This window comes from Celeribacter arenosi, from assembly GCF_039539485.1.
Taxonomy (GTDB): Bacteria; Pseudomonadota; Alphaproteobacteria; order Rhodobacterales; family Rhodobacteraceae; genus Celeribacter; species Celeribacter arenosi.
This window is the reverse complement of sequence record NZ_BAABDF010000005.1, coordinates 22,572-107,945: the sequence shown is the minus strand read 5'-3', so window position 1 is coordinate 107,945 and position 85,374 is coordinate 22,572. Positions and strand designations below refer to the sequence as shown.

Here is an 85,374-nt window from a genome sequence, read left to right as displayed (position 1 = left end):
ATTTCATGCCAAGACAGGCGTGGATTGTGTCGCGCTCGACAATTCGGTGACGCCGGAATGGGGTGCGGCGAATGTACAAAAAGACGGCTGTGTGCAGGGCAATCTCGCCTCGTCACATATGGTCACGGGTGGGCAGCCGTTGATCGACGAAGTGCGCCACATCCGCGAGGCATTTTCCAAGGGGCCGCATATCTTCAACCTCGGCCACGGGATTACACCGGACGCGGATCCCGACAACGTCTCGTTGATGATCGAGACGCTGCGCGAGACCGTTTAGGGGTCAGGTCTTCATCGCGACCCAGACCGCCGGCAGATGTTTCGCGGTGTCATGGCCGGGGGTAACATCCTGCGTCACACCCATTTGGCCAGCGGCGGGAGGCTCATGAGCACTGCGTTGGCGTCATGGCCGGTTTCGAGGCCGAATTTGGTTCCGCGATCATAGACGAGGTTATATTCGGCATAGAGGCCGCGGTGGATGAGCTGGGCGTCTTTATCCGCCTCTGTCCACGCGGTGTCGCGCCGTTTGACCGTCACAGACAGGAACGCGGGCAGAAACGCGCGGCCGACAGCCTGCGTGAAGGCAAAGTCGCGGTCCCAGTCGCCTGTGTTCAGGTCGTCGTAGAAAATCCCGCCGACACCGCGCGCGCGATTGCGGTGCGGGATGTAGAAATACTCGTCCGCCCATTTTTTGAAGCGCGGGTAGTAGGCCGGATCGTGTTGGTCACAGTGTTCTTTGAGAACCGTGTGAAAGCTATTGGTGTCCTCAGGGTATTCGATGCAGGGATTGAGGTCCGATCCGCCGCCGAACCACCATGCGTGCGGGGTCCAGAACATGCGGGTGTTCATGTGAACCGCCGGCGTGTGCGGGTTTTGCATATGCGCGACCAGAGAGATGCCCGAGGCCCAGAAACGTGGATCATCCGCCATGCCTTCGATGCCTTTGCGCGCGGCCATCGCGGCCTGCGCGCGCGGTGCGAGGGTGCCGTAGACGGTGGATACGTTGACGCCGACCTTTTCGAACACGCGCCCACCGCGCATCACCGACATCAACCCGCCGCCCGCATCCGACCCGTCGGCAGAATCGCGTTTGGTTTCGCTCACCTCGAAACGCCCTGCTTCACGATCACTGAAGGGGCCGGTGGTCTGGCTGTCTTCCAGCGCTTCGAAGGCTTGGACGATGTTGTCGCGCAGCGTACGGAACCAAGTCGATGCCGCCTGTTTTTGCGCGTCCATTTGATCGCTCATGGATGAGATCCCTCTCTCAAAAGGTTCGCAGGGGTTTAGCAGGATGGCGCCGAAACTTCCAAGTGCCCCTTTCACAACCGCGGCAATTTGCTATCGTCAGGCGTTCACTCTGTAGGAGATCGCCATGCGTTGGCTCATACCATTTGCCCTGTTGCCCCTCATCGCTGCCTGTTCGCAGCAGGACGCCTGTATCTCGCGGGCGTCAAAGGACTATCGGATTGTGTCGGGGCTGATCGAAGAGACACGCGCCAATATCGCGCGCGGCTATGGTCTGACGACCTATTCCGAGCTTGTCGAAAGCTACGAAAAATGTGGCGAGGATGCCGAGGGGCGCGATCTGTATTGCCAGACGGTCGATACGGTGAAGCGTCAGAAACCTGTGTCGATCGACCTCGAAGCGGAGCGGGCAAAGTTAAGCTCGCAGCTCGCCAAGCAGGCCGAGTTGGCGGTGTCGACGAAGGCCGCGCAGGCCGCCTGTATCGCGCAATATCCCGAAGGCTAAGAACCTCAGGGAGTGGGGTCAGTGCGTGGGAACGCGCACTGGGTCCACAAGCGTGCGACCCCCGTCAACGGTCAGGATTTGACCGGTCATAAAGCCCGAGCACTCAGAGGCGAGGTATTGCACGGTTTCCGCAATCTCTGCGGCGGGTGCGATGCGTCCGAGCGGGGTGTTTTCAATGATGCTGTCGCGGAACTCCGGCGTATCTGAAATCACGTCCTGAAGTTTCGCGCTCATCACCGATCCGAAGGCGACGGCGTTGACGCGAATGCGGTAGGGCGCGAGAGCCACGGCCATCGCGCGCGTCATCTGATCGACCGCTGCGGAGGAAATCGAGAACCCCAAAAGCTCGGGCTGGGCGCGCCGTGCGGCGATGGACGACAGGTTGACGATGGACCCGAGAGGGCCCGTGGTGCGGTCCTCTTTTTCGGCACGCGCGATCATCCAGCGCGAAATCTGCTGGGTGATGCGCAGCGAGGTCATCAGGTTCTGTTCGAGAAGCGTTGCGACATTGTCTGCATCTGCGTTCAGCGGGTCCGATGTCAGCACCTGACGCGAGGCGTTCACCACAATATCCACGCTGTCGTAGGCGTCGATGGTGGCCGAGAGTAGATTGGCGACGGTCAGCTTTTCACGCAGATCGCCTGCGTAATAGGAAATCCGCGAGCCTTCGGTCTCGGCGGCATCTCCGATTTCATTGGCCAGACTTTCTTCGTCCATATCCGCGCACATGACGTTGGCGCCCTGCGCCTCGAAGTGGCGCGCAATGGCGAGTCCCACGCCGTTGGCCGCGCCTGTGATGATCGCGGTCTTGCCTGCAATTGAAAAACTCATGGTCTCATCCCCGATTCCATTTCAGCCAAGTTAGGCGTTTCGCCCGCCCCTGCGAAGGGGTTTTGCCGCCCGAAGGACTTTGAACCCTGCGACTCCGGTCACTTCCGTTACGTCAGCAAAGTGCGCCCCGAGCGTGGCCTCATAGGGCAAATGCCGGTTGGCGACGAGCCAAAGCGTGCCGCGCGGACTAAGCAGGCGCGCAGCCGAGCCGATGAATGCTTGTCCCAGCCCCGGGTCGCCTTCGCGTGTCGTGTGAAAAGGCGGGTTCATCACGACCGCATCGACAATTTCAGGCAGCTTTACGGTCGTGGCATCGGCCCAATGGAAGGTCGCACGCGGATCGGCCACGTTTTCGCGCGCACAGAGCAGCGCGTTATGTTCCGCCTCAACCACGTGCAATCGGGCAACCCCGTCACGCGAGAGGATATGGCGCGAAAGATAGCCCCACCCTGCCCCGAGGTCGGCGACAACGGCGGGCAGTTTGTCGGGCAGGTTTTCCACCAGCAACCGCGAGGCCGCATCGACACGTTCGGCAGAAAAAACGCCAGCGCGCGTGGTGAAGCCATCGACGACATGCATCGGACCCGGATTGGTCCAGTCGGCGAAGTCGCCGCCTGTGAACGAAATGGCTTTGCCGTGGGATTTGGAGACCGACACAGCTTCGGCGCCATGTTTTTTGATGTCGCGCAGGAGGCTGTCGATCCCGTCGGTTTTCTGCCCGTCGACGATCACGCGCCGCGCACGGGCGGCGGCATCCGCGATCAGACCGCGCGCTTCGATTTTGGATCGTGGCACACAGACCACCGCGAGGTCGTATTCGCCCTCTGCGGCGAGGCGGGTCGTTAGCCCCATGGCCGCGAAGGCGTCGTGATCTGGTTTAAAGCTCTGGATCACCTCGACGGTGGCATCGCCGAAAATCGACAGATCGGCGCCGGCGCGGGGTCGGTAAACGACGACGCGGCCTGTGGGCAGATCACTGCCCAAGAGCGAGGAGATACGGGGGGCATCCATGCGGGTAGGCTAGCGCCTATTCCTTTTCCATGGTGCATTGCAGCGGGTGCTGGTGGCGGCGGGCGAAATCCATCACCTGCATCACTTTGGTTTCGGCAATCTCGAAGGGAAAGACACCAACGACCGCCAACCCTTTTTTGTGCACGGTCAGCATGATCTCGGTCGCATGCGAATGGCCGATGGCGAAAAACCGTTCCAGAACCGTGACGACAAACTCCATCGGTGTGTAGTCATCGTTGAGCAACATCACCTTGTACAGGGGAGGTCGCTTTGTTTGCGGTTTCGATTTCAGCGCAACGCCAACGCCGCCGTCTTCATCGAAGCGGTCGTCTTTGTCGGATAGCGTATGAGGCGAGAGGTTCACTCGGTCGACTCCGGATTTCTCAATTGCCAAGACGGGATGTGCTTGGACGGACTATATAGGCCCTTTCGGGCCTGAATAAAGGGGGTTATGTCCCTAGATAGAGGAGAGAACGCACCCTATGCCTGTCAAATTTTCGACGATTGCCTTCGATGCCGACGACACGCTGTGGGAGAACGAAGCATTCTTCCGCCTGACGCAGGAACGATTCGCCGATCTTCTCGCCGATTATACCGAACGTGATCACCTCGCCGAGCGCCTGTTGGACGCCGAACGTCGCAACCTCGGCCAATATGGTTTCGGGATCAAAGGTTTCGTCCTGTCGATGATCGAAACGGCCATCGACGTGACCGACGAGAAAGTGCCCGCGAGTGTTATTCGCACGCTGATCGAGGCCGGTCAGGATATGTTGCAGCATCCGATCCATCTTCTGGAAGGTGTCGAGGAGACGGTGCGCGCGCTCGCGTCGTCCTACGATCTGCTTTTGGTGACCAAAGGCGACCTGCTCGATCAGGAACGAAAACTCGCCCAGTCGGGTTTGGGGGACCTGTTTGACGGGGTCGAGATCGTGTCTGACAAGACCGCGAACGTCTATTCGGGCATTTTTGATCGTCGCGGGATTGCGCCCGCAGAGGCCATGATGATCGGCAATTCCATGAAATCGGATGTCATTCCGCCCATCGATGCGGGGGCTTGGGGCGTTTATGTTCCCCATGGCCACACGTGGGAATTGGAACACGCGGCCCCGCCTGCGCATCATCCACAGTATCGATCTGTCGAAAATTTGGGCGAAATTCCTGGTCTGTTATCGGAAATTCAAACCTCCGCCTGATGCGAAATCGCTGGGCTGTCACAATGTAGACATTTCGCGGCCCATCCCCACCACATGTAGCGTTGCATCGATGCACGCCCGAAAACCCTTTGAAAATTGGCTGTTTTCTCGTTTCTGACCCTGTGTTACGCTCCCATTCATAAGCTGGGCGACATGATCCGGCAGAACGAGGCAGAGTTATGATGACGAGCGATGTGCGAGCGCAGGGATTCCTGCGGTCCCTCTCCCAACGTGTATTCCCTTTGTTCCTGATCGCCCTTGCGATCATGGTCGGTTTGACGGCACGCGTGAGTGCCGCCGAATACGCCGCATTGGTCATGGATGCGCGAAACGGCAAAGTACTTCATGCAACCAACGCGGATACGCGACTTCACCCAGCGTCCCTGACCAAGATGATGACGCTCTATGTCGCTTTTGAAGCGGTCGAGAACGGCGAAATCTCTCTGGACACCCTGGTGACGATTTCGCGCAACTCCGCCGCCGAACCGCCATCGAAGCTCGGCCTGCGCGCGGGCCAGAAAATCAAACTAAGATACCTTATTCGCGCCGCTGCGGTGAAATCGGCAAATGACGCCGCAACTGCAATTGCCGAAGCCGTTGAAGGGTCCGAGGCGGCATTCGCCCGCCGCATGAACCGGACCGCCAAGGCGCTCGGCATGTCGCGCACCACCTTTAAAAACGCCCACGGTCTGACTGCGAGCGGACATTTGTCCACCGCACGCGACATGACCGTTATGGGGCGCCATCTGTTTTACGACTATCCCGAATACTACAACCTGTTCTCGCGGGAACGCGCGGATGCAGGGATTAGCACGGTGAGCCACACCAACGCCCGCTTCCTGAACTCCTATCGCGGCGCGGACGGGATCAAGACGGGCTATACCTCGGCTGCCGGTTTCAACCTGACCGCCTCTGCAGAGCGCGGCGGGGAACGCATTATCACCACCGTTTTCGGCGGTCGCTCCACGGCGTCGCGCAATGCAAAGGTCGCCGAGCTGATGGATCTGGGGTTCAAACGGGCGCCAAACCGCGTTGCGGTGAACAAACCGTCGCGTCCGCCCTATATGGGCAAAGAGTCCGGCAATGGGCCCGTGGTTGTTGCCTCAAACCAGAAAACGCCTGCTGTGGCGTCCAAGATCATTCGCGTGAATATCTCGGTTGCCAAGAGCCCGATCCCGAAACTGCGCCCGCGGCCTGCGATTGCACCGGAGCAGGAAACCATCCTGCTCGCCATGTCGTCTGAAATTCTCGATGCTGTGGGCGAAGCGGAAAAACAGGCCGCCAAGGACGCAGAGCTCGCCGCAGCCGCGGCCAAAGCCGCAGAGGAGGCCAACGCTATCCTCGCCGCCGTCGAGGCGGAGAAGGAAAAGCTGGAAGCGCAACAGGCAGAAGCCGCACGTGCTGCGACATTCACCATTCCCAAGATGGCCCCTATCCCGCGTCCGGAGACGCTTCAACTCGCCTCGGTTAATCCGGGTGCGGCTGTGGTTCTCACCAACCCCGAACCTAGCGCGCCGGAAGTTGTGGCACGGTTCTCCACCTCGGGTGATCGCCACTACGGGGTCAATATCGGCACTTACGGGTCGGAATACGAAGCGCGCAAAGTTTTGTTGAAGACCGCGCTGTCCGAGTTGGAGATGCTCAACGGCACATTGCGTAAAGTGGTGAAATCCAACCGCGGCTATCAGGCGAACTTCCTCGGCATGAGCGAAGAACAAGCCGCGCTGACCTGTCGTCGTCTGGATGCACGCGGCCTGAGCTGCGACACAATCGGCGGCACGTAACAAAAGGCGCGTTGGCGTCTAGACGCCCGCGCCCTCCTCCGCCTCCAAATCGAAAGCCGCTGCGACCAGTGCCCGCGTGTAGGGGTGTTGGGGGTTGTCGAAAATCGTGTCGGCATCGGCCGCTTCGACGACATCGCCCCGCTTCATCACCAGAACCCGATGCGACAGGGCACGCACGACCCGCAGATCGTGGGAGATGAACAGGTAGGCGAGTTTGTGTTCGACCTGCAGGCGGCGCAGAAGATCGACGATCTGGACCTGAACGGTCATGTCGAGCGCCGATGTCGGTTCGTCCAGAACCAACAGGCGCGGTCGCAGGATCATGGCGCGCGCGATGGCGATACGTTGCCGTTGACCGCCCGAAAACTCATGCGGGTAGCGGAACCGCGTTTCGGGGTCGAGGCCGACCTCGCGCATGATTTCAATCACCGCTTCTTCTTGGGAGGCATGTTCGCCGAGGCCATGCACCCCGAGCCCCTCGGAAATGATCTGGGCCACGGTCATGCGTGGAGACAGAGAGCCGTAGGGATCCTGAAACACGATCTGCATATCGGCGCGCAGAGGGCGGATTTGTTGGTTGGTCCATCCCTGGATGTCTTGCCCGAGAACCACGACGGGACCCTCGGAAGAGATCAGCCGCATCATGGCGAGCGCGAGGGTGGTCTTGCCGGACCCGCTCTCGCCCACGATGCCCACGGTTTCGCCCGCGCGCACGCTGAGCGTGGCGGCATTCACGGCCTTTACGTGGCCAACAGTGCGGCGCAGGAGGCCGCGCTGGATCGGGAACCAGATGCGCAGATCTTTGGTCTGTGCCACCACTTCGGCGGAGTCGGGCACGGGGGCTGCGTGTCCTGCGGCCTCGGCCTCTAGCAGGATGCGGGTGTAGGGGTGTTCGGGCGCATCGAATATCCGCGCCGTTTCGCCGCGTTCGACGATTTCGCCCTCTTTCATCACGCAGACATGGTCGGCCAGTTTGCGCACGATGCCGAGGTCATGGGTGATGAACAGCATCGACATGCCGAGGTCGGCCTGCAACTGGCGCAGGAGCGTGAGGATCTGGGCCTGAATGGTCACGTCGAGCGCGGTCGTGGGTTCATCCGCGATCAACAGGTCGGGATCGTTGGCGAGCGCCATGGCGATCATAACCCGTTGGCGTTGCCCGCCGGAGAGCTGGTGGGGATAATCCTTGAGCCGGCTTTCGGGTTCGTGGATGCCGACCTTTTCGAGAAGGTCGATGATGCGCGCCCGCGCCTCGGCTCCGGTGAGGCCGCGATGGACGAGCAGGATCTCACCGAGCTGTTTTTCGATGGTGTGCAGCGGGTTGAGCGAGGTCATCGGCTCCTGAAAGATGAAGCTGATGTCATTGCCGCGCACCTTGCGCAGTTCTTTCTCCGGCTGCCCGACGAGTTCGCGGCCTTTGTATTTGATCGACCCTTCGAGGACGGCATTATCGGCGAGAAGATTCACGGTCGACAGCGCGGTCACGGATTTGCCCGATCCGCTCTCACCGACGAGCGCGAGCGTTTCGCCCTTTTGCAGCGAGAAGGACACGCCTTTGACCGCGGCCACGAGGCCACCGTCCTGTTTGAAGGAGACCGTCAGGTCCTTGATTTCCATAAGGCTCATCGGAAGGTCTTTCGCGGGTCAAAGGCATCGCGCACACCTTCAAAGATGAAGACGAGAAGCGAGAGCATGATGGCGTAGGTGAAGAAGGCAGTGAAGGCGAGCCATGGGGCCTGCAGGTTGCGTTTCGCCTGCAACGTAAGCTCACCCAGAGAGGGGTAGGATGAGGGCAGACCAAAACCGAGGAAGTCGAGCGCCGCGAGCGTGCCGATGGTGCCGGTGACGATAAACGGCAGCAGCGTGAGCGTGGCGACCATAGCGTTGGGCAACATGTGGCGGAACATGATGGTGCCGTTACTGACCCCGAGCGCGCGGGCGGCGCGGATGTATTCGAAATTGCGCGCACGCAGGAATTCGGCGCGCACCACACCCACGAGGGCGGGCCAGCCAAACAGGATTGTCACCCCGACGAGGAGCCAGAATCCCCGCCCCAGAATGGCGAAGAGGATGATGATGACATAGAGCGACGGCATCGCGCTCCAGATTTCCAGAATGCGCTGGAAGATGATGTCGGTGCGGCCGCCAAAGAACCCCTGCACCGCACCGGCGATAATCCCGATGACGGAGGCAACGCTGGTCACGATGATGGTGAAGAAGATCGACAGCCGGAACCCGTAGATCACCCGCGCGAGGACGTCGCGTTTGGTGTCATCCGTTCCCAGCAGGTTTTGCGATGTGGGCGGCGACGGTGCGGCACCCGGTCCTTCGACCTGCGTGTTGAAGGAATAGCGGATCGGGGGCCAGAGCATCCACCCCTTTTCGATCGCCTCGCCGTTGATGACGCCATCCTCGGCGTCTGCGATGTAGCCTTCGGGGTCGTCAAAGCACAGCTCCAGGCCGCCGGTTTTGATCAGGCATTCGACCTCCGCGTAGCGGTAGACGGCCTCGGTTCGGAAATCGCCGCCGAATTCGGTTTCGGGATAGAATTTGGCAATCGGCGTGTAATAGCTGCCGCGATATTGCACGAGGATCGGTTTGTCGTTTGCCAGAAATTCGGCAAAGAGCGACAGCACGAAGAGCACCGTGAAGATGATGAGCGACCATGTCGCGCGCCGGTTCGCTTTGAAATTGCGCAGGCGGCGCTGGTTGAGCGGTGACAATCTCATGTGTCCCTCCGCTCGAAGTCGATACGGGGATCAACGAAGACATACATGAGGTCGCTCAGGATGCCGACGACGAGGCCGATGAGACCAAAGAAGAACAGCGTGCCGAAGATCACCGGATAATCACGCTGGAGAGCGGCCTGAAAACCCATGCGCCCCAGACCGTCGAGCGAGAATAGCGTCTCGATAATGACCGAACCGGAAAAGAACACGCCGAGGAACAGCGACGGGAAGCCCGCGATCACGATGAGCATCGCGTTGCGGAACACGTGCCCGTAGAGGACGCGGCTTTCGGTCAGCCCCTTGGAGCGCGCGGTGACGACGTATTGTTTGCGGATCTCGTCGAGGAAGGAGTTCTTTGTCAGCAAGGTGAGCGTGGCAAAGGAGGAGATCAGCGAGGCGAGCACCGGCAGCGCCATGTGCCATGCGTAGTCGGCGATTTTCCCAAACAGGCTGAGCTCGTCCCAATTGGGCGACGTGAGGCCACGAAGCGGGAAGATTTGCCAATATGAGCCGCCCGCAAAAAGGACGAGCAGCATGATGGCGAACAGGAACCCCGGAATTGCATAGGCCACGATGATGATTGCGGAGGTCCAAGTGTCAAAGGACGATCCGTCACGCACCGCTTTGCGAATGCCGAGCGGGATCGAGATCATGTAGGAGATCACGGTCGCCCAGAGGCCGAGCGAGATGGAGACCGGCAGGCGTTCCCAGACCATTTCCAACACACCCTCGGAGCGGAAATAGCTCTCGCCGAAGTCGAAGCGCATGTAATTCCACATCATCCCGAGGAAGCGTTCGAGGGGCGGTTTATCCAGCCCGAATTGTCGTTCCAGATCGGCGATAAACTCGGGCGGCAAGCCGCGCGCACCGGCGTATTCGCTCTGGTTGTTTCCGGTCACGGTCGATTCGAATTCGACCTCTGTGTCCTGCTGACCGCCAGAGATGACTTCGAAAACGTCCCCCTCGCCGCGCATATTGGCGAGCACCTGTTCGATGGGTCCACCGGGTACGAATTGGGTCAGGGCAAAGTTGATGATCATGATCCCGAGCAACGTCGGGATGATCAGCAATAGTCGCCGAAGGATATAGCTTGCCATTTGGGGCGCGTTCTCCGCGTCTTTATTTCAGGGCACCGGCTTCGCGCAGGGCAGCGGCTTTGTCTGCGTTGTACCACCAGGTTGACAGGTACCCTAGCGAATAAGGCTCCAACTGCGCGTCGGGGACATGTTCGTACATGTCGTAATAGGCCACCCAGTGAGAGTCGTTCATATGGGCGGGCACGATGAAGTATTCATGGCGCATGATCCGGTCGGCGGCACGCACGACGGCGGCCATTTCATCGTAGGTGTCCACTTCGAGAATGCGCTCACTGAGATAATCGATGGCGGGCATTGCAAGGCCGGCGGGATTGAATACATCGTTCACGTTCTCGGAACTGTATTTCTGGCTGAAATCGCTGCCCACCTCAAAGCCGTTGAGGTAGCCGTCGTAGATCATGTCGTAGTCAAAGCTCTGGGTGCGGGCCTGATATTGGTTCGGGTCGATCCGGTTATAAACCGCATCAACGCCCAGCGCCTGCAGGTTTTCGACATAGGGGTTGATGATCCGGTCCCACGAGGGGCTGTAGTGCAGGATTTCGAGCGTCAGCGGTTCACCGGCGGCGTTGCGCAATTTGCCATCGTCACCGGGCACGTAGCCTGCTTCTTCGAGCAAGGCCAAAGCGCGGCGCACGTTACGCCGGTCCAGAGACAAGTCGCCAGAGGTATGCGGCAGGAATGCTTCCTCGGTGAAAATTTCGGGCGCGACCATATCGCGGACCTCTTCGAGAATGGCCAGTTCGGCACCCTCGGGCAGGCCTTTGGCCTTTAGGGTATCGTTTTCCCAAAAGCTCTCGCGCTGTTTGAACAGGCCATACTGGAGGTTATCGTTGGTCCATGTGAAGTTATACATCAGCCCGAGCGCGAGGCGCACATTGCGGTCCTGAAGCTTTTCACGGCGCAGGTTATAGAGGAACCCATAGGCACCGGGCAGGGAGCCGTTAAAGAGCGTTTCCTTTTTCACCCAACCCTTTTCGAGAGCGGGAAAATCGTAGGACGTCGCCCATTGCAGCGACGAGCTTTCACGACGGAAGGTGATGTCACCTGATTTGAAGGCCTCAAACGCCGCGACGGTGTCGCCGAAATAGACGATGCGGATTGTGTCGTAGTTCTGCGTGCCTTTGTTCAGCCAATGCTCATTGCCCCAATAGTCGGGGTTGCGCGTGTATTCGACCCATTGGCCCGCGTCGTAGCCACCAACCTTATAGGCCCCTGTGCCCGGCGAGATATCAAAGCTCTTTTCGTCCAGTTTTGCACCGGTTTCGTCAAACCACTTCTTTTGCATCACGAGGGTCGACCCCGCCTGACCGATCAGGCCATTGCGCGGGATGTCGGGCTGGAATTCGTAGCGCACAGTGAACTCGTCCAGCACCTCGGCGCTTTTGATCATCGCGGCAACGCCGGCGCGCCAGGACGGCGTGCCTTCTGCGAGCATTTTATTGAAGCTGAACACCACATCTTCGGCGGTCATCGGGGAGCCGTCCGAGAAGGTCACATCATCGCGCAGGTGAAAAATCACCCACTCCTGACTTTCAGGATACTCGAGGCTCTCGCAAAGCAGGCAATAGCTGGTCGCTTTTTGTTCGTCGGCGACTCCGCCCATGAGGCGTTCGAACCCGATGGTGGAAAGGGCTGCGGGCGTGCCCGAAAGGGTCGCGAAGGCGTTGAGGCTATCGAAATCGCCAACCACGCCGAGGGAAATCTCCCCGCCCTTTGGCGCATCGGGGTTCACGTAGTCGAGGTGATCGACCGGCGTGTCATATTTCGCTTCGCCCCAATCGGAGAACCACGTCGCTGTAATCACGTTCTCCTGGGCGTGAACCACCGAACCGAAAGTGACGGTAGCTGCGGCCAAAAGGGTCGCTGTGAAGAAGTGACGTGCCATGCGATAGTGCCTCCGTATCGGATTAGCCGGACCTATTGATGTCCTTTCTATCAATCTGGCGCGGATTTTCATCCCTTCCAACCGCGAAGTTGCGCGATTGTGTAGTTTTCGTGAAGTTTGCAAAGAAATGCCCCGCCGGCGCGAGCCAACGGGGCAAATTCAGATCAAATCCCGGGGGCTGTGATGGGTTAGCCGCCAAAGCCCTGCAAATAGGCGATCAGGTTCGCGCGGTCTTCGACGCTGCTGAGACCGGCAAAGGACATCTTTGTGCCCGGTGCGTAGCCTTTGGGGTTTTCGAGAAAGCCTTCGAGAGCTTCTGGGGTCCATTGGCCGTCGAGACCGATAATGGCGTCCGAAAAGGCAAATCCATCAACCGATGCGATTTCGCGATCCACAACACCATCGAGGTGTGGGCCGGTTCCGTTGGTGCCGTCGAGTTTGTGGCAGGCTTTGCATTTGTTGAACACGCGTTCGCCTTTGCCCGCGTCGGCGGCGGCAAAAACGTCAGCGAATGCGACCTGAACGACCTCTTCGGCTTCATCGCTGTCGGATTCGCCGGTGTCGATCACATAGGCCTGAGCGTGTTCGCCCTCCCCATGATGAGCGCCGCCGCCATGATAAATGGCTTCGCCAGCCCAGTTGGCCAAAAGGAAAATCAGGAAGGTGCCGCAAACTGCGCCTACTGCCTTGGTAAGGGTCATCGTGTCGAACATGTCGCGATCCGTTTGTGTGCTCTGGTCGCGCGGTATGTATCCGCTTCCCACATGGCATTTCAAGGTATAAGACCCGCGACCAATCGACATGACGACATAAAACTGCGTCGGGGAGGGAAAAATATGGCCAAACGCATAGCTTTTCAGGGAGAACCGGGCGCCTACGGGCATCAGGCATGTACCGAGGCGCGACCAGATCACGAACCTCTTCCCTGCGCGACTTTCGAAGACGCGATGGATGCCGTGCGCAATGGCGAGGCCGATTTGGGCATGATCGCCGTCGAAAATTCGACCTACGGGCGGGTGCAGGACGTGTATCACCTGCTGCCAGAATCGGGTCTGCACATCGTCGATGAGACCTTTGTGCGGGTGCATGTGAACCTGCTCGGCGTCAAAGGCGCGAAAATCGAGGACGTAAAACAGGTCCGTGCGATGTCGGTGCTTCTTGGACAGGCGCGCGGGTTCATCAAGGAACGCGATCTCCAGATTCTCAATTGGTCCGATAATGCCGCCGCGGCGCGTGCGGTTGCCGAAATGGGCGACAAACGCGAAGGGGCCTTTGCCTCTGAAATCGCGGCGGAGATTTTCGGGCTCGATGTATTGGCGCGTCACGTCGAGGATCACGACCTCAACACCACGCGCTTTCTTATCATGTCGCGCGAGCCCGATCTGACGCGGCGCGCAGATAAGATGGTCACCGCCTTTGTGTTCCGTGTGCGCAACATTCCCGCCGCGCTCTATAAGGCGCTCGGCGGCTTTGCCACCACCGGCATCAACATGACAAAGCTGGAAAGCTACATGGTCGACGGGAATTTCCAGGCAACGCAGTTTTACGCCGATATCGAAGGCCACCCCGACGACGAAAACGTCAAACTCGCGTTGGAAGAGTTGAGCTTTTTCACCGAGATGGTGGAGATTCTCGGCGTCTACCCTGCGGATCCGCGCCGGAGCTGATCGCTCAGGCGACCGTTTTGGCGTAGTCGGTCGACAACCGTTCGGACATGGTGCTCACGCGTTTTTCGAACCGCTTCTGCAGCGTGTTTTTCGCGAATTTGACGGATTGCACGAGGATGCGCGCCGAAAGCGTTTGTGGCCGCACCTCATATCCCAATGTCAGGCGCGTGCGGCGCGGCGAGAGGGCGACCAGAGTTATGGTGATTTCCATGTTCAACCCGCCAGACAATGCCACGGCTTTGAGGCTATGAGGCGGATCGGTTTCGATCACGTCCGCGCGCATGTCGCGCAGTTTACCGCGGAACGGAACCTTTAGGTCCCAACTCGGCTGCGTGGCGTCCGCGCGACGTTGCACGGTGACCCCGCGACGCATCGCCTGGCGTTCGAGCGCATCGTATTCGGTCACGCGCGCGAAAACGTAATCAATCGGCGCATCGATATCCGTGCGGGTCGAAAATTTCATGGGGTCACTCCTTCCATGGTCCCGCGTTTATTCGCTTAATCGAGGCGATCTTCAAGCCATCGGGTCAGGAGAAAATGAGCAATTGCACCTTTTCGCGCGGGCTTTAGCGACGGATCGAGCCCCGCCATGGCCGATGCAACGCGTTCACGGGGCACCCAAAGCGCGGCTTCCAGCTCTGCGGGATCAATCGTGATTTCATGGCTTAGCGCCTCTGCGCGGCAACCGATCATCAAGGATGTTGGGAAGGGCCAAGGTTGGCTCGCGATGTAGTCCACGCGGCCGATACGTATCGCGGATTCCTCCAATACTTCGCGGCGCACGGCGGCCTCGATCGGCTCCCCGGGTTCGACGAAACCGGCGAGAAGGGAATACATGTTCTCCGGCCACTCCTTATTCCGGCCCAGAAGAACAGAGTTCCCATATGTCACCAACATGATCACGACCGGGTCGGTGCGCGGATAATGAACGGCAGAACAGGCACCGCATCGCCGCTCCCATCCGCCCATGGCGATCACGCTCGGCTCACCACAGGCTGCGCAAAATCCATGTGTGCGGTGCCACGCGAGCAACCCGCGCGCGGTGGCCGCCAATTCGGCCTCCCACCCGTCAAGTCCCCCCATGGCGCCACGTAGGTCCACGAACTGACCCTCTTTTACGCCGCGCACCGCCGTTGAAACCGGATCAAAGGGTCCTGCATCGACGGCATCCTCCACGGGATCCAGATGCGACAGATCGGCGGCAAAAACCGGTGCGCCGTTGTTTTCGGCCAGCCCTAGAAAGAGCGGCTCCGAGGGGAGGTTTGACAGAATTGGTGCCTTTGACGGGATCAGGGCAAGCCGCCCGTCTTCGCGCACGAGCGGTTTCAGTCGCCACATCGGCAGCACGAGCGCGTGCTCCAGATCCCAAGATGACGACGCCTCGGCCCGTGCCACAGCAGATCGGTCTAGGCGTCCCGCCGCGAAAGTTACTGATTCTCTATTGTACGTTTTCCCCATCGTCGTGGAGCCTCCAGAATCATTTAAATCGATGCAAGGTCGCTGACCTATTGCTCTGCCAGCACAAATGTACATAATGCAACCTAAGGTTGATTAATTTTTGTCATATCGACTTTTAAGAGTATTTTTAATACCGGCCCCGCGTTAATCTGAAAAAAATGTCACCGGTTTGTCTTTCCCCGTGCCTAGACTGTCTAAGGCAAACAATACGGAGAGGCGACATGACCCTGACGACCCAACTCACACGCCGCAATTTCCTTGGCGGCACGATTGCTGGAACCGCCTTGATCGCACTGCACCCATACTCAGCCCGCGCAGCCGCCAATCAGGCTCATCTTCGCATTATGGAAACGACGGACCTTCACGTTCACGTCTTTCCCTATGACTATTATTCGGACCGACCGGTCGACACCGTTGGCCTGTCCCGCACCGCAGCCTACATTGAACAAATCCGCGCCGAGGCGACGAATTCGATGTTGCTCGACAACGGTGATTTTTTGCAGGGCAATCCCATGGGCGATTACATCGCCTATGAGCGCGGCATGAAAGAGGGCGATCTGCACCCGATCATTGCGGCGATGAATGCGGTTGGTTTTGACGCCTCTACGCTGGGTAATCACGAATTCAACTACGGTCTCGATTTCCTGATGAAATCGCTAGCCGGCGCGGATTTCCCAGTGATCTCGGCCAATGTTGTCAAAGAAATGGGTGCGAACCCGCGCGCGGACACCACTTTGCTGCCGCCTTATGTGATCCTCGATCGCGAGATCACCGATGGCGCGGGCGAAAAGCATTCCATCAAGGTCGGGCTCATCGGCTTTGTGCCGCCCCAGATCATGACATGGGATCGCCGCCACCTCGAAGGCAACGTGAACGCCCGCGATATATTGGAAACCGCGCGCGCCTATGTTCCCGAGATGAAGGAAAAAGGCGCCGATATCATCATTGCGCTGTCCCACTCCGGCATTGGAACGGCAGAAGACAAAGAGGGGCTCGAAAACGCCTCTGTGCCGTTGGCCGCGATTGACGGGATCGACGCGCTCATGACCGGACACTCGCACCTTGTCTTCCCCTCCCCCACCTATGCCGACTACGCAGCGGTGGATGCCGAAAAGGGCCTGATCCACGGCAAACCGGCCGTTATGGGCGGGTTCTGGGGCTCCGATTTGGGTGTGATCGACCTGATGTTGGAGCGTGAAGGTGGCGAATGGCGTGTGGTGACCACTGCCTGCGAAACCCGCAAGATCGCCCAACGCAACGAGGACCGCTCCGTCACGGCACTTGTCGAAGATGTGCCTGCCGTTATCGCCGCTGCGCAAAAGGATCACGATGAAACGCTGGCCTATGTGCGCCGCGCTGTCGGAAAAACGGAAGCTCCGCTACATTCCTACTTTGCCCTCGTCGCCGACGACCCATCGGTCCAGATCGTGTCGAATGCGCAGATGTGGTACATGGCGGAAATGATGAAGGGCACCGAGTACGAAGGCTTGCCGCTTCTCTCTGCAGCAGCACCCTTTAAAGCCGGTGGTCGCGGTGGTCCTGAATATTACACCGACGTCGCACCGGGTGCGATTGCGATCAAAAACGTGGCCGACCTCTATCTCTACCCAAACACGATCCGTGCAGTGCGTATTAATGGCGCCCAGTTGAAAGGGTGGCTCGAACGCTCTGCGGGGATGTTCAATCAGGTCGAGGCGGGCACGAAAGACGCCATTTTGCTCAACCCCGACTTTCCCTCCTACAACTTCGATGTGATCGACGGGGTGACCTACCAGATCGACCTGAGCCAGCCGTCGCGTTTTGACGCCAAGGGCGGACCACTCAACCCCGAAGCATCGCGGATTGTGAACCTCGCGATCGATGGCGCGCCGGTAACGGACGACATGGAGTTCATCGTCGCCACCAACAACTATCGCGCGGGCGGCGGCGGGGATTTCCCCGGCGCGGACGGGTCGACCGTGATCTTTGAAGGGCCAGACACCAACCGCGACATCATCGTGCGCTATATCGTTGATAACGGGACAGTGAATCCGAAGGCAGATTTTAACTGGTCTTTCGCGCCACTTGATGGGGCAACCGTCCTCTTTGATACCGGCCCTGCCGCACAGTCCCACCTTTCGGAGTTGGAAGGGCTGACCATCGACGAGGCCGGCGCGGGCGATGACGGGTTCTCACGGTTCCGCATCACGCTGTGATCGCACCAAACGATTGAAAAGCGGCGTCTTAGGGCGCCGCTTTTTTCTTGGGCGCCTCCCCCTGAAACTGCCGCAAATTGCGATTCTGACAGTGGTCTGGACTGCTCGACAGAGGATTCAAACGGCTGCTCGGCACAATTGCTGCTTAAAATTGTAGCAATTGCTCCTTTTTTGATGGAATTTAAACCGGCAACCTCGATTGGAGTGCGCTGAGCACGCCGGTCTCTCGTCACGCCACCGGCGCAAGGCCATCTTGGGCGCTGAAATTCACAAGGGGAGTTACATGTTTACGAAACCATTCGCCGCCATCGCGGCCCTCGCGCTGTCCACAACCGCGCTCGCCGCAGAGACAGAGATGCCATTCGCGCTGGACTGGAAATTCGAAGGTCCTTCTGCGCCCTATTTCGTCGCCATCGACAATGGTCACTTTGCCGCCGCCGATCTTTCCGTTGAGATCAGCGCAGGCACCGGATCGCTCGACGCGATTCCGAAAGTTGCCACAGGCGCCTTCCCCGTCGGGTTTGCCGATATCAACTCGCTGATCAAATTCCTCGACCAAAATCCCGGCGCGCCGGTAACGGCCGTGATGATGATCTATGACGCGCCACCCTTTGCCATTGTGGGCCGCAAATCGCTCGGGATTGAAGCGCCCAAGGACCTCGAGGGGCACGTGCTCGGCGCGCCGCCACCCGATGGCGCATGGGCACAGTTCCCGATCTTTGCCGCCGAGAACGGTCTCGATATGGAAAAGATCACGGTTGAGCCGGTTGGTTTTCCGACACGCGAACCGATGCTGGCCGAGGGTCAGGTGGATGCCGTCACCGGCTTCTCCTTCTCCTCCTACCTCAACCTTGTGCGTCTCGGCGTGCCTGAGGATGACATCTCGACCATCCTGATGACCGATTATGGTCTCGACCTTTATGGCAACGCGATCATCGTCAACACCGACTTTGCGGCGACAAACCCGGAGGCCGTCACCGGCTTCCTCACCGCCGTTGCCGCCGGTTGGAAAGATGCCATCGCTGATCCGGCCAAAGCCGTCGAGAGCCTGATCGTGCGTAACCCCGCAGCGGATGCGGCATTGGAAACACGCCGCCTCGAACTCTCCATTGACGCCAATGTCGCGACTGATTTCGCGATGGCGAACGGTCTCGGTGGAATTGACGCGGATCGCTTTGCAAGCTCGCTCGAGCAGCTGAAGATGGTCTACGAATTCCAGGCCGAGCCAGATGCAGCGGCCTATTTCACCGATGCGTATCTGCCTGCCGCAGACGCGCGGATGCTGAAGTAATCACGCGATTGCACATATTGAACGGGCGGGCCCAAGATGCGGCCCGCCCGACGAATAACCGGGGGCGACGATGGAAAATCTCATTGAAATCAAAGGCGTGACACACGCCTACTCGACCGAGGACGGCCCATTACCGGTTCTAAAAAATCTCAACGTCGCCGTTCCGGAGGGCCATTTCTGCGCCGTGGTCGGACCCTCGGGTTGTGGCAAATCCACACTCACGCGCCTGATCGCGGGGCTGATGAAGCCCGATGAAGGCGAGGTTTGGCTGCATGGTGAGCGGGTAACATCGCCGCGCTCCACGGTCGGCATGGCGTTTCAGAACCCGGTGCTTCTCGAATGGCGCTCGATCCTGCAGAACGTTTTGTTGCCACTGGAAATTGTGCCCAACAAAATGACCCGGAAACAAAAGGAAGAGCGCGGTCGCGAACTTCTCGCCCTTGTCGGGCTGGAGGGGTTCGAGGACAAAAGACCTTCCGAGCTATCAGGCGGGATGCGCCAACGTGCCTCGCTATGCCGTTCTATCGTCCACAAACCCGATGTGCTGATCATGGACGAACCGTTCGGCGCGCTGGACGCCTTCACCCGCGAGGACCTGTGGCAAACCATGCACCGTCTGCGCGAGGAGGAGCCGTTTACCGGCGTGTTGATTACGCACGACCTGCGCGAGAGCGTGTATCTCGCCGATGAGGTCGTCGTCCTGTCGGGCCGTCCGGCGACAACGCAGCATGTCGAAGACGTCAAACTGTCGGGACGCACCGACCTTGAAGTCATCTACACACCCGAAGCGACCGACATACTCCATCGCCTTCGCCACCAGATCGAAATCGCGCAAGGCCGCGCCAAAGACGGGGAAGCCGCGTGATGAACAAGACGCTGGGGAAAATCGCAACGCCGCTCATCGCCATCACCGTTTTCCTCGCGCTATGGGAATTCCTCGTCTGGGTGAAAGGGTGGCCAAACTACAAAATGGCCTCGCCGTCCGACCTCGTCCCCGCTTTCATAAAATACTGGCCGCTGTTCCTCGAATACGGTTGGGATACGCTTTGGCGCACGGTTGTGGGATTGCTGCTGGCGGTCATTGTCGGCACGTTAATCGGCATGGTGATGGGGTTTTCGCGCATGATGCGTGACGCGCTTTACCCGCTCCTCGTCGGCTTCAATGCCATTCCCAAGGCCACGCTGGTTCCCGTCATTGCGCTGATCTTTATCGGGCAGCACGACTTCAACACCATTCTCATCGCCTTCATGATTTCCTTCTTTCCGATCTCCGTGGCGGTTTCCATTGGCCTGTCGACCTTGGAGCCGGAATACCGCGACATCCTGCGCTCGCTCGGCGCATCGAAATGGACGATCTTCTGGAAAATCGCCCTGCCCAAAACGCTGCCGGAATTTTTCGGGGCGCTGAAAGTAGCGGTCACGCTGGCCTTTATCGGCACCAACCTGATGGAGATCGTTGAGCCGCATGGTCGCGGCCTCGGCCACCTCTTTGACAGCGGGAAAATCAATGCCGACTATCCGTTGATGTTCGCGGTTCTGATCGCCTTGGCGTTTCTGGGGATCGTTCTCTACTACATCGTGGTGGGGCTGGAGAAAATCTTTGCCGGATGGGCGGAACGTCCGCAGGGTTAAGCACACTCTTGCGAATCCGGCCCATGTCACCTATCTGTCACCTTGAGAGGTTGGCGCGGGCGAGCGCCTCGCCAACCCGGTCAGGTCCGGAAGGAAGCAGCCGTAACGAGCCCCGCTTGGGTCGTTGTCCAGCCTCTCACCCGAACCCTTTTGTGCAATCCAACCGAGGAGATCATCAATGACTGTTGTTGAAAACACCCCTCGGGCGGCCTGCGCCTAAGGCACATCCCATTTCAGGTCAGCCCGAGATCACATCACCCCACCGCACAGGCGGATGTGGGTTCATGATCCCGTTCCCTAAGGCAGACACATGACACCTGACCTCAAAATTCTCGGCTGGACGCAGTTCTTCACCAGCCAGCTTTCCACCGACGAAATCGAAACCCTGACGCCCGTACGCATCGCCGAAGTGCGACGACGCAGCCTCATCGCGCTCAAAGCAGATCTGTCGCGCGAAGAGCGTCCGTTGACAGGCGAGTTGGTTGCGACCGATTTCGCGGTGGGCGACTTTGCGTTGATCGATCCCGACCGGATTATCCGCCGCCTTGATCGACGCACGCTGATTTCGCGCAAAGCCGCCGGACCGATGTCGCAGGCGCAATTGATTGCGGCCAATATCGACACGTTGTTTATCACCACCTCGTGCAACCACGACTTTAACGAAGCACGGCTGGAACGCTATCTCGCCATCGCGATCGAAGCCGAGGCGACGCCCGTTATTGCCATCACAAAGGCAGACAAGCCCGAAGACATCACCGCCGAAGAATATGCCGAGCGCGCACGCGCGATCTATGACGGGGCGGCGGTCATCGTTCTCAACGCCAAAGACCCCGACGCCTTCGACGAACTGGCGAAATACTGCAGCACGGGTCAAACGATTGCCCTCGTCGGGTCGTCGGGTGTGGGGAAATCCACCATCGCGCGCGGGTTGACGGGTCTCGATATCGACATCGGGGACATTCGCGAAGACGACGCCAAAGGGCGCCACACCACTACGGCTCGTTCGATGTATCGGATGCTGGCAGGTGGATGGCTCATCGACACACCGGGCATGCGCGAATTGGCGTTGCACGATGCGTCGGAGGGGATTTCGACCCTCTTTGAGGACATCACCGATCTCACCACCGCCTGCAAATTCTCCGATTGCGCCCATGACACCGAACCGGGCTGTGCGGTGCGCGCGGCACTTGACGACGGCAGTCTTGATGCTGATCGACTTGCCCGTTGGCGCAAGCTGGTCGAAGAAGACACGCGCAACTCCGAAACCATTGCCGAAACCCGCCAACGTGGGCGCAAATTCGGAAAAATGGTCAAGTCCGCAATGAAGGTCAAAAGCGCCAAGCGGGGCGAGTGAAACCCGCTTGCGGGGGGGCGCGGGCCCCCTTACCCTGACGCGCGACCATGGGAGTGCACGCATGACTGAGCAATCGACAGGATACAGGGTTCTGGCGCGGAAATACCGCCCCGAAACCTTTGCAGATCTCGTCGGTCAGACCGCGATGGTGCGCACGCTAAAAAACGCGTTTGAAGCCAACCGGATCGCGCAGGCCTTTATCATGACCGGCATCCGCGGTACGGGGAAAACCACCACCGCGCGGATCATTGCAAAGGGTCTCAATTGCGTCGGACCTGACGGAACCAGCGGCCCGACAACGGAGCCTTGTGGGCAATGTGATCCCTGCCGCCAGATCATGGAAGGCCGTTTCATCGACGTTCTCGAAATCGATGCGGCCTCCTCGACCGGTGTCGATAATATCCGTGAACTCAACGCGATGGCGCACACGCGCCCGTCCGTGGGACGGTTCAAAATTTTCATCATCGACGAAGTTCACATGCTGTCCACCAGTGCGTTCAACGCCCTGCTGAAGACGCTTGAGGAACCACCGCCCCATACAAAATTCATCATGGCGACGACCGAAATCCGCAAGGTGCCGGTGACGGTCCTGTCGCGGTGCCAACGGTTCGACCTGCGCCGGATTGAGCCAGAGGACATGATCGGCCTCATGCGCCGGATCGCGGGGTCCGAGGGTGGCGAGATTTCTGATGACGCTCTTGCGCTCATCACACGCGCGGCCGAAGGGTCGGCGCGCGATGCGACTTCGCTTCTCGATCAGGCGCTGAGCCATGGTGCGGGTGAAACGACGGTCGAACAGGTGCGTGCCATGCTCGGCCTTGCTGATCGCGGGCGGGTTCTCGACCTGTTCAACCTGATCATGTCAGGCGATGCGGCAGGGGCGTTGGAGGAACTCGGCGGTCAATATGCCGATGGTGCGGACCCATTGGCCGTGCTGCGCGATCTCGCGGAAGTAACCCACTGGGTTTCAGTCATCAAAATCACGCCGGGTGCCGCAGAGGACCCGACCGTGTCCCCCGACGAGCGCACGCGTGGTCTGGAAATGGCCGAGAAATTGCCGATGCGGGTGTTGTCGCGGATGTGGCAAATGCTGCTGAAAGCACTCGAAGAGGTGTCCGCCGCGCCCAACGCGATGATGGCCGCCGAAATGGCCGTGATCCGTTTGACGCATGTCTCCGATCTACCCACGCCAGAGGCGCTCCTGCGCAAACTTGACGACCAGAACCCACCGCCGCGCCCGCCGTCGGGCTCCGGTGGTGGCGCCTCTGCGGGCGGTGGTCAGACGACAGGTGCGATGGGGCGACCTGCGGGCGGATCGGGAATATCGCATGGACCAACGATGTTGGCACAGGCTGCTCCCGCCGAGGCACCCGATACCGCGCTCGCGCGCTATGCACGGTTCGAGGATGTGGTTGAATTGATCCGGCACAATCGCGACATGAAGCTGATGATCGAGTTGGAAAAACACGTACGTCTCGTGCGCTATCAGCCGGGTTTTGTCGAATTCGAGCCGACGGACAATGCGCCTTCTGATCTGGCCGCACGCCTGTCGTCTCGCCTGCAAAGCTACACCGGCCGCCGTTGGGGTGTGTCGATTGCACAGGCCCCAGAGGGCACACGCACGATATTCGAAGTGCGCGACGCCGCGCGGATCGCTCTGGAAGAACAGGCAAAGGCACATCCGCTCGTCGCCAAGGTTTTCGAATTGTTCCCCGATGCAAAAATTGCGGGAATTCGCACGCCAGAGAAAATCGCAGCCGAGGCCGCGTCAGCCGCGCTCGAAGAAGTTGAAGATGAATGGGACCCGTTTGAAACGGAATGATCCCGGTGACAATCGAAAGGAAAATATGATGTTCAAAGGTCTCGGTGGCCTCGGCGATATGGCCGGTATGATGAAAAAAGCCAAAGACATGCAGGATCAAATGGCCGAGCTTCAGGAGCGGTTTGACCAGATCACAGTCACCGGCGAAAGCGGCGCTGGTTTGGTGAAGGCGACGGCGACAGCAAAGGGGCAATTGACCGGTCTCGACATCGACCCGTCGATTTTCCAGCCCGATGAAAAGGAAGTGGTTGAGGACCTGATTCTCGCCGCGATCAAGGATGCGCAGACCAAAGCCCAAGAACGCGCGCAGTCGGAAATGCAGAAACTGACAGAGGGCCTCGGCCTGCCTGCCGATTTCAAGATGCCATTCTGAGCCAAACGTGAGCCAGGCGCCCAGCGATATTGACGACCTGATCGACCTGATGGCGCGCCTTCCGGGTTTGGGCCCGCGTTCGGCGCGCCGGGCAGTGTTACGCCTGATCCAGAAGCGCGGGAAGTTGATGCAGCCGCTGGCACAGGCCATGCAGGGCGTAGCGGACACGGCCCGCGAGTGCCTGCAATGCGGCAATATCGGATCGGACGATCTATGCAAAATCTGCGCGTCCGAAAAGCGCGCAAATGGCGAAATCTGTGTGGTGGAGGATGTGGCCGACCTCTGGGCGATGGAACGCGCGGGCGTGTTTGGCGGGCGCTACCATGTATTGGGTGGCACGCTCTCCGCGCTCGACGCCATTGGTCCCGAGGACCTGCGCATCCCCGCGCTTGTGCGTCGTGTCACAGAGGAAGGCATCAACGAAGTGATCCTTGCGCTGAATGCGACCGTGGATGGCCAGACAACCGCGCATTACATCGCCGATGAACTAGCAGAGCGCTGCGCGGTGACATCGCTGGCCCAAGGCGTGCCCATCGGTGGCGAGTTGGACTACCTCGACGACGGGACAATCACCGCCGCGCTCAAGGCGCGAAAAGGGTTCTAGCACCCTCCCCCATCACCCCGACCATCGGACACGAAAAACCCCGGCCATTTCGGACCGGGGTTTGAGACGTTTCAGAAATCGCTACGCGATCACTTGTCTTCGTCTTCGTCGTCATCGTCGTTATCGGGCAGGTTAAAGAACGTGTCCGCATCAGGTACGGAGCGGTCTTCTTCCTCTTCGCGCGCAAAGCTGAACCCTTCGAGGCCCGCAATCGCGGTCGGGATCTTGCTTTCGCTGTCGGCACCGAGCGACTGTTCGGTCGACAAGAGTTTGCGGCGCTCGTCGTCAGACATTGCCGACCCTTCGGCTGCGCGTTTCGCGCTGGCCTTTTGAACGGCGGCATCGAGTTCGGACTGTTTACACAGGCCCAGCGCAACCGGATCGATCGGCTGCATGTTGGCGATGTTCCAATGCGTGCGCTCGCGGATCGACTGGATGGTAGGCTTCGTGGTGCCGACCAGTTTGGCGATCTGCGCGTCGGCCAGCTCGGGGTGGAATTTCACCAACCAGAGGATCGAGTTTGGACGGTCCTGACGTTTGGACAGCGGCGTGTAGCGCGGGCCACGGCGTTTCTCTTCGCCAACAGCGGCTGCGTTGAACTTCAACGACAAGGGCTGGGCGGGATTGGCCTCTGCCTTTTTGATTTCATCTGCGGTCAGCTGGTTGTTGGCAACGGGATCGAACCCACGCACGCCAGCTGCGACATCGCCATCAGCGATGCCTTGGACTTCCAACTCGTGCAGACCGCAAAAGGCGGCGATCTGTTTGAAGCTCAGCGTCGTATTGTCGACGAGCCAGACGGCGGTGGCTTTCGCCATGATCGGTTTTGCCATGGTGATTCTCCTTCGAAATTCGCGACCCCGGATGCAACTTCTCCGTCGCCTGAAAAGGCTTTCCCGGCTGGCGGGACGGTTCTCGTTGTCGGGGAACTCGGGCGGTGTATAGTCCGTCTTGGGATCAGAGGGAAGAAAAAATGCGTCAACGATTGGTGAACCTGCTCGCAGCACTCCTGCTCGCGGCGCCTGTATATGCCGAAGGTGAGCGCGCAGGAGACTTTGACTACTACGTTTTGTCTCTGTCCTGGTCGCCAACCTGGTGTGCGCTGGAAGGTGACGCCAGAAATTCACCGCAATGCGATCGGCCATTGGGATGGGTTCTGCACGGGATGTGGCCGCAGTATGAAAAGGGGTGGCCGTCCTATTGCAATACAACCGCCCGCGACCCTTCCAGGAGCCAGACCCGCGCCATGGCCGACATCATGGGGACCAACGGCGCCGCATGGTATCAGTGGAAAAAGCACGGGCGCTGTTCGGGTCTGTCGGCGGAGGAATTCTTTGCCGCCTCGCGCGACGCCTATGAGGCGGTGACACGTCCGGAGGCGTTTCGCAAACTGCCCGACGACATTCGCCTGCCCGCCTCCGTTGTTGAGCAGGCGTTTCTCGCCGACAACCCCGACCTAGAGGCGGACGGGATCACGGTGACATGCAAATCCGCGCGCATTCAGGAGGTCCGCATCTGCCTGACCCGTGACCTCGATCCGCGCCTGTGTGGCGAAGATGTCGTGCGCGACTGCACGCTCGACGACGCGCTGCTCGCCGATATCGATTGATCCCTAAACGCCGCCGCGAATGCTCGGGCGCACCGACTTTTGGTAGTAGTCTTTGAGTTGCGCGTGCAAACCCGTGGGCAGTGGCGCCATCTCTGACGCGCGCGCATTGCTCTGGACCTGACGCGCACTCGAACAGCCGGCGATGATCGTGGAAACCGCATCGTGATCGAGGATCCAGCGCAGGGCCGACTGCGCCATTGGCACATCGGGCGGCAGCATCCCGCGCATGCCCTCAACCAGATCGATGCCCTTCTCAAAGGGGATGCCGCCAAAGGTTTCCCCGACCGAGAACGCCGCCCCGTCACGGTTGTAATTGCGATGATCGCTCTCGGCGAAGTCGGTGTCTTTGCTATATTTTCCCGCGAGCAGACCGGAGGCCAAAGGCAGGCGCACAATGATGCCCACATCGGCCTTTTTGGCATCGTCGAACAGCTCCCAAACCGCATCTTGGCGAAACAGGTTGAAAATAATCTGCAACGTCGCGAGGCCTTCGTGGCGCAGGCAAATCTGCGCTTCCTCGATGGTTTCGACCGACGCGCCCCAATTTTTGCACAGACCATCAGACTGCAACCGATCCATCACCGCAAAAACGTCGCCCTCGCGCAAACGCTCCGTGGGTATGCAATGGAGCTGGATGAGGTCGACGCACTCCACGCCAAGGTTTTCGCAGTTCTGTTCGAGATGCGCACGCACCATGTCATAGCCGAAATCGCTGGCGTAGATTTCACCGTTTCGCCCGAGTTTCGTAGCGACGGTCAGGCCATCCACCTCTTTGAGGTAGCCCCCGATTACCCGCTCTGAACGCCCGCCTCCATAGACATCCGCGGTGTCGAAAAACGTAACACCCGCCTCTGTCGCGGCGCGCATGGTTTCGCGTGATGTGTCATCCGTCGTCGGGCCGAAGTCGCCCCCGAATTGCCAACACCCGAGCCCGATTTCGCTGATCTCGTATCCGGTTTTGCCTAAGCGTCTGGTCTTCATGTCATTCATCCCACGTCGGACACCACGGCCCGTTCACGAGGCGCATCCCGCGCTCTAGCCCGCGTAGTTTTGTCATATCCTCGCCGTCCAGTTCGACATCCTTGGCGGCCAGATTTTCTGCGATGCGTTTCGGGTTTCCCGACGAGGGGATCACAACGTGGCCCTCATGCATCAGAAAGGCGAGCGCGATTTGACCGTTGGTGGCACCATGTTTTGCGGCGACCCCCGCGATCACAGCGTCATCCGTGACAGCCCCGCGCGCGAGAGGCGAATAGGCAGTTACCGAGATGCCCTTTGCCCGCGTGTATTCGACGATGGGGTGATTTTGCATGAACACATGCGCTTCGACCTGATTGGTCAAAAGCGAACGATCGCCGAGCAGTTCGAGAGCGCGGTCGAGGTAGTGTTTGGTGAAGTTCGAGACGCCGATGTGTTTGGTCAGGCCTGCATCAAACACAGCCGCGAATTGCGCCATGTAATCTTCGATGTCGTATTCGTCGTTGATGGACGGATAGTGCAGCAAGAGCAGGTCCACCTTGTCCACGCCCAGCTTTTCGAGAGAGGCCTCCACATGGGGGCGGATCTGGCCGGGGCCAAAGCTTTCGGGGGCGACCTTGGTCGTCAGGAAGTAATCGCCTCTGGATACGCCGCTATCTTTGAGCGCCTTGCCGACGAATTCCTCGTTATTGTAGCCCTCGGCGGTGTCGATATGGCGGTAACCCGCCTCCAATGCCGCGATTACACCGTCGTAGCATTCCTGATCCGGGCGGTTCCAAGTTCCGTAGCCGATTTGCGGAATCGGACCGATCATCTTCACGTCAGCCATCATTGCCTCCCTCATTGTCTGGTATACCAAACCGTTCCACAAATGGACGCGCAGCGCCAGACAAGAGGGTGCACAGGGGGTGTCAGGAAATTTCCAGAACGATCTTCCCTATATGCGCACTGCTTTCCATATGGGCGTGGGCAGCCGCCGCCTCTGCCAAGGCATAGGTGCTATCGATCACCGGACCCACCTGCCCCGCCTCGATCAGAGGCCAGACTTTCGTGAGAAGAGCATCGGCGATCTTTGCCTTGGCCATGTCCGATTGCGGGCGCAACGTTGAGCCGGTGAGGGTCAGCCGGCGCATCATGATCTGCGCAAAGTTCACCTCCGCCTTGGACCCTCGCAGGAAGGCAATGTTCACCAGTCGACCGTCGGTTGCGAGCGCTTTGATATTGCGCGGGATGTAATCGCCGCCCACCATGTCGAGGATCAGATCGGCTCCACCGACCTCTTTCATCACGGCGACAAAATCCTCGTCGCGATAATTGATCGCCCGCTCCGCACCGAGGCGCACACAGGCATCGCATTTCTCATCCGATCCGGCAGTCGCAAAGACCCGCGCGCCGAAAGCGCGCGCCAGCTGTATCGCCGTCGTCCCGATACCTGATGAACCACCGTGCACGAGGAACCTCTCCCCCGCGATCAGGCCGCCGCGTTCAAACACGTTGGACCAGACGGTAAAGAACGTCTCCGGCAGGCATGCTGCCTGTTTGAGGCTCAGCCCCTTTGGGACGGGCAGCGCATGTGCGGCGGGTGTGGCCACAAATTGCGCGTACCCACCTCCTGGAAGGAGCGCGCAGACCTGATCGCCGACAACCCATTGGCTCACCGCGGCCCCGACTGCCACAACCTCGCCTGCCCCCTCCAGACCGGGCAAATCTGACGCGCCGGGCGGGGGATTGTAGAGGCCGGCACGCTGGAGCGCATCTGGCCGGTTCACCCCCGCATAGGCGAGTTTGATGATGATCTCGTCGGCCCTTGGCTCTGGCCGTGGGCGCTCACAAAGGCGCAGGACTTCGGGTCCGCCCGCTGCGGAAATTTCAATAGCTTTCATCATCATGGCTTGGTCGTTGTCGTTCCTGGGACATCGTCGCGGCGTGCGCCCGCGGGTGCCTTTATCAGGCCGAGAAACGCATTTGGCAGCGCAAAGAGCGTAGAGAGCGCTTTGTTGTCACGCACCGTGGCCTTGGCCTTTTCGATCTGCATGACATCCCCGATCCGCCGTTCGAGGAAGTCGCGGGTTGCCGTGAAATCTTCGCTGTCATCGCCGAGCCAGAACAACATCGTCGATCCGATCACACCCGATAATGTGGCCCGCTTTGTGTACCAGTTCACGTCTTGTGAGGTATCGCCAAGCAGGTTCCAGATTGCGTCCGCCGTCTCCCAAACCAGTCGCGTGCCTTCGGGGGCGGTGTGCGGCAGTGAGTAGAGCGACATGCCCCGCCGAACGATTTCGCGATCAACGACCTGCATGCGGACCCAAACGGCATGGGTCACGCGGTCGGTGAACCGCATTGCAGACAGGTCCTCCGCCTCCAGCGTCTCCACCATCTGGCGATCACCGCGTTTATGATAGGCCGCCGCGAGGTCGAGCGACCCACGTGGCGCGGATACACGGGCAAGCGCCTGTGATACACCCGAATCGGCGACGGCCTTTTTAAAGGTGTCCGGCCCCCAGCCATCGAAAATCACATTGGGAAGGGCGGCATCGAGAAGTTTCTCTCGGGTCGGGTCGGGATAGGCGCGGGCGGGCATGGCTTTCTCCTCAGCGGCTCACGTTCGATAGTAGACAAGTTAGGTTGCCTTTGCTATACGGCCACCTCCTGCAAATCCTTGCAAAATTAACCTAGAAAGGTGGTGACACCACATGCAGGTATCGGTTCGCGATAACAACGTTGATCAGGCTCTTCGTGCTCTCAAGAAGAAGCTGCAGCGCGAAGGCGTATTCCGCGAAATGAAGCTCAAGCAACATTTCGAGAAGCCTTCCGTTAAAAAAGCGCGCGAAAAGGCGGAAGCCGTTCGTCGTGCTCGCAAGCTGGCTCGTAAAAAAGCACAGCGCGAAGGTATGCTCTAAGAGCGTTGACGCTTGAACCGGCTCACATTGGGTCGTTCATTACGAAACCCCCGTCCACTTCGGTAGGCGGGGGTTTTCTTTTGTCGGGTCAGATCTTTAGCTGATCCATCTCGGCGTCCGAAAACACCCGCGACTGGATGACGAACCGCTCCGATCCGCCATTGTCGAGCGAAAAGGCCGCGCCCGATCCGGGGGCAGATGCGAGGATGATCTGGGTGTGCTTCCAGACCTCGAACTGTGCGCCCGACATCCAGAAATCCGCGCCATCAATGACACCCAATTGAACGTCGTGGGGCCCGAGGGGAAACTCGCCCACCGGATAACACATCGGGGCAGACCCATCGCAGCAGCCACCCGATTGATGAAACATCACCGCGCCATTTTGCGCCACGATACGGGCCAAGAGAGCGCGGGCATCCGCAGTAGCGATCACACGGTCGGGAATCATTTGGTCCTCCTGTCAGGGGTGGTGGGTCGAACCCGATCCGCGCAAAAGCGGCATTGCACAGGGTTTCGACGTAAAGTGTCACGGGACGCGGCCAAAATTTCCGCGCCCCGCGACCAGTCGAGGCACGCGCAGGGGAGTTATCTGCGCATGCCGGGGGAACAAAGTCAGAAAAAGCCGACTTTGTTGGGGTTGTAGCTGACCAGCATGTTTTTGGTCTGCTGGTAGTGATCGAGCATCATCTTGTGCGTCTCGCGCCCGATGCCGGACTGTTTGTAGCCCCCGAAAGCCGCGTGTGCGGGGTAGCTGTGGTAGTTGTTCACCCAAACGCGGCCCGCCTGAATGCCGCGCCCGAAACGGAAGCAGGTATTGGCATCGCGTGACCACACCCCCGCGCCGAGGCCGTATTGCGTGTCATTGGCAATTTCGAGCGCTTCGTTTTCGTCCTTGAAGGTGGTGACGGACAGGACAGGGCCAAAGATCTCCTCTTGGAACACACGCATCTTGTTGTGCCCTTTGAGAATGGTCGGCTGGATGTAATAGCCGCCGTTCAACTCGCCCCCCAGAGAGGCAGCGCCACCACCGGTCAGCACCTCGGCACCCTCTTCGCGGCCGATATCCATGTAGCTGAGGATCTTGTCGTGCTGCTCCTTGGAGGCCTGCGCCCCCATCATCACTCCCTCGGCACGCGGATCTCCCATCAAAATGGCCTCGGTGCGTTTGATCGCGCGCTCCATGAATTCGTCATAGATGTCTTCGTGGATCAGGGCGCGGGATGGGCAGGTGCAAACTTCGCCCTGGTTGAAGGCAAAGAGCACGAAACCCTCGATCGCCTTGTCGAAATAGGCGTCGTCTTCGCGGCACACGTCCTTGAAGAAGATGTTGGGGGATTTGCCGCCGAGTTCGAGCGTCACCGGAATGAGGTTCGCAGTGGCGTATTGCATGATCAAACGACCGGTCGAAGTTTCACCCGTGAAGGCGATTTTCGCGATCCGGTTGGACTGCGCGAGCGGCTTACCGGCCTCAAGCCCGAACCCGTTGACGATATTGAGCACGCCGGCAGGCAGGATGTCGGCGATCAGTTCGGCAAAGACCATGATCGCGGCGGGCGTTTGCTCTGCGGGTTTGAGCACGACGCAGTTGCCCGCAGCAATCGCAGGTGCCAGTTTCCAACACGCCATCAACAACGGGAAGTTCCATGGAATGATCTGACCAACGACGCCCAGCGGTTCGTGGAAATGGTAAGCGATTGTGTCCGCGTCGATCTCGGACATGGTGCCTTCCTGACTGCGCAGACAGCCCGCGAAGTAACGGAAATGGTCAATCGCGAGCGGCAGGTCGGCGCCGACAGTTTCGCGGATCGCCTTGCCGTTGTCCCATGTTTCGCATGTGGCCAGCAGGTCGAGGTTTTCCTCCATCACATCCGCAATTTTGAGCAGGATATTGGAGCGCTCGGTTGGCGAGGTGCGACCCCAAGCATCCTTGGCCTTATGGGCCGCATCCAGCGCGAGTTCGATATCCGCCGCATCGGAGCGGGCGATATCGTTGATCTTTGCGCCTGTGATCGGGGTGACGTTTTCAAAATAGCGCCCGTTCACTGGCGCGACGAATTGGCCGCCAATAAAGTTGTCGTATTTTGACTTAAACGGCGATGAAAATTCAATTTTAGTGTCTGAAATGACGTTCATGGGTGATCTCCTCCTGTGACGGCGTTCATTGCGCCGGTCATGGGAAGAGATTAATGCCCGCAGGATACCTCGCTACCCCGCTCAAGAAGGTGGGAGGGACAACCTGTCTCACACCTGAGACAGGTCACACTCAGTTTTCGTCGATTGAGAGCCGCTTCATACGGCGATAGAGCGTCGCACGCCCAATTCCGAGGTCACGGGCAGCGGCGGAGAGGTTTCCATCGGCACGCGCAATGGCGCGCTTGAGCGCGGCACGTTCGGCACGTTTAAGAGCGCTGAGCGTCGTATCGCGCCCCAGAATATCCGATGCGGGAAGCGGGTCGATCACGGTGCCCACACCCAAATCAAACATCCGGCGCACAGAACGGGTCGCCCCGACCACCAGATCATCGTGATCCACAGCGAGCAGGCCTGCGCCTTCGCCGCGATCCGTTGATGCGGCGATGATGCGCGCTTTGGGAAAGGCGGCGCGGAAGGCGTCGACTTCGATTTGCTTGGCGGTCTGCGCCACGACGCCTGCGATCAGTCGCGCATAGGCTTCGGTCTGGTCCGCGCGACACGACGACACGTCGAGCGCGGCGATCAGCCTCCCGTCAGGTCCGAAAATCGGGGCATCCATACAAGACATACGCGTGTTGCGCGCGAGGAAATGTTCGCTCCGATGGATCGTGATCTGGCGCTCCTCGGCCAGACAGGTGCCGATACCGTTCGTGCCTTCGGACGCTTCCGACCAATCGGCCCCGTGCCACAGGCCCCATTCTTCAAATGTCTGCGCATCCCCATCGCGCGTTCGCAAGTCGAGCACGACACCATCCTGATCGGTCATCAACACGCAGCATCCCGCGTTACCGACCATTTGGAACAGCGTGTCGAGTTTGGGCGAAGCGATATCCATAAAGCCGCCCAATTTCTCGCGTCGCTGTCGGGTTTCAAAGGCCCCGAAACGGCGCGGGGCGTCAGAGATAGCCGGATTGAGGCCGTGTCTTTTCAACGACCGCCGCCAGGACGCGGTCAGTCGGGTGCCAACGGACCCTGATTCCACTGCGGAAATCACCATATCTGTGTGAACTGTGCTCATCTGATCCGCCTCCTCCCAAACGCGGATAGAGATTTACGTAGCACGGCGATTGCGGTTTCGGCAAATGCCGCAGGTCAGACTGGCAAGGCGGTGGTTTTGAAAACGGTGCGCATGGCGAAGGCCGATTGCATTTTCTGCACGCCGGGCAGGGTCACGAGGCGGCGATGGATCTGCGCGAAATGTTCGGTGTCGGAGGCCACGACTTTTAACATGTAGTCGGCGGTTCCTGCCATCAGGTGACATTCCAGAACATCCTCGACACGCGCCACCGCCCGCTCGAACGCCGCCAGCGTTTCATCGGTCTGGCTATCGAGCGTGACCTCGACAAAGACCGTCGAGCGCCGGTCAACGTGACGGGGGTCGAGAAGAGCCACGTAGTCGCGAATGATGCCTTCCGCCTCGAGCCGCTGGATGCGGCGATGCGAAGCGGATGTGGACACATTGACCGCTTCGGCAATATCCGCATTCGACATACGGCCTTTTCGCTGCAAAACCCGCAGAATGCGGCGATCCGTGTCGTCGAATTTGGCCATCGGTGGATTTCCTGTCGGCTTGGGAAAGGTATTTGCAACAATTTCCCACATCGCCACCGGAAGGCAAGGCATGAAAAAACCCGCCGGAATTCCGGCGGGTTTTCAATTCTAGACTGTCGAAGAATTACTTCTTGGACAGGGAGTCACGAATTTCGAGCAGGACGTCGAGTTCGGAAGGACCAGCTGGCTCTTCTGCAACTTCTTCGTCTTTCGTGTTGGCGTCTTTCACTTTGTTGACATAGCGAACGAGCATGAACACCACAAATGCGATGACCAGGAAGTTGATGATCGCCATGATGAAGTTACCATAGGTGAAGACTGCATCACCCACAGAAGCCTGCAAGCCGGCGAAATCAACGCCGCCGAGGAAGATTCCGATCAGCGGGTTGATCAGGTCGTCCACAAGGCTACCAACGATTGCGGTGAAAGCGGCGCCGATGATGATACCGACTGCCATGTCCATGACATTGCCCTTGGCAATGAAATCTTTGAATTCTTTAAGCATTTTGTCCCTCGAGAAGTACGTTTTATTGGCGAACTGCGACAGGTTGGCGCAGTGCTGCACACTTATTAACACACACACGCACAGGCAGTAGGGGTTTTTCTTGGCATTTGTTCACCCTAACTCCTCAGTCTAACTGCAGAAAGAAACCCGATGTCCAATTCCCTGAACCACGCAATTACGCAACGCTGGCCCGCCCAGAACCCTGACCTGATCCAGCTCTATTCTTACCCGACGCCAAATGGCGTGAAGGTGTCGACCGCGCTCGAAGAAATGGAACTGGCTTATGAGCCGCATCTGGTTTCGCTCTCGGATGTGGACGTCAAGAGCGATGAATTCCTCGCGCTCAATCCCAACAACAAGATCCCCGCGATTATTGATCCGAACGGTCCAGACGGCCAGCAGGTCGAATTGTTCGAATCCGGCGCGATCCTGATTTATCTCGCCGAGAAGACCGGAAAGTTCCTCTCGACGGATCCCAAGACCCGCTATGAAACCATCCAGTGGCTGATGTTCCAGATGGGCGGCGTGGGTCCCATGTTCGGGCAGCTCGGGTTTTTCTACAAGTTCGCGGGGTCCAAGATGGACGACCCGACCGCACGCGACCGCTACATCGGTGAGGCAAAGCGCCTTCTCAATGTGGTCGAAACGCGACTCGAAGGTCGGGACTGGATTTCCGGCGACTACTCGATTGCCGACATGGCGCTCGCACCCTGGCTCAACGCGCTCGATTTTTATGGCGCAAAAGAGGTGACGGGTTTCACCGAGCTCAAAAACGTACCCGCCTATGTGGACCGTTTCTTTGCCCGTCCCGCCGTGGAACGCGCCAAGAAGATTCCAAACCCCGCAAAGTAACGGGTTTCAAAGCGCGCCGAATACACCCAGCGCTTCTTCGAGCTCGGTTTCCTCATAGCCGAAGTGGGATTTTATGACGGCCTCAAGCTGTTCGAAAACCTGCTTCGCTGTGAGGAAGGTCTCCCGCCCCGGCGATTGGACGAGTTCGACCGCAGCGCCATAGAGATGGTCCAGCAATGCGTGGACAACATCGTGTTCGGTGCGCAGCTTTGCCACGACGGCGGTAATCGCGTCGTTGCCACCGGCCTCAAGGCGCACGAAGGTATAGTGCTCTTCGATATTGTGATGCCCCGACAGGATCGCGCAGGCGCGCCCGCAGAGGTTGCCGAAGGTGGCGAGATTGCGGGCCATTTCCATCTGGGGGACGGCTGTGACGAGGGCGGCAGGTTCGGCTTCGCCACGTTCGATCTGCCCCATCAGGCGCCGTATCGTCACCAGTTCGAGCATATGGGCGCGGTGGATCGCGGCGAGATGCCCCCCGACCGCGCGATCACGATCGGTGGCCTCGGGGAGCGGCGGTGCCTTAGGGCGACCCTGTTCGTCCAACGCGTCGAGCGCGTCACGAACGCTGTCCCATGGGCCCTGCGCACTCATTCGGGCAGTGTTCCTTGCAAAACATAGGTGAGAATTTGTACCACCTGCTGAGGCGTTTCGCAGACCGCGAGGGCGGCAGCATCCACCTCCTTGAGGGCGTGACTATGTTCTTCGCCGTGCATCACGATGAGCGCTTTGCCCAGCGCGGCGGCATAGCCCGCATCAAATGCCGCGTTCCATTGCCGGTATTTTTCGCCAAAACGCACAACTACCACATCTGCGGCCTCAATTGCGGTGCGGGTGCGGATCGCGTTGAGTTTGGCGCCTTTGTGGTCGTGCCAGAACTTCTGATCTTCCGCGCCGAGGATCGCCACGCCGCAATCATCGGAGGCGGCATGATCGGTAACCGGCGCTGTAAACGACAGGTCGAGGTCGCGCGCACCAGCAATGATTTCATCGCGCCAGTCGGTATGAATTTCGCCGGAAAGATAGATCTTCATGTTCAGGTCCCTTCGTCATGAGAAAGGGGCACTGTGCGCGCCCCTTCTTCAGTTTTCAAATTCCCATCTAGACCGATCAGCCGCGAAGAACACCACCGGTGGCTTTTTCGACCTTCGCCACGATTTTGGCAGAGATTTCTTCGAGGTCTTTGTCTTTTAGCGTCGTGTCCGACGGTTGCATCCGGACGGTGATCGCGAGGGATTTCTTACCTTCACCGAGGCTACCACCGATGAATTCGTCGAACACCCGCACGTCTTCGATCAGTGCCTTGTCCGCGCCTGCGGCGGCGTTCACGAGGTCGAGCGCGTTGACGTCCTTGTCAACGACGAAGGCAAAGTCGCGTTCGACCGCCTGCAGATCGTTGGTGAAGAATGCCTGACGCGCAACCTTGCCGCCACGTGGGAAGGGGGCCGCTTCGAGATAGACAGAAAAGGCAACCGCAGGACCTTTGACGCCCATTTCGCGCAGCACCTTCGGATGCACTTCGCCGAACTGGGCGAGCACCTTTTTGGGACCGAGGCAGATTTTTCCCGACCGCCCCGGATGGAACCAAGCGGAGGTGTCGCGCAGGATTTGGGCCTTCGCGGGTGCACCGATTGCGGCGAGAACCGCCTCGGCGTCTGCCTTTGCGTCGAACACGTCGATGGCGCGACGGGATCCGTGAACGTCCTTGGGACCCGTAGCACCGACGAGCAGGCCGGCGAGTTGCAAATGTTGCTCACCCGGCTCCCCACCGTGGAACGCGGGGCCGACTTCGAACAGGGCGAGATCACCAAAACCACGCGCCTGATTACGGCTGGCAGCCTGCAACAAACCGATCAGGAGATCGGGGCGCATATGGCTCATCTCCGAGGAAATCGGGTTTTCGAGGCGCACTTCATCCGTGCCGCCACCAAAGAGCGTGGCGCTTTTTTCGTCCACGAAGGAGTAGGTCACGCATTCGTTGTAGCCCAAGGCGGCCGCTTGGTGACGGGCCGCGTTTTCGCGCACCTGCATCGGGGTCTGGATCTGGCCCGCAACACCTGCGGGACGCGTCATCGGTTTAGGTTCCAAATGCGTCAGGCTTTCAACACGCGCGACCTCTTCGACGAGGTCGGCCTCACCCATCACATCCATGCGCCACGATGGCACTTTGGCCATATCGCCGTCCATGTCGAACCCGAGAGCCGTGAGGATTTCAACCTGACGGGCGGGCGCGATTTCCATGCCGACGAGGCTTTGAACGCGGTCGGTGTCGAGACGGTAAACGCGGTCGAGAGCAGGCGCGTCACCTGCGACCGTGACCTCGGAGGCCTCGCCGCCACACAGATCGAGGATCATGCGTGTTGCGTCCTCGATTGCTTGGCGGTTGTAGGCGGCGTCGATGCCGCGTTCGTTGCGATAGCGCGCGTCGGAATTGATGCGCAGCGCGCGACCCGCTTTTGCGATGTCGAGCGTGTTCCACACAGCCGCTTCGAGGAAGACATCGGTGGTCTCCTCGGTCACGCCGGTTTCCTCGCCGCCCATGATGCCGGCGATGCTCTCGACCTTACCCCCTGCCGAAATCACCATCGCGCCCTCAGGCATCGTGTAGGTTTTTTCGTCGAGCGCGACGAGCTCTTCATCGCCTTTCGCACGGTGGATGGTGACGCCGCCCTCTACCTTACCGGCATCAAAGACGTGCAGCGGGCGGTTGCGGTCGTAGGTGAAGAAGTTGGTGACATCGACGAGCGCGGAGATCGGGCGCAGACCGATCGCGCTCAGGCGATCCTGTAGCCACTGCGGGCTCGGGCCGTTTTTGACACCACGGATCAACCGACCGGCAAAGGTGTAACAGCCGTCTTCGGCACCCGCGGCAATGGTCACAGGGATCGGGTTCGGATAGGCGCCCGCGACGGATTCAACGGGCAGCGGTTTCAGCGTGCCCAGACCCCGTGCGGCGAGATCGCGTGCCACACCGTAAATGCCGAGCGCGTCCTGACGGTTTGGCGTAATGGCAATCTCGATCACCGGATCGACCTTGGAGGGGTCGTGTTTGGCGAGGTAGTCGGCGAATTCCATGCCGATCTCGCCGCCCTCCAGTTCGATGATGCCGTTGTGTTCGTCCGACAACTCCAGCTCACGCTCGGAGGCCATCATCCCGTGGCTTTCGACGCCGCGGATTTTACCGACCGAAATGGTGATATCGAGGCCGGGGATATACATGCCGGGCTTGGCGAGCACGGCCGTGATGCCCGCGCGCGCGTTCGGGGCGCCGCAGACGATCTGGGTCATGCCCTCGTCGGTTTCAACCTGACACACGCGCAGCTTGTCGGCATCGGGGTGGGCATTGGCCTCTTTGACCTTGACGAGCTTGAATCCTTTGAGCTTTTCAGCCGGATTTTCCACGCCTTCGACTTCGAGCCCGAGATCGGTCAGCGCGTAAAGGATGTCATCGAGGCTCGCCTCGGTTTCCAGATGCTCTTTGAGCCAGGACAGCGTGAATTTCATGTCGTCGTCTCCTTTTCCCGCCGATGCGGGGGGATCATTGCGGCGTTATCTTTCGCCGAGATCCTCAACCAGTTCGAATGTTTCAAACACCAACAGAGTGTCGGGGTCCAATGTGCCGTTTTTGCCAAAGGCCTTGGCGGTGCGTTTGCGCCATGCGTCGAGGTCGGCATCTTCGCCCTCGGCCAATGCCATGGCGGGGGTCACGCGGCGGAACTTGACCTTATCCACGCTCACGGTGCGCACCACGGCGGCGGGGGTGCCATCCCAATTGGCGATGATATCGCAGCGCCCGACCTGTGGAAGGGAATCGGCGTCGCCCTCAAACTCAGCCCACGGCAGGCAGGTCGCGGTTTTCTTGCCCGCAGTGACGAGTTTATTCAGGTGCGCCACACGGCCCTCTGTCTCGGCCAGACGAAAAGTGCCCGCGCCGGGATAGGTGACTTGGAGGTCTTCCATGTTGTCGTCGGTGGTCATGGCGCGGTCCGTGAGTTGAGGTAGGAGATCATCAAGGTCATGTCAGTTTGATCTCCGTGCAATAGCCTGTTCGAGCGTCATTTGGCGGCAACGTTCATTTTCGTGCCCGCCGAAAAACTCACCCACTTATCCCCCCCGCCAGCGTTGGAACGCTCAGCGGTGAAAACCCGTAGTGGCGCAGCCAGCGCAGGTCGGAGTCAAAGAAGGCGCGCAGGTCGGGGATGCCGTATTTGAGCATCGCCAGACGGTCGATGCCCATACCAAAGGCAAAGCCCTGCCATTCAGCCGGATCAATCCCGCCCGATTTCAACACATTCGGATGCATCATGCCGGAGCCGAGGACTTCGAGCCAATCATCGCCTTCGCCCACAGTCACGGTGCCGTTTTCCCATTTGCACTGGATATCGACCTCTGCTGAGGGCTCCGTGAAGGGGAAGTGGGAGGCGCGAAAGCGGGTTTTGACGTTGGTGCCGAAGAAGGCGGTGAAGAACTCTTCCAGCACCCATTTGAGGTTCGCCATGGAGATGTCTTTGTCGATCGCCATGCCTTCGACCTGATGGAACATCGGGGTGTGGGTCTGGTCGTAGTCGCAGCGATACACACGGCCCGGCGCGATGACGCGGATCGGCGCGCCTTGGTCCAACATAGAGCGGATTTGCACGGGGCTGGTGTGGGTGCGCAGCACATTGGGGGGGCGATTGTCGCCCTCACCGCGGTGCATGTAGAAGGTGTCGTGCTCTTGGCGCGCGGGGTGATGCGGCGGGATGTTGAGCGCGTCGAAGTTGTGCCAGTCATCCTCGATCTGCGGGCCTTCGGCGACGGCGAAACCGAGATCGGCGAAAATCGCGTAAATCTCTTGGGAAACGCGGGACACCGGATGGATCGTGCCCTGCGGACGCCGGCGCGCAGGCAGCGTCACGTCGAGCCATTCACCCGCCAGACGTTCGTCCAGGGCGGCATCTTCGAGCGCGACTTTTTTGGCGCTTAGCGCGCTGTTGATTTCGTCTTTGAGCGCATTGAGCTTAGGGCCCTGAACCTGACGCTCTTCGGGTGTCATTTTACCCAATTCACGCATGGCCAGAGCCACTTCGCCCTTTTTGCCGACGGCCTGAAGACGGATGTCTTCGAGCGTCGCTTCGTCGCCTGCCGCGTTGATCGCGGTGAGGTATTTGGCCTTTAGATCGTCCATGCCCGACCCCTTCTTTTCACTTGCCCGTGGCATATCATGCGCGGGCTGAAAAACAAGAAGCCGCGAGACCCTTTTCAGGTCCGCGGCTTCCCTAAGTTCTGAACCCTGATCGGGTGCTTACGCGAGCGCGGCCTTCGCCTTATCGACGATGGCTGTAAACGCTTCGGGCTCGTGGATCGCGAGATCGGCGAGGACTTTACGGTCCACTTCGATACCGGCGAGCGACAGGCCGTTGATGAACTTGGAGTATGTCAGCGCTTCGTCGTGGCTGCGAACAGCTGCGTTGATCCGCTGGATCCACAGAGCGCGGAAGTTGCGCTTGCGGTTCTTACGGTCGCGCGTTGCGTATTGGTTCGCTTTGTCGACGGCCTGCGTTGCAGTGCGGAAGTTCGTGCTGCGCGCGCCATAATAGCCTTTTGCGGCTTTGATGACTTTGCGGTGACGGGCGTGGGTTACAGTACCACCTTTGGTGCGGGACATGTGTCTGGCTCCTTCTTAACGGTCGTACGGCATGTAGGACTTCACGATCTTCGCATCAGGTGCGGAGAGCGTGGTGGTGCCACGTGCGTCACGGATAAATTTCGTTGTACGTTTGATCATGCCGTGGCGTTTGCCGGCCTGACCTGCTTTGACTTTGCCAGAGGCAGTCATTTTAAAGCGCTTTTTGGCGCTCGACTTGGTCTTCATCTTGGGCATTTCCATCTCCTTTAGATCGATGGTTATTACGCGCGACTCGGCATGCCACTGTCGCCGGCCACGCACCATGAGCGCGTGCATCTACATCCCCGAAAGACGTTTGACAAGCGCGAAGACGTGATTTCCTAGAAGATCCGCCCAATCACGCGATAAACCGTGTCTGGCAGATCGGTAATTGTGTAGCCGCCCGGATGCTGTGTGATCGCCAAAACGATCAACCCGCCACCCAGCATAAGCAGGATCGCGGCGGCACGGGGCGGACGCGAATCCGAAAACGCGCCGATCACGGCAGGGACCGACAAAAGTGCAATGATCGAGCCGAGTACAAGAAACAGATCGGTATCAAGCGAATTCATGTCGGACCCCGCGCGTGATTTACGCGGCCATTATTCGGGATCGGTGTTAAAAATCAACCGCTCCTCGCAGGGAGCGACCCGAAGGATGTTGGTCGAGCCGGGTTGGTTGAACGGAATGCCGGCTGTGACGACGATCTTGTCGTCCTCGGTTGCGAACCCGGAGGTGCGTGCCGCACGTGCAGCATTTACCACGGCCATTTTGAACCGTTCGACTTCGCCGGTCATCACACAATGCATGCCCCAATACAGACAGAGCTTGCGCGCCGTACCGCGTCGCGAGGTCATCGCAATGATCGGCACATGCGGGCGTTCGCGCGCGGTGAGGGCAGCGGTTGTGCCGCTCTCGGAGTAGCACACGATGGCTTTCACATCGGTGGTTTCGGCAATCTCGCGCGCCGCCGACACAATTGCGTCCGCGACGGTGGTTTTGACCGCATTGCGCGAGGCGTCGATGACTTCGCGATAGACGCTGTCGCTTTCGACCTCCATCGCCACGTTGTTCATCGTAGTAACCGCTTCGATCGGATAGTTGCCCGCAGCAGATTCAGCCGACAACATGATTGCATCCGCACCTTCGTAAATCGCGGTCGCAACGTCGGAGACCTCAGCGCGCGTTGGCATCGGGCTCTCGATCATCGACTCAAGCATCTGTGTTGCGACGATGACGGGTTTAGCCGCCGTGCGACATTTGCGAACGAGGCGTTTCTGGATCGGCGGAACGGCCTGAACCGGCAGTTCGACACCCAGATCGCCACGCGCAACCATGATGCCATCGGACACAGCGAGGATATTGTCGAAATCTTCGACCGCCGATGGCTTTTCGATCTTCGCGAGAACCGAGGCGCGGCCTTTGACGAGGTCTTTCGCTTGCAGCACGTCTTCGGGACGCTGCACAAACGACAGGGCGACCCAGTCGACACCGAGTTCGCAGACGAACTCGAGATCTTTGAGATCCTTTTCCGAAAGCGCCGCGAGGGGCAGCACAACGTCAGGAACGTTCACACCCTTGCGGTTGGAAATTGTCCCACCGACAACGACAACGCAGTTGGCATAATCGTCACCGCAGTCTTCGACTTTCAGGCGGATTTTGCCGTCATTCACCAACAGGTTTGCACCCGGGCGCAAAGCGGCAAAAATTTCGGGATGGGGAAGCTGGACGCGTTTCCCGTCGCCAGGCGCATCGTCGAGATCGAGGCGGAATTTATCGCCGTCTTCGAGGTCATGCGCGCCGGTGCCAAATTTGCCCACGCGCAGCTTTGGACCCTGAAGGTCGGCGAGAATGGCGATCGGTCGACCGAGGTCGGTCTCGACCTTGCGGATGATCGCATGGCGCACGCGGATTTCGTCGTGCTCTCCATGGCTCATGTTCAGGCGGAACACATCGGCTCCGGCCTCCGAAAGAGCACGGATTGTATCGTAATCGTTCGAGGCCGGCCCCAAGGTCGCCACGATCTTCACATTTCGAAGGCGTCTCATATCAGCCTTACTTCCTTTCGGTCATTGTCTCGTTCGCGGTGGGCCACCTCTTCTATGCCGCAAAGGTGGGCGCGGCACAACTGGCCCTTTCCGATCAAACCGCCTAGATAGGGGATGACAGCCATTGGTGAAGGAAACATGACCCCTCATCCCTCATACAACATTATCGGAGAAGAGCGCCCCGGGCGCTGGCTGTTGACCTGTGACCATGCGACAAACCGTGTGCCCGACTGCCTCGACGGGGATCTCGGGCTGCCCGCGTCGGACATGGACCGCCACATTGCCTATGACATCGGCGCGCAGGGCGTCACGCGCGCCTTGGCGCAGGCGCTCGACAGCCCCTGTATCGAAACCGACTTTTCGCGGCTGGTGATCGACCCCAACCGCGGTGAACACGACCCCACCCTCGTGATGAAGCTTTACGATGGTACGATCATCCAAAAGAACCGGCATGCCGATCCGGTCGAAATCACGCGCCGCCTTGATGCGTTTCACCGTCCCTACCATGAGGCCTACGAACGGATCGCCGCGCGGCGCGAAGATGTGGTGATCTGCGCCGTCCACTCGTTTACACCACAACTGAAAGACCGCCCCCGCAGGCCATGGCAAATCGGAATCCTGTCGGCCTATGACAAACGGTTCACCACTCCGCTCATTGCTGCGCTGCGGGCAAGTGAAACGCTGGCGGGTGAAGCCGCACGTCTGGGCGAGCGGTTTTGCGTCGGCGATAATGAGCCCTATGACGGACACCTGCCGGGAGACGCCATTGACCGGCACGCTTTGCACCACGGGCGGTTGAACGTTCTCATTGAACTGCGCTCCGATCTGATTGAAACCGAAGACGACCAGGAAAAATGGGCGAACCTACTGGCGCCCATTCTGAGCGAGACATTGACCGAAACCGGCCTGTAAGGAGACCGCGATGGACGACCAAACCCGCATCGAAATCGAAGCCGCCGCTTTTCGCACCCTTCGCGACCATCTGATGAACAAACGGCCGGATGTGCAGAATATCGACATGATGAATCTCGCCGGTTTCTGCCGCAACTGCCTAAGCCGCTGGGTGCAGGAGGCCGCAAACGAACGCGGCATCGAGATGTCAAAGGAAGACGCGCGCAAGCTCTACTACGGGATGCCCTACGAGGACTGGAAATCACAGAATCAGTCCGCGGCCTCCGCCGAAAAACAGGCAGCATTCAAAACCGCCTTTGCAGAGAATGTGCGGAGCGACGATACCCCCTGAATCCCCACACAAACCGCGAATTCTGTCGGACACTGTCCACCCTACGGCGACAATAGTGACGCGCGATTGACGGCGCGCCATCGCCACTGTCAAACTGCTTTGCGGGGGTACGGCGCAGTAGCGTCGTCGTTGAATGTTTGCGCGACTGGGGTGATTTCATGGAATTTGGTCTATTCTTCCTGCCTGCATTGATAGGCATCGGATTGCTTTGGTTGTTTTCGGGCGATGATATCCCGACCGTAGAAGTGAGCGAAGGCGAAGACTTCAACGGCACGGACGCCGCCGAGCACATCATTGGCACAGACGTGGGTGACATGATTTCCGCCGGTGGGGGCTTTGACATTGTGGATGGCAATGGCGGCGACGACATAATCTTTGGCAACGCTGGCAATGACACCCTGAACGGCGGTGACGGCAACGACGCGATCGAAGGCGGCTTTGGCGACGATCTGATCGACCTCGGAGATGGCGACGACGTAAGCGGCTCTGCCTATGACGAAGAAGACGTGTTCGTTGGCAACTACCGCCAGACCGGCGACGACAGGATCTACGGCGGCGACGGCGACGATGTGATCGTCGATCAAAACGGCTCAAATGTGATCGATGGCGGTAATGGCAACGACGAAATCGCGGCGCTGGATGCGCAGGACACGGACGCCGCCGACATTATCGACGCGGGTGCAGGCGCGGACTTTGTTCTTGCCGATGACGGCGACACGGTGACACTGGGTACCGGGGCGGATCAGATCGCGGGCCTTGTGACAGACCGCGATGACGTGATTACGGTCACCGATTTTGACCCCGCCGAGGATGCGATCGAACTGATCTGGCAGGGCACGGGGCACGACGAAACCCTTGTGGAGTTGTTCGAGGTCGCGGGCGGTCTAATGCTCCATTTCGACGGGCAGGACATCATGTTTCTGGAAGGACTCGGTGCGGCCGACATCCCATTCATCACCTACACCAGAGTCGGGTTCTACTGACGTTCCGGATTGCCGGGTGCAGGGGCGGCCTTATCCCCCGGGCGGTCCCTTTCCGACAACATCGCCCCGATTGGCGCGAGTGAGGGAATGTGGTCGCACAGCACTCTGAGCGCGACGAGAAGCGGCGTTGCCACGAGGATACCCACAGCGGACCACAGCCACGCCCAGAACATCACCGAGACAAAGACCACGACCGTGTTGAGCCGCAGGTTGCGGCCCACGAACCATGGCGTCACCAGCTGCCCCTCAATCGAGGTCAGCGCAAAATAGATGGCGCCTGCGCCGACACCTGCCCAAAGCGTGTCGAGCGACACGATCCCGACAGCCATCGCAATGCCCGTCCCCGCAAGGGCGCCGATATAGGGGGCGAAATTGAACAGGAAACCGATCACCGCGAACAACAGAGGGTTCGGCATACCGAGCAGCCACATCGCAATCCCGATGGAGGCGCCCAGCCCCGCGTTGATGAGCGTGATGGTAAACAGGTAGCGCGAGAGTTTGCGTTCAATGTCGAAAACCACTTCGACCACACGGCGCTTTTCGGTCTTTGTTGGCGCGGCCTGCACGACTTTTTCGAGGAACATGTCGCCAGAGGCCAGCAGGAAAAACAGCAGGAGCAAAGTGAAAACGAGTTGCGCAATCACAGGCGGCGCGAGCGCCAAAGTTGACCCCAACCCCTGCAATTCACCTTGGGGTTCAGCCACAACGATGGTCGCGTTTTCGCCGTCAGGCTCCGATGCTGCTTCGCCGGCGTTGTTCGATTGGTCTTCGGAGCGCGCCGTGTCTCCCGTGGCGGGAGTCGCATCTGGGGAAACTATGTCGCTGATTTGGCTTTCGATTTCGCGCAACCGGTCGGTGGCCGGCCTCAAATCCTGAAATTTCCATTCGACTTTGCGCAGAATTTGCGGGGCATCCTTGATCCATTCGCTGGCTGGAACGGCAACGCTGGCGACAACCACCGATATGCCCAGAATGAACCCAAACAGAATAGCCGCCGCCGCTGCAGGAGATGGCAAGCCGATGCGTTCAAGAAAACGCCGCAGCGGCGCAAAGACCAGCGCGAGAAGTATTGCCAGAACCACGGGCATGAGGAACATCCGCGCATAGGCGAGTGCGGCGATGCTCATGAGGAGAAAAATACCGACGAGCGGGCGACGAAGTGCGCGCAGTGAAGCGCTCACAGCGACCGCGCTTTGATCTCGGGATGGGTCGCTCTGCACCATGGGAACCTCGTTGGGTGGGAAACCAACGCGCCCCGCCCCTCAAAAGTTCCGCAATCGCTCCCTTAACGGGATCAAATCGCCGCTTTGGTCATTTCCTCGGTGTAGATTTCGCGCAGGCGTTTGGAAATCGACCCGGGTTTGCCAGTGCCTATGGTGGCGCCGTCGATATCAATCACGGGCTGGGCAAAGCCGGTCGCGGAGGTGACAAAGGCTTCGTCTGCTGCCTGTGCTTCCTCGATCGTGAATGGACGCTCCTCAACCTGCATCTGGGCTTCTTTTGCAAACCTCAGGATCGCCGCGCGGGTGATGCCGTGCAGAATGTCGTTGCCCAGTTGTCGCGTGATGATCGTGCCATCCTTGACGATATAGGCGTTGTTGGCCGTGCCTTCGGTCACAAAGCCGTCCTCGACCAACCATGCATCTGCTGCGCCGGCTTTCTTCGCCTGCATTTTAGCAAACGACGGGTAGAGAAGCTGCGTCGTTTTGATGTCGCGGCGGCCCCAACGGATATCATCCATAGAGATCACTTTGATCCCGTCATCCATGACCTTGGAATCGACCAGCGCCTTTTCGAAAGTAAAGAGCACGATGCCGCATTTCACCTCATCAGGATCAGGCCAGACAAAGTCGCGTGAATCGGGAGCACCACGCGTGATTTGCAGGTAAATACCACCCTCGTCCAGATCGTTGCGTGCGACGAGTTGGCGATGGATTTCGAGCAGGTCCTCCATTGTGACAGGTGACACCATTTCCAGCTCGCTCATCGAGCGCTGCAAACGCGTGGCGTGGCCATCAAAATCGACGAGCTTGCCACCGATCACCGACGTCACCTCATAGACCGCATCCGCCATCAGGAAACCGCGATCAAAAACCGAAACCTTTGCGTCTTCGGCGGCCACGTAATCTCCGTTTACGTAAACGATCTGGCTCATGTCGGTCTCCTGTTGGTTAGCCCCAAAGCGCGGCTGACGGGGCATGAACGCCCGCGTCGTCATAGGTCAATGCATGCTCGCGGTCTTCCGCCAAAAGCAGCGGCGCGTCAAGGTCCACGACCGCCGCACCCTGTGCAATTACCATTGCGGGCGCCATGGCCAGCGACGATCCCACCATGCAGCCGATCATGATCCCGTAGCCCTCGGAACGCGCCGCATCGCGCAGTGCGAGTGCCTCGGTCAAGCCGCCGGTTTTATCGAGCTTGATGTTCACCATATCGTATTTTCCGCGCAGCGCCGGCAGGCTCGCACGGTCATGGCAGGCCTCATCGGCGCAGACCGGCAGCGGGCGGGCAATTTCGGACAGCATGTCATCGTCACCCGCAGGCAATGGCTGTTCGACGAGCTCCACGCCAAGGCGCAACAGGTGCGGCGCGAGATCGGCATAGACTTCGGCAGTCCAGCCTTCGTTCGCATCCACGATGATACGGGATTTCGGCGCGCCGCGACGGACCGCTTCGAGGCGCGCCATATCGTCGGGCGTGCCGAGTTTGATTTTCAACAGGGGGCGATAGCTGTGTTTGGCAGCCGCCGCCTGCATGGCGTCGGGTTCGCCCAAGGACAGGGTATAGGCGGTGATGACGGGCCGGGGTGCAGGCACGCCTGCGAGATCCCACACGCGTTTTCCGGCCTGTTTCGCCTCATAATCCCAAAGCGCGCAGTCGACCGCGTTGCGCGCAGCGCCTGCCCCGAGAACCTGTTGCAGATCAGCCCGTGTGATGTCGGCGGGCAGATCATTGATCTCCTGCGTCACGCTTTCGAGGCTTTCACCATAGCGCGCATATGGCACGCATTCGCCCCAACCGGTTATACCGCCACGAGTGACGCGCACCGTCAGCACCTTGGCCTCCGTGCGCGCACCGCGAGAAATCACAAAAGCTTCCGCAAGGCGGAATGCCTCTGCCGTCACTGTTATAGATGTCATGGAGTAGACCCCGCTTTCTCAGGCTGCGAGGTTACTTTGCTTTCCCACGAGCGCTTCGACAAGGCGTGCCGCTCCTTGGCGGAACGGATCGACCGCAGGCAGACCCATTTCCGCTTCGACAGAGGCGAGGTATTCGACCGCTTCTGCATCGGAGAGGTGCTGGGTGTTCACGGAAATGCCGATCACTTCGCAATCAGGGTTGGCAATCCGCGCCATGGTAAGGGCCGTATCGCGCACCTGCTGCAGCGAGGGCAGTTTGTAGCCGGGAAGGCCGCGCATGTGTTCACGGGTCGGTTCGTGGCACAGGATCAGTGCATCGGGCTGACCGCCATGAATGAGCGCCATGGTCACACCGGAGAAGGACACGTGGAAAAGGCTTCCCTGCCCTTCGATCATATCCCAATGGTCGGGTTCGTTGTCAGGCGTCAGCCATTCGACAGAGCCCGCCATGAAGTCGGCTACCACCGCGTCGAGCGGCACGCCCGAACCTGTGATTAGAATGCCGGTTTGGCCCGTTGCACGGAAAGTCGATTTTTGACCCTGCGCGCGCATTTCGGCATCCACGGCGAGCATGGTGTACATTTTGCCAACCGAACAATCGGTGCCAACCGCGAGGCACCGTTTGCCTGTGCGCTTCTCACCATTCGCAATCGGGTACTCAACCGAGGGAACGCGAACGTCATGCAGTTCGCGCCCATGGGCCTGCGCCGCAGCGACGAGATCCGGTTCATCCGTGAGGAGATTATGCAGTCCGGAAGCAATGTCGAAACCCGCCTCGATGGCCTCGATCAATACCGCTTTCCAAGCCTTCGAAATAACGCCACCCCGGTTTGCGACACCGATAACCAAAGTTTGCGCCCCTGCGGCACGCGCCTCTTGGAAGTTCATGTCAGGCAAACGCATGTCGGCTTTACAGCCCTCCATCCGGAACTGACCAATAGCGAATTCGGGGCGCCAATCGCGAATACCCTGAGCGACCTTCGCTGCGAGCGGATCGGGGGCGTCACCGAGGAAGAGAAGGTAGGGCGTACGGATCATGTCAGTCTCCATTTTGGCGTTTCACAAACATTGGGGTCGAATCGATGCAATGTTCTCCGAATTTCACCCGATCAAGCGTTCGGATTGGGAGATAATCCCATTTGTGTAATAAGTTTCGGGACAAATTTGCATCTTTTTAAAGTGATGCGGAATTAGGCACGCAAAATGGCAGGCTTTGCCGGAGATGCCGCAAGTGCAAAAGCGGCCTTGCGATTGTGCGCGCAAGATTATAACCATTCGCCACACAGTTGAGAAACATCGTTACCCGAAGGGAGCCAAAGATGTCCTTCCGCCTGCAACCAACTCCGCCCGCCCGTCCAAACAGATGTCAGCTGTTCGGCCCTGGCTCGAACACCAAGCTGTTCCCGAAGATGGCGGCATCTGGCGCGGATGTGATCAATCTCGACCTTGAGGACTCCGTGGCGCCTTCGGACAAAGATGTGGCGCGCGCCAATATCATCGAGGCGATCAACACGATCGATTGGGGTAACAAAACCCTCGCCGTGCGGATCAACTCGCTGGACACGCCCTATTGGTATCGTGACGTGGTCGATCTGCTGGAACAGGCCAGCGAGCGACTGGACCAGATCATGATCCCCAAAGTGGGATGCGCCGAAGACGTCTACGCCGTTGATGCGCTGGTGACCGCTATCGAACGCGCCAAAGGCCGGACTAAAAAAGTCGCCTTCGAAGTCATCATCGAGAGTGCCGCCGGCATCGCCCATGTCGAAGAAATCGCGGCAAGCTCTCCGCGCATGGAGGCGATGAGCCTCGGTGCGGCCGATTTCGCGGCCTCAATGGGGATGCAGACGACAGGCATCGGCGGGACGCAGGAAAATTACTACATGCTCCATGGCGACACCCGCCACTATTCCGACCCATGGCATTGGGCGCAGACCGCGATTGTCGCCGCCTGTCGCACGCATGGCATCCTGCCCGTCGATGGGCCATTCGGCGATTTTTCGGACGACGAAGGGTACCGTGCGCAGGCACGCCGTTCGGCCACGCTCGGCATGGTCGGGAAATGGGCGATCCACCCCAAACAAATCGCGCTCGCAAACGAGGTCTTCACCCCATCCGAGGACGCCGTCGCCGAAGCGCGCGAAATCCTCGCCGCGATGGAAACCGCCAAGGCGAACGGCGAAGGTGCGACCGTTTACAAAGGTCGCCTCGTCGACATCGCCTCAATCAAACAGGCCGAAGTCATCGTCGCCCAATCCGAGTTGATTGCTGGCGTCTAGTGATCCTCCAGACGGGTGGGAGGACTCGTCTGTCGCAGGTGAACCCCGGGGCTCAAACGCTCCGGGGTTTCGTTCAGGAAACTGCCGCTGGCCAGAAGCTATTGTGTTGAAACCGAAAATTCGGGGCGTCGCGAATCAAATCGGTAGGGATCTCCGCCTTTTTTGTCTGTGTGATTTTTGAGCGACGCAACCTTTGGGCGTCCATTAATTCACCGCACACCTTTCGCGTGCGCCCGTTTTTTCCCACTTTAGTCGCCAAGTGACCAAATTTTCTGCAGGTGCAGCATTGGTGCGATTTGTGCCCTTGTTTGGACATAAACGTGAACTACTCATTAAGGGAGGTAAGGCAATAGGTCTTACCTAAACTGTAGCAAACGTTTCCAAAAGGAGCCCCCCCATGAAACGTCTACTAAGCGTACTTGCGCTTGCAACAGTTGTAGCGGCGCCCGCCTCGGCGGCGACCTTTAGCGTGGAAGCTTTCTCTTTCCTCAGCGCAGAAGTCTCGAGCTTTTCGTTCAAGTTCGATGATCTTGACGGCGATACCCTAGCCTCAATCGATGAAGTCTATGACTTCTCGGGAATTACGGTTTTGGGTACGGAATACACCGCACTGACCGGCCTGCCGGTAATCAATGGTGTTTCCGATGGAACTGGAGAACACTTCTCGTTTGAAACCTCCCTTGGTGGAACAACCGCAGTCCCGGGATTTTTGTTCATTCTGGAGAGCGCCGAAATTCCGGCTGTACCACTTCCCGCCAGCGGAGCGCTTCTACTCCCAGCCCTCGGGCTGCTTGCCTTCAAACGCAAGCGTCGCAAAGCGTAGTTAGAATACGCCCACACTTCCCAGCACAAAACCAAAGAGCCCGGCACCTCCCGCCGGGCTCTTTCTTTTTGGCTGACGCTGCCGTTGCACCGCACAGAACACGCAGGCGAGTTGCACCGCCCCGGCAAAGCCGCCATATACAGGGGCAGATATCCGGTGCGGAGCAAAGAATGACCCATTACCTCGAGTTTGAAAAACCCCTCGCAGAGATTGAAGGCAAAGCGGAAGAGTTACGCGCGCTGGCCCGTGCGAATGAGGAAATGAACGTCGAAAAAGAGGCTGCGGGCCTCGACAAGAAGGCGGGAGACCTGCTGAAGGATCTGTACAAAGATCTGTCGGCATGGCGCAAATGTCAGGTGGCACGCCACCCTGATCGCCCGCATTGTAAAGCCTATATCGAGACCCTTTTCACCGATTACATGCCGCTCGCCGGAGACCGCAACTTTGCGGACGACCACGCGGTCATGGGTGGACTGGCCCGTTTTAACGACCAGCCCGTGGTCGTCATCGGCCAGGAAAAGGGTAACGACACCAAATCGCGCATCGAACGTAATTTTGGCATGGCCCGCCCCGAAGGCTACCGTAAAGCAACCCGCCTCATGGATCTCGCCGACCGTTTCGGCCTGCCGGTGATTGCGCTCGTCGATACGCCCGGTGCCTACCCCGGCAAAGGCGCGGAAGAACGCGGACAGTCAGAGGCCATCGCCCGCGCCACGGAACGCAGCCTTCAACTGAAAGTACCGATGATCTCCGTGGTTATTGGCGAAGGTGGTTCCGGCGGAGCCGTTGCTTTTGCCTCCGCGAACAAGATCGCGATGTTGGAGCATTCGATTTACTCGGTCATCTCACCAGAGGGCTGTGCCTCCATTCTTTGGAAGGATGCCGAAAAGATGCGCGAAGCTGCAGAAGCGCTGCGTCTCACCGCGCAGGACCTTCTAAAGCTCGGCGTCATCGACCAGATTATTCCCGAACCTCTCGGGGGAGCGCAGCGTGACCACGAAGCGACGATTGCAGCGGTCGGCAAAGCGATCAGCGCCATGCTCAACCCGCTGATCAAAAAGAAACCCGATGCCTTGCTGAAACAGCGCCGCAAAAAGTTCCTCGACATGGGAACCAAAGGTTTGGCCGCGTAGGATACGCAACCTTTGAGGTGGGTTATTTGCCCGCCTCACTGATCGTTTCAGGAACCGAAAGTCCGGCCTCTTGCATCAATTTGTCCGAGGCCGTTTCGATCGACTCCTCCACCCGCCCCATGAATTCCGGTATTTTGAGCCCCTGCTCGATGCGTGGCAGAAACTCAACCACGGCAGTTCCTCGACCCCGGTAAATGCCGTGGCGTTTCCAGAAAACACCCACATTGGTTGCCGCGGGAACACAGGCCTGCCCCGTTTGCTCATAGAGAACGGCGACACCGACTTTGTACGGCTTCTTGGCGCCCGCCGCGACGCGTGTTCCCTGCGGGAAAATGATCAGCTGACCGGGGAGAGCGGCGCCTGATTTCACGTCGGCCACCATCTTCGAAATCGCGATGGACCGCTTTCCGCGATCCACCGCAACGCACCCGATCCTGCGCGCGTAATACCCGACAATAGGTGCCCAGATCAGCTGTTTCTTCATGATGAATTTCGGACGGGGAACAACCGACACGATCATGATAATATCAAAGAAACTCTGATGCTTAGACGCAATCAAGACCTCGTCGGTGGGGATCTCCCCACGGATCTCAGAGCGCAGCCCCACGATAACGCGCGCCGAAAACCGGACCCATCGGCAATAGGAATGGATCGCGGCAAACGCGTAGTCCCGTTTGATGATTGCCAAGGGCGTCCAAAAGATCGCGAGGAGCACCATCGCCACATACATCTGCACGACGAAAATCAGCGAGAGCAGCCATTGAATGGGGTAGAACATTACATGAGCCTCGTAAGGGATCGGTGGGCCGCAATACGTGTCGCAAAATAGGCGACCAAGGCAGCAAGTGGCGGGATGGCAAGCGCCCAGATCCATTCCGCCCCGCGCATGGAAAGACCGGTCAGAAACCCGCCGGCTTCCTGTGCTTCCGGCAGCATAGCAACCGCAGCGCTCGCCAGAAAGGTGCCAATGAGAGCCCCCGCAAAGGCACGCATTGTAAAGCGTTTCACAAAGGCGCGCTCGATGTAGCGATCCGTAGCGCCGATCAACCGCAGGGTCCGGATCACACCGGAGTTAGCGGCCAACGCGGCCTGCGCGGCGAGCGTGATCATCGCCGCCGTCACGCCCGTAATAATGGCGATGGAGACGAGCCCCAAAAGTCGCAGACGTGACGCCGCCTCGACAAGTGGGCGCCGCCATCGGGCATGATCGTCCAGAACCGCACCCGGCGCTTCACCTGCGAGGCGCAGTCGCAGGCTCTCGGCGTCGTATCCGCCCTCATCCTCAACAATCTCGATGAGCGCGGGCAGCGGCAATTCGTCGACCGGTAGAGAGGTCCCGAACCACGGGGCCAGCAGTTCACGCTCTTCCTCGATGCTCAGCGCGCGGGCAGAAACCACGCCCGGTGTCGTTTCCAAAACACGCAATACCGCGCTCACCTGAGCGTCGATTTGTTCTGCCGGTGCCGAAATACGCACGGTGGAGGCGGATGCGAGGGCGTCATCCCACCGCGTCGCGAGCCGACCCGTGGCCAAGGAAAGCGCCAATGCAAACAGCGCCAAAAACGCCATCGCCGCTGCCGTCAAAAGGGTTAGCCGCGCGGTAAATCCCGACGGCGGAACGATCCGTGCCTGAACGGTCTCTTCGACATGGAGGAAGGGAAGAATAATGCTTCTCACAGGTCTGCCCCCGCCTGAAGGATGCGTTTGTCCGCAATGCGCAGGACGCGCGCCTGAACCATCGATTTTGCCTGCCGGATCAAATGCAGATCGTGGGTTGCAATGACCACGGTTTTGCCCATTTTGTTTAACTCGGTGAGAAGTTTGAGCAATCTCAATGACATATCCCAATCAACGTTGCCCGTCGGCTCGTCTGCCAAGATCACATCGGGGGACATGATAATTGCGCGCGCCAATGCCGCCCTTTGCCTTTCGCCACCCGAAAGTTCGGGCGGCAGTGCATCCGCGCGATCAGACAGTCCGACCCAGACAAGGAGGTCGGAAAGATCCTGCGGTGACACGGGGCGATTTGCCACCGTTAATGGCAGAGCGATGTTTTCCGAAATTGTCAGATGATCGAGAAACTGACAGTCCTGATGCACCACGCCGATGCGGCGGCGCAGTTTGGCGACGGCATCACGGTCCAAGGTGCTGTCGGCCTGATCGAAAAAATCGACACGACCGGAGGATGCTTCGAGATCGCGGTAACAGAGTTTGAGGAATGTGGTTTTCCCCGCCCCTGAAGGCCCTGTCAAAAAGTGGAAAGAACCGGCAGGGAGAGCGAGATCAAGACCGGAAAAAATGTCGCGCCCCCCATATCCGTAGGCCACGTTATGAAACTCGATCAATGTAGCCACTCCCATAGGTTCGCGACAGTTTTGCCTCACCGCCGAAAACAGTTCAATGCAACTATCCCAAAAACATGGACAATCTTTGGTAGGTCGTTAAAACATAAGGAAAACAGGGAAAACATAGCCACGTTCTAAATCGTGGGCGAGGGTTCGATGAGGCTAATCTGTCCCAATTGCGGTGCTCAATACGAAGTAGACCTGCGCGTCATTCCTGACAGCGGCCGAGATGTGCAATGCTCGAATTGTGGTCACACATGGTTTCAAAAACCACAGAGTGATGCGGAAATCGAAAGCCAACCGGATGCTCCCGCGGTCGAAGAAAACCTGCCCGAAACATCGGATGAACCCGTAACGGAACCGAGCGATGACACCGAGGAAAACGCCCCCGAAGAATGGGTGAGCGAGGACCTCGCGGACGTGGAAATCGAAAGTGACGTCGAGGAGCCGCAGAGCGGTGACGATGTCGCCGAGGCTGTCGAGGAGCTGTTCGAAGACAATAGCGCCGACGAGATCGCTACAGACATCGAAGAGCCTGTCGCCGAGCCCGCACCAGCCGACATTGAAGAAGCCGTTGAAAACGTCGTCGATGACGCCACAGGCGAAGACGACTTCGAAGAAGACGAAGGTGCGCCGAATGCGCCGATTGCGACGAAACTTCCAGACGACGTGCGTGATATCCTGCGCGAAGAAGCTGATCTAGCGCGCAGCCAGCGCAACGCAGCAGGGACGTTGGAATCCCAACCCGAACTCGGGATTGACGCGCCTGCGCAGGACTCCGAAACCAAAGCGATCCGTGAAAGCATCGCCAAGATGGATAGCGCGGGCGACGAGGCCGATGATCCCGCCGCGCTTGCAGCGCTCGCCTCCGGGCGACGCCGCGATCTTTTGCCCGATATCGAAGAAATCAATTCGACACTGAGCGCCTCGTCGGAGCGTGATGATGACGGCGTTGTCCATGACGAAGAAACGCTGCGCGAGCGGTCGAACCGTCGCGGATTCCGTTGGGTTTTCACCCTTCTGGTGCTCCTCGCGGTGCTCGCAATTGTGTTGTATATGTTCGCGCCGAAGATCGCCGAGGCCGTTCCCCAATTCGCGCCGCTCCTCGAAAGCTACGTGAATGCCGCCAATGATCTTCGCATGAACCTCGATGTGATGCTCGAAAACGCGAGCGAACGTCTCACTGCGCTTTTGGCAAACCTCAAAGGCAGCTGATTTCCAAATTCAGTACCGGTCGAGAAGGCGTCCGAGGTAGTCACGTTCTGCCTCGGAACGATTCCGTTCGGCTGACCGGCGACGAATTTCGTCGAGCAATTCTTCTGCGCGCCGGTACACATCCTCGCGGTCGTTGAAGGCTTCGTCCGACCCGAATTGGCCGGTCTCACCCTGCGCACGCCCGAGCGGGTCGCGACGGGTCGGATCACTCCCATCTTGCCCGCCCGCTTCGCCTTGTTGGCCCGCCTGTTCTTGGCGATTTTGGGCCTGTTGCTCGCCGAGGCGGCGCATGCCTTCGCGCAGCGCTTCCATGGCCTCGGCCTGACCGTCGAGCGCGCCTGCGAGGTCGTCGTTGCGCAAAGCCTGTTCGGCTTCGTCCATCGCACGACCTGCGCGCCCGAGAGCTTCACTGGGGTCTTCGCCATCGCCACTGCCGCCTTGGGGGACATTGCGCTGTTGGCGTTCAAGCTCTTCTCGCAGAGCCTGCTGGCGCTGTGCGAGCGAGCCCATCTGATCGCCTGAACCGCCCTCTTCGCCCTGCTGGTCGCCATCGCCCTGAGACTCGCCCTGTGACTCGCCCTGCTGGCCTTCGCCCTGTTGGCCCTGCTGGCTTTGCCCCTGCTGACCCTGATTTTGGCCAAAGCGTTCCTGAAGGTCGGAGAAGGTGTCGTCGTTCAATTCCTGTTGGTCGCGCAACATGTTGCCCAGACCCTGCATCGTTTGATCGCCCTCGCCCTGACCTTGTCCCTGTGTGACGCGCATATTTTCGAGCATCTGGTTGAGCATATCGAGAAGCTGCTGCGCCTCGGCCATCCGTCCCTGTTCCATCAGCTCCTGAATGCGGTCCATCATCTGCTGCAGCTGGTCGCCGGTGATCTGTTGCCCCTCCTGTCCCTGATCGGGTTGGTCGGTGCCGTCATCCTGTTCGCCCTGCTGTTCGGCAAGCTGGCGGATATAATCGCGGCTGGCCTCGCGTAGCTCCTGCATGAGGCGTTCGATCTCTTCCGGTGTGGCCCCATCGCGCATCGCCTGTGCCAGACGTTCCTGCGCGCGGCGCAAACGTTCCAACGCCTCTTTTAATTCGCCGTCTTCCAGAAGTGTCGCAATCTCCCACAGCTCTTTCGCGATCGCCTCCACAAGGGCATCACCCATGGGATCAGGGCGCCCTTCGAGTTGCCCGATCACAGTGCGAAGACGTTCATCGAGCGAGGGGTCGTCGAACATCTCTTCAGGGCCCACGGAGACCGCGCGCAGAACCTGCGCTGCGCGCGCGGCGTTGGCGCGGTTCCACAACATCTCGCGGCGCACATCAACCAGAGCTGCGGCGAGGGGGTCAAAGAACCGCCGCCCCGGCAAGACGCCCAGACCCTGCACCGGGACGCTTGCCTGACCCGTATCGTCCCACGCCTGCAGGGATATCTTCACGGGTAGGCCGGAGAACGGGTGTTCGGAAAAGTTTTCTGCAAACAGCCCCTCGATATCAGTGCGATCACCTGTTTGTGGCAAGGCGACAGGCACCTCGATGGCGGCGCGCGGTTCGGGGGGAATTACATAGCCAAACTGCCGCGTCACGGCACCCGGGTCACGTTCGATCCGCATCACGGCACGTCGCACACCAAAGTCATCGCTGAGGCGGAATTTTTGACGTGTTTCACCGGACGGCGCACGCATCATCTCCTCTACCAACTCCACGACTGGCGCGGCATCGGGCACGAGAGCCACGTTCCACAGGTGCCCCGTCGGCCCGTCGATTTCAATTTCGCCAGACCGCGCAATCATAAAGTCGCGCAGGGTATTCTGGGTGTCGCTGGAAACCGTTTCGCGCAGGGTCAAAACGCCATCATCACCATAGAAACGAACGGTCACCTCCGCGCCTTTGGGCGCATCAAACCGGTCATCAAGGTCCGCGAGATAAAGAGTCGGCTTGCCCGTGTGGGCGGGCGGCTGAATCCACCCCTCCCAAATCGGGCCTTGAGCAATTGTGTCATTGATGGCGGAGGGTGTAAGAACGCTCCGCGCGCGCTCCACTGACCCAAACAAAAGACCAACCCCGAGCACAGTCAGCGCCATGAGCCGCAGCGCATAAGGGTCACGCGCGGCCAACCGCAAATCGGGGGCAACCGCACGCACATTTGAAAGGCGCGCCTGCATACGGCGCAGGTGGGCACGCCACAAAGCCTCCGCCACAGGTTCACCCGCACCGGATTCGGGGTGATCAGCGAGCGCCTGTAGCGGGCGTCCGGGCAGGGTTTGATCCAGCCGCTCACGCGCCGCACTGCGCGTCGGACGTTTCAGGCGGCGCAGACCGAGGACCAAGAACACCATAGTAATGATCGCAATACCCACCAGCACTGCAAACCGCGCAGGCTCCGGCACATAGTCGTGCAGTCCAAGAAGCCCTGCGCCAAGGCCAAAGGCGATGATAGAGACAAACGGCCAGAACGCGATCGATAGCGCCTCGGCCCATAGGCCGGCATGCGTCAGCCGGAGCGCACGCTCCAGCTTCTTTGCCGTTTTGTCGGAATGCTGGGTCTTGTCCGTCATCCGCCTCGCCCGTCTGGCCGTTCGCACCAGAAGGGCACGTTCTATAACCACACAGGGATGGTATCGCGGTTTATCATCTCGTCAAAGGTCGGACGCGGGCGAATGACAGCGAATTGATCGCCACTCACCATCACTTCGGGCACCAAGGGGCGTGAATTGTATTCCGACGCCATGACCGCGCCATATGCCCCTGCAGAGCGAAAGGCGACCAGGTCACCTTCGGCGAGCAGTGGCATAGCGCGCCCTTTAGCGAAGGTGTCGCCGGTTTCGCATACCGGCCCGACAATGTCATAGGTGCTTTGCTCGGCCCCCGCAGCGGGTTCAATCACCGGCACGATGTCATGATGGGCGTCATACATCGAAGGGCGGACCAGATCGTTCATCGCCGCATCGAGGATGAGGAAATCGCGGCCCTCACCATGTTTAAGATAGATAAGGGACGACACCAGAATACCGGCGTTGCCTGAAATCAGTCGCCCCGGCTCGATTTCAATTTCACACCCCAGATGGCCAACCGTGCGACGGATAACATCGCCATATTCGACCGGCAGGGGTGGCATTTCGTTCGAGCGCTCATAGGGAATGCCGAGCCCGCCACCAAGATCAAGACGACGGATATCGTGACCATCTTCGCGCAGGGCCTCTGTCAGATCCGCAACCTTTGTAAAGGCTTGTTCGAATGGTTCGAGCTGTGTGAGTTGGGAGCCGATGTGCACGTCGATGCCGACAACATCAATACCGTCCATCTTTGCCGCCCGCGCGTAGGCTTCGCGGCAGGTGGCGATTGGAATGCCGAATTTGTTTTCGCTTTTACCCGTGGCGATTTTCGCATGGGTTTTGGCATCGACATCGGGATTGACCCGCAGCGCAATCGGCGCGCGCAGGCCGAGCGATAGGGCTACCTCATTGAGGGCATCCAGTTCCGGCTCGCTTTCGACGTTGAACTGGCGGATGCCACCTTCGAGGGCGAGACGCATTTCCTCGCGCGTCTTTCCGACACCGGAAAATACGATGCGCTCACCCGGCACTCCCGCGGCGCGCGCTTTGCGATACTCGCCACCCGACACCACATCAATACCCGCGCCGAGGTCACCCAAGAGTTTCAGAACCGCGAGGTTGGAGTTCGACTTCATCGCAAAGCACACCAGATGCGGCATGCCGTCGAGCGCTTCGTCAAAGAGCCGGAAGTGCCGCGTCAGCGTCGCGGCGGAATAGACATAGAACGGCGTTCCTACGGCGGCGGCGATATCCGTCACGGGAACGTCCTCGGCATAAAGCGCGCCGTCACGATAGAGAAAATGGTCCATGCGTCCAACCTTGATGCAGCGTTGCGTTTGTTTAGCCGCCTCGCGCGGTCAATGGAATGAGCGCGATTAATTCGCGGGGAAGTGGATGCCAATGGTCGTCGACGTCGAGACGCCAGACTTGCTGTTGACGCCAATGGAGGTGGAGCCGCTCACTTCGGGCTGCACCGGATCACCGTCGACACCACAGGCCGCAAGCAGCCCACATCCCAAAAGCACTATCGCTAACCGTTTCATCCCAGCACCTCTTTCCAACGCGACACCTGAGCGCGCACCTGCGCCGGTGCGGTCCCGCCATAACTTGTGCGCGATGCGACCGAGTTTTCAACCGTCAACACGTCGAAAATGCCGTCCGTGATCGCTTCGTGAACGGATGTCATATCCGTCAGGGACAGGTCGGGCAGATCGCACCCCTTTTTCTCGGCGAGCGCGACGAGGGCGCCGGTGACATGGTGGGCGTCGCGAAATGGCAAACCTGCCTCGCGCACCAACCAGTCCGCCAGATCGGTCGCAGTCGAGAACCCCGATGCGGCAGCGGCGCGCAAATTGTCGGTATTCGCACTCATGTCCGACACCATCCCCGTCATGGCGGCAAGCGCCAGCATGAGGTTGTCGGCGGCGTCGAAAACCTGCTCTTTGTCTTCCTGCATGTCTTTGGAATAGGCCAGAGGCAGCCCCTTCATCACCATCATCAACGCAACATTTGCGCCGAAAATCCGGCCGACCTTTGCGCGGATCAGCTCGGCAGCGTCAGGGTTCTTTTTCTGCGGCATGATGGAGGAGCCGGTCGAGAACCGGTCCGAAAGGGTCACAAACCGGAACTGCGCCGAGGACCAGATCACCAGTTCTTCGGCAAAGCGCGACAGGTGCATCGCGCAGATCGACGCAGAGGACAGGAATTCGAGCGCAAAGTCACGATCCGCCACTGCATCGAGCGAGTTCGCCGTGGGCCGATCAAAGCCCAGTGCCTGTGCCGTCATATCGCGATCAATCGGAAACCCTGTGCCCGCAAGAGCGGCAGAGCCGAGCGGGCTTTCGTTCATCCGCGCACGCGCGTCGCGAAAACGGGACACATCGCGTCCGAACATCTCGACATAGGCCATCATGTGATGCCCCCATGTCACCGGCTGAGCGGTCTGCAAATGGGTGAACCCGGGCATGACCCAATCCGCGCCGGCCTCCGCCTGCGCCAAGAGCGCCTTTTGCAACGCCTCGAGACCCGTGATCGCCGCGTCCATTTGGTCGCGGGTCCAGAGTTTGAAATCGGTCGCAACCTGATCGTTGCGCGAGCGTGCTGTGTGCAGGCGACCTGCGGCGGGACCCACGATTTCCTTGAGGCGCGCCTCCACATTCATGTGGATGTCCTCCAGAGCGGTAGAGAATTCAAACGTTCCGCCCTCGATTTCTGACAAGACCGTGAGTAGACCTTCCCGAATAGCCTGCGCATCGTTAGGCTCGATTATGCCTTGAGCGGCCAACATCGCTGCATGTGCCCGTGAGCCTGCGATATCCTGCGTGGCGAGACGTTTGTCGAAATCGATCGACGCGTTGATCGCTTCCATTATTGCATCGGGTCCTGCGGCGAAGCGCCCGCCCCACATGGTGTTTGTATTTTTTTCCGTCATGGACCTGTCCGAATGCTGAAGACCTTTGTTGCCGCCCTCCTCTACACGGCCCTGATGCTCGCCGCAATTCCCGCGCCTGCGCTGGATGCGCCCGGGCTGCGCGACCTGCGCGAGGGAACCATGCGCAAACTGGAGATTCACGACACGCCGCGCGATATCAACACAGTCTCGATCACGGATCTGGACGGGGCCGTAGACGATCTGGCGCAGTACGCCGGCAAACTGGTGATCGTGAACCTCTGGGCCACTTGGTGTGTGCCCTGCCGCGTGGAAATGCCCGCGCTGGACGCGCTCGCGGCTGAATACGGTGATGACGGCCTTGTGGTTCTGCCAATCGCGACGGGGCGCAATGCGAAACGCGCCATCACGGAATTCTACAAAGAGGCGAACATCACCACCTTGCCGATCCGTTTGGACCCGAAAGGTCAATTGGCGCGCGAACTCGGGGTCTTTGGCCTGCCAGGAACCATCGTGATTTCTCCCGAAGGCAAAGAGATCGCGCGCATGAAAGGCGATGCCGAATGGTTCTCGCAATCCGCACGCGCGATCGTGGACGCCCTTTTGGCCGAGATGCCTCAGGACGAATAATCCTCGACGCGTCGGCGGCGCGGCCAAACATTTGGGCCGCGCGCAAGCGCTCTAACAGTTGAAAATTTTCCTAAGATTTTGGCGAAACCCAGCCGTCTCCAAAATTATCTATTTATTTTCAGATGGTTATCTGTTTCCTACAACTTGTCGAGTGGCAGGATTACAATTTTCTGTTTTACCGGCTGTTAGCCTTCGCACCGCAAAGTCTCATTGAAGTTCGCAATGTGAAGAGTAGCGGGGCACATCATGTCGAATAGGTTCGAACACGGGGGCGAATTGGGTGATCCATTATCGGTTGCCGTGGCCCAACGTGATAAAGACACGATGACGATGGTCAAAGAAGCGATCCGGCGAAAGCAGGTGTTGCTGGCATTTCAGCCAATCGTTCAAACCCGCCACCCCGAACGCCCTGCGTTCTATGAGGGGTTGGTACGGGTGCTCGACCGGACTGGTCGGGTTATTCCGGCGCGGGAATTCATCGACGTTGCGGAAAACTCCGAAACGGGACGCGCCCTCGACTGCCTGTCGATCGAAATGGGTCTCGATGCGTTGGCATCGCAACCGAATCTGCGTCTCGCGATAAATATGTCTGCGCGGTCCATCGGATATCCGCGTTGGAAAGAAACCCTTATGCGCGGCCTCGCCGCCGATTCCACGGTCGCAGAACGATTGATTCTCGAAATCACGGAACGCTCGGCAATGGTCATGCCCGACCTCGTTTCAGTCTTTATGACTGACATGCAGAGCTACGGTATCTCCTTTGCCCTCGACGACTTCGGCGCGGGGTATACTGCCTTCCGGTATCTCAAAGACTTCTACTTCGACATGGTCAAAATTGACGGCGAATTCATTCGCGGCGTTTCCACAAACACCGACAACCAGATCCTGACACAAGCACTCGTCAGCGTCGCGCGCCACTTCGATATGTATACGGTCGCGGAATATGTCGAAAACTATGAGGACGCGGAATATCTCGCCTCAATCGGAGTTGATTGTATGCAGGGGCATTACTTTGGTGCAGCCACAATCGATCCTCCCTTTGACACGCGTCAGGGCAACCTGAAAACGGGTTAAGCTTACGCAGGGACACTTTCGTGACCTATGTCAAAGTGAATTCCTCTGACGCCGCATAAAGGAATGCGCACGGAGAGGACTGCACCAGTTGCAAAGTCGGTGGCCTTTGGGCACTCTCCCTATGAAATTCTGGGAGAAAGAGGCTCACCATGACCCAAGTCGTAATCGCATCCGCCGCACGCACCGCCGTCGGCAGTTTTTCTGGCGCATTTGCTAACACGCCGGCCCATGATCTTGGCGCCGCCGTGCTCGAAGAGCTCGTCGCACGCGCCGGCATTGAGAAAGGCGAAGTGTCCGAAACGATTCTCGGTCAGGTGCTCACCTCAGGTCAGGGTCAAAACCCCGCCCGTCAGGCCCACATCAACGCAGGTCTTCCAAAAGAATCGTCCGCATGGAGCATCAACCAGGTCTGTGGTTCCGGCCTTCGCACCGTTGCTCTCGGCGCGCAGCACATCCTGCTTGGCGACGCGGACATCATTTGTGCAGGCGGACAAGAAAACATGTCGATGTCTCCCCACGTGGCAAACCTGCGCGCAGGGCACAAAATGGGCGACATGAAGTTCATCGATTCTATGATCAAAGATGGTCTTTGGGACGCATTCAACGGCTACCACATGGGCACCACTGCCGAAAACGTAGCCGAGCAATGGCAGATTTCCCGCGACCAGCAGGACGAGTTCGCGGTCGCTTCCCAGAACAAAGCAGAAGCTGCCCAGAATGCGGGTAAGTTCGATGACGAAGTGCTGGCCTTCACCATCAAGACCCGCAAGGGCGACATCGTCGTGAACAAAGATGAATACATCCGTCACGGCGCCAATATGGAAACCATGCAGAAACTTCGCCCCGCTTTCTCGAAAGACGGCTCGGTGACGGCTGGTAACGCATCGGGCATCAACGACGGTGCCGCAGGCGTCCTCCTGATGAGCGCGACCAACGCGGAAAAGCGCGGCATTGAACCGCTCGCACGCATCGTATCCTATGCGACTGCCGGTCTGGACCCGTCGATCATGGGTGTTGGCCCAATCTTTGCATCTCGCAAGGCGCTCGAAAAAGCCGGCTGGAAAGCCAGTGACCTGGATCTCGTCGAAGCGAACGAAGCCTTCGCAGCTCAGGCCTGTGCGGTGAACAAAGACATGGGTTGGGACCCTGCGATCGTGAACGTCAACGGCGGTGCAATCGCCATCGGTCACCCCATCGGTGCCTCCGGTGCGCGCATCCTCAACACGCTGCTATTCGAAATGAAACGACGCGATGCAAAGAAAGGTCTCGCGACACTTTGTATCGGTGGGGGCATGGGGGTTGCTCTCTGCGTCGAACGCGACTAACCAGAACCGGCTGCGCAATTAAGTTGCGCAGTCGCCGCATGTCGGCACATTAAAATAACTCGGTGGAGGAGGATACGATGGCCAGAGTTGCGCTCGTAACGGGAGGATCCCGCGGGATCGGTGCTGCTATTTCAAAGGCGTTGAACGACGCCGGATACACGGTTGCCGCAAACTATGCGGGCAATGACGAGGCTGCGGCCAAGTTCACCGCCGAAACCGGTATCAAAACCTACAAATGGAACGTGGCAGACTACGACGCCTCGAAGTCCGGTATCGCGCAAGTCGAAAGCGACCTCGGCCCGATTGACGTTGTGGTGGCAAATGCGGGCATTACGCGCGACGCACCTTTCCACAAAATGACCCCTGAGCAGTGGCATCAGGTGATCGACACAAACCTGACCGGCGTGTTCAACACCGTCCATCCGGTGTGGCCCGGTATGCGGGAGCGTAAATTTGGCCGTGTCATCGTGATCTCATCGATCAACGGACAGAAGGGCCAGTTTGCCCAGGTCAACTACGCCGCAACGAAAGCTGGCGACCTTGGCATCGTGAAGTCTCTCGCGCAGGAAGGCGCGCGGGCAGGCATCACAGCCAATGCAATCTGCCCCGGCTACATCGCGACCGAAATGGTCATGGCGATCCCCGAAGAAGTCCGCAACAAAATCATCGCGGGCATCCCCGCCGGTCGCCTCGGCGAACCCGACGAGATCGCGCGCTGCGTAGCGTTCCTTGCCTCCGATGACTCGGGCTTTATCAACGGTTCGACCATCTCCGCAAACGGCGCACAATTCTTCGTGTAGCCAAGCGAACAGACCGACGAAGGGCCGCCGATTTGGCGGCCTTTTTTCTTGCCATTTTGTGAGGTGCGCATTCTAACGCCGGCATGAATACACAGATCGCGACCCTTATCGGTTTCTTTGCCGTCCTCCTTTGGGCCCTGCTTGCGGTTTTGACCGTTGGCACCGCCCCTGTGCCGCCATTCCAACTGAACGCAATGTGCTTTTCCATCGCGGGAACTATCGGCGTTGTCTGGACGATTTGGACGAACAAATGGCACCTCTTGCGCGCGGTGCCGCTACGCGCCTACGCTTTTGGAACGGCCGGCCTGTTCGGATACCACGCCCTCTATTTTGCAGCGCTCCGATTGGCACCACCCGCCGAGGCAGGGCTCATCGCCTATTTGTGGCCCCTGTTCATCGTCCTTTTTTCGGGTCTCTTACCCGGCGAGCGGATCAGACCACTCCATATCCTTGGAGCCATCGTGGCTTTTCTGGGCGCAGCACTCATTCTTAAAGACGGCGCCTCGTTTTCAAAGGCAAATAGCCTCGGCTACGTGCTCGCTTTTTGCTGTGCACTTACGTGGTCCGGGTATTCAGTATTATCGCGCCAATTCAAAGGCGTACCCAGCGTCGCCGTGACGGTGTTCTGCATCGCAGCCGCTGTACTCTCGGCTGTCGCACATGTTCTCGTCGAAGACACGGTTTGGCCCACAACCACCGCCAATTGGCTCTCGGTGCTGGCCCTCGGCGCAGGGCCGGTTGGTCTGGCGTTCTATGTGTGGGATGTGGGCGTCAAGTTCGGCAATATCCAGCTACTTGGCACCGCGTCATACGCGGCTCCGTTGCTATCAACGCTTGCACTTGTCGCTACAGGGATGACTGAACCGCGTGCCGTTTTGTGGGGCGCGGCAGGTATGATTACACTTGGTGCGGCTTTGGCCGCTCTGGGGAGCCGCCAAAGCCGCTAGTCCCGTTTATGCGCTGGTAGAAAGACGAGCGATCTCTTCTTTGAGTCGCAGTTTCTGTTTTTTAAGGTCGGTGATACGGAGTTCGTCGATACCGGGCTGACGTTGTGCCGTTTCGACTTTCTCCGAGAGGTGTTGATGTTTCTTCTTCAGTTCTTCCAGATGGGAACTCAAGCTCATAGCGTCTCCTCTCAGTCAGGTTGAATGTAAAACCTATGTAACGATTGCATCACACAAAACGAGTCGTGTCACGGGTTTCATATGCCCCTTGTGTGCGCCATGAGAGTAACGCGCGAAAGATTGCCAATGTCTTTAGGATGACCATTCGAGCGGCGCACCGTTCCGAAGGATGGAACGCGCCTCAATCGTATAATCATCACGGTCGCTATCATGGTGAGTTCCATCATGCATGATGAATGGCGCCTCCAGAACCAAATCCGCCCGCCCGCCTTTTCGCGCCTGCACGATGACGAGTTCGGCCGCCCGTCCGATGCGCGCCGAAATCGGACGGATGCGGATAGATCCCACGCGGAGATCCATTGCGCGCAGGACATCAGCCAACCGGTCTGCGCGCTGGATCAACGTCAAATATCCCTTTGGCAAAAGACGCCGCGTGGCAAAATCGATCCACGTCTCCAAAGACGTCGATCCGGCAAGCGCAATGTCGCGGCCCTCATGGGGAGATGCGGTTGACCTTTCACGCCGATAATAGGGCGGGTTGGTAATGACGTGATCAAAGGACATCTCGTTCAATGCCGCGGGCGGGTTGGCCAGATCGCCCTCGAAAACCTCAAAAGCAATGCCATTAGTTCCGGCATTGCGTCGCGCCAGCGCAGCATACGCCGGCTGGACCTCTAGCCCCGACAGTTGAAGTCCTGAGACGCGCGCGCCGAGGCAAAAGGCAGCCGTGCCGACCCCACACCCGATATCAAGCACCCGCTGGTTTGGTTTCGCAGGCGTGGCCGCTGCGAGCAGAACAGGATCAACACCCGCGCGGTAGCCAAAACGCGGCTGCGATATCGTCAATCGTCCGCCGAGAAACCCGTCACGTGTTTCCTCAGATGTCGTCACACATCCTCCAGCGAAAAATCGTTATCGATCAGAATGCGGCGTGCGATCAAATAGTCGCCATCGCGCACCATCAGGCGGCGCGGCAATATGCCAATGCTACCTTCCAGCACGCTCATGTGGACGTCCATTTCAAAGCAGTCTATATCCTCCCCAGCTAGCAAAGCCTTCGCGAATACGATCTGGGTCGGGTCTGTTGTTCGTAGGATCTGTTTCATCAAGATGATCTAAATCCAGTCTGCAAGGTTTGTCGAGAAGGGGATGGTTCGCGCATGAGTTTGGACGAGGCAGTCGAGAAACCGCACGAGAAATTGGCCGCCTATCTGGCCGACGATCTGGAGGCTGTAAATGCGCTCATTCGGGAACGAATGGCTTCCGAACACGCACCGCGCATTCCCGAAGTCACGGCCCATTTGATCGAAGCTGGCGGGAAGCGACTGCGACCGATGCTCACGCTCGCATCTGCAAAAGCCTGCGGGTATGACGGCCCATACCACGTCCATCTCGCCGCGACGGTAGAGTTTATCCATACCGCAACCCTGCTGCATGATGATGTCGTTGACGAAAGTGCGCAACGGCGCGGACGGCCGACCGCCAACCTGCTATGGGATAACAAATCATCGGTCCTCGTTGGTGACTATCTTTTTGCCCGCGCCTTTCAGTTGATGACCGACGCGCAAGACCTGCGTGTTCTGCGCATCCTGTCCAATGCCGCCGCGACGATCGCCGAGGGTGAGGTGCTCCAACTCACCGCGGCACAGGATCTGCGCACGGATGAAGACATCTACCTCAAGGTCGTGCGTGGCAAAACCGCCGCGCTTTTCTCCGCCGCGACAGAAGTCGGCGGTGTGTTGGCGCAGCAGGACGAAACCGTTATCCGAGCACTGTTTGACTATGGCGATGCACTGGGGATTTCGTTCCAGATTGTGGACGATCTGTTGGATTATTGGGGCTCGGACAAAACCGGCAAAAACATTGGCGATGATTTCCGCGAACGCAAACTCACGCTCCCTGTGATCAAGGCCGTCGCAAAGGCCGACGCAGAAGAGCGCGCCTTTTGGCAGCGCACGATTGAGAAAGGGCGTCAGGAAGAGGGCGATCTCGACCACGCGATCGCGCTACTCACCAAGCACAACACCTTGGAAGAAACCCGTGCAGTCGCGATTGAGTGGGCCGAACGCGCCAAGGCGGCTTTGTCTGCCCTGCCAACGGGCGATGTACCACCAATGCTGGCCGATATCGCCGACTACGTGGTTGCCCGCCTGCGATAGGCCAGCGGGTCGATCACGGTAGCGTCGAGGCCGATTTGATCCACCACCACGGATTGCTGTCAGCCAATTGCTGGGCGGCAAAATCGGCCTTGTAGCGTGTTTCAAAGAGCGCAAAACAGGTCGCACCCGATCCTGACATTCGCACCATCAACGCACCCGGTGCCAGAGCAAGCACCGTCAGCGCTGCGGCAATTTCCGGCGCGGCCTTCACCGCGGCCGATTGCAAATCATTGCGCTGACCGGCGAGCCAATCCGCCAAAGACAATCCATCAGGCCAATTGGGCAACTCGTCCTCCATCGGCGCGTTCTGTTTGAGGCTCAGCGCCGAAAAGACATCGGGCGTTGAAACCGGCACGCGCGGATTAAGCAATACCATGTGAAGCGCAGGCAAGGTAACGGGCGAAATGTCGTCCCCAATCCCGCGCATCCGTGCAGATCGCGCCGAAACACAGACCGGAACATCCGCGCCGAGTGACAGAATGTCATCGGGCATCTTTCCCCCCAACCGCACGGCAGCGCGCAGCGTTGCAGCCGCATCCGCCGAACCGCCGCCAATTCCCGACGCGGGCGGCAATCTTTTGTCCAAAGTCAGATCCATGGGGATGCCCGTCAGGCCAGCCGCCTTCAGAACGAGATTGTCGGCCCCTGTTGGCACGCCATCCGCAAACGGACCTGTGACCGCAAGCGTGGATTGGGCCTGAGAGGCGGGGGATGCCGCGATCTGATCACCCACATCGACGAATGCAACCAGACTATCGAGCAGGTGATACCCATCCGCGCGCTGCCCTGTTACATGCAATGCGAGGTTGATTTTAGCGGGGGCGAAAACCTTAACCGTCATTGGGCGTCCGTGTTGGCGCCTCGCCCTCTTCGATCAGAACCCGATCAAGACCAACCTCGATTTTCCGGCGAATACGCTCTGCATCCTCCGGCTCGGGGTCGAAGGACTGGGCGCGGTGCCATTGGAACATAGCCTCGCGTTCACGCCCTACCGCCCAATAGACATCTCCAAGGTGGTCATTGATGATGGGATCCACCGGCAAAAGTTCCGCCGCGCGTTCCATTGGCTCCACCGCTTCTTCGAATTTGCCGATCCGGTAAAGGCCCCATCCAAGACTATCCGTGATGTACCCGTCATCGGGTCGCGCCGCGACCGCCGCGCGGATCATCTGCATCGCTTCGTCGTAGTTTTCCCGCCGCTCAAGGAACGAGTAGCCAAGGTAATTCAGTACCTGTGCCTGACCCGGTTGCAGGGCCAATGCACGGCGCAAATCGGCTTCGGCCTCGGGCCATTGGTCAGAGCGCTCATAGGCAATGCCGCGGGTGAAATAGAGTGGCCATGCCGCCGCATCGTCGCTCTCCATCAACGCAAGCGCGTCGGTATAGGCAGCGATCGCCTCCTCGTAGCGCGAGTTTCGTCGCATCACGTCGCCGAGCACCACATGGACTTCGGAATTGTCCGCACGCGATTTGGCGAGCTGTTTGAGAACCTCGATCTCCGCGTCACCTTTGCCTGCCGCGCGCAGGGCTTCGGCACGGCCGAGTTCGGCCATCGGGTAGAATGCGCTCTCTGCAGGGATCGTTTCATACGCCTCGGTGGCCAGATCGAAGTTGCTCATTTTCTCGAGCAGTCGCGCCACAAACAGAGGGTAGGCTTCCTTTTCCGGTCTTAGCTCCTGCGCGACGCGCGCGTAGAGCAACACATAGGAATCATCCAACCCGCCATCCAACGCAACCGCCACCGAGTGGAATACATCCGCAATCCCATCGCGCGCGGAGCGAACCACATCAAACGGGATGGCCTCTCCGGCGACCAATTTGGCGTGATACGCCTCAATTTCGGGATCACGTTTGGGTCCGAATGCCGATTCCATGAGCGCTAACGCCTCGTCGGAGCGCTCGAGTTGGCTCAGCATCTGAATGCGCGCAATCACGGCCGTGCGGGTGCCGATATCACCGGCCTTGCTCAGGATATCCGCGCCTGCTTCGTAGTCACCGACATAGGCAACGGCGAGCGCTTTGTTATAGGGCCCGAAAAATTCGAACCCCTGCCCGATTTGTCCGGTCTGGTCAAAAACGTCGAGCGCGGCACTCATATCGCCGGTTCCCACCAACGCCCATGCGCGCAGCAGAGTGTCCACGATCGGGCTGACGCCCTGACCCGCGTCGAGCGCGACGACGATGTCGGCGTATTTTTCCTCAAGCGCGAGGTTGGTGAGGGTCGCCATAGCTGCAATCTGGTTGCCCGGCTGTGCCGCCTCCAGAGCAATGGCATAGCCTTTGACAGCTTCGAAATCCCCCAACGAAATATAGCCGGAAATTGCGGCCTCAAGCAGATCGGGGTTTGTCGGATCACCAACCAGGAACCGTGTCGCATATTGCGAAAGCGCGCGCAGATCGCGGTCAATCGTGGCCTGCCGCGTGGCGAGGTACGACCCCGCGTCCGCAAAGGCAGGCGCGGGCACCGTCGCACTCACGCCACCTAGAGCCAAGGCGAGGATCACGGCCTGCGTGAAACCGCGGGAACGACTTTTGATTTCGGTCACTTAAGCTCTCCCAATAGTTGGAAACAGCCTAACGACGCGCCCAAGGCGCTGCAATGGCGCAGAGGTCACAACCCGGCGAGACGACGCGGGATCATGCATCACATATTGGGATAATTCGGCCCGTCGCCGCCCTGTGGCACCGTCCACGTGATGTTGCCCATCGGATCTTTGATATCGCATGTTTTGCAGTGCACGCAGTTCTGAAAGTTGATCTGAAACTTCGCATCCGCGCCCTCACCCAAAAACTCATAGACACCCGCCGGACAATAACGCGCCGAAGGGCCCGCAAATTCCGCAAGATTGACCCGAACGGGGATATCAGGATCGGTGAGTTTCAGATGGCAGGGCTGGCTTTCTTCGTGGTTCGTCGCGGAGAAAGACACATTGGTCAGACGATCAAAGGACAGCACACCATCCGGCTTTGGATAGTCGATGGATTTGAAATCCTGCGCTTTGCCGGTAGATTCAGCGTCCGATTTTCCGTGCTTTAACGTGCCAAAGAGGGAAAACCCGAAGAGGTTGTTGGTCCACATGTCGAAACCGCCCAGCGCGAGGGAGGCGCCAAGCCCCCACTTCGACCACAATGGCTTCACATTGCGCACGCGTTTGAGATCCTTGGCCACGGCACCCGTGCGCAGCTCCTTCTCGTAGCCTTCCAGAACATCACCGGAGCGGCCTTCACGAAGGGCGTCCACCACATGTTCAGCTGCGGCTTTGCCCGACAGCATTGCGTTATGGTTGCCTTTGATACGCGGCACGTTGACGAGGCCAACCGAACAACCGAGCAGCGCACCGCCCGGAAAGGCCGCTTTTGGCATCGATTGATATCCGCCCTCGGAAATCGCGCGGGCACCATAGGCCACGCGTTTACCGCCCTTGAGCAGGTCGGCGATCATCGGATGGTGCTTCATCCGCTGGAATTCCATGTAGGGAAATAGATGCGGGTTGCGGTAGTTGAGGTGAACAACCGCGCCGATAAACACCTGATTGTTTTCTGCGTGGTAAATGAATCCGCCCCCACCGGCATTTCCACCGAGCGGCCACCCCATCGTGTGGGTCACAGTCCCTTCGCGATGTTTGGCAGGGTCGATTTCCCAGATTTCCTTCATCCCGAGACCGAATTTCTGTTCATCGCGCCCTTTTGACAGGTCGTAACGGGCAATGATTTCCTTGGCGAGCGACCCGCGCACACCTTCCGAAATCAGGACATATTTCCCGAGCAGTTCCATGCCGGGCTCATAGGCCTCCGACGGCGTGCCATCCGCGTTCTTGCCGAATTCACCGGCAACGACGCCTTTGACCTCGCCATTCTCGCCGTAGACGAGTTCGGAACAGGACATGCCAGGGAAAACTTCGACGCCGAGCTCTTCGGCCTGTTCGGCCATCCAGCGGCACACATTGCCCATCGAGACGATGTAGTTGCCGTGGTTGTTCATCAATGGCGGCATCGGCCAGTTCGGAATGCGAATTTGACCCGCCTGCCCGAGTACATAGAAGTTGTCTTTGGCTACCGGTGTGTTGAGAGGCGCGCCCCGTTTTTTCCAGTCCGGGATGAGCGCGTCCAAACCGCAGGGATCCAGAACAGCACCCGACAAAATATGCGCCCCGACTTCGGACCCCTTTTCGAGAACCACAACATTGAGGTCTGCATCGAGCTGCTTGATCCGGATGGCGGCGGACAGTCCTGCCGGCCCCGCACCAACGATCACAACGTCATATTCCATCGCTTCGCGCTCGAACTCAGACATTTTATTGCTTCCTCAATCAAATTCCGGCGTTGCGCCTTCCTAACCCCCATTCTCCTGTCGGGTCAATTTGCCTTGGCGACTTTCGTTGCGTCTCGGGCCGCTAAATCGCCGCAGGGCCGGTCCGTGCGTGCGATTGTGTGTTTTGGCGTGGCGAGGCACCGCGCCCCTTGCATTCCCGCGCCATTCGCGAAAGGGTATCGGGACGAAAATGGATTACAACGAAAACGCGCGTCGGTTCTGACCGATGGCTGCGTTTTTTTCATGCAGACGAGTGCCATGGAAAAGATTCTGATGACCCGCGCGGGGCACACCGCGCTGAACGACGAACTCAAGAAGCTGAAGTCGGTCGAACGTCCGGCGATTATTCGTGCAATTGCCGAAGCCCGCGAACTGGGCGACCTTTCGGAAAACGCCGAATACCATTCCGCTCGCGAGAAACAGAGCTTTATCGAGGGCCGCGTCAAGGAACTCGAAAGCATCGTGTCTCTGGCGGAAGTGGTGGACCCGAAGTCGCTTTCAGGCACCGTGAAATTCTCGGCAACCGTTACCATCGTTGATGAAGACACCGACGAGGAAAAGAAATTCCAGATCGTTGGCGAAAACGAGGCCGACATCGAACGCGGACTTCTCAACATCAAATCGCCCCTCGCGCGCGCCCTCATCGGCAAAGATGAAGGTGATAGCGTCGAAGTTCGCACCCCTGGTGGTGATAAGGCATACGAGATCCTGAAGATCGAGTATATCTGACGACATACGTTCCAACCGGAACTCTCGGAGATCTATCGTGCCAGACAAAGAGGCGCAGAACTCGCATCTTGGGGTCTATCAACGACCCGAAGAAGAGCCACGCATTACCGCCACCGAAATCATCGCGGCGGCGTTGTCGCTTGTCTGGCTTTTGGCCGCAGGCGGATTTTTCCTGATCCTCGGACCAGGGGATAGCGAATTCGATTCCATTCGCTTCGTGATGATCCTGATCGCGGTTTTCATGCCTGTGGCGATGATTTGGGTAGGCGCCCTCGCTGTGCGCGCCTCGGTCACGATGCGCGAAGAGAGCCGGCGCCTGCAGTCTGCGATCTCCGCCATGCGCCAGACCTATCTGAGCCAACAACACGGCGGGGCCGCCAGCCAGACGGTCGAGAAGAAACTCGAAGAAATCGTCGCGGCGCAGCGCAAAACCGAATCCACACTCGCCACTTTCACCTCCATACGCCCCGGCGCGGTACCGCCGGAGGACAAACTGGCGATTCCATCTCCGGCTCTGGCAGAGGAACAGGGTCTGCTGGCGCTCGGCACACCCTCTGAGAGTCTCGCGCCGCCCCTGTCCGTGGCAGATTTTATCAAGGCGCTCAATTTCCCCGAAACCGCCGAGGATAAAGAGGGTTTTCGTGCGTTGCGTCGCGCGTTGGCTGATCGCAACGTCGGACAGCTCGTCCACGCCGCGCAGGATGTTCTCACGCTCATCTCGCAGGACGGCATCTATATGGATGACCTGCGTCCCGATCGCGCAAAACCGGATGTCTGGCGCAAGTTTGCCGAAGGCGTACGCGGCGCGAGTGTTGCCCCACTCGGCGGCGTGCGGGACCGCTCGTCTCTCGCGCTAGCTGCGGGACGGATGAAGCAGGACGCCATTTTCCGTGATGCGGTTCACCATTTTCTGCGGAAATTCGACAGGACCTTTGCCGAGTTTGAAAAGACCGCGACCGATGAAGAAATCGCGGCACTTTCAGACACCCGCACGGCGCGCGCCTTCATGCTATTGGGGCGCGTGACAGGGACTTTCGACTGACATGCCACGCGCAGACCTCAGATCGCAGTTCCGGCGCGGCTTTGTTGATAGCCTGCCCTTCTATCTCGTGGTTGGGCCCTTTGGTCTGATTTTCGGCGTCATCGCGACCGAGGCGGGATTGAACCTTGTCGAGGTTATGGGATTTTCCATTCTGGTCATCGCGGGAGCATCGCAACTCGCCGCGCTGCAGCTGATGTCAGAAAACGCACCGACGGTGATTGTTCTGGCTACTGCTCTGGCGGTCAACATGCGCATGGCGATGTATTCCGCATCCCTCACACCGCACATCGGTAAAGCGCCGTTTTGGATGCGCGCCTTAGCGGCCTATTTCCTGTTTGATCAACCCTACGCCCTGTCGATGATCGACTACGAGAAAGAGCCGGAGCGCAGTGCCATTGAGAAAATCACGTATTTCGCAGGCGTGGGCGTGCCGATGAGCGTAGTCTGGTATGCAGCGACGCTTGCAGGCGCACTGCTCGGAGAACGTATCCCCGGTGACATCGGCCTCGATTTCGCAGTCCCGATCACCTTTCTCGCCGTCGTCGCCCCAATGTTGAAATCGCTTGCGCATGTCGCCGCGGCGTTCACCTCCGTGGCTCTCGTCATCGTTCTGGGCTTTATGCCCTATGGATCGGGTCTTTTGGTCGCGGCCCTCATCGCCCTCATCGTCGGTGCGCAGGTCGAAATCTGGACCGAAAAGCGCAAGAAGGGGCTCGTCCAATGACGCACCCCGACGTGTGGACCATCATCATCGGGCTCGGTATCGGGACCTATCTGATCCGGCTTTCGTTCATCGGATTGGTGGGCGATCGCGACATGCCCCCGTGGTTACTGCGGATGTTGCGTTATACGCCCGTCGCGATTCTTCCAGGCCTCGTCACCCCGATGCTCATCGGACAGGGCGCAACCGAACTGGAACCCAGCCGTCTGGCCGCCGCAGTCGTCACAGTGGCCGTGGGACTCGTGACGAGAAACGTATTCTACGCGATCATTGCTGGCATGGGATTGTTCGTGATCTTGGGCGCTCTAGGCGTTTAACCTTACTGCAAACGCAACGGCGGCGCGTAGATCATCCCGTCATTGTCGTCGGGGCTGTTGTCGTAATGGGTCTGAGAGGACGTGATCGGTTTCGTCGACATCCACGCCATCAGACGGTTCGGAAAATAGGTTTGTGGCGCGTCCGAGAAGCCCGGCACATCTTTCAAAATATCAGAAATCGAGTTTGCACAATTTGCCTTTGGCACCGCGCCATAGGCCTGAATACGCGCGAGCACGAGTTCCGCGACCTGAGGCGATACGGGGATTTTCTGCTCCACGACCCTGAATGTGATGCGGGCATGGTAGTCGATGTAGAAATCGACTGCCGCATCGCTCATCCCGAAGATCACATCGTTGCGCTCTGGCAAATGCGGGTGCTTGAACGTGCCTGCAGGATCAAAAATCGCGCGCTGTGAGGGCGCATTGACCATCAAAGCAGAATGCAGCCCCGCGCCCGATTTGTTCGAGATCACGGTATATAGCGTGAGCGCGGGCGGCGTGGGGTCACGATACACCGAGCGGGCAACTTCCGCATCCGGCGCCCACTTGGGCTCTGCCGCACCACAGGCGGCAAGAATTGCGACCGCGACAAGCAGAAGGGTGTGACGGATCACGCGCATGGTCCGACCCCTTTTCAGGTTCAGCTATTGAAGATCGCGAGGAAGATCAGGACCCCGATCGAAAAGATCGCCACATAAGTCGACCATTTGATGAAACCGTCAAAGGCTTTTTCCTGGGCTTCGATGTTCATTTCGCCGTGCTTGTGATCAGCCATGGTGCGTATATTCCCTATCTTTTGTGGAATCTGTCGTTGTTGGGCATCCGATTAGACGATTTGACGGGCGCTGTCACCCACCCTGTTTGTCACGCCCGTCCTCGTCAACCGGATCGCCGGCCAGATCATTGGCCAGCCGGAAACCGATCCGCATCGGCGTTTCTGTATCGGGGTTTTTGGGCAGGGCACGCAACATAACCGATAGCTGGGTGACGTGCTGGATCAACTGCGCTTTGGTTCCCGTTTGATCCGTTCCGTAGAAGGTGACGATGTCCGGATCGAAAAAGCCGAGCCCCTCAATCCGCATCACGCCGGTTTCAGATCCCGCGAATCCCATCGCGACTTCATGTTCATTGTCGAGCGTTTCTTCGAAATTCTTGATGTAGAGGATCAGGCGCTCATAGGCCCATTCGGCCGGGCTTTTTTGTGCGACCGGCTTTTTGGACATCGCCTCGGGTAGAGGTTTTTCCTCCGCCGTGCGCGGGGCATCGGGGTCGAGGTGAACGACGCGGGCCTGAGGAAGCGCTTCGCTCTCATAGGCTTCTGCGGCCGTTTCGATGCGGTTATCTCCGGTCATTGTGACGCCCTCGTTTGCCAGACGTAGGCACCATCCTCTCTGACCTCGCGGGTGACAAGCCCCTTGGCAAAAAGGTGATGGCAATGCGCCATCGCCTCCACCATCGCGAGCCCGTATTCGCCCTTCTTGATCTTGCGGCGAAACAGGGCGTCAAAGCAGTCGCAGGCGGTGGCAGGCTCGGCCAAAAACACGCGCAACCTTTCCAGTGCCGCCGCGTGGTTGTCGATCAATTGCCCTAGGCGCGCAGGCAATCCGCGATAGGGCTTTTTGTGGCCCGTCAGGACAATTTGGGTGTCCGTGGCATAGGGTCGAAACCGCATACAGCTATCGATCCAATCGCCTACAGGGTCCGCCTCCGGCTCGGTGGCGTGCAATCCGAGATTTGGCGAAATCGACCCGAGGAGTTGATCCCCGCCAATAACGAGCTCTCCATCATGGGACCATAGCGTCGCGTGTTCCGGCGCGTGACCGTCGCCACATCGCACGTCCCAAACCCGCCCGCCTGCCTTGATCACATCGCCTTCCTGAATGCGCGTGAAACCTAACGGGATGGGGCCGACAGCGTCGGATGTATTGAAGGGGCGGGTGGTTTCTCGCTCGGCCAAAATCTCGGGCGCGATACCGCAGGAACGCCAGAAAGCGACCATTTGCGGCGTCGGCCTGTCCTGCGTATCCAGTTGCAGCATTCGCGCCATCAAGTAGGCCGTGCGCGTGGTAAGTAGTTCTGTGCCGAACTCGGTCATGAACCACCCAGCCAATCCGATGTGGTCGAGATGGTGATGCGTTGCGATCAAACGTGTGACAGGTTTCCCCGCCAAAGGCCCCGACAAGAGATTGCGCCAAGCCGACCGCGTCCGTTCGGTATCCACGCCTGTGTCCACAATCGTCCAGCCCGTACCATCATCGAGCGCATAGACATTCACATGGTTCAACGGTTGCGGCAGCGGCATCTGCGCCCATAGGACACCATCCGCCACCTCGACCATTTGGCCTTCTTCAGGCGGCTCGAACGGGGTGACGATCGGTCCGATCATCCCGCAGCGAGATCGTCGAGGGTGATCGCGTAGAGGTCAGCGGAGCCGCGTTTGGTTTGCGCCAGTAGCCCTGCGAATTCAGGCAGGACACGATGGATGTAAAAGGCTGCTAGGCGTGCACGGTTCGGGTCGGCTTTTGCCGCCTTGAGGTGGAAGTACCCCCCCAGAACGCGTGCAAAGGCACGCAGGTAGGGCACTGCACAGCCGAAACGGTCATTCATGTCGAGCGACAGCATACCTTCCACCGCCTCGCGCAGGGTCTCCGCCGCGCTCCAAACCGGCTCGGCAAGCTCGGGAAGTTCGCCGCGCACGTTCTCGGCAAAGGCCTCGATCTCGTCCAGCAGACCAAAGGCAGCGTCGCCCCCATCCATCAGTTTGCGACCAACGAAATCCATTGCCTGAATGCCGTTGGTTCCCTCGTAAATCGAGGTGATCCGCGCATCGCGGGCATATTGGGCAGCGCCGGTTTCCTCGATATATCCCATCCCGCCGTGCACCTGCACACCAGACTGGGCGATTTCATGGCCGATGTCGGTCGAGAACGCTTTTGCCACAGGAATGAGGAACGCCCCACGCGCGGCCTGATCGGGTTCGCTACGCCCACGATCCAACGCAACCGCGCAGCTAAGCGAAATTGCGCGCGCCACAAAGGTATCTGCCCGCATCGCGGCCAGCATCCGGCGAACATCGGCGTGATCGACGATTGCGCCGGTTCCATCCGCAACAGGGCTGCGGCCCTGCACACGATCACAGGCATATCCGAGCGCTTTTTGGGTCGCGGCCTCGGCAATCCCGACACCCTGCACCCCGACACCGAGCCGTGCATTGTTCATCATCGTGAACATCGCCTTCATGCCGCTGTGTTCTTCACCGACCAACCATCCGGTCGCGCCCTCGTATTCCATCACACAGGTCGGCGATCCATGAATCCCCAGCTTGTGTTCGAGGCTAACGACCCGCAGCGTGTTTTCCTCGCCCGGTTCGCCATTCTCATCGAGCAAGTATTTGGGCACCATGAAGAGCGAGATGCCTTTGGTGCCCTCTTGCCCATCGGGTAGTCGTGCGAGCACGAGGTGGCAGATGTTCTTTGAAAAATCACTGTCACCCCAGGTAATGAAAATCTTCTGTCCGGTGATCGCATAGGTACCGTCGCCATTCGGCTCAGCCTTGGTGCGCAACGCGCCTACATCGGACCCCGCGCCCGACTCGGTGAGGTTCATTGTGCCACACCATTCGCCCGATATCAGTTTGGGCAAATAGAGCGATTTGAGTTCGTCAGAGGCATGATTTTCCAGCGCCTCGATCTGTCCCTGCGACATCAGCGGGTTGAGCGCGAGAGAGAGACAGGCACCGGACATCATTTCATTGACCGCAGTGGCCAATGTCAGCGGCAAAGCCATCCCGCCATGTTCTTCACCGGCCAGCATCCCCATCCAGCCACCTTCGGCAATCTGGGTGTAGGCATCCGCGAAACCCGGCGAACTCTTGACCTTGCCGTTTTCCAATCGTGCAGGGTTCAAATCGCCAGCACGGTCGATCGGGGCAATCACATCGCTCGCCAAACGGCCCGCTTCCTCGATCACGGCCATGGCAGTGTCACGATCCAGATCGGGAAACTGCGGACTGCCGACTACGGCGCCGAACGGCGCAATGTGATCTAGAACGAACCGGATATCTTCGACGGGCGCGCGATATGGCATGGATGGGCCTCCTTGGTGTTAACCCACCGTAGCCCACGCGATTTTCGACAGGAACTTGAACGCAGCGTCACGCCCGTCCGGCCTCTGAGGACAAGAGTGCAGGCGTGACACCGATCGAGCGCAACGCGGCCTCCCATTTCTTATCGGCGGAGAGATCAAAGACGATCTGCGCATCCGCCTCGCAGGTCAGCCATCCGTTGGCCGAAATCTCGTCTTCGAGCTGCCCCGGCCCCCAACCAGCGTAGCCCAAACACAAAAGCCGCGCCGCAGGTCCCTCCCCCATGGCGAGATCGCGCAGGATCTCGCGCGATGCAGTCATGGAATAGCCTTCGCAAACATCCATGGACCCGTTTTCCGAGGTATAGTCGCTCGAATGCAAAACGAACCCGCGCCCGATTTCCACAGGCCCGCCAAAATGTACCGGCAAAGGACGCATGGTCGCCGACACGGCAATATCCAGTTGGTCGAAAATATCGCCGGGTTCGATTTCTTCGGAGATTTTGTTGATCATCAACCCCATCGACCCGTCAGACGAATGGGCACAGACGAAGACCACAGCGTTCTCGAACCGGGGATCCCCGATGCCCGGCATCGCGACCAGCAACTTACCTGTCAGATCGGTGTCCATAGGGCGTATCATCCCCACAGCACACAGGAGATTTGCCGCGAAGGCAAGCCGATAGCGCCCCCATCGCAACAGAATCCAACCTCTCGGCGGTCTCGCTGTTTTGTGAGTTCTGCGCGGGCACACAGATGCCTATAAGGGTCGCCATGCATCATGACCTGATCCTTCGCGCCATTGCCGCGCTCACCCTATCCTTCGCCCCGATGTCGCTCACGGCACAATCGGAATCCGAATTCGCGCGCATTGAAATGCTCACCGGTTGGCAGATGGAGAATGGCAACAGAATGGCGGCGGTGCGGGTCGCGCTCGCGCCCGGGTGGCACACCTATTGGCGCGCGCCGGGTGAAGCAGGCATCCCGCCACGCTTTTTCTGGAGCGGTTCGCAAAACGTCGCGGCCGTCCGCTATCATTGGCCGATCCCGCAGGTTTACGAACAGAACGGCATGACTTTCATCGGATATGAAGATGAATTGGTCCTACCGATTGAAATCATCCCGCGCACATCGGGTGACATTCGCCTCTCCGGTGTGATGGAGCTGGGTGTTTGCGATGACATCTGCATGCCTTTGAGCGCACCACTCTCCGCAACCTTTGACGATAGCCTCGATTCTGCGGACACCGCTCCGATCCAGAAATCCCTGCGCTCACGTCCCGTTGCGATGACCGGCGTGACCTGTGCGGCCGAACCCGTCAGCGACGGGATGCGGGTAAAGGCGACCATGTCTCTGCCGTCACTTGGTATTGGTGAGATGGCGGTCATCGAACATCCCGACCCACAGGTATGGGTTGCTGAATCGACCATGGAACGCACGGGCACGGATGTATCGGTGACAACCGAGATGGTCCAACCGGACGCTCAACCCTTTGCGATTGAACGCTCTTCGCTCATCATAACCGTTCTCGGAAACGGACAGGCCTACGAGGCGCGTGGCTGTCGCGGGTAATTACTGCGTCGCCTGAGTGCGGTTGCGTGCGATCACAATTGCCGACACGATATAGGTTAGGATCAGGACCACCGCGCATCCGGCGAGAAATACCCCGACCGCCTGCGCAATGCCGCCCTCAAGGCCAAAGATCGCAGGCAGGTGGCCCACCACGGCAAAAGTCCCAATGGTCGCGCCGAACCATCCGAGCAACGCAACAACCGAAACCGCCAATGCCCCACCCGTCACGCCGGAGCGCACAGGATGGGCCAACCCACGTCTGAGCGACGCGACTTGGCGACCCACGTCGAGTTGCATGGCCAGAAAAGACGGGACAAGAACCAAAACCAACACCATCCCGAACCCAAGACCGTACACCAGCGTGATGACAGTAGGTTTGAGGAACTGCGCGTCCGCGGACCCTTCATACAGGAGAGGCGCGAGGCCAAGGACGGTGGTCATTGTGGTCAACATAACGGGGCGCAAACGGTCAGTAGCGGCGTCGATGATCGCAGGCATCAGCCCCCTATCGCGCGCATATTCGTCGACAGTGGTCACCAGGACGATTGAGTCATTGATGATGATACCCGTCATCCCGATCAGCCCGACAACCGAGAACATCGATAGCGGCACGCCCCAAATATAGTGCCCCCAAACCGCACCGATGAGGCCGAAGGGAATGACGGACATCACGACGATGGGTCGCGTCCAGCTCGAAAAAATCCATGATAGCGTGAGGTAAATGCCTGCAAGAGCCGCCGCGAGGCCCATGAGCGCATCGGACAAGAACCGGTTTTCCTGTTCCGAAAGACCTGCAACGCGCGACGTGACGCCAAAGTCTTCTTCGAGGCGCGGCAGGATGATATCGGTGATTTGTTCCTGAATTTCCGTCGCGCGGGCGGGATCATCTTCGCTGAGGTCACCCGTGACGGACAAAAGCCGCAATCCGTTTTCACGCACGACCGTCGAAAAGCCGGTTTGGCGGGTTACCGACACGATATCACCCAAGGCCAGATAAGAACCTGACGGCGCGCGCAGGAGCGTGCGATCGAGGAAATCAGCCGTCAGTTCATCCTCTGGCAACTCGACACGGATCGTTGAGGTACGCGCACCGTCGGGAAAACTCGCCGCCTCGATCCCGCCCAAGCGGTTGGAAAGCGTGCGCCCGAGCGTGTCGATCGAGAAACCCAGATTTTCACCCTGTGGCGTCAGTTCGAGGATCAACTCTTCCTTGTCATAAGCCAGACTGTCCTCAAGCGCGGACACCTCCCCAAATTGTGCCAGTTGCGATTTGAGCGCTTCTGCCGCCGCTTTCAGGGTCTCACTCGAAGAGCCGTAAAGCTGGATGTCGATGGCATCGCCACCGGGACCAAATCGACCACCACGGAAGGACACGGTTTCCGCCAGAGGGTGATTGACCACATTCTCCTGAAGCGCCCCGACAAAGACAAAGGATGAGTAGGGCCGTGAATCCGCATCAATCAGTTCGATGGAAATCCCGCCGAGCTGATAGCTTTCCTTGGTATCCGTTCCCGCCAACCCGCGTCCGGCGCTCCCGCCCAATTGGGCCACGACATAGGCCACGGGATTCGTGCCGTGTTCGGCCTCGAACTGGGCGCCGGTGCGCTCTACCGCATCTTGAAAGGATCGCAGCATGGCCAGACTGTCTTCGCGTGTCGCCCCCGGCGCCATAGCGAAGTTGCCCGAGATGACAGGCTGTTCGGGGGAGCTGAAAAACCGCCACTGGACCTGCCCTGAAATCAGGAGCGTGACTTGGCTCACCAGAAGGAAAACCGCTCCAGCCATCATCGGGTAACGCATCTTTATGACCAGCGTCGCAAAGGGGCGGAATACCTTTTCACGAAAGACACGGAAGCCTTTGTTCACCTGACGCGACGGCCAGTCATACCAATGCGCCTTATCCTGCGCCGCAATCGAATGGCTCAGGTGGTTTGGAAGGATAAGAAAACATTCCAGCAATGAAGCCATCAGCACGACGATAACCGTAAAAGGAATGTCGGAAATCAGGTCACCGAACCGACCCGAAATCGCGGTCAGACCAAAGAACGCGATGACCGTCGTAATGGTGGAGGAAAACACCGGAGGAAACATGCGCCGCGCCGCGTTTTCAGCGGCCTGAACCGGCCCTTCGCCCAAACGGCGCGCGCGGAAATCGGCATGCTCTCCGACCACGATGGCATCATCCACAACGATGCCCAAAGTGATGATCAACGCGAAAAGCGAGATCATATTGAAGGTCAGCCCAGCCAGATACATGAACGCAATGGCCGAAAACATCGCAACCGGAATACCGGCCGCAACCCATATCGCTGTGCGCGCATTCAGGAAAAGAAAGAGCAGACCGAGCACGAGGCCGAGCCCCATCAAACCGTTTGTCATAAGGATATCGAGACGCGCCTTGATCGCCTCGGACCGCGTTTGAAAGAGATCCAGCGTCACGCCGGCAGGCAATGTCAGACGCATGTCTTCGAGCACCGACTCCACGCCGGCCTGAATCGCGATGGCATCCCCCTGATCGGAGCGTGCGACGCCAACCATAACCGCAGGGTTCGTGCCGACGTAAAAAGCCCGGTCGCGATCTATACCCTCGACACGGATCGTCGCCACATCCCCGATGGTGAGTTTCGAACCATCGTCGTTGGAGCGCAGAACAATTCCGGCGATGTCGGGGGCGGATCGCTTTTCAACGCCCGCCCGCACCCGCGCCGCGCCACCTCCGACGTTGCCTGCAGGGCTCGCATCGGATTCGGCGCTGATCGCATCGGCGATCTCGGCCATGGTCACATCGTATTGGATCAGGTTTAGCGTCGGGACCTCTACAATGGTGCTGGGGGCCGCGACGCCGGATATGTCGGTGCGGGTGATCCCTGCCGCAAAAAGGCGGGACGTCAATTCGTCACCCAATAGAGCCAGCTGTGACAGGCCCACAGGTCCGGTGATGACCACATCGGTTACAGAATCCGTCCATCCGCCCCAACGAACGGTCGGATCCTCGGCCCCTTCGGGAAGGTTGCTGACCGTATCAATGGCCGCCTTAACGTCATCTGCGGCGCGTTGCATGTCCCAACCGGGTTCGAATTCCAGTCGGATCGACGCACGACCCTCGGACGAACTGGCGCTACTTTCCGCCACCCCTTCGACGGCCAGCAAAGTTGGCTCCAAAATCTGAACCACGGCGCGATCGACGTCTTCGGCGCCCGCGCCGTCCCAGTCGACGCTCACGCGAACACTGTCGACGACCACATCGGGAAAGAACTGCGACCGCATGTTGGGCAGGGCTGCGAAACCTGCGGCGAGCAGGAGAAACAACAGCAGGTTCGCGACGGTCTTATGCCGCGTAAAGTAGGATAGAATTCCGCTCGCGCCTTCGATCCCTGCCGCCATAATCAGCTCCCCATCCTGCTTTCGAGACGCGTCACAAGTTCGGCGGGCACTTCATCGGATGCTAGTTGCTCTTTGATACGGGTACGCATCTCTTCGGGCATGCGTTCGTTACCATCAACGAAGGCGATCAGTTTTGCGCGTCGATCGTCGCTCAGCTCAACGGTCTCACCATCACCACTTTGCGCGGCGGGCTCTGTCGGGCGCTCGGCGACTTCCTGATCCTCGGCGCCATTCACCCGCACACGAATTCCCGCACCGAGCAAAGGCGAGCGCTCTGCCACGATTTGGCGACCGGCAATTTCGCGGGCTTGGACAATCACATCGTCACCCTGACGGCGCAGCACGGGCGCCGAGAGAACTTCAAGCCGCGAATCCGCGCTCAGCCCGAGCACGGTTCCCGCCGCGTCCACGGCACTGGCAGGCAAAATGGCAACATCGGACAACGCAGGTTCGCTGACATGGACCGTCACAAAATCACCCGGGCGAAACCCGGGCGCATCGCCCAATCGCGCGAACAAAAGCCGCCCCGTCTGGCCCTCGCTTACCGCAGC

The 85,374-nt window shown here is 59.1% G+C and carries 88 protein-coding genes, 1 other RNA gene and 1 pseudogene; 35 read left to right on the top strand and 55 right to left on the bottom strand.

Going from position 1 to position 85,374, the window contains the following annotated elements; translation table 11 throughout:
* Positions 1-277: uroporphyrinogen decarboxylase family protein (locus tag ABD815_RS05615; RefSeq protein ID WP_344844696.1), on the top strand; the 277-nt coding region annotated here is incomplete at its 5' end.
* A gap of 74 nt (positions 278-351) precedes the next feature.
* On the opposite strand, the gene hemF is transcribed toward ABD815_RS05615, so the two are convergent.
* Positions 352-1,245 carry an oxygen-dependent coproporphyrinogen oxidase gene (hemF, locus tag ABD815_RS05610; RefSeq protein ID WP_344844691.1) on the bottom strand — a complete coding sequence of 298 codons (894 nt, stop codon included), beginning with the start codon at positions 1,243-1,245 and terminating at the stop codon, positions 352-354.
* Between the two features lie 124 nt (positions 1,246-1,369).
* On the opposite strand from hemF, the gene ABD815_RS05605 reads away from it, so the two are divergent.
* The gene (locus tag ABD815_RS05605) at positions 1,370-1,747 is read left to right on the top strand and encodes a hypothetical protein (RefSeq protein WP_344844688.1); all 378 of its coding nucleotides are present in this window, start codon (positions 1,370-1,372) and stop codon (positions 1,745-1,747) included.
* 18 nt (positions 1,748-1,765) lie between these two features.
* On the opposite strand, the gene ABD815_RS05600 is transcribed toward ABD815_RS05605, so the two are convergent.
* Genes ABD815_RS05600 through clpS form a run of 3 tightly spaced genes read right to left on the bottom strand, consistent with a single transcriptional unit; the run spans position 1,766 to position 3,953 of the window.
* The gene (locus ABD815_RS05600; protein WP_344844684.1) at positions 1,766-2,578 is read right to left on the bottom strand and encodes an SDR family NAD(P)-dependent oxidoreductase; all 813 of its coding nucleotides are present in this window, start codon (positions 2,576-2,578) and stop codon (positions 1,766-1,768) included.
* A gap of 30 nt (positions 2,579-2,608) precedes the next feature.
* Complete coding sequence (locus ABD815_RS05595) at positions 2,609-3,589, bottom strand: class I SAM-dependent methyltransferase (protein WP_344844680.1); 981 nt, start codon at positions 3,587-3,589, stop codon at positions 2,609-2,611.
* 16 nt (positions 3,590-3,605) lie between these two features.
* Positions 3,606-3,953 carry an ATP-dependent Clp protease adapter ClpS gene (gene clpS / locus ABD815_RS05590; RefSeq protein ID WP_425549847.1) on the bottom strand — a complete coding sequence of 116 codons (348 nt, stop codon included), beginning with the start codon at positions 3,951-3,953 and terminating at the stop codon, positions 3,606-3,608.
* A 118-nt stretch (positions 3,954-4,071) separates the two neighbouring features.
* Between clpS and ABD815_RS05585 the strand changes: the two genes are divergently transcribed.
* Both ABD815_RS05585 and ABD815_RS05580 read left to right on the top strand, forming a co-directional pair.
* Positions 4,072-4,782 carry an HAD family hydrolase gene (locus ABD815_RS05585; protein ID WP_344844678.1) on the top strand — a complete coding sequence of 237 codons (711 nt, stop codon included), beginning with the start codon at positions 4,072-4,074 and terminating at the stop codon, positions 4,780-4,782.
* Positions 4,783-4,964: 182 nt separating this feature from the next.
* Complete coding sequence (locus tag ABD815_RS05580; protein WP_344844871.1) at positions 4,965-6,566, top strand: D-alanyl-D-alanine carboxypeptidase family protein; 1,602 nt, start codon at positions 4,965-4,967, stop codon at positions 6,564-6,566.
* 18 nt (positions 6,567-6,584) lie between these two features.
* Here the strand turns inward: ABD815_RS05580 and ABD815_RS05575 are convergent, their stop codons facing one another.
* From ABD815_RS05575 to ABD815_RS05555, 5 genes are all read right to left on the bottom strand, one after another.
* Complete coding sequence (locus tag ABD815_RS05575) at positions 6,585-8,192, bottom strand: ABC transporter ATP-binding protein (RefSeq protein ID WP_344844676.1); 1,608 nt, start codon at positions 8,190-8,192, stop codon at positions 6,585-6,587.
* On the bottom strand, positions 8,189-9,295 hold the full coding sequence (locus ABD815_RS05570) for an ABC transporter permease (RefSeq protein ID WP_344844673.1): 1,107 nt from the start codon (positions 9,293-9,295) through the stop codon (positions 8,189-8,191). The genes ABD815_RS05575 and ABD815_RS05570 overlap by 4 nt, the downstream gene beginning before the upstream one ends.
* Positions 9,292-10,392 (bottom strand): microcin C ABC transporter permease YejB, encoded by a 1,101-nt coding sequence (locus tag ABD815_RS05565; RefSeq protein ID WP_344844672.1) that lies wholly within the window; start codon positions 10,390-10,392, stop codon positions 9,292-9,294. The genes ABD815_RS05570 and ABD815_RS05565 overlap by 4 nt, the downstream gene beginning before the upstream one ends.
* A 22-nt stretch (positions 10,393-10,414) precedes the next feature.
* A complete protein-coding gene (locus tag ABD815_RS05560) occupies positions 10,415-12,277 on the bottom strand; it encodes an extracellular solute-binding protein (protein WP_344844670.1) in 1,863 nt (620 codons plus the stop codon).
* Positions 12,278-12,465: 188 nt separating this feature from the next.
* Entirely contained in the window at positions 12,466-12,990 is a 525-nt protein-coding gene (locus ABD815_RS05555; RefSeq protein ID WP_344844668.1) for a c-type cytochrome, read from the bottom strand.
* 123 nt (positions 12,991-13,113) lie between these two features.
* Here ABD815_RS05555 and ABD815_RS05550 point away from each other — a divergent pair, with 123 nt between their 5' ends.
* The gene (locus tag ABD815_RS05550) at positions 13,114-13,944 is read left to right on the top strand and encodes a prephenate dehydratase (RefSeq protein ID WP_344844665.1); all 831 of its coding nucleotides are present in this window, start codon (positions 13,114-13,116) and stop codon (positions 13,942-13,944) included.
* A gap of 4 nt (positions 13,945-13,948) precedes the next feature.
* Here ABD815_RS05550 and ABD815_RS05545 read toward each other — a convergent pair whose 3' ends face one another.
* Positions 13,949-14,407, bottom strand: coding sequence for an SRPBCC family protein (locus ABD815_RS05545; RefSeq protein ID WP_344844662.1), 459 nt, complete (start codon positions 14,405-14,407; stop codon positions 13,949-13,951).
* A 35-nt stretch (positions 14,408-14,442) separates the two neighbouring features.
* Positions 14,443-15,402: an NAD(+) diphosphatase gene (nudC, locus tag ABD815_RS05540; protein WP_425549846.1), complete on the bottom strand. Its 960-nt coding sequence runs from the start codon at positions 15,400-15,402 to the stop codon at positions 14,443-14,445.
* A 221-nt stretch (positions 15,403-15,623) separates the two neighbouring features.
* Between nudC and ABD815_RS05535 the strand changes: the two genes are divergently transcribed.
* From ABD815_RS05535 to recR, 9 genes are all read left to right on the top strand, one after another.
* The gene (locus tag ABD815_RS05535; protein ID WP_344844655.1) at positions 15,624-17,597 is read left to right on the top strand and encodes a bifunctional 2',3'-cyclic-nucleotide 2'-phosphodiesterase/3'-nucleotidase; all 1,974 of its coding nucleotides are present in this window, start codon (positions 15,624-15,626) and stop codon (positions 17,595-17,597) included.
* A gap of 283 nt (positions 17,598-17,880) precedes the next feature.
* Positions 17,881-18,888, top strand: coding sequence for an ABC transporter substrate-binding protein (locus ABD815_RS05530; protein ID WP_344844652.1), 1,008 nt, complete (start codon positions 17,881-17,883; stop codon positions 18,886-18,888).
* Between the two features lie 70 nt (positions 18,889-18,958).
* Positions 18,959-19,753: an ABC transporter ATP-binding protein gene (locus ABD815_RS05525; protein ID WP_344844649.1), complete on the top strand. Its 795-nt coding sequence runs from the start codon at positions 18,959-18,961 to the stop codon at positions 19,751-19,753.
* The gene (locus ABD815_RS05520) at positions 19,753-20,520 is read left to right on the top strand and encodes an ABC transporter permease (RefSeq protein ID WP_344844647.1); all 768 of its coding nucleotides are present in this window, start codon (positions 19,753-19,755) and stop codon (positions 20,518-20,520) included. The genes ABD815_RS05525 and ABD815_RS05520 overlap by 1 nt, the downstream gene beginning before the upstream one ends.
* Before the next feature lie 44 nt (positions 20,521-20,564).
* An RNA gene (ffs, locus tag ABD815_RS05515) (signal recognition particle sRNA small type) lies at positions 20,565-20,661 on the top strand.
* Positions 20,662-20,830: 169 nt separating this feature from the next.
* Complete coding sequence (gene rsgA, locus ABD815_RS05510; protein ID WP_344844644.1) at positions 20,831-21,874, top strand: ribosome small subunit-dependent GTPase A; 1,044 nt, start codon at positions 20,831-20,833, stop codon at positions 21,872-21,874.
* Between the two features lie 61 nt (positions 21,875-21,935).
* Positions 21,936-23,696: a DNA polymerase III subunit gamma/tau gene (locus ABD815_RS05505; protein ID WP_344844640.1), complete on the top strand. Its 1,761-nt coding sequence runs from the start codon at positions 21,936-21,938 to the stop codon at positions 23,694-23,696.
* Positions 23,697-23,724: 28 nt separating this feature from the next.
* On the top strand, positions 23,725-24,069 hold the full coding sequence (locus ABD815_RS05500; RefSeq protein ID WP_344844637.1) for a YbaB/EbfC family nucleoid-associated protein: 345 nt from the start codon (positions 23,725-23,727) through the stop codon (positions 24,067-24,069).
* A 7-nt stretch (positions 24,070-24,076) separates the two neighbouring features.
* Complete coding sequence (recR, locus tag ABD815_RS05495; protein WP_344844634.1) at positions 24,077-24,673, top strand: recombination mediator RecR; 597 nt, start codon at positions 24,077-24,079, stop codon at positions 24,671-24,673.
* A gap of 89 nt (positions 24,674-24,762) precedes the next feature.
* Here recR and ABD815_RS05490 read toward each other — a convergent pair whose 3' ends face one another.
* Positions 24,763-25,506 carry a DUF1013 domain-containing protein gene (locus ABD815_RS05490; protein ID WP_344844631.1) on the bottom strand — a complete coding sequence of 248 codons (744 nt, stop codon included), beginning with the start codon at positions 25,504-25,506 and terminating at the stop codon, positions 24,763-24,765.
* A 140-nt stretch (positions 25,507-25,646) separates the two neighbouring features.
* On the opposite strand from ABD815_RS05490, the gene ABD815_RS05485 reads away from it, so the two are divergent.
* The gene (locus tag ABD815_RS05485) at positions 25,647-26,282 is read left to right on the top strand and encodes a ribonuclease T2 family protein (protein ID WP_344844629.1); all 636 of its coding nucleotides are present in this window, start codon (positions 25,647-25,649) and stop codon (positions 26,280-26,282) included.
* A 3-nt stretch (positions 26,283-26,285) separates the two neighbouring features.
* Here the strand turns inward: ABD815_RS05485 and ABD815_RS05480 are convergent, their stop codons facing one another.
* From ABD815_RS05480 to ABD815_RS05465, 4 genes are all read right to left on the bottom strand, one after another.
* Entirely contained in the window at positions 26,286-27,263 is a 978-nt protein-coding gene (locus ABD815_RS05480) for an aldo/keto reductase (protein WP_344844625.1), read from the bottom strand.
* Position 27,264: 1 nt separating this feature from the next.
* The gene (locus tag ABD815_RS05475; RefSeq protein WP_344844623.1) at positions 27,265-28,089 is read right to left on the bottom strand and encodes an aldo/keto reductase; all 825 of its coding nucleotides are present in this window, start codon (positions 28,087-28,089) and stop codon (positions 27,265-27,267) included.
* Positions 28,090-28,171: 82 nt separating this feature from the next.
* Positions 28,172-29,143, bottom strand: coding sequence for an NAD(P)H-quinone oxidoreductase (locus tag ABD815_RS05470; RefSeq protein WP_344844868.1), 972 nt, complete (start codon positions 29,141-29,143; stop codon positions 28,172-28,174).
* A gap of 2 nt (positions 29,144-29,145) precedes the next feature.
* A complete protein-coding gene (locus ABD815_RS05465; protein WP_344844620.1) occupies positions 29,146-29,844 on the bottom strand; it encodes a COQ9 family protein in 699 nt (232 codons plus the stop codon).
* A 112-nt stretch (positions 29,845-29,956) separates the two neighbouring features.
* Here ABD815_RS05465 and rpsU point away from each other — a divergent pair, with 112 nt between their 5' ends.
* A complete protein-coding gene (gene rpsU, locus ABD815_RS05460) occupies positions 29,957-30,163 on the top strand; it encodes a 30S ribosomal protein S21 (RefSeq protein WP_058263026.1) in 207 nt (68 codons plus the stop codon).
* A gap of 88 nt (positions 30,164-30,251) precedes the next feature.
* Here the strand turns inward: rpsU and ABD815_RS05455 are convergent, their stop codons facing one another.
* From ABD815_RS05455 to mscL, 5 genes are all read right to left on the bottom strand, one after another.
* Positions 30,252-30,611 carry a DUF779 domain-containing protein gene (locus ABD815_RS05455; RefSeq protein WP_344844606.1) on the bottom strand — a complete coding sequence of 120 codons (360 nt, stop codon included), beginning with the start codon at positions 30,609-30,611 and terminating at the stop codon, positions 30,252-30,254.
* 164 nt (positions 30,612-30,775) lie between these two features.
* A complete protein-coding gene (adh, locus tag ABD815_RS05450) occupies positions 30,776-32,296 on the bottom strand; it encodes an aldehyde dehydrogenase (RefSeq protein WP_344844604.1) in 1,521 nt (506 codons plus the stop codon).
* A gap of 130 nt (positions 32,297-32,426) precedes the next feature.
* Positions 32,427-33,374, bottom strand: a complete 948-nt coding sequence (locus tag ABD815_RS05445) for a GAF domain-containing protein (protein WP_344844600.1) — start codon at positions 33,372-33,374, stop codon at positions 32,427-32,429.
* Positions 33,375-33,448: 74 nt separating this feature from the next.
* Positions 33,449-33,907: an Lrp/AsnC family transcriptional regulator gene (locus ABD815_RS05440; RefSeq protein ID WP_344844597.1), complete on the bottom strand. Its 459-nt coding sequence runs from the start codon at positions 33,905-33,907 to the stop codon at positions 33,449-33,451.
* Positions 33,908-34,031: 124 nt separating this feature from the next.
* Positions 34,032-34,412 (bottom strand): large conductance mechanosensitive channel protein MscL, encoded by a 381-nt coding sequence (mscL, locus tag ABD815_RS05435; RefSeq protein ID WP_344844594.1) that lies wholly within the window; start codon positions 34,410-34,412, stop codon positions 34,032-34,034.
* 150 nt (positions 34,413-34,562) lie between these two features.
* On the opposite strand from mscL, the gene ABD815_RS05430 reads away from it, so the two are divergent.
* Complete coding sequence (locus ABD815_RS05430) at positions 34,563-35,264, top strand: glutathione S-transferase N-terminal domain-containing protein (protein ID WP_344844590.1); 702 nt, start codon at positions 34,563-34,565, stop codon at positions 35,262-35,264.
* Positions 35,265-35,270: 6 nt separating this feature from the next.
* Here the strand turns inward: ABD815_RS05430 and ABD815_RS05425 are convergent, their stop codons facing one another.
* The 9 genes from ABD815_RS05425 to pyk all read right to left on the bottom strand — a co-directional run bounded on the left by ABD815_RS05425 (position 35,271) and on the right by pyk (position 42,959).
* Positions 35,271-35,858 (bottom strand): hemerythrin domain-containing protein, encoded by a 588-nt coding sequence (locus tag ABD815_RS05425; RefSeq protein WP_344844588.1) that lies wholly within the window; start codon positions 35,856-35,858, stop codon positions 35,271-35,273.
* Positions 35,855-36,304, bottom strand: coding sequence for a YtoQ family protein (locus tag ABD815_RS05420; RefSeq protein ID WP_344844866.1), 450 nt, complete (start codon positions 36,302-36,304; stop codon positions 35,855-35,857). Before ABD815_RS05420 ends, ABD815_RS05425 begins: the two co-directional genes overlap by 4 nt.
* 70 nt (positions 36,305-36,374) lie before the next feature.
* Positions 36,375-38,768, bottom strand: a complete 2,394-nt coding sequence (gene pheT, locus ABD815_RS05415; protein ID WP_344844583.1) for a phenylalanine--tRNA ligase subunit beta — start codon at positions 38,766-38,768, stop codon at positions 36,375-36,377.
* A gap of 45 nt (positions 38,769-38,813) precedes the next feature.
* The gene (locus tag ABD815_RS05410; RefSeq protein ID WP_344844580.1) at positions 38,814-39,242 is read right to left on the bottom strand and encodes an ASCH domain-containing protein; all 429 of its coding nucleotides are present in this window, start codon (positions 39,240-39,242) and stop codon (positions 38,814-38,816) included.
* A 118-nt stretch (positions 39,243-39,360) separates the two neighbouring features.
* A complete protein-coding gene (pheS, locus tag ABD815_RS05405; protein WP_344844578.1) occupies positions 39,361-40,431 on the bottom strand; it encodes a phenylalanine--tRNA ligase subunit alpha in 1,071 nt (356 codons plus the stop codon).
* Between the two features lie 117 nt (positions 40,432-40,548).
* Complete coding sequence (gene rplT / locus ABD815_RS05400; RefSeq protein WP_344844575.1) at positions 40,549-40,911, bottom strand: 50S ribosomal protein L20; 363 nt, start codon at positions 40,909-40,911, stop codon at positions 40,549-40,551.
* Between the two features lie 15 nt (positions 40,912-40,926).
* On the bottom strand, positions 40,927-41,127 hold the full coding sequence (gene rpmI, locus ABD815_RS05395; RefSeq protein WP_066602414.1) for a 50S ribosomal protein L35: 201 nt from the start codon (positions 41,125-41,127) through the stop codon (positions 40,927-40,929).
* Between the two features lie 125 nt (positions 41,128-41,252).
* Positions 41,253-41,483 carry a hypothetical protein gene (locus tag ABD815_RS05390; RefSeq protein ID WP_344844568.1) on the bottom strand — a complete coding sequence of 77 codons (231 nt, stop codon included), beginning with the start codon at positions 41,481-41,483 and terminating at the stop codon, positions 41,253-41,255.
* Between the two features lie 30 nt (positions 41,484-41,513).
* The gene (gene pyk / locus ABD815_RS05385; RefSeq protein WP_344844565.1) at positions 41,514-42,959 is read right to left on the bottom strand and encodes a pyruvate kinase; all 1,446 of its coding nucleotides are present in this window, start codon (positions 42,957-42,959) and stop codon (positions 41,514-41,516) included.
* A 138-nt stretch (positions 42,960-43,097) separates the two neighbouring features.
* Between pyk and ABD815_RS05380 the strand changes: the two genes are divergently transcribed.
* The 3 genes from ABD815_RS05380 (at position 43,098) to ABD815_RS05370 (ending at position 45,185) form a co-directional block, all read left to right on the top strand.
* A complete protein-coding gene (locus ABD815_RS05380) occupies positions 43,098-43,871 on the top strand; it encodes an N-formylglutamate amidohydrolase (protein WP_344844562.1) in 774 nt (257 codons plus the stop codon).
* Between the two features lie 10 nt (positions 43,872-43,881).
* Positions 43,882-44,202, top strand: coding sequence for a DUF1244 domain-containing protein (locus ABD815_RS05375; RefSeq protein WP_344844560.1), 321 nt, complete (start codon positions 43,882-43,884; stop codon positions 44,200-44,202).
* A 158-nt stretch (positions 44,203-44,360) separates the two neighbouring features.
* Entirely contained in the window at positions 44,361-45,185 is an 825-nt protein-coding gene (locus ABD815_RS05370; protein WP_344844558.1) for a calcium-binding protein, read from the top strand.
* Here the strand turns inward: ABD815_RS05370 and ABD815_RS05365 are convergent.
* The 4 genes from ABD815_RS05365 to dgcN all read right to left on the bottom strand — a co-directional run bounded on the left by ABD815_RS05365 (position 45,179) and on the right by dgcN (position 49,363).
* A complete protein-coding gene (locus ABD815_RS05365; protein WP_344844556.1) occupies positions 45,179-46,366 on the bottom strand; it encodes an AI-2E family transporter in 1,188 nt (395 codons plus the stop codon). The two genes, ABD815_RS05370 and ABD815_RS05365, sit on opposite strands and share 7 nt — an antisense overlap.
* A gap of 113 nt (positions 46,367-46,479) precedes the next feature.
* On the bottom strand, positions 46,480-47,340 hold the full coding sequence (locus ABD815_RS05360) for a D-amino-acid transaminase (RefSeq protein WP_344844554.1): 861 nt from the start codon (positions 47,338-47,340) through the stop codon (positions 46,480-46,482).
* 16 nt (positions 47,341-47,356) lie between these two features.
* Positions 47,357-48,325 (bottom strand): N-acetyl-D-Glu racemase DgcA, encoded by a 969-nt coding sequence (gene dgcA / locus ABD815_RS05355; RefSeq protein WP_344844550.1) that lies wholly within the window; start codon positions 48,323-48,325, stop codon positions 47,357-47,359.
* 18 nt (positions 48,326-48,343) lie between these two features.
* Complete coding sequence (gene dgcN, locus ABD815_RS05350) at positions 48,344-49,363, bottom strand: N-acetyltransferase DgcN (RefSeq protein ID WP_344844548.1); 1,020 nt, start codon at positions 49,361-49,363, stop codon at positions 48,344-48,346.
* 281 nt (positions 49,364-49,644) lie between these two features.
* Between dgcN and ABD815_RS05345 the strand changes: the two genes are divergently transcribed.
* The 3 genes from ABD815_RS05345 (at position 49,645) to ABD815_RS05335 (ending at position 52,560) form a co-directional block, all read left to right on the top strand.
* Positions 49,645-50,604 (top strand): L-malyl-CoA/beta-methylmalyl-CoA lyase, encoded by a 960-nt coding sequence (locus ABD815_RS05345; RefSeq protein ID WP_344844544.1) that lies wholly within the window; start codon positions 49,645-49,647, stop codon positions 50,602-50,604.
* 397 nt (positions 50,605-51,001) lie between these two features.
* Positions 51,002-51,427, top strand: coding sequence for a hypothetical protein (locus tag ABD815_RS05340; RefSeq protein WP_344844539.1), 426 nt, complete (start codon positions 51,002-51,004; stop codon positions 51,425-51,427).
* Between the two features lie 170 nt (positions 51,428-51,597).
* Positions 51,598-52,560 (top strand): acetyl-CoA carboxylase carboxyltransferase subunit alpha, encoded by a 963-nt coding sequence (locus tag ABD815_RS05335; RefSeq protein ID WP_344844536.1) that lies wholly within the window; start codon positions 51,598-51,600, stop codon positions 52,558-52,560.
* 22 nt (positions 52,561-52,582) lie between these two features.
* On the opposite strand, the gene ABD815_RS05330 is transcribed toward ABD815_RS05335, so the two are convergent.
* The 3 genes from ABD815_RS05330 to ABD815_RS05320 are packed head-to-tail and all read right to left on the bottom strand — an operon-like array spanning position 52,583 to position 54,905.
* Positions 52,583-53,338, bottom strand: coding sequence for a lysophospholipid acyltransferase family protein (locus ABD815_RS05330; protein ID WP_344844533.1), 756 nt, complete (start codon positions 53,336-53,338; stop codon positions 52,583-52,585).
* On the bottom strand, positions 53,338-54,237 hold the full coding sequence (locus tag ABD815_RS05325; RefSeq protein ID WP_344844530.1) for a cell division protein FtsX: 900 nt from the start codon (positions 54,235-54,237) through the stop codon (positions 53,338-53,340). Before ABD815_RS05325 ends, ABD815_RS05330 begins: the two co-directional genes overlap by 1 nt.
* Positions 54,234-54,905, bottom strand: coding sequence for a cell division ATP-binding protein FtsE (locus tag ABD815_RS05320; RefSeq protein WP_344844527.1), 672 nt, complete (start codon positions 54,903-54,905; stop codon positions 54,234-54,236). The genes ABD815_RS05325 and ABD815_RS05320 overlap by 4 nt, the downstream gene beginning before the upstream one ends.
* 156 nt (positions 54,906-55,061) lie before the next feature.
* Here ABD815_RS05320 and ABD815_RS05315 point away from each other — a divergent pair, with 156 nt between their 5' ends.
* Positions 55,062-56,120 carry a zinc-ribbon domain-containing protein gene (locus ABD815_RS05315; protein WP_344844523.1) on the top strand — a complete coding sequence of 353 codons (1,059 nt, stop codon included), beginning with the start codon at positions 55,062-55,064 and terminating at the stop codon, positions 56,118-56,120.
* Positions 56,121-56,129: 9 nt separating this feature from the next.
* On the opposite strand, the gene ABD815_RS05310 is transcribed toward ABD815_RS05315, so the two are convergent.
* The 4 genes from ABD815_RS05310 to argH all read right to left on the bottom strand — a co-directional run bounded on the left by ABD815_RS05310 (position 56,130) and on the right by argH (position 61,593).
* A complete protein-coding gene (locus ABD815_RS05310) occupies positions 56,130-58,664 on the bottom strand; it encodes a DUF4175 domain-containing protein (RefSeq protein ID WP_344844518.1) in 2,535 nt (844 codons plus the stop codon).
* 41 nt (positions 58,665-58,705) lie between these two features.
* Positions 58,706-59,971, bottom strand: a complete 1,266-nt coding sequence (gene lysA, locus ABD815_RS05305; protein WP_344844514.1) for a diaminopimelate decarboxylase — start codon at positions 59,969-59,971, stop codon at positions 58,706-58,708.
* A 66-nt stretch (positions 59,972-60,037) separates the two neighbouring features.
* Positions 60,038-60,205: a hypothetical protein gene (locus tag ABD815_RS05300; RefSeq protein WP_344844511.1), complete on the bottom strand. Its 168-nt coding sequence runs from the start codon at positions 60,203-60,205 to the stop codon at positions 60,038-60,040.
* Positions 60,202-61,593, bottom strand: coding sequence for an argininosuccinate lyase (gene argH, locus ABD815_RS05295; RefSeq protein ID WP_344844508.1), 1,392 nt, complete (start codon positions 61,591-61,593; stop codon positions 60,202-60,204). Before argH ends, ABD815_RS05300 begins: the two co-directional genes overlap by 4 nt.
* Before the next feature lie 12 nt (positions 61,594-61,605).
* Here argH and ABD815_RS05290 point away from each other — a divergent pair, with 12 nt between their 5' ends.
* The 5 genes from ABD815_RS05290 (at position 61,606) to yddG (ending at position 66,327) form a co-directional block, all read left to right on the top strand.
* Positions 61,606-62,181, top strand: a complete 576-nt coding sequence (locus tag ABD815_RS05290; protein ID WP_344844505.1) for a TlpA disulfide reductase family protein — start codon at positions 61,606-61,608, stop codon at positions 62,179-62,181.
* 246 nt (positions 62,182-62,427) lie between these two features.
* Positions 62,428-63,255, top strand: a complete 828-nt coding sequence (locus ABD815_RS05285; RefSeq protein ID WP_344844502.1) for an EAL domain-containing protein — start codon at positions 62,428-62,430, stop codon at positions 63,253-63,255.
* Between the two features lie 149 nt (positions 63,256-63,404).
* Positions 63,405-64,580 (top strand): acetyl-CoA C-acetyltransferase, encoded by a 1,176-nt coding sequence (locus tag ABD815_RS05280; protein ID WP_344844500.1) that lies wholly within the window; start codon positions 63,405-63,407, stop codon positions 64,578-64,580.
* 77 nt (positions 64,581-64,657) lie between these two features.
* A complete protein-coding gene (gene phbB, locus ABD815_RS05275) occupies positions 64,658-65,380 on the top strand; it encodes an acetoacetyl-CoA reductase (protein ID WP_344844498.1) in 723 nt (240 codons plus the stop codon).
* 83 nt (positions 65,381-65,463) lie between these two features.
* A complete protein-coding gene (yddG, locus tag ABD815_RS05270; protein WP_344844495.1) occupies positions 65,464-66,327 on the top strand; it encodes an aromatic amino acid exporter YddG in 864 nt (287 codons plus the stop codon).
* Between the two features lie 6 nt (positions 66,328-66,333).
* On the opposite strand, the gene ABD815_RS05265 is transcribed toward yddG, so the two are convergent.
* The 3 genes from ABD815_RS05265 to ABD815_RS05255 all read right to left on the bottom strand — a co-directional run bounded on the left by ABD815_RS05265 (position 66,334) and on the right by ABD815_RS05255 (position 67,610).
* On the bottom strand, positions 66,334-66,504 hold the full coding sequence (locus ABD815_RS05265) for a YdcH family protein (protein ID WP_344844491.1): 171 nt from the start codon (positions 66,502-66,504) through the stop codon (positions 66,334-66,336).
* A 132-nt stretch (positions 66,505-66,636) separates the two neighbouring features.
* Complete coding sequence (locus tag ABD815_RS05260) at positions 66,637-67,395, bottom strand: tRNA1(Val) (adenine(37)-N6)-methyltransferase (RefSeq protein ID WP_344844488.1); 759 nt, start codon at positions 67,393-67,395, stop codon at positions 66,637-66,639.
* A complete protein-coding gene (locus tag ABD815_RS05255; protein WP_344844484.1) occupies positions 67,392-67,610 on the bottom strand; it encodes a putative signal transducing protein in 219 nt (72 codons plus the stop codon). Before ABD815_RS05255 ends, ABD815_RS05260 begins: the two co-directional genes overlap by 4 nt.
* Positions 67,611-67,664: 54 nt before the next feature.
* Here ABD815_RS05255 and ABD815_RS05250 point away from each other — a divergent pair, with 54 nt between their 5' ends.
* Positions 67,665-68,663, top strand: coding sequence for a polyprenyl synthetase family protein (locus tag ABD815_RS05250; RefSeq protein ID WP_344844480.1), 999 nt, complete (start codon positions 67,665-67,667; stop codon positions 68,661-68,663).
* A gap of 13 nt (positions 68,664-68,676) precedes the next feature.
* Here ABD815_RS05250 and ABD815_RS05245 read toward each other — a convergent pair whose 3' ends face one another.
* The 3 genes from ABD815_RS05245 to ABD815_RS05235 all read right to left on the bottom strand — a co-directional run bounded on the left by ABD815_RS05245 (position 68,677) and on the right by ABD815_RS05235 (position 72,957).
* A complete protein-coding gene (locus ABD815_RS05245; protein WP_344844477.1) occupies positions 68,677-69,504 on the bottom strand; it encodes a 4-(cytidine 5'-diphospho)-2-C-methyl-D-erythritol kinase in 828 nt (275 codons plus the stop codon).
* Entirely contained in the window at positions 69,494-71,209 is a 1,716-nt protein-coding gene (locus ABD815_RS05240; RefSeq protein WP_344844473.1) for a tetratricopeptide repeat protein, read from the bottom strand. The genes ABD815_RS05245 and ABD815_RS05240 overlap by 11 nt, the downstream gene beginning before the upstream one ends.
* 98 nt (positions 71,210-71,307) lie before the next feature.
* Positions 71,308-72,957 carry an electron transfer flavoprotein-ubiquinone oxidoreductase gene (locus ABD815_RS05235; protein ID WP_344844469.1) on the bottom strand — a complete coding sequence of 550 codons (1,650 nt, stop codon included), beginning with the start codon at positions 72,955-72,957 and terminating at the stop codon, positions 71,308-71,310.
* Between the two features lie 276 nt (positions 72,958-73,233).
* On the opposite strand from ABD815_RS05235, the gene greA reads away from it, so the two are divergent.
* The 4 genes from greA to ABD815_RS05215 are packed head-to-tail and all read left to right on the top strand — an operon-like array spanning position 73,234 to position 75,784.
* A complete protein-coding gene (gene greA, locus ABD815_RS05230; RefSeq protein WP_344844464.1) occupies positions 73,234-73,704 on the top strand; it encodes a transcription elongation factor GreA in 471 nt (156 codons plus the stop codon).
* A 34-nt stretch (positions 73,705-73,738) separates the two neighbouring features.
* Positions 73,739-74,746: a hypothetical protein gene (locus ABD815_RS05225; protein WP_344844863.1), complete on the top strand. Its 1,008-nt coding sequence runs from the start codon at positions 73,739-73,741 to the stop codon at positions 74,744-74,746.
* Position 74,747: 1 nt separating this feature from the next.
* Positions 74,748-75,470, top strand: a complete 723-nt coding sequence (locus tag ABD815_RS05220; protein WP_344844462.1) for an AzlC family ABC transporter permease — start codon at positions 74,748-74,750, stop codon at positions 75,468-75,470.
* Positions 75,467-75,784 (top strand): AzlD domain-containing protein, encoded by a 318-nt coding sequence (locus ABD815_RS05215; RefSeq protein ID WP_344844456.1) that lies wholly within the window; start codon positions 75,467-75,469, stop codon positions 75,782-75,784. Before ABD815_RS05220 ends, ABD815_RS05215 begins: the two co-directional genes overlap by 4 nt.
* Positions 75,785-75,786: 2 nt before the next feature.
* Here the strand turns inward: ABD815_RS05215 and ABD815_RS05210 are convergent, their stop codons facing one another.
* The 6 genes from ABD815_RS05210 to ABD815_RS05185 form a co-directional block, all read right to left on the bottom strand.
* Entirely contained in the window at positions 75,787-76,404 is a 618-nt protein-coding gene (locus tag ABD815_RS05210) for a hypothetical protein (RefSeq protein ID WP_344844454.1), read from the bottom strand.
* A gap of 20 nt (positions 76,405-76,424) precedes the next feature.
* On the bottom strand, positions 76,425-76,559 hold the full coding sequence (locus ABD815_RS05205) for an aa3-type cytochrome c oxidase subunit IV (RefSeq protein ID WP_344844453.1): 135 nt from the start codon (positions 76,557-76,559) through the stop codon (positions 76,425-76,427).
* Positions 76,560-76,632: 73 nt separating this feature from the next.
* Complete coding sequence (locus ABD815_RS05200; protein ID WP_344844450.1) at positions 76,633-77,136, bottom strand: DUF6173 family protein; 504 nt, start codon at positions 77,134-77,136, stop codon at positions 76,633-76,635.
* On the bottom strand, positions 77,133-78,170 hold the full coding sequence (locus ABD815_RS05195; RefSeq protein ID WP_344844448.1) for an MBL fold metallo-hydrolase: 1,038 nt from the start codon (positions 78,168-78,170) through the stop codon (positions 77,133-77,135). Before ABD815_RS05195 ends, ABD815_RS05200 begins: the two co-directional genes overlap by 4 nt.
* On the bottom strand, positions 78,167-79,870 hold the full coding sequence (locus ABD815_RS05190) for an acyl-CoA dehydrogenase (protein WP_344844445.1): 1,704 nt from the start codon (positions 79,868-79,870) through the stop codon (positions 78,167-78,169). Before ABD815_RS05190 ends, ABD815_RS05195 begins: the two co-directional genes overlap by 4 nt.
* A gap of 67 nt (positions 79,871-79,937) precedes the next feature.
* Complete coding sequence (locus tag ABD815_RS05185; RefSeq protein WP_344844443.1) at positions 79,938-80,498, bottom strand: YqgE/AlgH family protein; 561 nt, start codon at positions 80,496-80,498, stop codon at positions 79,938-79,940.
* A gap of 143 nt (positions 80,499-80,641) precedes the next feature.
* Between ABD815_RS05185 and ABD815_RS05180 the strand changes: the two genes are divergently transcribed.
* Positions 80,642-81,439 carry a protein-disulfide reductase DsbD domain-containing protein gene (locus ABD815_RS05180; RefSeq protein WP_344844440.1) on the top strand — a complete coding sequence of 266 codons (798 nt, stop codon included), beginning with the start codon at positions 80,642-80,644 and terminating at the stop codon, positions 81,437-81,439.
* Here the strand turns inward: ABD815_RS05180 and ABD815_RS05175 are convergent, their stop codons facing one another.
* A complete protein-coding gene (locus ABD815_RS05175; protein ID WP_344844438.1) occupies positions 81,440-84,823 on the bottom strand; it encodes an efflux RND transporter permease subunit in 3,384 nt (1,127 codons plus the stop codon).
* 2 nt (positions 84,824-84,825) lie between these two features.
* Positions 84,826-85,374: pseudogene (locus ABD815_RS05170) on the bottom strand (efflux RND transporter periplasmic adaptor subunit); the annotation flags it as partial.

Excerpts from the sequence above, each read along its gene's own strand:
- ABD815_RS05605 (WP_344844688.1), top strand. The coding sequence starts at position 1,370 with ATGCGTTGGCTCATACCATTTGCCCTGTTGCCCCTCATCGCTGCCTGT.
- ABD815_RS05200 (WP_344844450.1), bottom strand. The coding sequence starts at position 77,136 with ATGACCGGAGATAACCGCATCGAAACGGCCGCAGAAGCCTATGAGAGC.
- ABD815_RS05390 (WP_344844568.1), bottom strand. The coding sequence starts at position 41,483 with ATGAATTCGCTTGATACCGATCTGTTTCTTGTACTCGGCTCGATCATT.
- ABD815_RS05345 (WP_344844544.1), top strand. The coding sequence starts at position 49,645 with ATGTCCTTCCGCCTGCAACCAACTCCGCCCGCCCGTCCAAACAGATGT.
- nudC (WP_425549846.1), bottom strand. The coding sequence starts at position 15,402 with ATGGGGAAAACGTACAATAGAGAATCAGTAACTTTCGCGGCGGGACGC.
- ABD815_RS05235 (WP_344844469.1), bottom strand. The coding sequence starts at position 72,957 with ATGTCTGAGTTCGAGCGCGAAGCGATGGAATATGACGTTGTGATCGTT.
- ABD815_RS05560 (WP_344844670.1), bottom strand. The coding sequence starts at position 12,277 with ATGGCACGTCACTTCTTCACAGCGACCCTTTTGGCCGCAGCTACCGTC.
- adh (WP_344844604.1), bottom strand. The coding sequence starts at position 32,296 with ATGAACGTCATTTCAGACACTAAAATTGAATTTTCATCGCCGTTTAAG.
- ABD815_RS05250 (WP_344844480.1), top strand. The coding sequence starts at position 67,665 with ATGAGTTTGGACGAGGCAGTCGAGAAACCGCACGAGAAATTGGCCGCC.
- ABD815_RS05550 (WP_344844665.1), top strand. The coding sequence starts at position 13,114 with ATGGCCAAACGCATAGCTTTTCAGGGAGAACCGGGCGCCTACGGGCAT.
- ABD815_RS05375 (WP_344844560.1), top strand. The coding sequence starts at position 43,882 with ATGGACGACCAAACCCGCATCGAAATCGAAGCCGCCGCTTTTCGCACC.
- pheS (WP_344844578.1), bottom strand. The coding sequence starts at position 40,431 with ATGGACGATCTAAAGGCCAAATACCTCACCGCGATCAACGCGGCAGGC.
- ABD815_RS05570 (WP_344844673.1), bottom strand. The coding sequence starts at position 9,295 with ATGAGATTGTCACCGCTCAACCAGCGCCGCCTGCGCAATTTCAAAGCG.
- pheT (WP_344844583.1), bottom strand. The coding sequence starts at position 38,768 with ATGAAATTCACGCTGTCCTGGCTCAAAGAGCATCTGGAAACCGAGGCG.
- ABD815_RS05340 (WP_344844539.1), top strand. The coding sequence starts at position 51,002 with ATGAAACGTCTACTAAGCGTACTTGCGCTTGCAACAGTTGTAGCGGCG.
- lysA (WP_344844514.1), bottom strand. The coding sequence starts at position 59,971 with ATGGACCATTTTCTCTATCGTGACGGCGCGCTTTATGCCGAGGACGTT.
- ABD815_RS05465 (WP_344844620.1), bottom strand. The coding sequence starts at position 29,844 with ATGCCCGCCCGCGCCTATCCCGACCCGACCCGAGAGAAACTTCTCGAT.
- phbB (WP_344844498.1), top strand. The coding sequence starts at position 64,658 with ATGGCCAGAGTTGCGCTCGTAACGGGAGGATCCCGCGGGATCGGTGCT.
- ABD815_RS05360 (WP_344844554.1), bottom strand. The coding sequence starts at position 47,340 with ATGAGCCAGATCGTTTACGTAAACGGAGATTACGTGGCCGCCGAAGAC.
- ABD815_RS05300 (WP_344844511.1), bottom strand. The coding sequence starts at position 60,205 with ATGAAACGGTTAGCGATAGTGCTTTTGGGATGTGGGCTGCTTGCGGCC.
- ABD815_RS05290 (WP_344844505.1), top strand. The coding sequence starts at position 61,606 with ATGCTGAAGACCTTTGTTGCCGCCCTCCTCTACACGGCCCTGATGCTC.
- ABD815_RS05580 (WP_344844871.1), top strand. The coding sequence starts at position 4,965 with ATGACGAGCGATGTGCGAGCGCAGGGATTCCTGCGGTCCCTCTCCCAA.
- ABD815_RS05190 (WP_344844445.1), bottom strand. The coding sequence starts at position 79,870 with ATGCCATATCGCGCGCCCGTCGAAGATATCCGGTTCGTTCTAGATCAC.
- ABD815_RS05445 (WP_344844600.1), bottom strand. The coding sequence starts at position 33,374 with ATGAGCACAGTTCACACAGATATGGTGATTTCCGCAGTGGAATCAGGG.
- ABD815_RS05330 (WP_344844533.1), bottom strand. The coding sequence starts at position 53,338 with ATGTTCTACCCCATTCAATGGCTGCTCTCGCTGATTTTCGTCGTGCAG.
- rplT (WP_344844575.1), bottom strand. The coding sequence starts at position 40,911 with ATGTCCCGCACCAAAGGTGGTACTGTAACCCACGCCCGTCACCGCAAA.
- ABD815_RS05500 (WP_344844637.1), top strand. The coding sequence starts at position 23,725 with ATGTTCAAAGGTCTCGGTGGCCTCGGCGATATGGCCGGTATGATGAAA.
- mscL (WP_344844594.1), bottom strand. The coding sequence starts at position 34,412 with ATGCTTAAAGAATTCAAAGATTTCATTGCCAAGGGCAATGTCATGGAC.
- ABD815_RS05525 (WP_344844649.1), top strand. The coding sequence starts at position 18,959 with ATGGAAAATCTCATTGAAATCAAAGGCGTGACACACGCCTACTCGACC.
- ABD815_RS05175 (WP_344844438.1), bottom strand. The coding sequence starts at position 84,823 with ATGGCGGCAGGGATCGAAGGCGCGAGCGGAATTCTATCCTACTTTACG.
- ABD815_RS05555 (WP_344844668.1), bottom strand. The coding sequence starts at position 12,990 with ATGTTCGACACGATGACCCTTACCAAGGCAGTAGGCGCAGTTTGCGGC.
- ABD815_RS05210 (WP_344844454.1), bottom strand. The coding sequence starts at position 76,404 with ATGCGCGTGATCCGTCACACCCTTCTGCTTGTCGCGGTCGCAATTCTT.
- ABD815_RS05380 (WP_344844562.1), top strand. The coding sequence starts at position 43,098 with ATGACCCCTCATCCCTCATACAACATTATCGGAGAAGAGCGCCCCGGG.
- dgcA (WP_344844550.1), bottom strand. The coding sequence starts at position 48,325 with ATGACATCTATAACAGTGACGGCAGAGGCATTCCGCCTTGCGGAAGCT.
- ABD815_RS05470 (WP_344844868.1), bottom strand. The coding sequence starts at position 29,143 with ATGAAAGCTATTGAAATTTCCGCAGCGGGCGGACCCGAAGTCCTGCGC.
- ABD815_RS05370 (WP_344844558.1), top strand. The coding sequence starts at position 44,361 with ATGGAATTTGGTCTATTCTTCCTGCCTGCATTGATAGGCATCGGATTG.
- ABD815_RS05535 (WP_344844655.1), top strand. The coding sequence starts at position 15,624 with ATGACCCTGACGACCCAACTCACACGCCGCAATTTCCTTGGCGGCACG.
- ABD815_RS05455 (WP_344844606.1), bottom strand. The coding sequence starts at position 30,611 with ATGATTCCCGACCGTGTGATCGCTACTGCGGATGCCCGCGCTCTCTTG.
- dgcN (WP_344844548.1), bottom strand. The coding sequence starts at position 49,363 with ATGATCCGTACGCCCTACCTTCTCTTCCTCGGTGACGCCCCCGATCCG.
- ABD815_RS05315 (WP_344844523.1), top strand. The coding sequence starts at position 55,062 with ATGAGGCTAATCTGTCCCAATTGCGGTGCTCAATACGAAGTAGACCTG.
- ABD815_RS05480 (WP_344844625.1), bottom strand. The coding sequence starts at position 27,263 with ATGAAGACCAGACGCTTAGGCAAAACCGGATACGAGATCAGCGAAATC.
- yddG (WP_344844495.1), top strand. The coding sequence starts at position 65,464 with ATGAATACACAGATCGCGACCCTTATCGGTTTCTTTGCCGTCCTCCTT.
- ABD815_RS05530 (WP_344844652.1), top strand. The coding sequence starts at position 17,881 with ATGTTTACGAAACCATTCGCCGCCATCGCGGCCCTCGCGCTGTCCACA.
- ABD815_RS05215 (WP_344844456.1), top strand. The coding sequence starts at position 75,467 with ATGACGCACCCCGACGTGTGGACCATCATCATCGGGCTCGGTATCGGG.
- ABD815_RS05220 (WP_344844462.1), top strand. The coding sequence starts at position 74,748 with ATGCCACGCGCAGACCTCAGATCGCAGTTCCGGCGCGGCTTTGTTGAT.
- ABD815_RS05505 (WP_344844640.1), top strand. The coding sequence starts at position 21,936 with ATGACTGAGCAATCGACAGGATACAGGGTTCTGGCGCGGAAATACCGC.
- argH (WP_344844508.1), bottom strand. The coding sequence starts at position 61,593 with ATGACGGAAAAAAATACAAACACCATGTGGGGCGGGCGCTTCGCCGCA.
- ABD815_RS05410 (WP_344844580.1), bottom strand. The coding sequence starts at position 39,242 with ATGACCACCGACGACAACATGGAAGACCTCCAAGTCACCTATCCCGGC.
- rpmI (WP_066602414.1), bottom strand. The coding sequence starts at position 41,127 with ATGCCCAAGATGAAGACCAAGTCGAGCGCCAAAAAGCGCTTTAAAATG.
- ABD815_RS05265 (WP_344844491.1), bottom strand. The coding sequence starts at position 66,504 with ATGAGCTTGAGTTCCCATCTGGAAGAACTGAAGAAGAAACATCAACAC.
- pyk (WP_344844565.1), bottom strand. The coding sequence starts at position 42,959 with ATGAGACGCCTTCGAAATGTGAAGATCGTGGCGACCTTGGGGCCGGCC.
- ABD815_RS05575 (WP_344844676.1), bottom strand. The coding sequence starts at position 8,192 with ATGAGCCTTATGGAAATCAAGGACCTGACGGTCTCCTTCAAACAGGAC.
- ABD815_RS05485 (WP_344844629.1), top strand. The coding sequence starts at position 25,647 with ATGCGTCAACGATTGGTGAACCTGCTCGCAGCACTCCTGCTCGCGGCG.
- ABD815_RS05600 (WP_344844684.1), bottom strand. The coding sequence starts at position 2,578 with ATGAGTTTTTCAATTGCAGGCAAGACCGCGATCATCACAGGCGCGGCC.
- hemF (WP_344844691.1), bottom strand. The coding sequence starts at position 1,245 with ATGAGCGATCAAATGGACGCGCAAAAACAGGCGGCATCGACTTGGTTC.
- ABD815_RS05195 (WP_344844448.1), bottom strand. The coding sequence starts at position 78,170 with ATGATCGGACCGATCGTCACCCCGTTCGAGCCGCCTGAAGAAGGCCAA.
- ABD815_RS05245 (WP_344844477.1), bottom strand. The coding sequence starts at position 69,504 with ATGACGGTTAAGGTTTTCGCCCCCGCTAAAATCAACCTCGCATTGCAT.
- ABD815_RS05475 (WP_344844623.1), bottom strand. The coding sequence starts at position 28,089 with ATGGCTGACGTGAAGATGATCGGTCCGATTCCGCAAATCGGCTACGGA.
- ABD815_RS05425 (WP_344844588.1), bottom strand. The coding sequence starts at position 35,858 with ATGAGTGCGCAGGGCCCATGGGACAGCGTTCGTGACGCGCTCGACGCG.
- ABD815_RS05280 (WP_344844500.1), top strand. The coding sequence starts at position 63,405 with ATGACCCAAGTCGTAATCGCATCCGCCGCACGCACCGCCGTCGGCAGT.
- ABD815_RS05285 (WP_344844502.1), top strand. The coding sequence starts at position 62,428 with ATGTCGAATAGGTTCGAACACGGGGGCGAATTGGGTGATCCATTATCG.
- ABD815_RS05430 (WP_344844590.1), top strand. The coding sequence starts at position 34,563 with ATGTCCAATTCCCTGAACCACGCAATTACGCAACGCTGGCCCGCCCAG.
- ABD815_RS05585 (WP_344844678.1), top strand. The coding sequence starts at position 4,072 with ATGCCTGTCAAATTTTCGACGATTGCCTTCGATGCCGACGACACGCTG.
- ABD815_RS05205 (WP_344844453.1), bottom strand. The coding sequence starts at position 76,559 with ATGGCTGATCACAAGCACGGCGAAATGAACATCGAAGCCCAGGAAAAA.
- rpsU (WP_058263026.1), top strand. The coding sequence starts at position 29,957 with ATGCAGGTATCGGTTCGCGATAACAACGTTGATCAGGCTCTTCGTGCT.
- ABD815_RS05565 (WP_344844672.1), bottom strand. The coding sequence starts at position 10,392 with ATGGCAAGCTATATCCTTCGGCGACTATTGCTGATCATCCCGACGTTG.
- greA (WP_344844464.1), top strand. The coding sequence starts at position 73,234 with ATGGAAAAGATTCTGATGACCCGCGCGGGGCACACCGCGCTGAACGAC.
- ABD815_RS05310 (WP_344844518.1), bottom strand. The coding sequence starts at position 58,664 with ATGACGGACAAGACCCAGCATTCCGACAAAACGGCAAAGAAGCTGGAG.
- ABD815_RS05490 (WP_344844631.1), bottom strand. The coding sequence starts at position 25,506 with ATGGCAAAACCGATCATGGCGAAAGCCACCGCCGTCTGGCTCGTCGAC.
- ABD815_RS05545 (WP_344844662.1), bottom strand. The coding sequence starts at position 14,407 with ATGAAATTTTCGACCCGCACGGATATCGATGCGCCGATTGATTACGTT.
- ABD815_RS05180 (WP_344844440.1), top strand. The coding sequence starts at position 80,642 with ATGCATCATGACCTGATCCTTCGCGCCATTGCCGCGCTCACCCTATCC.
- ABD815_RS05440 (WP_344844597.1), bottom strand. The coding sequence starts at position 33,907 with ATGGCCAAATTCGACGACACGGATCGCCGCATTCTGCGGGTTTTGCAG.
- ABD815_RS05595 (WP_344844680.1), bottom strand. The coding sequence starts at position 3,589 with ATGGATGCCCCCCGTATCTCCTCGCTCTTGGGCAGTGATCTGCCCACA.
- ABD815_RS05255 (WP_344844484.1), bottom strand. The coding sequence starts at position 67,610 with ATGAAACAGATCCTACGAACAACAGACCCGACCCAGATCGTATTCGCG.
- rsgA (WP_344844644.1), top strand. The coding sequence starts at position 20,831 with ATGACACCTGACCTCAAAATTCTCGGCTGGACGCAGTTCTTCACCAGC.
- ABD815_RS05520 (WP_344844647.1), top strand. The coding sequence starts at position 19,753 with ATGAACAAGACGCTGGGGAAAATCGCAACGCCGCTCATCGCCATCACC.
- ABD815_RS05335 (WP_344844536.1), top strand. The coding sequence starts at position 51,598 with ATGACCCATTACCTCGAGTTTGAAAAACCCCTCGCAGAGATTGAAGGC.
- ABD815_RS05185 (WP_344844443.1), bottom strand. The coding sequence starts at position 80,498 with ATGGACACCGATCTGACAGGTAAGTTGCTGGTCGCGATGCCGGGCATC.